The following is a 109,487-nucleotide window of genomic DNA, read 5'->3' on the forward strand; positions in this document are numbered from 1 at the left end:
AAGGATTGGGAAAAATCCATCGCCAGCGCGGCAGCTTGGGTCACAATCGCACACATCCGCCGCGTCACGCGGATGCTCGCAAGACAATGAATTCACTCGAAAAGTTTTGAATCAGACTCTGAGGTCGGAACGCGGGTTCAGCATATCCTGTATGGGTCGTCCTGTATCGCGCAGCTGAAGGAATGGTACGGCGATGGCACGGTGCGGCCCTCGATGCGCGATGCGATCTTTGTCCTCGGAAGCTACGCACCGCCGGTGCTGGGGCAGCCGGAGGATCTGGCCGGGTTTCTGTCGGCGGCAGCGGATCTGAAACTCAACTGGACCGCCTGCGCCTTTGGCCGCAACGAACGGGCCTGCCTGCTGGCGGCGATTGCTGCCGGAGGGGATGCGCGAATCGGATTTGAGAATAATATTGAAACGCCGGAGGGCGAGATGCTGCAGGACAATGCAGCCTCGGTAGCGGCGCTGGTCAGGGCCGCACAGGATGCCGGTCACAGCCTCAAGGAGGGCTGAAAATGTCTCATGTATTTCCCCGTCATACCAAGGCGAACCTGCCCACTGCCGTGGGGGGCGATGGCTGTTATCTGATTGATTCGACAGGAAAGCGGTATTTCGACGGATCGGGCGGCGCGGCGGTGTCCTGCCTTGGCCATTCCGACGCGGCAGTCATCGCGGCGGTGCAGCAGCAGGTGGGACAGCTGGCTTTTGCCCATACCGGGTTCATGACCTCGGAACCGGCCGAGGCGCTCGCCGATCTGCTGATAGCCAATGCGCCGGGCGATTTGGACCGGGTCTATTTTGTCTCTGGCGGATCCGAGGCGACCGAGGCGGCGATCAAGCTAGCACGACAGTATTTCCTGGAAAAGGGGGAGCCGGAGCGGCGGCACCTGATTGCCCGGCGGCAAAGCTATCACGGCAACACGCTTGGCGCCTTGGCGGCGGGTGGCAATGCCTGGCGGCGGCAGCAATTCGATCCGCTGCTGATCGGCGTGTCCCATATCGCGCCTTGTTATGAATATGTGGACCGGGCCGAGGGCGAGAGCAGTTTTGACTATGGCCAGCGCGCCGCGGATGAACTGGAGGCGGAGATCCTGCGTCTTGGCCCGGAAACCGTGATGGCCTTCATGGCCGAGCCGGTAGTGGGGGCCACATCCGGGGCGGTACCTGCGGTCGAAGGCTATTTCAAACGCATCCGCGAGATCTGCGACAAATATGGCGTGCTGCTGATCCTGGATGAGGTTATGTGCGGCATGGGGCGCACCGGTCACCTGTTTGCCTGTGACGCCGACGGTGTCGCGCCCGACATCCTGTGTATCGCAAAGGGGCTGGGCGCCGGCTATCAGCCGATCGGGGCGATGCTGTGCTCCCGCCAGATCTATGCTGCCATCGAAGGTGGCAGCGGCTTTTTCCAACACGGGCATACTTATATCGGCCATCCGGTGGCCACAGCCGCCGGGCTGGCGGTGGTGAGCCAGATGCTGGAGCGGGATCTGGTGACCCGCTGCGCGGCAATGGGCGATCGCCTGCAATCTGCCCTGCAGGAGCGGTTCGGCCAGCATCCCAATGTCGGCGACATTCGCGGGCGTGGTCTGTTCCGGGGCATCGAGTTGGTCCGTGACCGCGACAGCAAGACGCCCTTTGACCCGTCACTGGGATTGGCCGCGAAGATCAAGAAGGCCGCTTTTGAAGCCGGGCTGATCTGCTATCCGATGTCGGGCACACGCAATGGCCGCAACGGCGATCACATTCTTCTGGCGCCGCCCTTTATCATTTCGGGGGATCAAATCACCGAGGTGGTCGACAAGCTGGACGTGGCGATAACACAGTCCCTGCCTCAAGGCTGACAGGGGTCATTGTCTTGAAACGGGCGATGGCCTTAGACTTGTCTCGTGCCCATGAACGAGCAGGGGAGGGCCATCGTCATGATCATCGCCATCGTCAGAATTCCTCTGGAAGGACCGAAACGGGATACGGAGCTGGTCACCCGCCAATCCGTTGAGGCGACGAAGATTTTCCACAATGTCAGGGGTTTGAGGCGCAAGTATTTCCTCAACAGCGAAGCAGGCGGTGGTGGCATCTATGAGTTCGACACCCGCGAGGCTGCCGAAGCCTGGTTCAATGAAGGATGGGCGGACTGGATGGAGGGGCGCTTTGGTGTGCGCCCGACGCTGGAGATCTACGACAATCCTGTCGTGCTCGACAATGAGCAGGATGAGGTGCGGGTGAACGGTGACCGGATTGAACCGCCTTGGATTGACGCAGGCTGAGCATCCCTGATTTGCCCATAGGTGGAAAGCGGGAGGCTCGCAAAATACATGCCTAGAAGGCTGAACAGTTTACGATGTCTGAGGGTGAATGGTGGAGCCTAGGGGAGTCGAACCCCTGACCTCTTGCATGCCATGCAAGCGCTCTCCCAACTGAGCTAAGGCCCCATTCACATCCGGCTTGGCTGTTGCCTCATCCGGTGTGAGTGGTCGTTTAAGGGACGATGGAGCAGGCTGCAAGTGCAAAATGCACCATCATTCAGAGTTTTTTTGTGGCCCATCCGGGCCCGGGTGAAACGGGGCCGAAACCGCCCCGGTCAATCCGCCATTTGGCGGCATCCGGGCCCATACGCGGGCCTTGGATCAGGACTCGTCGTCCTCGGATGCAACGTCGGCAATCTCGTCGAGCGAGACGTTGTCGTCATCGTCATCATCGTCCAGAACGTCATCGCCCAGATCCAGATCGACGTCTTCGTCATCTTCCAGAACTGCGTCGTCCCCGTCCATGTTCTCTTTGGCCTTCATCGACGCAGCGTCTTCCGAGTCGGCTTCGATCATGCGGCTCTTGCCGGTGTCGAGGGCAACGACCTCGCCCGTGTAAGGGCTGACGATCGGGTCCTTGTTCAGGTCATAAAAGCGTTTTCCGGTGGTCGGGCAAACGCGCTTTACACCCCATTCTTCCTTGGGCATGTGGATCCCCTTGATTTACTGGTGAGTCGTATCGACGATTCAGGTGCCTTGCCATATGAGGATGGTACTGTCAAAGCCTTTGCCTGCAAGGGAGAGCCGATGAGCGCCCATCATCTGCCGGGGGACCCTCCGGTGCCACTGCTTCTGCGTCGCTCCGCGCGTGCGCGTCGGATCAGCCTGCGAATTTCGGCGCTCGATGGCCGGGTCACGCTGACATTGCCGAAATCCCTGCCCGAACGCGCCGCCCTGGAATTTGCTGCCGAGAAGGAAGATTGGATCCGTGGGCATTTGGCGCGTCATCCCGGACAGGTCGCGGTGACATTTGGAACGGTGCTGCCGGTGGCCGGGCGCGACTTGCGGGTCGTGCGCGGGCAGGCGCGGGGCGTGCGGGTCGCCGGGGATGAGATCGCGGTCTCAGGCGACAGGCCGGCCCGGTCGCTGGAACGCTACCTGCGGGAATTGGCCCGGGATCGGCTGGCCGCGGCGTCAGATGCCTATTCGGCGCAGCTGGGCCGTCCGTTTCACAAGCTGGTTCTGCGCGACACGCGCTCGCGCTGGGGGTCCTGTTCCTCGGCCGGGGCGCTGATGTATTCTTGGCGTCTGATCCTCGCCCCGCCAGAGGTCCTGCGCTATGTGGCGGCGCATGAGGTGGCGCATTTGCAGGAAATGAACCACTCGGCAGATTTCTGGACCGTGGTTCAGGATCTTTTCGGCGATCATGAGGCGCCGCGCAGATGGCTGAGGGAGAATGGCAGCCAGTTGCACCGCTACCGGTTCACGGACTGAAAGTGCGGGCTCGTCAGGGCTGCGCGTGCGTGGCGCATTGACCTTGGTTCTATTTGTGATCACAACAGGCCATGACCTTGTCTACCCGCTCCACATCCGACGGGCTATCTTCAGCCCATGATCGCGTCTACCGGGCGCTGCGCACGCGTATCATGCACGGAGAGATCGCGCCCGGTGAGGCGCTGACCTTGCGCGGGATTGGACGTGAGTTCGATGTTTCCATGACCCCGGCCCGGGAATCGGTGCGCCGCCTGGTGGCCGAGGGGGCCTTGTTCCTGTCCTCCTCGGGGCGGGTGTCGACACCCGAGCTGAGCAACGAACGGATCGAGGAGCTTGCAGCGCTGCGGTCGCTGCTGGAGGTGGAATTGTCGAGCCGGGCGCTGCCCCGGGCTCATATGGCGCTGATCGACAGGCTGCAGGCGATCAATGTCACCGTGGCCGAAATGGTGTCGAAACGCGATGCGGTGGGATACATCCGCGCCAATCTGGAATTTCACCGCACGCTGTACCTGCGGGCGCAGGCGCCTGCGATGCTGGCGATGGCGGAAACGGTTTGGTTGCAGCTGGGGCCGACCATGCGGGCGCTTTATGGCCGTCTTCGCCGGACCGAACCGCCGCATAATCACAAGCTGATCATCGCGGCATTGAAGGCAGGGGATGAGCCGGGATTGCGGCTGGCGGTGCGGTCGGATGTGACGCAGGGTCTGCGCCTGCTGGCGGGCTAGGGCGCCGGAAAACCAATCGAGGTGTGATTGCGAATGGTCGGGAGGGGCGCTCCCGCCTGGCCTTGGTGTTTCTGCGAAACTCCGCGGCCCGTTGGGCCGGGCGCCGCTGGCAGCGGCGCCGCGGTCAGGTCACATCAGGCCGCGAGGCCCTTGGAGCCGATATCGAGGAATTTCTGGCGGCGGTCCTTGATCAGGGCAGCGCCGTCCTTGTCCTTCAGCTCATCCAGCATCGCTGAGATTGCTGCGCCGACCGAGGCAATGGTGCCGGAGGCATCCCGATGGGCACCGCCCAGCGGTTCGGCGATGATCCGGTCGATGACGGCCAGTTCCAGAAGGTTCTGCGCGGTCAGGCGCAGCGCCTCGGCGGCTTCGCGCATCTTCTCGGCATCCTTCCACAGGATCGAGGCGCAGCCTTCGGGGCTGATCACCGAATAGACCGCATGTTCCAGCATGGCGACCCGGTTGGCGGTGGCAAAGGCGACGGCGCCGCCCGATCCGCCCTCACCGATGATGACAGACACCACCGGCACGCCGATCTGCAGGCTCATTTCAGTGGAACGGGCGATGGCTTCAGACTGGCCGCGTTCCTCGGCGCCTTTGCCGGGGTAGGCGCCGGTGGTATCCACCAGCGTAATGACCGGCAGGCCGAAGCGCCCGGCCATCTCCATCAGGCGCACGGCCTTGCGGTAGCCTTCGGGGCGGGCCATGCCAAAGTTATGCGCGATGCGGGTCTTGGTATCGGCGCCCTTTTCGTGGCCGATCACCATCACCGGCTGATCGTTGAAACGAGCAAGACCGCCCATGACCGCCAGATCATCGGCAAAGTTCCGGTCGCCGGCCAGCGGCGTGTATTCGGTGAAAAGCGCATCGATATAGTCGCGGCAATGCGGACGCTCGGGATGGCGCGCGACCTGGCATTTGCGCCAAGGCGTCAGGTCCTTGTAGAGATCCTTCAGCAGCTGTTCGGCCTTGGCATCCAGCGCGGCGGCCTCATCGGCCACGTCCATCTCTTCGTTGGTGCGGGCCAGGGCGCGCAGTTCTTCTGCTTTGCCTTCGATCTCGGCCAGCGGTTTTTCAAATTCCAGATACTGGGTCATGTCGCCTCACTGAGCGCCTTACGGTGCGCGGTTTGTGCGATATATGGCCTTGTCGGGCGCCGGATGCAACTCGCCACACGCATCGGTCTTGTCCCCGGTGGCTCGCGGCGGCGCAGGCCGGTGGCGTTACGCGGGCCAGATCACCGGGTAAAGCGATGCGACCAGCAGCGCTGCCATAGCCCAGTTGAACAGCATCAGGCGGCGTGGATTGGTCAGCACCCGCGCCATTTGCTGCCCCAGCAGGGTCCAGGAGCTGACCGAGGGCAGGTTGACCGCCCCAAACAGCGCCGCCACCAGAAGGATCGCCCAAAGGGTCTGATCCGGGGCGTAAACGCTGATCGCGGTCAGGGCCATCGCCCAGGCTTTTGGGTTGACCCATTGAAAGGCGGCGGCCTGCAGGAAGGTCATCGGGTTGCCCTTGCCTTCGCCGGTTCCTGCAGGTCCTGCGTTGGCGATCTTCCAGGCCAGATACAGAAGATAGGCCACAGAGGCGACCTTCAGCACGGTATAGCTGACTGGGAAGGCTTCGAAGATCCCAACCAGACCGGCGCCGACCAGAACGACCATGAAGACGAACCCCAACGCCACCCCCAGCATATGCGGGATGGTGCGGCGAAAGCCGAAATTGGCGCCCGAGGCCATCAGCATCAGGTTGTTCGGTCCCGGCGTGATCGACGAGACAAAGGCGAAGAGCGTAAGCGCGAGGAGAAGATCGTATGTCATGGCGAGAATTTGACGCGTCAATGCCCGAATGAAATTGCGTTTTTGTGCGTCAGCTGCGTAAAATTGCAACCAATGGCTAAAAATGATCGCATAAATCAGCAGATATTGCAGGAACTGTCCCGCGACGGGCGGATCAGCAACCTGGAGCTGGCTGAGCGTGTGGGCCTGTCGCCCTCGGCTTGTTTGCGCCGGGTGCAGGATCTGGAGCGCGCCGGAGTCATCACCGGCTACAAGGCGGTGCTGAACCGCGAGGCGATGGGGGTGGGCTTTGTCACCTATATCGGTGTCGGCCTGGGCGAACACACGAAGGAGGCGCAAGAGGCGTTTGAGCGCGCCATGCAGGCCGCGCCCGAAGTGGTGGAATGCCACAATATCACCGGCACCATCGAATATCTGTTGCGGGTCGAATGCGCGGATCTGCCCAGCTACAAACGGTTTCACACCGATATTCTGGGCACCTCGCCCTATGTCACGGGGATCACAACCTATGTGGTCATGGGGTCGCCCAAGGATATGCGCGCCTAACCCTGTCCCAGAAGGGCGGCCATGGCGGTCTCGGGCGAGGTCAGCACCGGTACATCGCTGTCGATCAGCGCGGCCGCGCCCGCCATCGAGGCTTGCGCGAGAACCACGCAAGCGGTGCCAGATGTGAGCGCAAGGCTTGTGCCCACCCAAGCGGCGACTTGTTTGTGGAACTCCTCGGTGTCCCCATTGGTGAAATGGTGCCAGAGGCCGGGCAGGGGCAGGGCGCGGATGTCGAGCGCGCGGCCCTGTTCCGTGAAGGCGCGTTCCAGCAGGGCGGTGGAGGGAAGGCGGGTGCTGTCCAGACAATAGACCAGCATCGCCGGGCCACCGGTGCCCGCGGCCTGTTGCATCATCGGCCAGTCAATTCGCGTGGCGCCTGCTTCTTCAGCCACTGCGCCGATGGTGGTGCAGGTGCACAAGGAGGGCCCCTCTGTCGCGCGGATCGCTTCGGCAATTTCCCGACGGAGAGCGGCATCGACGCCGGTCTGGGCCCGTTCAAGCCAGTCGGTACGCACCACATGCGTCAGATCGGCCTCGGGTGCCAGGGCATCGAATGTCGCCACATGCACGTCGGCCGTGTGGAATAAGGTCAGATCTGTCATGTCGGCCCCGCGTTTCTGTCAATTTGTCGCGGAATAGGGCGCCAAAGGCAACGGGGCCGACCCAAAGAATGATCTGGGATTATTGTTTCTGCGCCATGGCCACGAGCTGCGCGAACTGCTCCGGGGTCAGAACCGTGCGCCAGTGGTCCGCGCAGTTGGAGCGCATGGTCACCAGCTTGACCTCATACTCCCCGACCTTGGCTGCAAGGCTGGCGCGCTCCTCTGTCGGCGCACCGTCCAGAATAGCGGTGCGCAGGGCGGCGCGGGCGGAGATCGCTTCTGCTTCCAGCGCCTTGCGCTTGGCTGGACTGGTTGCCAGCCAGTTCTGCAGATCGGCGCGTTGCTCTGCCGTCAGGCCAAGCGCATCGGCATTCTGTTTGATCAGCGGCGTCAGGCGCACGATGGGCGCGGAGAGCTCGCTCCGGTTCTTGCCTTGCTGGGCGGGGAGGGCGGTCGCAGTTGCCAGAACAAGTGCTGCGGAAAGAAGGGCTTTTTTCATGTCGTCACCAGTGGTTGCCGATTCTGTCGGTTTCGTTCTGCGGCAACATTCCAGCACTGGAGGGTTCTTGAGTTGATATGCATCAAAAAAATTGAATGTGTTTGGCGAATGCGGAATAAAAATGGGGCGCCCGCATGCCGGACGCCCCATGGTCAGCTGCGTTCAAAGGTCAGCCTTTTGCGATCAGCTCTGACTGTGCGACGATCACTTCGGCCTGTTTAATCGAAGCGATGTCGACCAGGCGGCCCTTGTATACTGTGGCGCCTTCGCCGTTGGCCTTGGCCTGTTCCATGGCGGCCAGGATCTCTCGCGCTTCGGCGACGGCTTCTTCCGAGGGGGTGAAGACCTCGTTTGCCAGGGCGATCTGTTTCGGATGGATGGCCCATTTGCCGACCATGCCCAGCGTGGCCGAGCGTTTGGCCTGTGCGATATAGCCGTCGTCATCCGAGAAATCACCGAAGGGACCATCGACCGGAAGAACGCCATGGGTGCGGCAAGCGGCGACGATGGCGGTCTGGGCCCAGTGCCACGGATCGGAATAGTGCCGCGTGTCGCCATGCAGCATGTAGTAGTTTTCCTGAGTGCCACCGATGCCGGTGGTCTGCATGCCCATGGAGGCGGCGAAGTCGGCGGCGCCAAGGCTCATCGCCTGCAGGCGCGGAGAGGAGGCAGCGATCTCTTCCACATGTGCGATGCCCGCAGCGGATTCGATGATCACCTCAAAGGAAATCGGTTTGGTACGGCCCTTGGCGTTCTCGATGGCGGTGACCAGCGCATCGACGGCATAGACATCGGCGGCGCAGCCGACCTTGGGGATCATGATCTGGTCCAGACGGTCGCCGGCCTGTTCCAGCAGATCGACCACGTCGCGGTACCAATAGGGCGTGTCCAGACCGTTGATGCGGACAGACATGTATTTGTTGCCCCAGTCCACGGTGTTCAGCGCCTCGATGACATTGGCGCGGGCAATGTCCTTGTCGGTGGGAGCAACGGAATCTTCCAGATCCAGATTGATCACATCCGCAGCCGAGGCGGCCATCTTGGCAAAGAGTTTGGTGTTGGAGCCGGGGCCGAACAACTGGCAGCGGTTGGGACGGGCCGGGGCGGCGGGCTGGATGCGGAAGCTCATGAGGGTGCTCCTTGCTGGGAAAGGAAATTACGATTTGACTGGTCATTGTGGTATGAAATTGCGCAACCCCATGCAAGAGGGACTTTGCAGTCGCAGCATCAACTATGCTGCAACCGCAATAAATTCCCGTGTTGCCGCATAATAGTGAGCGAGTAATGCGCCATTGCCGGAATTTTCTTCGATGAAAATGTATTTTTGTAGAAGAAACTTCGATCATGCCTTTCCTGCAAATGCAAAAATGGGACCGCTTCGCAAGGCGGCTCGATTATCGTTCGCGGTGAATCACGTTTAACGGAGGCCCCGAGATGATCGAGACACCCTATCTGCTGTTCCTGGGCGATGCGCCCGATATGCTTGCGGCAAAGGTTGCCATCGGCATCCGCGACTGGCGCCCGGACCACGCGGTCGGGCAGATCTCTCTGCCGGGCTGCGGCGCCGATCTGGGACTGACCGAAATGTCGCTCGAAGAGGCCAAGGCCGCCGGTGCAAAGACGCTGGTGATTGGTGTCGCCAACCGCGGCGGGATCATCTCCCCCGCCTGGAAGGAAGTGCTGATCAAGGCGCTTGAAATGGGTTATGACATCGCGTCCGGCCTACACAACCTGCTGCGCGACGAAGGCGATCTGGTCGCTGCTGCCCAAACTCACGGCGGCACACTGCATGACGTGCGTGTGCCTTCGGTCGGCTACCCGATTGCAAATGGCGTGAAGCGCAAAGGCAAGCGCTGTCTTGCCGTTGGCACCGACTGCTCGGTGGGCAAGATGTACACTGCGTTGGCGATGGACGCCGAGATGCAAAAACGCGGTATGAAATCCACCTTCCGCGCCACCGGCCAGACCGGCATTCTGATCACTGGCCACGGTGTGCCGCTGGACGCTGTGATTGCCGACTTCATGGCGGGTTCCATCGAATATCTGACCCCGGACAACGATGAAGACCACTGGGACATGATTGAAGGGCAGGGCTCCCTGTTCCACATTTCCTATTCCGGTGTGACCATGGCGCTGGTGCATGGCGGTCAGCCCGATGCGCTGATCCTGTGCCACGAGCCGACCCGTGAACATATGCGCGGTCTGCCGGGCTATTCCCTGCCCAGCCTCGAAGAGCTGCGCGATACCGCGCTGCCGCTGGCGCGCAAGGGCAACCCGGATTGTCAGGTTGTCGGTATCTCGGTGAACACTCAGCACCTGAACGAGGAAGAGGCGGTTGCCTACCTTGAGGAAGTGGAAAAGCGCATGGGGCTCCCCGCGGTGGATCCTTACCGTCATGGCGCCGACCGCTTGGTAGACGCGCTCGCCGCAATCTGATTGTTATAAGGGGGCGTCTGGCAGCAGGCGCCCTTTTTATGTGAATTCAGGCGTCTGTGGAGTCCGGCCCTACCCATTCCCAGAAGCCGAACAAAGACCCCGAAAGGATCGAACATGAAAGTCACCGTGACGCCGGATGTATTCAAACTGGCGCGGGCCTTTACCATCTCCCGCGGCTCGCGGACCGAGGCGAAGGTGCTGACCGTCAGGATCGAAAAGGACGGGGCTGTGGGGTGGGGCGAATGTGTGCCTTATGCCCGCTATGATGAAACGCTGGACAGCGTGACCGCCGAAATTACCGGCCTGCCCGACAGCTTTACCCGCGAAGAACTGCAGGACCTGCTGCCTGCCGGTGCGGCTCGCAACGCGGTGGATTGCGCGCTTTGGGATCTTGAGGCGAAACTGGCGGGCAAACGGGTCTGGGAACTGGCCGGTCTGCCGAAACCCGGCCCCGAAATTACCGCCTATACCCTGTCGCTCGACACGCCCGAGGTGATGCAGGAGCAGGCCGCCGAGAATGCTCATCGCCCGCTTTTGAAGATCAAGCTGGGCACCGCCGATGACATGCCGCGACTGGAAGCCGTGCGCGCCGGGGCACCGGACTCGGATATCATTATCGACGCCAACGAAGGCTGGAGCGCCGAGGTCTATGCCGAGCTTGCACCGCATCTGGTGCGTCTGGGCGTGTCGCTGGTCGAACAGCCCTTGCCCGCCGGTGAAGATGACGCGCTTATTGGCATGGAGCGCCCGGTGCCGGTGTGCGCGGACGAAAGCTGCCATGACCGCGCCAGCCTGCCGAAACTCAAGGGCAAATACGATGTGGTCAACATCAAGCTGGACAAGACCGGCGGGTTGACCGAGGCGCTGAAACTGCGCGAAGCGGCGCTGGCCGAAGGTTACCGCGTGATGGTTGGCTGCATGATGGGCTCGTCGCTGGCGATGGCGCCTGCGGTGCTGCTGGCGCAGGGGGCGATGGTGACGGACCTTGACGGGCCGCTGCTTCTGTCCGAAGACCGCGAAACGACAATGGAATACGATGCTGCCGGTGTGCATCCGCCCAAGGCAGAACTCTGGGGCTGAGGAGATGACAATGACCCGTACTGTTTATGTGAATGGCGAATACCTGCCGGAAGACGAAGCGAAGGTCTCGATCTTCGACCGCGGATTCTTGATGGCCGATGCGGTATACGAGGTGACCTCGGTTCTGGGCGGCAAGCTGATTGATTTCGAAGGCCACGCGGTGCGCCTGAAACGCTCGCTGGATGAGCTGGACATGCAGGAACCTTGCACCAAGGACGAACTGCTGGAGATCCACCGCAAGCTGGTGGAGCTGAACGGCATCGACGAAGGGCTGGTTTATCTTCAGGTCACCCGCGGGTCCGATGGCGACCGCGATTTCGTCTTCCCCGATCCCGAGACCACCAAACCGTCGATTGTGCTGTTCACCCAGAACAAGCCGGGTCTGGCCGACAGCCCCGCCGCCAAGAAGGGTGCCAAGATCATCTCGATCGAGGACATCCGCTGGGGCCGCCGCGACATCAAGACGGTGCAGCTGCTGTACCCGTCAATGGGCAAGATGATGGCCAAGAAGGCCGGAGCCGATGACGCCTGGATGGTCGAAGACGGCTACGTGACCGAGGGCACTTCGAACAACGCCTATTTCGTCAAGGATGGCGTGATCGTCACCCGCCCGCTGTCCAATGACATCCTGCACGGCATCACCCGCAAGGCCGTGTTGCGCATGGCAGAAGAAGCGCAGCTGAAAATCGAAGAGCGTCTCTTTACCATCGATGAGGCGAAAGAGGCGGATGAGGCCTTTACCACCTCTGCCAGCGCATTCGTGATGCCGGTCGTGGAGATTGATGGCACCGCGCTGGGTGACGGCACGCCGGGCCCGATCGCCAAGCGTCTGCGCGAGATCTATCTGGATGAATCGGTGAAGGCCGCAATCTAAGCGCTGCTTCCCCGCTTGTTCACGAGAAAGGCCGCCCCGTCAGGAGCGGCCTTTTTCGTTACAGGTGAGGCACGAGGTCTTATCCAAACCGGAAGCTGGAGGCTGTGACGCCGCCAAAGATGTCCTTCTGGTGGTAGACCTGAGTTGCCGGTTCTTCCTCGGCCGCGCCAAGGGCTGCGAAGAGCGGCACAAGGTGATCCTCCTGCGCGTGGCAGGCGCGGGCATAGGGGGCCTGTTCCCAGTTGAGCAGTGCCTCGGTCCGCGCGGCGGCTGGCTGTTGCAACGCCGCATTCAGCCATGTGTCGAACTCTTCCGAGGGCACCTTTGCCCGGGGGCCGAATTCCCGCAGATTGTGGTAGCTGAGACCGGAGCCAACGATCAGCACGTCCTCGTCACGCAGGGGAGCAAGCGCGCGGCCAAGGGCGAAATGCTCTTCTGGACTGTAGCCATGGCGCATGGAGACCTGAAATAGCGGCACATCGGCCTCCGGGTACATCAGGGCCATGGGCACGAAGGTGCCGTGGTCGTATCCCTGTTCTGCGTCCATCGAGACCGGCAATCCCGCCGCTGCGATCAGATCCGCAGTGTGCTGGGCCAGTTCTGGCGCGCCGGGCGCCGGGTATTGGATTTCGTAGGTCTCTGGCGGGAAGTTGTAATAGTCATAGACCATCGGCGGTTTTGCAGCACTCATCACTGCAAATGTGTCCTTTTCCCAGTGGCCGGAAATCATCAGAACCGCCGCGGGACGGCGCCCGATTTCCTGCGGCATACGGGCAAGCGCATCTGCCAGCGGTGCCAGCGCCTCCCGCATGTTCGGGATCCAGGGCCACGGTCCGCCGCCGTGGGAAATGAAATAGCTTGGCATCCTTGAACGCATCCGAACCTCCATCACACATACTGTTGGTTCAGATGTTAAGGGATCCGGGCCGCCGTGGTTATCCCCAGTGGCGAACACCCCCTGTGCGCCGATGGCGACAGGGGGTGCAATCCGCCAGGGATCAGGCCTTGTCTGTGACGTTTTCCTTGAAGGCGACTTCGAACTCGGCCTGTTTTTCCGGGCTGGCCTCGGTCTGGTACTTGGACTTCCACTCATCCATGGTCATGCCATAGTAGATTTCGCGGGCTTCATTCTTGTCCATCTCGATGCCGCGTTCGTTTGCTGCTTCCTGATACCAGCGGCTGAGGCAGTTGCGGCAGAACCCGGCCATGTTCATCAGGTCGATGTTCTGCACATCGGTGCGGTCTTCCATCAGATGCTTTTGCAGGCGGCGGAATGCGGCGGCCTGAAGTTCGATCTCGGTTTGCTGGTCCATGGGGATCCTCCCGGTTGTCTTGCGTTCGGTAATATGTGGGTGCCACTGTCTAGAGGCAAGCGCTGCTACAGGCCCGAGTTCGCAAGGGCACGGGGCAGGAGCTTGGCGAGTCGTTCGGCCCACTGCCGCTGTCCTGCCGCATCAGCGATCAGATCGTTGCGCAGTTCGATCAGCGTGTTGGGGCGACCATGGGCTGTGCCGTGGGTGTCGATGGCATCGCCGGGCAGGTAGCCGGTGTAGGGCTCGTTGATCCCGACACAAAGGTCAGGCTCGGCCTGTAATGTATCGATCAGCACCGGGGAAAACCGCTCTCCCTCGGGGAAGAGCACGCCGATTTGCCAGGGGCGCGGCGGACGTCCGCGCAATTGTCGGGTGAAGGAATGCATCGAGACGATGACCGTGTCCGGGCGCGCGGCAAGGCGGCTCACTTCTGCGTGATAGGGGCGGTAGCAGGCCTTAAGCCGCGCCGCGCGCTCTGCCGCATCGGCGTGACGGTTGGCGGGAATGATGGTCCCGTCATAAAGCTTCATCAGCAGAGTTGGATCATCTTCGCCCCGGTTGGGGTCGATCACCAGACGGGAAAAATTGGAGGCCACAACCGGCGCGTCCAGCAGCTCACCCAGATGGCGGGCGACGGCATAGGCCCCCACATCATAAGCGATATGACGCTCCATATCCTCATGCGGCAGGCCAAGGTCACCGCCGTTGACGAAGGGAGGTACGCGGTTGGTGGCATGGTCGCAGGTGATCAGCCAGCGGGCAGGGCGGTCGGCCCCGTGAACAAAGAAGGGAGTATATGTCATGCGCCTGTCATCGATTGTTGACGATACCTTTAGGGGAGTTGCGGCAAAATGGAAATTGCGCGATAAGCACCGCAAGATATGTTTGCGGTAACACCGCCTATTGCTGAGCTGACACCAGAAGGACCCACCCCATGAAACGTTCCCGCAGTGTGAAGATTGTTGCCACCCTGGGACCGGCGTCCGAAACCTATGAAACGATCCGCGCCCTGCACGAGGCCGGCGCCGACGTGTTCCGCCTGAACATGTCGCACGGGACCCATGCAGAGATCACCCAAAAGCACGAGATCATCCGCAAGGTGGAAAAGGATCTGGACAGCTCGATCGGTATTCTGGCCGACCTTCAGGGTCCCAAGTTGCGCGTGGGCGTCTTTGCGAATGGTTCCGAGGAACTGGAAGAGGGCGCGTCTTTCCGGCTGGATCTGGATCCCACCGATGGTGATGCCACGCGGGTCTGCCTGCCGCATCCCGAGATTTTTCAGGCGCTGGAGCCCGGCGCGCATCTGCTGGTGAATGATGGCAAGATCCGCCTCCGGGTGGAGCGCTGCGGCGCCGATTTTGCCGATTGCAGCGTCGTGACCGGCGGCACCATCTCCAACCGCAAGGGCGTGAACGTGCCCGATGTGGTGCTGCCCCTGGCGGCTCTGTCGGACAAGGACCGTGATGATCTGGAGTTTGCCTGCACCCTGGGTGTGGACTGGATCGCACTGTCCTTCGTGCAGAGGGCCAAGGATGTGTTTGAGGCCAAAGGCCTGGTCGATGGCCGCGCTGCGGTGCTGTCCAAGATCGAGAAACCTTCCGCCGTGGAGCAGTTCGAGGAAATCCTCGATGCCTCGGACGGGATCATGGTGGCGCGCGGCGATCTGGGCGTCGAACTGCCGGTGTCTGCCGTGCCGCCGATCCAGAAACGGCTGGTGCGCAAATGCCGCGCGGCGGCCAAACCGGTGATCGTCGCCACCCAGATGCTGGAAAGCATGATCGAAAGCCCGATGCCCACGCGCGCCGAGGTCTCGGACGTGGCGACCGCGATCTATGAGGGCACCGATGCCATCATGCTGAGCGCTGAATCCGCTGCCGGGCAGTATCCGGTCGAAGCGGTGCGAACCATGGACAACGTCGCCGCCGAGGTGGAGACCGACCCCACCTATGCGCAGATCATCGCCTCTTCGCGCTCCTCCAAGGGCAACACGATTGCGGATGCCATCGTTGCTGCCGCCCGCGAAATTGCCGAGAAGACGGATATCAAGGCGATCTGCTGCTTCACACAGAGCGGCACAACTGCGCTGCTGACCGCGCGGGAACGTCCCGGTGTTCCGATCATCGCGTTGACCCCGCTGGAAGGCACCGCCCGGCGTCTGGCGCTCAGCTGGGGTTGCCACTGCGTGGTGACCAGCGGACAGGACCGGTTCAAGGGGGCGGTGGTCAACGCCGCCCGCGCCGCCCGGGCCGGAGGGTTTGCCTCCGAGACGGATCAGATCGTCGTGACCGCAGGCGTGCCGTTCAACGTGCCCGGTACCACCAACATCCTGCGCGTCGCCCCCTGTGATGAACGTTTGATTTACAGCACCGACCCGGAATAAGCTTTCCTCCAGCCCGGCGTCGGGCAGCGGTTGGAGGGATGTTGCGTGAACAGTGACCTGTTTCTGGTGCTTGGCCTTCTGCTTGTATGGCTGGCGATACCGTCCATGCTATCGGCCTATAGCGACAAGCGGCGCCCACAGGTCTCTGTCTTCCTGCTGCTGGGCAGTGCGGGCCTGATCGCCTATGCATTTCTGACGCAGCCGGGCGGTTATCGTCTGCGCGACGTGCCAGATGCGTTTTTCAATGTGATTGGCCAGGTTTTTTAGAAGAAACCGCTTGCCCTTGTGATCCCGTTTTCGTACATGGCGGCCCTGTTCACGTGGCCGGCCGGAGTGGCATGCCGAGTCGCGTATCTACCGAACTCGCATTGAAGGAGACGGAAATGCCCAAAATGAAGACGAAATCGAGCGCCAAAAAGCGCTTCAAGGTGACCGCCACCGGTAAGGTGATGGCAGGTCAGGCCGGCAAGCGCCACGGCATGATCAAACGTCACAAGAAATTCATCCGTGATGCCCGCGGCACCACGACCCTGTCCGCCCCCGACGCCAAGATCGTCAAGGGCTTCATGCCCTACGACCGCTAAGAGGAGATTTGACACATGTCCCGCGTTAAAGGTGGTACCACAACTCACGCCCGTCACAAGAAGGTCATCAAGGCAGCCAAAGGTTACTATGGCCGCCGCAAGAATACCTTCAAGGTCGCCCGTCAGGCCGTCGACAAGGCAAACCAGTACGCAACCCGTGACCGTAAGGCGCGCAAGCGTAACTTCCGCGCCCTGTGGATCCAGCGTATCAACGCTGCCGTCCGCAGCCACGACGAATCGCTGACATACTCGCGCTTCATCAACGGTCTGAACCTGGCCGGTATCGAAGTTGACCGTAAGGTCCTGGCCGATCTGGCCGTGCACGAGCCCGAAGCCTTCGGTGCGATCGTCAAGCAGGCACAGTCCGCACTGGCAGCCTGAAGCGTTCCACGCTGAGGTTTAGGAAAGCCGCCCCTCAGGGGCGGCTTTTTTGCGCTTTGGCCAGGGAAACGGACCCCTAAGCTGGGGAAGGCTGGTCCGTCGGGCCTTGCTTTCAGCGGCTGCTGTGGTAGCACGAGCCAAGCAAAATTCAGGGGACCGTCATGGACGATCTTAAGGCAAAATATCTGGGGCAGATCGCCGATGCCCACGACGAGGACGCGCTGGAGGCAATCCGTCTCGCCGCCGTCGGGAAAAAGGGCGAGGTCGCCCTGAAGATGCGGGAATTGGGCAAGATGACGCCTGAGGAGCGCCAGACCGTGGGCCCGGCGCTCAACGCACTCAAGGATGAAATCAACTCTGCGCTGGCCGCCAAGAAGGCCGCGCTGGCCGATGCCGCGCTGGACGAGCGTCTGCGCACTGAGTGGCTGGATGTGACCCTGCCCACGCGCCCGCAGCGCCGCGGCAGCCTGCACCCGATCAGCCAGGCCAGCGAAGAGCTGACTGCGATCTTTGCCGAACTTGGCTTTTCGGTCGCCGAAGGCTCGCGTGTTGAAACCGACTGGTACAACTTCGATGCGCTGAACATTCCTGGCCATCACCCGGCCCGCGCCGAGATGGATACTTTCTACATGCACCGGGCCGAAGGCGACGACCGCCCGCCGCACGTGCTGCGCACGCACACCTCGCCCGTGCAGATCCAGTCGATGGAGAAGATGGGCGCCCCGCTGCGCGTCATCTGCCCGGGCGGTGTCTACCGCGCCGACTACGACCAGACCCACACGCCGATGTTCCACCAAGTCGAAGGCCTGGCGCTGGACAAAGACATCTCGATGGCGAACCTCAAGTGGGTGCTGGAGGAGTTCGTGAAATCCTTCTTCGAGGTGGACGATGTTGAGTTGCGCTTCCGCGCCTCCCACTTCCCCTTCACCGAGCCTTCGGCCGAGGTGGATATCCGCTGCTCCTGGGACAACGGTCAGCTGAAGATCGGCGAGGGCGACGACTGGATGGAGATCCTTGGTTCCGGCATGGTCCACCCCAAGGTGATCGCCGCCGGTGGCATTGACCCCGAGGTCTACCAGGGCTTTGCCTTTGGCATCGGGATCGATCGTCTGGCGATGCTGAAATACGGCATCCCCGATTTGCGTGCCTTCTTTGACAGCGATCTGCGCTGGCTGCGCCATTATGGCTTCAGCTGCCTGGACGTTCCAACACTGCATGGCGGGTTGAGCCGATAACGCTTGAACCGCAGGGCCTTGGCCCTGCGACGCGCCCGACCCGCCCCATGGGCGGGCGCGTTCCGCACCCACCCCGGGCCGGGCGCGCTGCCAGAAATGGAGCGCCGGGCCGCCAGTCAACCGATTTGCCAAAAGGGCGCTGAGATATGAAATTCACTCTCTCCTGGCTGAAAGACCACCTTGATACCGATGCCTCCGTTGCGGAGATCACCGAGGCCCTGACCGACCTGGGACTGGAAGTCGAAGAGGTCTCGAACCCGGCCGACCGGCTCAAGGATTTTACCCTGGGCTATGTGAAACACGCGGAGAAGCATCCTGATGCGGATAAACTGCGTGTCTGCAAGGTGGACACCGACGAAGGCGAGATGCAGATCATCTGCGGCGCGCCCAATGCCCGGGAAGGCATCACCGTGGTGGTCTGCAAACCGGGCATGTATGTGCCGGGGCTGGATATCACCATCGGCGTCGGCAAGATCCGCGGTGTCGAATCCTTCGGCATGATGGCCTCCGAGCGGGAGCTGGAACTGTCCGATGAACACGACGGCATCATCGAGCTGCCCTCGGGTGCGGTCGGCGACCGGTTCATTGACTGGCTGGCAGAGAACGATCCGGCCAAGGTTGATCCGGTGATCGAGATCGCCATTACTCCGAACCGCCCCGATGCGCTGGGTATCTTTGGCATTGCCCGCGATCTGGCGGCGCGCGGGATCGGCACGCTGAAAACCCACGACTACGAGGCGGTCCCGGGTGACTTCGAAAGTCCGGTCAAGGTGACCATCGACGAAGACACGCTGGATGGCTGCCCGCTGTTCACTGGCCGGGTAATCAAGGGCGTCAAGAACGGCCCCAGCCCGCAGTGGCTGCAGAACCGGCTGACAGCCATCGGTCTGCGCCCGATTTCGGCGCTGGTGGATATCACCAACTTCTTCACCTTCGATCAGAACCGTCCGCTGCACGTCTTCGACGTGGCCAAGGTGCAGGGCGATCTGCGGGTGCATCGCGCCAAGGGCGGCGAGACGCTGCAGGCGCTGGATGAAAAGGAATACACCCTTGGCGCAGGCCAGATGGTGATTTCCGATGAAAATGGCCCCGAAAGCATCGCCGGTATCATGGGCGGTGAGGAGACCGGCTGTACCGACGAGACGATTGATGTCTTCCTCGAAAGTGCCTTCTGGGATCATGTGCAAATTGCGACCACAGGCCGTGCGCTCAAGATCAATTCGGACGCGCGCTATCGCTTTGAGCGTGGCGTTGACCCGGAATTCACCCTCGAAGGGCTGCACCGTGCCACTCAGATGATCCTTGATTTGTGTGGCGGCGAGCCGTCCGAAGTGGTGATCGCAGGTGATGTGCCGGATCATTCGCGCGCCTACAAGCTGGATCCGGAGCGGGTGCAGTCGCTGGTCGGTATGGACATCCCCGAAAGCGATCAGCGTCAGACCCTGACCCGCCTTGGCTTCCGGCTGGAGGGCAACCTGGCCCATGTGCCCAGCTGGCGCCCCGACGTGCAGGGTGAGGCCGATCTGGTGGAAGAGGTCGCGCGTATCGCTTCGCTGACCAAGCTGCAGGGCAAGCCGCTGGCGCGCCTGACGCCGGGTATCCCGAAGCCGGTGATGACGCCGCAACAGCGCCGCCAGCAGATGGCGCGGCGCACGGCGGCCAGCCTCGGCTATAATGAAATCGTCAGCTACACCTTCATCGACAAGGCCTCGGCCACGCTGTTCGGCGGTGGCGATGATGCGACCATGCTGGCCAATCCGATTTCCTCGGAAATGTCCCATATGCGGCCGGATCTGCTGGCCGGTCTGTTGCAGGCCGCTGCACGCAATCAGGCGCGGGGCTTCATGGATCTGGCCTTGTTCGAGGCGGGTCCCGTTTTCCACGGCGGAGAGCCGGGCGAGCAGCGCGAACAGATCTCGGGTCTCTTGGTCAGCCGCACTGGCCCCAAGGATGTGCATGGCGCGGCGCGCCCGGTCGATACCTTTGATGCCAAGGCCGACGTCGAGGCGGTTCTGGCCGCTATCGGCGCGCCGGCCAAGGTGCAGGTGCTGCGCGGCGGCGACGCCTGGTGGCATCCGGGCCGTCACGGAAAGATCTGCCTTGGCCCGAAAAAGGTACTCGGCGTCTTTGGTGAGTTGCACCCCAAGGCGCTGAGCGAAATGGGCGTCAAAGGGCCTGCCGTGGCCTTTACCATCTGGCCGGACGAGGTGCCGCTGCCGCGTAAATCCGGTGCCACCCGCGCGGCGCTGGACATCAGCGACCTGCAGGCGGTCGAGCGTGACTTTGCCTTTGTGGTGGATGAGAGCGTCGAGGCGCTGACCCTGGTTAATGCCGCTGCTGGTGCCGACAAGGCGCTGATTGAGGACGTGCGCGTCTTTGACGAATTCATCGGTGGCAGCCTGGGCGAGGGAAAAAAATCCTTGGCCATCACCGTGCGCCTGCAGCCGACTGACAAGACGCTGAAGGAAAAAGACATCGAAGCGGTGAGCGAGAAGATCATTGCCAAGGTGAGCAAGGCCACCGGAGGCATTCTGCGGGGCTGATCTGCTGAGCGGAATGGTTGGAATTTCAGGCCGTGCCCGATCCGGGCGCGGCCTTATTTTTGAAAAAAGTGCTCTGCCAGCAGATCGAACACCAGGCGGATCTTGCGGCTGGTGTGGAGCTCCCGGTGGGTGGTCAGCCAGACGGGGAACCGGATCGGCTCCATCTGCGGCAGGAGCCGCTCGACCTCGGGTGTTTGCCGGGCGATGCGATCTGACATGGGGGCGATGCCGAACCCCCGTTTGACCAGTTCCCACGCGACCAGCCCGCTTTGTGATTCATATCGAAAATTGCGCGTTGTCAGGGGAAACCCCAAGGGCGTGAGATGACCGACCATCCCTTCTGCATCGCCGAAGCTGATGAAGTCATGGCTGCTCAGATCCCGGACGTCTTCGGGTCGGCCGGCCTTTGCCAGATATTGCGGCGCGGCATAAAAGCGGGCGGTTTCCTCGTGGATAAGGCGGGCGATCAGTTCGGGCTGCTCGGGGCGCACGTGGCGGATGGCGATATCCGCCTCGCGGCGCATCAGATCGCGGATGTCGTTGGAGGCGATGATGTCGATGTGCAGATCCGGCGCCAACTGGCGCAACCGCCGCAGCACATCCGGCAGCAGGTAAGCAGAATAAACATCGCTGGCGGTAATCCGGACGGTGCCGGTGATGGATTCCGATTGTCCCAGCGCCGCAAGGGCGATCCGGTCCGCTGCCAGCCCCATGGGGCGGGTATGTTCCAGCAGTTCGACCCCGGCTTGCGTCAGCTGCAGAGATTTGCCGATCCGCTCGAACAGCATCAAGCCAAGGCTTTCCTCCAGCGCAGCCACCTGACGGCTCAGCGTGGGTTGTGTCAGGTTCAGACGCCGGGCCGCCGCAGAGAGAGAGCCCGTCTCGGCAGTGGCGAGAAAGGCGCGGATGTGGTTCCAGTCGAAGGCGTTTGGGGTGCTGGTCATACATTACCGTATATCGTGCCTGCATATTTCGGCAATTCCTGCATGTATGGCTTTCTCGTAGTTTCCTCGCAAAGGAGACAAAACCATGCAGACCTCAATTCAGTTCTGGGACGGAATTGCCGAAAAATATGCCCGCAGTCAGATCCGGGATCCGGCCGCTTATGACTATACGTTGGAACGCACTCAGGCCTATCTGAAACCGGGCGACCGGGTTCTGGAACTGGGCTGCGGCACCGGAACCACCGCGCTGCGCCTCAGGAAGGCGGTCGCCTGTTATACTGCCACCGATCTGGCGCCTTCGATGATCGCCATCGCGCAGCGCAAGAAGGATGAGGCAGGCGTCACCAATCTGCGGTTCGTCGTCTCTGACATCGCAAATGCACCCGTGGGACCCTTTGACGCGGTGATGGCATTCAACCTGTTCCACCTGATAGGCGATCTGGATGGCGCCCTTGCGCATATCTACCGGACCATTCGCCCTGGTGGCACCTTCATCTCGAAAACGCCCTGCCTGGCCGATAGCAAAAGCGCGGTACAGCGTTTGATGATGCGAGTCGCGTTTCCGGTGATGCGGCTTGTCGGCAAGGCGCCGCCCTCGGTGGTGCATTTCCTGTCGGTCGCCGATTGGCAGGCACGGCTGGAGGCTGCGGGTTTCGAGATCATCGAGACCGGAAACTACCCGGCCGATCCGCCCAACCGGTTTCTGGTTGCACGCCGCAAGTGATCTGTTGGGGGCGGGGCTGGTCCGTTCGGGCGATCCGGTCTAAGCATGGCGGAACAGCGAATGGAGGGTGCGATGACTTTGAATGTATATCTTTCGGGTGAAATCCACACGGACTGGCGCGAGCAGATCGTGACTGGCGCGGCGGATCTGGACGTGGCTTTCAACAGCCCGGTCACTGACCACGGGGCCAGCGATGATTGCGGTGTGGCCATTTTGGGCGCCGAAGAGAACAAATACTGGCACGATCACAAAGGGGCCATGGTCAACGCGATCCGTACCCGCAAGGGGATCGAGGATGCCGATGTGGTCGTCGTGCGCTTTGGCGACAAGTACAAGCAGTGGAATGCCGCCTTTGACGCAGGCTATGCGGCGGCGCTGGGCAAATCGATCATCGTGCTGAGCCAGCCGGACCATCAGCACGCGCTGAAAGAAGTGCACGCCGCCGCGCTGGCGGTGGCTGAAGAGCCGCGGCAGGTGGTGGAAATCCTGACCTATGTGCTGACGGGCAAGCTGCCCGGGTGAGCGAGGTCATCCTTGAAACCGACCGGCTAATCCTGCGTCCGCACCGGATTGAGGATTTCCCCGATGTGGCCGCGCTTTGGGGTGATCCCGAGGTGTTGAAATACATCGGCGGCGTTCCCTCTGACCCAGAAGCCTCGTGGGCGCGGCTCTTGCGGAACATGGGGCACTGGCAGGCGATGGGCTTTGGCTATTGGGCGGTCACGGATCGCACCGATGGCCGGTTCCTGGGAGAGGTCGGGTTTTCCGACTTCAAACGCGGCATCGTTCCGCCGCTGAACGGTGTGCCCGAGGCCGGCTGGGTGCTGGCAGCCCATGCCCATGGCCGCGGCATCGCGACCGAGGCGGTGCGCTCTATCCATGACTGGGCGGATCGCTGCATGGACTGGTCGGAAACGGTCTGCCTGTTCGACCCGGAACATCTGGTGTCACAGAACGTTGCTCGGAAACTGGGCTACCTGATGCGCGAAGAGGCGGCGGTATATCGGGGCGATCCCACCGTCGTGATGGTCCGGGGTTCCGGCAGCTGATCTGCGGCGCGGCTGCCTTCATCGGCGTCTGCGATTGGGCGCACAGGGGGCTGCAGAAACGACAACGCCCCGCCAAAGGCGGGGCGCCAGGCCCAACGGGCAGAGGGTCGCAAGACCCGATAACGGGCGGGAGGCTTACCCCTCCTTTTTCTGGATTTCCACGCTGTGCGGGTAGGGGATCGAAATGCCTTCTGCGTCAAAGGCTTCCTTCACCGCCTGGGTCATGGCGAATTTCAGCTCCCAGTAATCCGATGCCTTGCACCACAGGCGCGCGGTCAGATCGACCGAGCTGTCACCAAGGTTGGTCACGCGAACCCAGGGTTCGGGATCGGTCATGACCCGTGCATCGGCGGCGGCCTGTCGCAGGATGATCGCCTTGGCCTTGTCGGCGCTGTCGCCATAATCGATGCCAAAGACTAGGTCCACCCGGCGGGTGTCATGGGCCGAGAAGTTGGTGATGATCGATCCCCAGGCCTGACCATTAGGGATGATGATCTGCACGTTGTCCGCGGTGGCCAGTTCGGTCACAAAAAGGTTCAGATCCTTGACCGTCCCGGCGGTGCCGCCGATGTCGACGTATTGACCCAGCTTGTAAGGACGGAACAGGATCAGCATGAAACCGGCTGCCAGATCGCTCAGCGTGCCTTGCAGAGCCAGACCGATGGCCAGCGTGGCAGCGCCCAGCATGGCGACAAGACTGGTGGCCTCGATGCCGAAGATCCCGAGAACCGCAACCAGCACCACAGCCAACAGCGCCCAACGGATCATGCTGGCGGCAAAATTGCCTAGCGTCGGATCGATCTGAGGGGTCTTGTTGATGCGGCGGCGCACCATGTTGCTGATTATTCCCGCTGCCACCCAGCCAAGGATAAGAACAACAAGCGCCTTGGCAGCGCTCAGTGCCAGCGGCCAGAGGGCTCCGGCCTGTTCAATCATCTCTTCCATACCAATAGGTCCTCTTTCAATCCTGTCATCCGGCGCGGACCTGCTTTGGTCGACGTCGGATTCTCCGACTCAGCCTTATTGTTACTATCAAGATTGTTTGAATTGACAGGGAATTTCTTGGCCACGTTTGCATTTAGCAACCCGGCACAGGGTCGCCTGGCTGGTGGTGGCGGAATACGGGAAGACAAAAATCCCCGCCAGTGCGCAGGCGCTGGCGGGGAGGATGTGGCAGGGTAATCCGTAATGATCAGTCAGGTTCGCCGACCGGAACTCAGGATTTGATCGCCAGTGCTGGGGAAACGACATCGATCCCCAGCGCCTTGCCGACGGCATAGTAGGTCAGCTGGCCCGCATGGACGTTCAGCCCGTTCAGAAGATGCGGATCATCGGCGCAGGCCTGTTTCCAGCCTTTGTCCGCCAATGCCAGCAGGAAGGGGAGGGTTGCATTGCCCAGAGCCTGGGTCGAGGTGCGGGCAACGGCGCCTGGCATGTTCGCTACGCAGTAATGCATCACGCCATCGACCTCGTAGATCGGGTCGGCGTGGGTGGTGGCTTTCGAGGTTTCGAAACAGCCCCCCTGATCGATCGCGACATCGACCAGGACAGCCCCCGGCTTCATCTCGCTGAGTTGCGCGCGGGAGACCAGTTTCGGTGCCGCTGCGCCGGGCACCAGCACTGCGCCAACAACCAGATCGGCCTCGCGGACCAGTTCGGCGGTGGCGGCAGCGGTGGAATAGCGGGTGCGGAAGTCTCGGCCAAATACATCATCGAGGTATTTCAGGCGATGCAGGGAGCGGTCCAGAACGGTGACGTCGCCGCCCATGCCCGAGGCGATGCGGGCCGCATGGGTGCCGACCACACCGCCGCCGATCACCACCACCTTTGCCGGAGGGACGCCGGGTACGCCGCCCATCAGGACGCCGCGGCCGCCATTTGCTTTTTGCAGGGTCCATGCACCGACCTGCGGTGCCAGCCGTCCGGCCACTTCGGACATCGGCGCCAGCAGCGGCAGGCCGCCAAAGCTGTCGGTGACGGTTTCATAAGCAATCGCGGTGCAGCCTGAGGCAAGAAGGTCGCGGGTCTGTTCGGGGTCGGGGGCTAGGTGCAGGTAGGTGAACAGCAACTGCCCTTCGCGCAGCATCTTGCGCTCACCGGCTTGCGGTTCCTTGACCTTGACGATCATGTCTGCGGTGGCAAAAATTTCTTCGGCCGTCTCCAGCAGCGTCGCACCGGCGGCGGCATAGTCGGCATCGGTGTATCCGGCACCGGCCCCGGCGCCGGTCTGGATGAAAACGTCATGGCCATGTGCGATGGCTTCGTGGGCCGCGTCGGGGGTCATGCCGACGCGAAATTCCTGCGGTTTGATTTCAGTCGGGCATCCGATTTTCATGTAGCTTCCTCCCTGCTATACTAAAACCTAGATCCGTTGTTGGGAAATGTGCTGCTTTTTTGGGCGAAATAAAAAGATGCGGATCGAAGAAAATTCGAATAGATGCGGAATATGAGCAAGGTACTGCGCAATTATGTCTCTTGATTCGATGGATCGTCGTATTCTGGAGGTCCTCCAACGGCAGGGCCGTATTTCCAACGCGGATCTGAGCGAGCGGGTGAACCTTTCCGCATCTGCCTGCCATCGCCGGGTGCAGCGGCTGGAGGCTGAGGGCTATATCAAGGACTACGTCGCCCTGCTGGACGCCCGCAAGCTGAGCGTTCCGACAACCGTCTTCGTGGAGATCACCCTGCAGGGGCAGGCGGATGAACTGTTGGATGCTTTTGAACGTGCGGTGGCGCGGATCCCGGATGTGCTGGAGTGCCACCTGATGGCAGGATCAGCGGATTATATCCTGAAGGTCGTGGCCGAAAATACCGATGATTTTGCCCGCATCCATCGCCAGCATCTGACCCGGCTTCCGGGAGTCGCGCAGATGCAATCGAGTTTCGCATTGCGCACGGTGTTCAAGACAACGGCACTGCCGGTCTGAGGTCTCCTTTCACAGGGCTCCCGCCTGTTTGGTCATCTTGTTGCCCGCAGAGATGGTTTTGGGGAGATCTGGAAGCTTGCAACTTATTTGTCTTACATTTCGCCCGCTCTTCTGGTTCAACAGGGAAGCGAGCGAGGGACGGGGGAGCAGATCATGCAGTTCGACTACATCATCGTGGGCGCCGGGAGTGCCGGCTGTGTTCTGGCCAAGCGGTTGAGCGAGGCAGGCAAGCAGGTGCTGCTGCTGGAGGCGGGCGGCCGTGACAATTATCACTGGGTGCATATCCCGATGGGATATCTCTACTGCATCAACAACCCGCGCACCGACTGGATGTATCGCACAGAGGCCGACCCGGGGCTGAATGGTCGGGCGCTGATCTATCCGCGCGGCAAGGTGCTGGGAGGCTGCTCGTCCATCAACGGCATGCTGTATCTGCGTGGGCAGGCAGCGGATTATGATGGTTGGCGCCAGCGCGGCCTCGCGGGCTGGGGCTGGGACGATGTGCTGCCCTATTTCAAGAAATCCGAGGATTACGTCGAAGGCCCATCCGAAATGCATGGTGCGGGCGGCGAATGGCGGGTCGAGAACCAGCGGTTGCATTGGGATGTGCTGGATGACTGGATGGAGGCCGCCGCGGCCTGGGGCCTGCCCAAAGTCACGGATTTCAACACCGGCAACAACGAAGGCGTCGGCTATTTCCGGGTCAATCAGCGTGCGGGCTGGCGGATGAACACCGCCAAGGCATTCCTGCGTACGGCGACAGGGCAGGGGCTGAAGGTGGAAACCCAGGCCCATACCCGCCGGATCCTGATCGAAGAGGGCCGCGCGACGGGCGTCGAGTATCAAAAGGGCGGCGAGGTGCATGTCGCCCATGCCGCCGCCGAGGTGATCCTGTCGGCAGGGGCGATCAACAGCCCACAGATCCTGCAGCTATCTGGGCTGGGGCCGGGCGCCTTGCTGCAACAGCACGGGATCGAGGTTCTGCAGGACATGCCGCAGGTCGGCGCGAATCTGCAGGACCATTTGCAGCTGCGCTGCGCCTGGCGGCTGGAGGGGGCGCATACGCTCAACACGCTGGCGAATTCCGTGATCGGCAAGGCCAAAATCGGTCTGGAATACGCGCTGAAACGCTCTGGTCCGATGTCGATGGCGCCAAGCCAGCTGGGCGCCTTCTCCCGCTCGCGCCCGGATCTGGAAACACCGGATCTGGAGTATCACGTGCAGCCGCTGACGCTGGAGGCGTTCGGCAAGCCTCTGCATGATTTCCCGGGGCTGACTGCCAGCGTCTGCAACCTGCGCCCCGAAAGCCGGGGCCGGGTCGAGATCGCCTCGGCCGATCCGATGGCCGCGCCGAGTATCCAGCCGAACTACCTGTCGACTGAAGGCGACCGTCAGGTGGCCGTGGCGGCGATCCGGCAGGCGCGGGCGATCATGGGACAGGCCAAGATGCAGGCCTACAGCCCCAAGGAGATCAAGCCGGGGATCGCATCTGATAGCGAGGCCGATCTGATGCAGGCCGCCGGTGATATTGGCACCACGATCTTCCACCCCACCTGCACCGTGCATATGGGCAGCGACGAACGCGCGCCGCTGGACCCCGAATTGCGCTTGCGCGGGGTCTCTGGGCTGCGGGTGGTGGATGCCAGCGTGATGCCCACGATCACCAGCGGCAACACCAATGCGCCGACAATCATGATCGCGGAAAAGGCATCTGACATGATCCTTGCAGCTGCGCGCGGCTGAATTTGGCAGAAAGCCGGAAGCCGGTGCTTTTGCGCTTGCACCCGGTCGGGATTTTCGTTTGCCTTTGACCCGGGCGAATTAACGCCCTTTGTGACAGTTCCGGTCAGGCCGGACCGGAACTGCCTATTTCAGGCCATTCGGGCAGCGGGTGCTGCTGTGACATCAAACAATCACATCCGTGCGTTAGAGCGGCCGAAACAGACGAGTAACAACAAGGAGCCGCGCCGTGACCAGCGATACAACCCCTGATTCATTTGACTGGCTGGATGCCGAGCTTCAGGACACGCTGGACGAGGACTTCGAGATTGAATTTGCCGAGCCCATGCTGTCGATGGAGCTGCGCAAGATCTACCGCTCGCAGCATCCCGAAATGCTGGATCGCAAGGTCTACTTCAGAAATCTGTTGCGGCTGCAGGCGGAATTGATCCGGCTTCAGGATTGGGTGCAGCACAGCGGCGCCAAGGTGTGCATCCTGTTCGAAGGGCGCGACAGCGCTGGCAAGGGCGGAGTGATCAAGCGGATCACCCAGCGTCTGAACCCGCGTGTTGCCCGCGTCGTGGCCCTGCCCGCACCGTCGCGCCGTGAGCAGAGCCAATGGTATTTCCAGCGCTACGTGCCGCATCTGCCGACTGCGGGGGAAATCGTGCTGTTTGACCGGTCCTGGTACAACCGCGCCGGGGTTGAACGGGTAATGGGCTTTGCCAGTGAGGATCAGGTCGAACAGTTCTTTCAGGACGTTCCAGAATTTGAACGGATGCTGGTGCGGTCGGGGATCATCCTGCTGAAATACTGGTTCTCGATTACGGATGAGGAACAGCAGCTGCGGTTCATGATGCGGATCCATGATCCGATGAAGCAGTGGAAGCTGTCGCCGATGGATCTGGAAAGCCGTATCCGCTGGGAACAATATACCAAGGCAAAGGAGGATATGTTCGAGCGCACCAATATCCCCGAAGCGCCCTGGTATATCGTCGAAGGCAACGACAAGAAGCGCGAGCGTCTGAACTGCATCGAGCACCTGCTGACCAAAGTGCCCTATGAAGAGGTGCCGCAGGAGAAGGTGTCCTTGCCGGACCGGGAATATAATCCCGACTATGAACGCAGGGTTCTGCCGGACGAGCTGTACGTGCCGAAGATCTACTAAGCGACCTCTGTGCAAAGAGGGATGGGGGTAGCTCTCCCGCCGGTTCCGGCACAGCCTGCGGACTGTGCTGCCGCCGTTGGGCCCGGCGCCGCACCGGGGCGCGGCGTGCGCTTGTTTCAGGCTGCCTGCCTCAAGGCCGTTGTGATCTTTATTCGGGCGTGTCCGCCTGATCTGCCATATTGTCGAGAAACCGTTGCAGATACCCGGTGAAGGCGGTGAGCTCCTCGGGGGAGAAACCTTTGAGCAGGTCGCGCTGCCGCTCCAGCGCGCGCGGCAACATCTGGGCGTGCAGGGCATGCCCCGCCTCGGTCAGGAACCAGGATTTGCGCCGCTCATCTCCGCCCCGTACCTCGGCCCGGACGAGACCGGCCTTTTCCATGCGTTGCAGTGCGCGGCTGACGGCGGCCTTGTCGATACCGGTGAGGTTCGCAGCCTGACCGACGGAGCAGCCCGGATCGCGCGTCAGCATGACCAGCATGCGCCAGTCCATGACACCGATGCCGAATTCCTTTTGGTAGGCGCGCGCAGCGTTCCGGGTCAGCCGGTTGCCTGCGAATGTCACCGTGACCACCGGGTTGCGGCTGTAGTCCAGTGTCGGGGCGGCGGGGCTGTCCTCACTGCCATCCGGCAGGATAAGGAACAAATCGTCGGGTAAATCGCTCATCTAGGCAGCTTAGGTCAGGTGAGTTGACAAGACAACAGTTGCCACGCAGTCTTCCCTGAAGCTGACAATCGGGGGGAGGGGCAGTGATGGAAAGGCCAGTTTATGACATCGATCCGCAGGCGTTCTGGCAGGATCCCTATCCGGATCTGGCCCATATGAGGGCTGAGGCGCCGGTGGTCTATGTGCCACAACTGGATGCGGTTCTGATCACCCGCCGTGACGATATCTTTCGGGAGGAAAAGCGGATCGAGGTGTTTTCCTCGGACCAGCCTGAGGGGTTGATGACCCAGCTGATGGGGCAGAACATGATGCGCAAGGACGGCGCCGCCCATATGGGAGAGCGCAAGGCGATCTTTCCGGTGGTCTCTCCCAAGACGGTGAAACAGCATTGGCTGGCGCAGTTCCGTTCCGCGACGGCGCGGATCCTTGACGACCTGGCGCCCCGGGGGGCGTGCGATCTGGTGCGTGACTTCGCCATGCCGGTCTCGGCAGAGGCGCTGAAGGCAGTCACCGGTCTGACCCGCATGCGCGCCGAAGAGATGGACGCGGTGAGCCAGGGCATGATCGATGGCTGTGCCAATTATGCAGGTGATCCGGAGGTTGAGGCGCGCTGCAATGACAGCACCCGGCTGATCGACCAGCACATTACCGAGATGTGGCAGAGTGTTTCTGGCGCGGATGACTATTCCCTGTTGCGGGTTCAGCAGGCTGCGGGCCTGCCGGAGGATCAGATCAGGGCCAATATCAAGCTGGCGATCTCGGGCGGGCAGAACGAGCCACGCGATGCGATCGCCGGGAGCGTCTGGGCCTTGCTGCGCCATCCGGAGCAACTGGAAGATGTCCGCGCGGGCCGTGCCAGCTGGCTGCAGGCGTTCGAGGAATATGCCCGCTGGATGTCCCCCATCGGAATGTCACCGCGCCGGGTGGCGCAGCCTTATGTGCTGCACGAGGTGGCGCTGAAGCCTGAGGATCGTGTGTTTCTGATGTTCGGTTCTGGGAACCGGGACGAGCAGGTGTTTGCGCGCCCCGATGCCTTTGACATCCATCAGGATATCAGCGCGGCCATTTCATTTGGCGCCGGGCCACATTTTTGCGCCGGGGCCTGGATATCAAGGGCGCTGATCGCCGAAGCGGCGCTACCGATGCTGTTTGAGCGGCTGCCGGATCTATCCCTTGCGGGGGAGGCACGGTTCGGCGGATGGGCTTTCCGCGGTCCGCTTGAAATGCCGGTGACCTGGGCCAAAGGGGAGAGGAGCCGGTAAGTGCGGAGAGCGTCGGGAGGCATGCGCAGATCAGACCAATAAGGGGCTCAAGAGGAAGTCACCCGGAGGGGCAGACGCCTTGGTGCAGGGAGCAAGGCTATCGCCAGGTTTGGGGGGGAGCGATGTGCCTCCTCCGGGAAATGCCGACCGTTCCAACTTCGGCAACAGGGCCGTCCGCCTTGGGAAACGTGAGGTTTCGGTACCCTGCTACTATTGATAGCAAGGATGGGCTCTGAATACACGTATAAGTTTAACTATTTAGCCGCAGAACCGATATTCCGCCGTAAAATATGTATCTTAGAAACGACAAACCCCCGGGGCGGGCCACGGGGGTCGTCAAAAGCGTCCAGAAAAAACCGGAGGAAGATCTTAGAGGAGACCTTCGCGCTGTGCTTTCTTACGTGCCAGTTTACGGGCACGACGAATCGCTTCAGCTTTCTCGCGCGCTTTTTTCTCGGAGGGCTTCTCGAAATGTTGCTTGAGCTTCATTTCGCGGAACACGCCTTCGCGCTGCAGCTTTTTCTTCAGGGCACGGAGCGCCTGATCGACATTGTTGTCACGAACACTAACCTGCATGTGGTTTTCACCACCTTTCTAAGTTGGGTTGCAAGGATTTGCAGGAGGTGGCCGTATAGCAAAGCCGGTCTAACTTGTCTAGTACTGAGCAAAAGGGCAGATCGCGCAGCGACGCAGGTCCTTAAAGGCGCATTTGTTGACGAGGAGATGCATCATGACTGAGCAAACAGCCACAGAGCAACCGGCTGCCGACACCGGATCGATCGACGCGCTTCTGGATGCGGCGCTCATTCATGTCGCCTTTGACGGCTGGACCGAAGCCACCTTTGCTGCTGCAGTCGAGGATTGCGGTATGGACCCGGTTCTAGCACGCGCCCTGTGTCCGCGCGGGGCAGTGGATCTGGCGCTGGCCTATCACCGGCGCGGCGATGCGCAGATGCTGGAACGGTTGAAGACGGCAGATCTGACGGGGCTGCGGTTCCGGGACAAGATCGCTGCCGCCGTCCGGTTCCGCCTTGAAGCCTCTGACGACAAGGAAGCGGTGCGCCGGGGTGTGACGCTGTTCTCGCTGCCGGTCTATGCCGCTGACGGGGCCAAGGCAATCTGGGGCACGGTGGATGCGATCTGGACCGCGCTGGGCGATACCTCTGAAGACATCAACTGGTACAGCAAACGGGCCACGTTGTCCGGGGTCTATTCCTCGACCGTGCTGTTCTGGCTGGGGGACGACAGCCCGGGCCATCAGGCGACATGGGATTTTCTGGACCGGCGCATCGACAACGTGATGCAGTTCGAAAAGCTGAAGGCCGATGTGCAGAAGAACCCTTTGCTGAAGCCCCTTCTGGCCGGCCCGTCCTGGCTGGCGGATCAGATCCGGCGCCCGTCGGTGCCCACGGATCTGCCGGGCCGCAGGACTGACCGCTGATCAAACGCCACGTCCATTCCCTGTTTCAGAACATCCGAGAATAATGCAAGCCACCTGCCGGGGTTTGTCCCCCGCACCCAAGGTGATATTCAAAGCGGTAAAACGCACCACGCAAGGGAAAGGATCTTTGCATGACGGAGACATTGCCGGAAACGATGCGCGCGATTGAAATCTCGCAACCCGGAGGCCCCGAGGTTCTGACGCTGACAGACCGGCCCGTTCCGCAGCCGGGCCATGGCCAGCTGCTGCTGAAGGTCGCCTATGCGGGCGTCAACCGGCCGGACGCGTTGCAGCGGGCGGGGGCATATGATCCGCCAGCCGGTGCCAGCGATCTGCCGGGGCTCGAGGCTTCGGGCGAGGTGGCCGCCATCGGTGCGGGCGTCACCGAATACGCGGTGGGGGACAAGGTCTGTGGCCTGCTGCCCGGCGGCGGCTATGCCGAATACGTGGTCACACCGGCCGCCCATTGTCTGCCCATTCCCAAGGGCATGTCGCTGAAACGCGCGGCCTGCCTGCCGGAAACCTGTTTCACGGTCTGGTCAAACGTCTTTACCCGGGGAGGGCTGAAGGCGGGCGAACGTTTTCTGGTGCACGGCGGCTCCTCCGGAATCGGAACGACAGCGATTCAGCTGGCCTCGGCCTTGGGCGCGCGGGTGTTCACCACCGCCGGGTCCGATGCCAAATGTCAGGCCTGTCTCGATCTGGGGGCCGAGCGTGCGATCAATTACCGCGACGAGGATTTTGTGAAAGTCCTTCGCGCTGAGGGCGGCGCCGATCTCATCCTCGACATGGTGGGCGGCGACTATATTCCCCGCAATATCCGGGCGCTGGCCGATGATGGCCGTCTGGTACATATCGCCTTTCTTTCAGGCCCCAAGGCCGAGCTGAACTTTGCCCAGATCATGGCGCGCCGCCTGACGGTGACGGGCTCGACCCTGCGCCCGCAAAGCGATCTGGCCAAGGCCCGCATTGCGCAGGATCTGGCCGAGGCGGTCTGGCCGCTGGTCGAGGCAGGCAAGATGGCGCCGGTGATGGACAGCGAATTTGCGCTGGAGGAGGCAGCAGCCGCACACGCGCGGATGGAAAGTTCCGGCCATATTGGCAAGATCGTTCTGAAGGTGGGCTAAGGCCGCTTACCTGCACGCAAGAAGGGCCGACAGTTGCGTCGGCCCTTTTCTGTGTGGTTCGCTCTATTTCACCGCGCGTCGGTACAGGTGCCATGTGGCGTGCCCCAGCACCGGCACCACGATGATCAGCCCGGCCAGGAACGGGATCGCAGCGATTACCAGCATGCTGCCGACGATCACGCCCCAGGTAATGCAGATCACCGGATTCTTGCGCAGCACCTTGATTGAGGTGGCCACCGCCACCGGCAGGCCCACGTGGCGGTCCAGCAGCAGGGGGAAAGAGACCAGGCTCATCGCCAGCGCGGCAAAGGCAAAGACGGCCCCTAATGCGCCGCCTGCAATCGCCATGATCCAGCCTTCGCGGGTGGTCACTACGGCGGTGGCGAAGCCGAGCATCGAGGTCGGCGGCTCTGGTCCCAGGGTGCGGATATAGATCATGTCCGCCGCGACCAGCCAGATGATGAACAGTGCTGCCAGATAAAAACCCAGCACCAGAATGGCGCCGAAGGCAGGCGAGCGGATAACACCAAAGGCATCCATCCAGCGCGGCTCAAACCCGGCTTCGCGGCGCGAGGACATTTCATACAGCCCGACTGCCGCAACAGGCCCGAGGATCGCAAACCCCATGATCATTGGCACGATCAGCGGCAGCAGATTCATCGACAGGCTCATCACGATCAACGCGATGCCAATCACCGGATAGAACAGCACCAGGAACATCGCATCGCTGCGGCAGGCGGCAAAATCTTCAAGACCTGCGGCCAGTGAATGGATGAGGTCGTCCATCGAAAGCCTGCGCGCCTGAGGCAGCTCCGTGACGTCGCTGCTGCCCATTTCTCCCACTGTCTTGCCGAAATGCTGTCCGGTGGTTTCTGCCCCCTGCAAGAGCCAACTGAGCGGATTACCGATTGTCTTTGCCATGCGCTTGTTCCTCCTCTTCCTCCTCGCGGATTTAAATGGAAGTGCCGTTTAGGCAGGGCCGTGCGCGGCACGTGGAACAATACTAGCACAAAATCGGCCAAAATGCGCTGCACAAGCCAATCAATGTCGCGTGAGGGAAAGCTGCCCTGCGGCGCCTGCCTCCTCTTTTCGCGGCCAAGCCGCCTGTCGGGCAGTGGGGCAGGTGGAGTCTGGGGAGATGGAGGAGGAAGCCAAGCCTCAATTAGGTTCAGCGCACCGGGGCGAATAGTGCATCCTCCAGAGTGCAGTCGCGGATCACGTCCCGGCCGCAGGGCACCGGATCAAGGCTGCGCGAGAGGCAGATGCGGGCCTCTTGGATGTGACCATCGCGGCAGGTGATGGTCAGGCTGTCCCGGCTCAGCTGTGGATTTTCCTTCAGAAAGGCTTCCTCGACCAGCGATGCGGGCAGTTTCACCAGTTTGTCCAGCTTGCGGAAGATGGCCGGACGGGTGATCTGTCCATAAGCCTCGCGCGAGAGGGAAAAATACTGGGCAGGGGAGAGGCCGGAACAGCTGCCGTGTTTCTTCCATTGATGCCAGGCAAGGCCCGGAGACCCCATGATATCGGCCATCTCGGCGGTCTGGCGGCGGCTTGGCGGGGCCTCGGCGGTGTTGCAGAAATCCGGCCAGCCCCGGTGATACTGCGGCCACAGCCCATGCAGGGTCCAGCCGTGATCATGGCGGCTATCGCATTGATCCGATCCCCTGGCATCGCCTTCGATGGCGCACCAGTTCGGTGACCAGCTGAGGCTGAGGACGTAGTAATCGAATTCGCCCGCGACCTCCCGTGACCGGTCGCTGTCGGCGTAACCGGGCAGCGACGCCAGCCCGGAAATCACGGTTGCAATTGCCAGCAAGAACCTGCGCATCGCCTCTTTCCTTATGAAAACAAGGCGACTATATAGGACTGAAGTTCCCCGACAACGGAAACCCGCCCCAGACCTCGGGGCAGCCTAATTCAGGCGACGGGAAAGATGTACGTAGATGTTCGTGGGGCAAACGTGTTTTAAGGAGATAAGCGCATGGCAAAACCGTTGATGACCAAAGCGACCGCCGTGTGGCTGGTGGACAATACCACGATCAGCTTCAAGCAGATCGCCGATTTCGTTGGCATGCACGAGCTGGAGATCCAGGGCATTGCCGACGGTGACGTCGCCGCCGGCGTCAAAGGCTTTGATCCGGTTGCAAACAACCAGCTGACGCAGGATGAGATCGACAAGGCCGAGGCCAATCCGCTGCACAAGCTGAAGCTCAAGTTCAACCCGGCCGCTGCTGGCGAGGAAAAACGCCGCGGACCGCGCTACACGCCGCTGTCCAAGCGTCAGGACCGTCCGAACTCGATCCTGTGGCTGGTGAAGTTCCACCCGGAACTCTCCGATGGTCAGATCGCCAAACTGGTAGGCACCACCAAGCCGACGATCCAGTCGATCCGCGAGCGGACCCACTGGAACATTGCCAACATGCAGCCGATCGACCCGGTTGCGCTGGGCCTGTGCAAACAGTCCGAACTGGACTCTGCCGTGCAAAAAGCCGCCGCAAAACGGGCTGCCGAAGGCGGCGTGATGAGCGACGACGAACGCCGCAAGCTGGTGTCGACCGAGCAATCTCTGGAGATGGATGCCGAGCCGAAGATCCCCTCGGCCATCGAAGGGCTGGAAACCTTCACTCTGGGTGGCGGCTCCGCCGAAAGCACCCCGTCCGAAGAACCGCTGCCCGATGCGGACAGCTTCTTCAACCTGCCCTCGGGCGGTGATGAGGACGACGAGGACGAAGACGGGACCGATCCCCGCTTCTGAAGGGTTCAGACATCAGGGCCGACACGGTGCAACGAATAGGAAAGCCACGCCCGGATCCGGGCGTGGCTTTTTCTTTGTGGCGGTCCTACCAGGCGTCGGCGTAGCGGTGGGCGGGGGTCGCGTGGCCTGCGCTCTCCAATGCGCGGTGCAGCGCGGCGCGGGTCTCTGCCGGGTCGATGACGGCGTCGAATTCCAGCAGGCTGGCAGCATTCAGTGCCTTTCCGCGCTCATACAGGGCATCGACGAGGCGTTGATATTCCGCTTCCCGCTCTGCCGGGTCTTCGATAGCGTTCAGGTGGTCGCGGTGGCCCAGCCTGACTGCGCCCTCCAACCCCATGGCGCCGACCTCTCCGGTGGGCCAGGCACAGCAGAAATGCGGACGATCCAGCCCGCCGCCCGCCATCGCCATCGCGCCCAGACCATAGGCTTTGCGCAGGATTAGCGTCACCAGCGGTTGGCTGAAATGGGCTCCGGCCAGAAACAGTCGCGAGATATGCGCCACCTGTCCGGTTTTCTCGACCTCGGGGCCGACCATGAAGCCCGGCGTGTCGCATAGGGTGATGACGGGCAGGCCCCAGGCATCACACAGCTGCAGGAAACGCGCGCCCTTGTCACCGGCCTCGGCATCGATGGCGCCGCCAAGGTGCAGCGGGTTGTTCGCCAGCAGCCCCACCGCGCGACCTCTGATCCGGGCAAAGCCGGTGATCATGCCCGCGCCAAACCCGCGGCGCAGCTCCTGAAATGTGTCACTGTCGGCCAGCCCGGCGATGGCTGCGCGCATGTCATAGGCGCGGGTGCGGTCCACAGGCACGACATTGCGCAGGTCCGGGGTTTCCTCTGGGTCATCGGCGGGTGGTGTCTGTGCGGTATCAAGGCTTAGTAGCCGTTTCGCAGCCTCTACGGCCTCGGCTTCGTCTTCGGTCAGAATATCGATCAGTCCGGTGCCCGCCTGAACGTCGCTGGGGCCGATCTCCTTCGGGGCGACAACACCCAGCCCGCCGCCTTCGATCATCGCCGGGCCGCCCATGCCAATCCAGCTGTTCTTCGTCGCGATCCGCACGTCGCAGACCCCGTAAAGGGCCGCGTTTCCGGCAAAACAATAGCCCGACACGATGCCAATTTTCGGCCCTTTGTAGGCGGCGAAATGGCGGAAGGAGGTGACATTCAACCAAGCGGCCATGATCAGGGCGGTGTCGCCGTCGTTGGGTCTCCCGCCGCCGCCTTCGGCAAAGAGGACGATGGGCAGCCGGTCGCGGCTGGCGACCTCGATCAGGCGGTCCATCTTTCGGTGGTGGTTGAAACCCTGTGTGCCTGCCAGAACCATGTAATCTACCGCCATGGCAGCCACCGTACGCCCAGCAACCGTGCCGATTCCGCAGATGATACCGTCGCCCTGCGTGCGCGCCTGCAGATCGGGCAGCGCCCGCTTGCCGCGTTGGGCCGCCACAGCAAGGGCGCCATATTCGGTGAAACTGCCCGCATCGAACAGATCGTTGATGTTCTCCCTTGCGGTGCGGCCTCCCAGCGCGTGACGTTTGGCGACGGCCTCGGGACGGGCGGCATCGTCCAGCAGCGCCATGCGGGCCGCATATTCCTCCAGATCAGGACGGGCGGTATCGTCGGTTGCAACCTCCTCAACGGACACGCTGCCGGGTTCCAACGTGATCAGCGTTTCACCGCCCTGCAGCTCTTGTCCGGCGGTCACATGAACGGCAGTGACAATCCCGCTCTGCTCGGCGCGGATTTCATGGCGCATTTTCATCAGTTCGGTGGCCAGCAACACCGTGCCTGCGGCCACTTCCTGACCCGGTGCGACATGGACTTCGGCGACGATTGCGGCGCTTTCGGCCTTTATGAGTGTCACCAGTACCCCTCCCTGATCGCTGATGTTGTTCTCAGTCAAGCGTTCGCCGGGGGCGGCTGTCAATTTGACCGTGGGGTCACTTTGCGGGATCAGGGCTGGGGCGGGACACAGAAGGTTGTTATCTACCCGCGACTTGGGGGTTTTCGTGCCGACCTCTTGCGGCTAGCGTTGCGCAAAATCGACTGGAGAGATCATCATGAGCCAATATGCAGAAATGACGCAGACCGAAACCGGTGCAGGGGTGCTGTGCGATCTGCGCAGCGACACGGTCACCCGCCCCGACGACGCAATGCGTCAGGCGATGGCGGCGGCCGAGGTGGGCGATGATGTCTATGGCGAGGATCCGCAGGTCAACCAGTTGGAGGCCACCCTGGCCGAGCGTCTGGGCAAGGAAGCGGGCCTGTTCCTGCCCACCGGCACGCAGAGCAACCTGACCGCGCTCCTGTCCCATTGCGGGCGTGGAGAGGAAATCATCACCGGCCGCGACTACCACGTCTTCAAATACGAGGCGGCCGGCGCTTCGGTGCTGGGCGGCAGCGCGCTCTACCCGCTGGAGGTGCAGCCCGGCGGTGGACTTGATCCCGCAGCGATCGCGGCAGCGGTCAAACCGGATGATTCCCATATGCCGATCAGCCGCCTGCTGTCCTTGGAGAACACCCACAACGGACAGGCCATTTCGCTGGAGGACATGCGCGCGATGACCGATGCGGGCCGGGCTGCGGGGCTGTCGCTGCATCTGGACGGGGCGCGTTTTTTCAACGCCATCACCGAGCTGGGCTGCTCTGCACCGCATCTGGCGGTGCTGTTCGATACCGTGTCGATCTGCCTGTCCAAGGGTTTGGGCACGCCTGCGGGATCGGTTCTGGTCGGTCCGTCCGATCTGATTGCCCGCGCCCGGCGCTGGCGCAAGATGCTGGGCGGCGGCATGCGCCAGTCCGGGGTGCTGGCTGCGGCAGGTCTGATGGCGCTGGAGCAGAACGTCGACCGTCTGGCAGAGGATCATGCCCGGGCCGCTACGCTGGCAGATGCCTTGCGCGCTCTGGGCGCGGGAGAAGTCACGCAAGCCACGAACATGGTGTTCTTCACCCCGGCAGAGGTGCAGAACGCAGCCCTGCAGGCGCATCTGGCCAAGGCGGGCGTGGTGATTGGGGCAGGGGACAGCGGCCCGATCCGGCTGGTGCTGCACAAGGATGTCACCGATGAGGGCCTCAACGGCGCGATTGCCGCGTTCCAGGCCTTCTTCAGCTAAGGCGTTTCGCGACGGGTTATCCGTTGCACAAACGGGATCAGGGCAAATGCGATTTGCCCTGCCAACCCGATCGCCCCGGCAGCGGTGGCCCAATGGCCGAAGTAGCTGCTGGGGGCTGCGCCCATCAGTGTGGTGGCGAGTACATATTCTGCGACCATCAGCAGCCCGAAGGCCCAGATCCCCATCCACAGGCGCGCGGCGGCAGGATACAGATCCTTGCGATTCCGGGTCAGGTGCCGGGCGATCAGCCAGCTGAGGGTCAGCATGATGGGCAGTTCAAGGCAGACCGCCCAGAGTTCATCCATCAGGGGCAGCAGCACAAAGATCCGCAGGCTGCCCAGAACAAATCCGCAGAAGAACACGGCCGCAAAATAAAATATGGCGGCTCTCAGAATCGGGCGGTGCAGGGCGGTTGGCATGGCTGTCCTTCCCCTTTTGCCGTCAGAGTTCCTTACGGGCCTTCAGCGCGGCGCTGATGGTACCGTCGTCGAGGTAATCCAGCTCGCCGCCGATGGGTACACCTTGCGCGAGCGAGGTAAGTTTCACCTGGCCGCTCAGTTGGTCGGCGATGTAATGGGCCGTGGTCTGCCCGTCGATGGTGGCATTCAGCGCCAAGATCACCTCGCTCACTGCCTCGCTGCCGACCCGGTCGACCAATCGGGGAATGCGCAGATCCTCGGGGCCGATGGCATCCAGCGCCGAGAGGGTGCCGCCCAGCACGTGATAGCGTCCCTTGAAAACGCCTGCGCGCTCCATCGCCCAGAGATCCGAGACGCTTTCGACGACGCAGATCTCGCCATTGGCGCGGGCCTCACTGTCGCAGATCTCGCAGATGTCCTCGGTCCCCACGTTGCCGCAGTTGAGGCATTCGCGGGCGGTGGTGGCGACGCGGGTCATCATGTCCGACAGCGGTGTCAGCAAAAGCGCGCGTTTGCGGATCAGGTGCAACACCGCCCGCCGGGCCGAACGCGGCCCCATGCCGGGCAGTTTTGCCATCAGATCGATGAGGGTTTCGATGTCGCTGGTAGAGCGGTCTTGCATGGAGGCGGCCTTTGGAGTGTCAGCCCATATAGACGCATCACGGCGGGCAATGGCAAGGGGGAGAGGCGACGGATGTTCAGGGTTTGTCTGGGCAGCGCCTGCGCGCCAGATTGGGCAAAGGGCGTATGCCCGTGAGACATGAAAAAGGCGGCCAAGGCCGCCTTTTCGGAACTTTTCAGTTGCGCCTCCGGATCAGAAAGGCAGCTTGATATCCTTGGGAAGGCCCATGCTTTCCGTGAGGTTGGTCATCTCTTCCTGCGCTTTTTCGGCTGCCTTGGACTGTGCGTCCTTGATGGCGGCCAGGATCAGGTCCTCGACCATTTCCTTGTCATCGCCGTTGAAGATGGACGGGTCGATATCCAGCGCCTTGAGGTCGCCCTTGGCCGAGGCGGTGGCCTTGACCAGGCCCGCGCCTGCTTCGCCGGTAACCATGACGTTGTGCAGGTCTTCCTGCATCTGCGCCATCTTGGTTTGCAGTTCCTGTGCCGATTTCATCATCTTGGCCATATCGCCAAGACCGCCGAGGCCTTTGAGCATGGTGTTTCTCCTAAGTGCGGGGGCGCAGGGCGCCGTAAGTCATCCCCGAACATATCGCAATTGCAAGCGCGATGAACAAGTGGGGGGAGGCGGTGCAGTCTTCGATTATGCCCAAGGCACTCTTATCATCAAAGAAAAGCTCATGATTATCGACGGCAATTGCGGCCGCGAGCATGCCCCAAAGAAAGCCTGCGATTGCAAAGGAGGCGCGCTTTCTGCTGTACAGCGCGAATCCGGCAAGAGCGAAGAGGGCCAAGACAGCAGGCTTGGCCGACATCCGCCAAAGCACATCCCACGCGCTGTCGGATAGATCGCCGGTGGCAAAGCAGGTTTTGGCGTAAGCGGTTGTCGGCAGGGTGAACAAGAGGACCGTCAGGCCAGTCGCTACCCGTCTTCGAAGGGATCCCATTCGTCTTCCACCTCGGGCAGGGCTTCGGCCTCGACCTCAGCGGCCATTTCCTCGGCGGTACGGATGCGGGTGATCCGGGCCTTGGGGAAACTGTCGATCACCGCCTGTACCAGTGGGTGTTCGCTGGCCTTGGTGCGCAATGCGTTTTCGGCTGCATCGCGGATTTCGGCGATCGTCGGGGCCTCGCCGTCGGGTGCGATGGTGACGACCCAGCGGCTGCCGGTCCAGTTTTGCAAGGCGGTGCCGAGGCGCGCAGCAAGGTCTCGGGGCGCATTCGCGTGCGGCGTGAACTCGATCCGGCCCGGCTGGTAAGAGACGAGGCGCACACCGGTTTCCACCTCGACCAGTAGTTTGACATCGCGGTTGGTGCGGATCAGTTCCACCACATGTTCGAAACTCGGGTAGCGGGCGAGGGCCTTTTCTGCGGCCGGGGCAAGCGCGGTGGCCTGACCCTGTCCTTGGCCGTGCGACATGGTCATGCCGCCGGACGGTCCACCGCCCGGTGCGCCTTGCGGCGGAGCAGAGGTGATAGTCGGTGTCCCGCCCGCGGCAGGCGCGCCCATGCTTTGCATGGGCATTCCGCCACCACCGCCGGGCGGCGGGGGCGGCATATCCTGCAGCTTGCGGATCAACTCCTCGGGACTGGGCAGATCGGCCACGTGCGTCAGGCGGATCACCGCCATCTCGGCAGCCATCATGGCGTTGGGGGCGGCGGCGACCTCTTCCAGCGCCTTGAGCAGCATCTGCCACATGCGGGTCAACACCCGCATCGGCAGCGCTTCGGCCATCTGTTGACCGCGGGCGCGCTCATCCGGGCTGATGGTCGGATCCTCTGTCGCGTCTGGCGTAATCTTTACCACCGACACCCAATGGGTAATTTCGGCCAGATCGCGCAGAACAGCCAGCGGATCGGCGCCTTCGGCATATTGCGAGGAGAGCTCGCTGAGCGCCGCAGCCGCATCGCCGCGCAGGATCATATCCATCAGATCCAGCACCCGGCCCCGGTCGGCAAGGCCCAGCATGGCGCGCACCTGATCGGCGGTGGTCTCGCCCGCACCGTGGGAAATCGCCTGATCCAGCAGCGAGGTTGCATCGCGGGCCGAACCTTCGGCGGCGCGGGTGATGAGAGCGAGCGCATCCTCGGCGATCTGGGCGTTTTCGGCGGTGGCGATCTTGCGCAGGAGGGCGATCATCACCTCGGGCTCAATCCGGCGCAGATCGAACCGCTGGCAGCGCGACAGGACCGTCACCGGAACCTTGCGGATCTCGGTGGTGGCGAAGATGAACTTCACATGAGCGGGGGGTTCCTCAAGCGTTTTCAGCAGCGCGTTGAACGCGCTGGTCGACAGCATGTGAACCTCGTCAATGATGTAAATCTTATAGCGGGCCGAGGCCGCGCGGTATTGCACCGAATCGATGATTTCGCGGATGTCGCCGACGCCGGTGCGGCTGGCGGCGTCCATCTCCATCACGTCCACGTGGCGGCCTTCCATGATCGCGAGGCAATGCTCGCACTGACCGCAGGGTTCGGTGGTGGGGCCGCCGTTGCCATCGGTGCCGATACAGTTCATCCCCTTGGCAATGATCCGGGCGGTGGTGGTCTTACCCGTGCCGCGAATACCGGTCATGATGAAAGCCTGAGCGATCCGGTTCGCGGCAAAGGCGTTTTTCAGCGTACGCACCATGGCGTCCTGGCCAACCAGATCCGCAAAGGTTTCGGGCCGGTACTTGCGGGCGAGGACCTGATACTGGCCGGACTGCTGCTCCGCGTGCTGAACCTCAGCGGTTTGGGTGTCAGGATCGGATGTTGGGGTGTCGCTCATGCTGTCTCGTGCCGGATTCGGAATGGGGTTGGGGCCGCTGCATAGGGTAGGGAAGCCCGCGGGCTTCGTCCACCGCTGTTGACCGCCCGGCAGGGCAGGTGGCAGAGTTTTTCCCTGTATGTGGTGGAGAGTGTGTGATGACTGGGATGAGTTCCAACGGGGCGGGGGCGCAGGCCCGGCAGCCGTTTACGATCTACGCGGTGTCCGCCGCCAATGGTATTCTGGCGATCTGTCCGCTGCCCGGCGCCGGGGGCGACTACAAGGGCGATCTTGAGCTGATCCACGACTGGCAGCCCGGTCTGGTTATTTCCATGACCACCGAAGCCGAGCATGTGACCGTCGGGGCCGCGACCCTGGGCATCGACCTGCAAAGCATGGGAAGCCGCTGGGTGCATCTGCCGGTGGCGGATTTCGGCGTACCCGGCCCCGAGGTGAACGAGGCCTGGCCCGGGGTCAGCGCCTCGGCGTGTCAGGCGCTGAACGGTGGCGGCCGCGTTCTGGTGCATTGCCGGGGCGGCTGCGGGCGCTCCGGCATGGTGGTGCTGCGCCTGTTGATCGAATGCGGCGTTGCGCCAGAGGCGGCGCTGAACAGGTTGCGCATGGCCCGCCCCTGCGCGGTTGAAACCGAGGCACAGATGGCCTGGGCCCGCAGCCGCTGAACGCGAGGTAGCCCGCCGGAGCGGGCCCGATTGTCATCCCTCTTTCTTGCTCACGGGGCGCGGCATTCACCCGATAAAAGCGACGCCCCCTGTGTGTCGGCCAGTTCTGCCGCTACGCCGCGCTGAGCGGGATCGCTTCGCCGAAGGAGCAGGGGCGATGTGGCAGGTGATCGGCGAACTGCGCCTGTGGATCGCTGGACAGCAGCGCGTCGGCAAAACGGTCCAGACCGCTGCGTTCTGCTGCGGTGTCCACTTCGCAGAACACCCGGATCCTGTCGTGCGAGGCGAAAAAGCGTGCCGGACAATGGCGGGAACAGCCATCGAGCAGGCTATCGCCGGTGATTTCGAAATCCTCTTCGGTCATATCCCGTGCAGTGTCGAGCGCCCCGCACAGGGCCACCAGCATGCGTTCTAGCGCCGGGCAGCTTGCCCCGGTTTGTTGACAGGTTGTTGCCGCAAGTTCATGCGTTTTTGTCGTCCAGATCATCGCGCCCTCCGCGCTGGGGCAGGGGCATAAAGAGGGGGGAGAGACATGTGGCCGGACGCTTGTCGGCCAGAACGGGCCGCGCGACAGGAACCATCTCACCCGCTCCGGACACCCCGCCCGGTTTCGAGTTGTGCGATGGCAGGTCTCCTGACTTGCGGGTCATAGCTTCTCCGGTCCTTCCCGGCCGCAGGTCTGTACCTTGCGTCCAGTGGATCTTCCGGGGTCGCTCTCCGCCTACAGTTGCGGGGGCAGTCGTGGAATTGTTCTGGCCGAGAGAGGCCGGATCGCACCACGTTCCCTTTTCATCCCGGACCCGCCAAAGGCGGATCGCGAAAACCATCTGTGAAATGGGTAGCGGGTCGAAGGGCGAGTCGTCAATTCGCTTGTGTGAAAGTCGGAGAAACCCGCGCGAACACCAGCAAGCCAGGTAAGCTTGCTGATTTGTGCAGGCGGATGCGGTGCCCTCAGGCCGTGCGGTTCAATCGTTCTTCGGTCAGCCGTGCGAAATCTGCCGCACGCGCTTTGAATTTTTTATTGAGCGAACCGCGCGCCAGTTTGAAGGATTGCAGCAGCAACCGCCCCGACAGGGTCTTGGCCGTCAGGTTGAGCGAAATTGTTACACGGGTGCGCCGCGGCGACAGCGCCATCAGTTCGATCTCGGTTTCGCCGTTCAGCCCGCTGCTGTCGCCGGACAGCAGAATGCGGGTGACGGGATCATAGGATTTGAGAGCAATGCGTAGCTCGCGCGCCTTGCCGCGAAAGCTGAATTTGGCATCCCAGGCGAGGCCGTTTTCAGGCGTGCTGATATCGCCGATCCGTTGCACGTCGATGCCGCGCCGGATGGCCGAGCGTTCAAAGCTTTCAAAGTCCGACAGGGCTTCAAACACGTCGGCGATCGGTGAATCGATATCTTCTTTACTCGTGAAATCCATGACTCTGACGCCTGCTTGCCTGTTTTGATTGATCAATTCTCAGCGTGGCCGCGATATTCCCTTTAATCCAGCGTATCCGCAAGCCAGTTCTGCAACAGAAAATGTGCAATTGCTCCTTTTCGGGCAGGCTTCAGGATCGGGTGCTCTCCGGCAAAGGCGGTCATCATGTCCTGCTTGCTGACCCAGATCGCGTCCTCGATTTCATGTGGGTCGATGGTCAGCTCGCGATCCAGCGCGATCCCGTGGCAGCCGAACATCAGCGACATGGGAAAGGGCCAGGGCTGGCTGGACAGGTACTCCACCTCTCCGACCTTCACGCCGGATTCTTCCAGTACTTCACGCCGCACGGCGGCCTCCAGTGTTTCGCCGGGTTCAACGAAACCGGCCAGCAGGGAGTACATACCTTCCGGCCAGCCGGGAGAGCGGCCCATCAGGACCTCGTCCCCATGGGTAATCAGCATGATCACAACCGGATCGGTGCGGGGAAAATGGCTCACCTTGCAGCTGGGGCAATTTCTTTGCCAGCCTGCCTGATCCATATCACTGGGGTGGCCACAGCGGGCACAGAACCCATGCGAGCCATGCCAGGAAAACAGCGCCTTGGCTGTGGCGGCCAGCTCGGCCTCCAGCGGGGTCAGCCGGGTCATCACCCGCCGCAGCTCGGCGAAAGCACAACCGGAGGGCAGGTCTGGGTGCTGTTGCTCCGTTACATCGGCAAAACTGGCCAGCGCCATCTCGTCCAGCGCATCGGGCTGCCAACTGCTGATGTCGCAGGCAAAGGCCGGGCTTTGATCCGGCAGGAGGCCGAGAAACAGAGCGGCGTCGCGGCACTCTGCTGCCATCGGATGCGTGGTGGAGATCCAGGCAAGAGCGTCCGGTCCGCGCTCTGGATCTGACCGCTGGCACAGGGGTTTGCCGCGCCACATCATCAGCACCTGTGCATTCTGTGCCCCCCAGGCAGCGTCTAGCGCTTCGGCATCCGCACGCAGATGCGCGCTGCGGTCCAGGCCACCCTTGCCGCCAAATGTCACCTCTTCGGCCCGTTTCATATCGTTGTCCTTCTTTTGGCAGGGGATCCGGCGTTGAGGCCCGATTTCCTGCATTGATGGCGGCAAAACCGCGCAATGACCAGCCTGTTCGGGTAGCGCGGTCGATGCATTTTTATGGTTGTCAGCGGGTGTTTGACGCCGGGTCACCGGTCTGCCGCTGGATATTGGCGTTAGACCGGTCAAATTTTCGGCATCAGCGCCACAATCGTTAACATCCTCAAAAATGGTGACTTTGCAAATCAAGGAAACACTGTTTCAAAGGGTTAACGCGTTCGTGTCAGAACGTGAGAAAAAACGAAGATCGGAAGACGCCGTGCAGGCTGCGGGTAGAGCAATATGACAGGACCGGATCAATCCTTGCCATTGGGGAAGGGGGTGCTGCGCTTGTTGGCAACCACCGATCTGCACAGCAATCTGCTCAGCTACGACTATTATGCCGACCGGCCGGACCCCAGCATCGGCCTGTCCCGCGTCGCGTCCCTGATCGCCGAGGCGCGGCAAGAGGTCCGGGAGGCAGGGGGCACGGTGCTGCTCTTGGACAATGGTGATGGGCTGCAAGGGGCGCCGATTGGTGAGATTTCCTCTGACGACCCGATCGTGCCGCATCCGCTGATGCAGGCCTTCGACGTGTTGCAATACGATGCCATCGGGCTTGGAAACCACGACTTCAACTTCGGTCTGGAGACGCTTGAGCAGGTGCTGGAGCAGGCACCCTGTCCGGTGATTTGCTCGAATATGACAGCCGTGGAGGAGGGACGGGAGCTACCTTTCGCCCGCACTACCATTCTGGAGCGGGAGGTGCCTGCCTGCGCTGGTGCGCCGCCGCTGCGGATCGGGATCCTGTCGGTGTTGCCGCCGCAGACGGTAACATGGGACGCGCATCTTCTTGAAGGTCAGGTCGTGGTTGCGGACATGGTGCAGGCGGCTGCCGCTGCTGCCAGCGCGCTGCGGCGGGAAGGATGCGATATCGTGATCGCATTGGCGCATACCGGTGTCGGAGGGCTGGAGCGGGTGCCGGGCATGGAGAATGCCCTCTTGCCCATCGCGGCCACGGCGGGAATCGATGCGGTGATCGGCGGGCACACCCACAAGACCCTTCCAGATCCCGAGCACAGTTTCACCAAGCCGGTGGTCATGCCGGGCGCGCATGGCTCACACTTGGGGCAGATCGATCTGCAGGTGTCGCACGGCCCGGAGGGGTGGCGGCTGGAAAATTGGGACGCCCGCCTCAAACCCATCTGCAGCAGGGCAGAGAAGGGCGATCTGATGTCTCTGGTCGAGGAGGACGCTGAACTGACCCGTGCGCTTGGCCCCGCGCATGATTCAACGCGCGAACGGATGCATCAGCCAGTTGGCTTCAGTGACGTGCCTTTGCACTCCTTCTTTACTTTCTTTGGGCCTGATCTTGGGCTGGAACTTGCAGCAGCAGCGCAGGCGGCAGCGGTCAGGCCGCTGCTGGAAGGCACTGAGGTTGGTAAACTGCCGCTCTTGTCCGCGGCGGCGCCAGGCAAATTCGGTGGCCGTTCCGGGCCGGGGCATTATACCGACATCGGGCGTGGCGATCTGTGTATGCGCAACGTCGCTGATCTTCACATCTTCCCGAATGAGCTTAGGCTGGTGGTTGCGACCGGCGCGCAGGTGCTGGACTGGCTGGAAATGTCCGCGGGTGTGTTCAAACAAGTCCGCCCCGGCAGTACCGAACAGGAACTGGTTGATCCCAGCCGTGCCGGGCATAATTTTGACGTTCTTTTTGGCCTGCAATACGAAATAGATCTCTCGGCACCGCCGCGGTTTTCCTCCTCTGGCGTGCGGATCAACCCGGCGGCAGGGCGCATTCGACGTCTGCGCGTGCATGGGCGGCCCGTGGCCCCTGCGCAGCGTTTTGCCGTCGTTGTCAACAGTTACAGGGTCAGCGGTGGTGGTAATTTCCAGATGGTCAAAGACGCCGAGAGCATCCCGCTGCCGCCGGTGCGAATCCGGGATGTGATCCGGGACTACGTTGCGGGCCGCCTGCCTGAGGATCCACTGGCGCAGGAAGAGTATCCGTGGCGGTTTGCCGAGCTCAACAACGCCGAGGCTGCCGCCTATACCAGCCCGGAGGCGGTGCAGTATCTGGATGAATTGCCGGAGGGACAGGTGCGCAACTGCGGCATGACACCAAAAGGCTTTCTGAAACTGATGCTTGCCCTCTGAACTGCGGAGCGGTGGATCGGGGAGGCCCCCTTGTCATTGCTGCGGCAGCCGCCTATATCGGGATTCGAGAGGTTGGCGCGGGCAAGCGCCTCGCCAACCTGGTCAGGTCCGGAAGGAAGCAGCCACAACGAGCCCCGCTTGGGTCGATGTCCAACCTCTCACCTTTCCCTAAAACACAGGTCCAGCCCGCCGAAAGGCGTGGGCTGTCTTAATGCCCGCAGAATTACAGGTTAGTAGCGGCCATTGTCGGCGGGATAGACGCCCAGGATCTCGACATTGGTGGTAAAATAGGCCAGCTCGTCCATTGCCAGCTGCACGTTCTCATCCTCGGGATGGCCTTCGATATCGGCATAGAACTGAGTCGCCGTGAAGGAGCCGTCCACCATATAGCTTTCCAGCTTGGTCATGTTGATTCCATTGGTGGCAAAGCCGCCCATCGCCTTGTAGAGGGCGGCAGGGATGTTGCGGACCTGAAACACAAAGCTGGTGATCATGCCATGGGCACCGCGACGGCTGTAGTCAGGTTCGCGCGACATGATCAGGAACCGCGTGGTGTTGTCACCGTTGTCTTCGATATGGCGGGCCAGCACATCCAGTCCGTAGATTTCCCCGGCCAGCTCGCTGGCGAGGGCGGCAACATGTTTGTCGCCTGCCTCAGCCACATCGCGGGCGGCGCGGGCGTTGTCGGGACTGACCCGGCCGGTGATGTTGTGCTTGCGCAGGAACTGTCCGCATTGCGGTAGAAGAACCAGATGCGATTTCGCCTCGCGGATATCTTCCAGCCGGGCACCGGGCACGCCCAGAAGATTGATATGCACCCGCACAAATGCCTCGTCGACAATATGCAAGCCGCTGTGCGGCAGCAGACGGTGAATATCGGCCACCCGGCCATAGGTCGAATTCTCCACCGGCAGCATGGCGAGGTCCGCCTGACCGCTTGTCACCGCTGCGATCGTGTCCTCGAAATTGCGGCAGGGTAGCACTTCCATGTCGTGCCGCGCGTTGCGGCAGGCTTCGTGGCTGTAAGAGCCAAGCTCCCCCTGAATGGCGATTTTTCCGGTCATGAGTGCGACTTTCCTGCAAAACTTGGACAATCGGGCGTTTCGTCGCGCTGTCTACACCTTGCCACTTGAGAGGGGAAGCCTTAGACACCCTCCCAGACAGCTGAAATGGACTCGCGATCATGTTTGACACGATGACCCTTACCAAAGCGACTGCAGGCTTCTGCGGCGCGTTCCTCGTGTTCCTCCTGGGCAAATGGGCCGCAGAGGAACTGTATCATGTGGAGGCCCATGGCGAGGCTTCTTACGTGATTGAAGTGGCAGAGGCAGGTGGTGCAGAAGAAGAAGTGGAAGAAGTCAGCTTTGAAGAGCTGATGGCCTCCGCTGACGTTGGCAAAGGCGCCAAAGTCTTCAAGAAATGCTCCGCGTGCCACAAGCTTGAGGCTGGCGCCAATGCGACCGGTCCTTATCTCTACGGTGTGGTTGACCGTCCCAAGGCAAGCGCCGAAGGATTTGGTTACTCCGGTGCCCTGTCCGGTATGGAAGGCGCATGGACCGCTGAGAACCTCAATGAATTCCTGATCAAACCGTCCGACTACGCACCGGGCACCACGATGAGCTTCTCTGGCCTGAAAAAGGTCAAGGACCGCGTGAACCTGATCGCTTATCTGGACAGCCTCGACGACTAAACCGTCGCTCCGGCTGGTACAGAACCGGATTTGAGTTTTGAAAGGCCGCTGATCCTCAGCGGCCTTTCGCTTTTTGTGGGGCCTGTCGGAGAATATGTGCCGCAAAAGGATGGGAAATTGCCCTGGCCCAACCCGAAAGTGACCGCATCACAACTTGAATGTTGCGCCTGCCTGCCATTAGCTTGAAATACGGTAGAAATCCGGATCGCTTGAACACCGGACAGCGGAGGTTAAGGCAGATGAGATCACAACAGATGACAGCCCGAACGCAGACCATGCGCGGGGGGCTGCCAGCGCAGCTTGGTTTTCTGATGCAGAGCGTGCTGGTGCTGGGCGCGACGATGCTGGCACTGGTTGCCGTGCTGGCAGGAACGGCCCGCGCCGAAGAGACAATCATCAAAAGCCATGGGTTCGCGGAATTCGGTGAACTGAAATACCCCGAAGGATTCGCGCATTTCGACTATGTGAACCCGGAGGCGCCCAAGGGCGGGGAGCTGTCCTTTTCCGCCGTCGGTACCTTTGACAGCATGAACCCCTTTACCCGCAAGGGGCGGGGCGGGGCGCTGTCCTCCTACCATCTGGAAAGCCTGTTGATCGAATCCTATGACGAACCGGGCTCCTATTACGGGCTGATTGCGGAAAGTCTGGAATACCCCGAAAGCCAGGATTGGGTGATCTTCAACCTGCGCCCCGAAGCGCGGTTTTCGGATGGATCGCCTGTGACCGCCGATGACGTGGTCTTTTCCCATAACATCCTGCTGGATCAGGGGCTGCAATCCTATGCCGAGGCAGTGCGCAAACGCATCCCCAAGGCCGAGGCGCTTGGCCCGCACCGGGTCAAATTCTACTTCTCACCCGATTTCCCGCGCCGCGCGATGATTTCGCAGGTCGCAGGCACGCCCGTCTTCTCCAAGGCCTGGTTCGAAGCCGATCCCGAAAACCGCCGTCTTGATGAGCCGCGTCTGGATCCGGGAATCGGGTCGGGGCCATATGTTCTCGACAGCTTCGACATCAATCAGCGCATCGTCTACCGCCGTAATCCGGATTACTGGGGCGCCGATCTCAATGTGAATGTCGGCCGCCACAACTACGACAGCATCCGGATCGAGTATTTCGGCGATGCCATCGCGGCGATGGAAGGGTTCAAGGCCGGTGTCTACACCCTGCGCCCCGAGAACAGTTCCAAAAGCTGGGCGACCGCCTATGAGTTTGACGCGGTTGCGCGCGGCGATGTCATCAAGGACGAAATCCCCGACGGTAACGTGCCTGCTGCCAATGGTTTTGTTATGAACCTGCTGCGTCCCGTGTTCCAGGACATCCGCGTGCGTGAGGCAGTGCAACTGGCCTTCAACTTCGAATGGACCAACGAAAGCTTGCAATACGGGTTGTTCCGGCACCGCTCCTCCTTCTGGCAGGACAGTGCGCTGGAGGCCAAGGGACTGCCAGAAGGGCGCGAAAAAGAAGTGCTCGAGGCGCTGGGCGACCAGATCGACCCCACCATCCTGACCACTGAACCGGTGATGGCGCACGCTTCGAAACCGGGGCGTCCATCGGACCGCCGCAATCTGCGCCGGGCGATGAAACTTCTGGATGAGGCAGGCTGGGCCGTTGGCGATGACGGGGTGCGCCGCAATGCGGCGGGCGAGGTCATGCAGATCGAATTCCTGCTCGATAGCCCGACGCTGGAACGCATCGTACAGCCCTATGTCGCGAACCTCATCATCATGGGGATCGATGCCAAGCTGAACCGGGTGGATTTCGCGCAATACACCAGTCGCCGCCGGGAAAAGGATTTCGATATGGTGAGCTTTGCCTATCCGAAGTCGCTGGAACCTTCGACGGGTCTTTATCAGCAATTCGGATCGGAGGCGCATCAATATTCGGTCTTCAATCCCGCAGGGCTGGCCGATCCGGCGGTGGACGCGCTGATCGACAATATCGTCAAAGCCACCACCGAGGAAGAACTCCACGCCAGCGCCCGCGCGCTGGACCGGGTGCTGCGGGCTAAACGGTTCATGGTTCCTACTTGGTATCTGGACGTGAACTGGATCGCCTACTGGAGCATGTATGAATACCCCGAGAACCTGCCGCCCTATGCGCCGGGCACGATGGATCTGTGGTGGGTGAACGCCGAAAAGGAGGCCGCGCTCAAGGCCTCTGGCGCGTTGCGGTAGGCCCGTCCCATGGCAGCCTATATTCTGCGGCGTTTCCTGCTGGTGATCCCGACCCTGTTCGGGATCATGGTGATCAACTTTGCCCTGGTGCAATTTGTGCCGGGCGGGCCGGTGGAACAGATCATTGCCCAGATGCAGGGCAGTGGTGATGTGTTCGAAGGCTTTGCCGGTGGTGGCGGCGATGCCGGGGCCACGGAAACCCTTGGATCGAATGACAACTATGCGGGTCGTCAGGGCCTGCCCCCCGAGTTGATCGAAGAGTTGAACGCGCAATTCGGTCTAGACAAGCCACCATTGGAGCGGTTCATCCAGATGATCGGCAACTATCTTCGGTTCGATTTCGGCGAAAGTTATTTCCGCAAGATCGATGTCACCGAACTGGTGATGGAGAAAATGCCAGTGTCGATTTCGCTGGGCCTGTGGTCGACCTTGATCGCCTATATGATCTCGATCCCGATGGGCATCCGCAAGGCGCTGAGCGACGGGTCGCGTTTCGATACTTGGACCAGCGGCATGATCATCGCGGCCTATGCAATCCCCTCGTTCCTGTTTGCGATCCTATTGCTGGTGCTCTTTGCCGGTGGCTCTTATTGGCAGATCTTTCCGCTGCGGGGGCTGACCTCGGACAACTGGGAGGAGCTAAGCCTGCTGGCCAAGATTGGGGATTACTTCTGGCACATCGCGCTGCCGGTCATCGCCTCCACCATCGGGGCCTTTGCGACGCTGACGCTGCTGACCAAGAACTCCTTTCTGGACGAGATCAAGAAACAATACGTGATGACCGCCCGGGCCAAGGGGCTGAGCGAACGACGGGTTCTGTATGGTCATGTGTTCCGCAACGCGATGCTGATCGTGATCGCGGGCTTTCCGGCGGTGTTCATCGGCGTCTTCTTCTCGGGCAGCCTGATCATCGAAACGATCTTCTCGCTTGATGGGCTGGGGCGTCTCGGGTTTGAGGCCGCCGTGGCGCGTGATTATCCGGTGATCTTTGGCACGCTGTTCATCTTTGGCCTGATGAGCCTCGTGGTGGGGATCGTGTCCGACATCATGTACGTGCTGGTCGACCCACGCATCGACTTTGAAAAGAGAGAGGGCTGAGCCATGGCATTGTCCCCACTCAACCAGCGCCGCTGGAACAATTTCCGCCGCAACAAGCGGGCTTTCTGGTCGTTCTGGATCTTTTCGGTGCTGTTCGTGCTGTCGTTGTTTGCCGAGTTCATCGCCAACGACAAACCGATTCTGGTCAGTTATCGCGGCGAATTGCACATGCCGATCTTCAAGTTCTATCCCGAAACCGCCTTTGGCGGCGATTTCAGGACCGAGGCGGTGTACAAGGACCCCGAGGTCGAATGCCTGATCCGCTCGGGCGGCAATCTGGACTGTTTTGATGACCCTGAAGGGATCATGGAACAGATCGCGGCTGGCACCTTCGCAGGGGAAGATTTCCACGAAGGCTGGACCATCTGGCCGCCGATTCCCTACAGCTTTAACACCACGGTGGACCGGCCCGGTGCCGCACCGCTGCCGCCGAACGGGCAGAACCTCTTGGGCACCGATGATACCAAGCGGGACGTGCTGGCGCGGGTCATCCACGGCTTCCGCCTGTCCATCGTCTTTACCCTGATCGTGACAGGCGCGGCGACCGTTCTCGGCATCGCGGCAGGCGCCGTGCAGGGCTATTTTGGCGGCTGGCTGGATCTTCTGTTCCAGCGGTTCATCGAAATCTGGAGCTCGACCCCGACGCTTTATGTGATCATCATCATGTTCGCGATCCTGGGGCGCAGTTTCTGGCTGCTGGTCTTCCTTATGATCCTGTTCGGCTGGACCGCGCTGGTCGGGGTGGTGCGCGCCGAATTCCTGCGGGCGCGCAATCTGGAGTACGTGCGCGCGGCCAAGGCGCTGGGTGTTGGCAACATGACCATCATGTTCCGCCACATGCTGCCGAATGCCATGGTGGCGACCCTGACGATGATGCCCTTCATCGTGACCGGAACCATCTCGTCGCTGGCGGGGCTCGATTTCCTCGGCTTCGGACTGCCATCCTCGGCGCCTTCGCTGGGGGAGTTGACCCTGCAGGCGAAACAGAACCTTGAAGCGCCCTGGCTGGCCTTCACCGCCTTCTTCACCTTCGCCATCATGCTGTCGCTTCTTGTCTTTATCTTTGAAGGCATCCGCGACGCCTTCGACCCAAGAAAGACCTTCTCATGACTGCGATACTGGAGGTGAAAGGTCTGCGGGTCTCTTTCCGCCAAGACGGCAAGGAGACCGAAGCGGTCAAAGGCGTGTCCTTTGAGGTGGGGCGTGGCGAAACGGTGGCGCTGGTGGGGGAATCCGGCTCTGGCAAATCCGTGTCGGCTCTGTCGACGGTGTCGCTTCTGGGGGACAGTGCCACGGTGAAGGGATCGGTGCTCTACAACGGCAAGGAGATGGTCGGCGCCGACGAAAAGCACCTGATGAAACTGCGTGGCAACGACATCAGCTTTATCTTTCAGGAGCCGATGACCTCGCTTAATCCGCTGCACACCATTGAAAAGCAACTGTCGGAATCGCTGGCCCTGCATCAGGGGCTGGTGGGGCAGGCGGCGCGGGACCGCATTCTGGAACTGCTGATCAAGGTCGGCATCCGCGATCCGGAAACTCGTCTTGGCGCCTATCCGCACGAGCTGTCCGGTGGGCAGCGGCAGCGGGTGATGATCGCCATGGCGCTGGCCAACAAGCCCGAGATCCTGATCGCGGATGAACCGACCACGGCGCTGGATGTCACCATTCAGGCCCAGATTCTCGAACTTCTTGCCGAGTTGAAAGAAAGCGAAGGCATGGGGCTGTTGTTTATCACCCATGATCTGGCCATCGTGCGGCGTATCGCTGACCGGGTTTGCGTGATGAAGGATGGCGAGATCGTTGAAAGCGGTCCTGCCGAGGAGATTTTCTCGAGCCCGCAACATCCCTATACTCAGAAATTGCTCGCAGCCGAGCCCTCTGGGCAACCTGCCGCCGTGCCCGAAGGCGCCGAGGAATTGGTCCGAACCTCGGGTCTCAAGGTCTGGTTCCCGATCCAGAAGGGGCTGTTGAAGCGCACCGTTGGGCATGTGAAGGCGGTCAATCCGACCTCCATTTCCGTCCGGGCAGGGGAAACCCTTGGCATCGTCGGGGAAAGCGGCTCTGGCAAGACGACCCTGGCGCTGGCCATCATGCGGTTGATTGCGTCGGAGGGTGAGGTGCGATTTCGCGGCGATGACCTGCGACAATGGTCAACGCGGGATCTGCGGCGCCTGCGCAAGGACATGCAGATCGTGTTTCAGGATCCCTTCGGCTCTCTCAGCCCGCGGATGACCTGCGCACAGATCATTTCCGAAGGTCTGGCAATCCATAAGGTCGATCAGCATCGCGACACCCGCGAGTTGGTGGCTGAGGTGATGGTGGAGGTGGGCCTAGACCCAGCGGCGATGGACCGCTACCCGCACGAGTTTTCGGGCGGACAGCGGCAACGCATCGCCATTGCCCGTGCCATGGTGCTGCGGCCGCGGCTGGTGGTGCTGGATGAGCCGACATCGGCGCTGGACATGACGGTTCAGGTGCAGATCGTCGATCTGTTGCGCGATCTGCAGACGCGCTATGGGTTGGCCTATCTGTTCATTTCACACGATCTGAACGTCGTGCGCGCCATGTCGCACAAGATGATCGTGATGAAACAGGGCGACGTGGTGGAAGCCGGGGAGGCAGACGCGCTGTTTGAAGACCCCCGGGAGGAGTACACCCGCCAGCTTCTTGCGGCGACGCGCTGAGCGGCGGAAACGGATACCGGCAAACAGGGGCCTCGCGGCCCCATCACCCGTATCAGATCGCGGAGCTGTGCCCTGCCTGGCTCAGGTCATAGGCATCCAGACTGCGGGCGATCATCCGGGTTAGGGGTCTCGCACGCTCCGGGATCGACAGCTCTTCCTGCGACAGCTCCACCATGTTCGGAAATGCACGGGCTGTATCTTCCAGCAACTCCCGCAGCCGCTGCGTGGAAATGGAGAATTTGCCCAGGATTTCTTCGGCGCTGATCCTGAAATCGCACATCAGCGATTCGATCATGCGACCCCGCAACTTGTCTTCTCCCTGAAAGACATGTCCGCGCGCGGTTGCAAACTGACCCGTCGCTATCGCCTTTGCGTGGTCCGCGGTGCCGGGGGCGTTCTGGGCGTAGCCCTGCGGGAAGCGCGAGATTGCCGAGGCGCCGATGCCGATCAGAACGTCGGCGGGATCCTCGGTATAGCCTTGGAAATTCCGTTTGAGCCGCCCAGAAGTCTGAGCCTTGACCAGACTGCCGTCCGGCCTTGCAAAATGGTCGATGCCAATTTCGCGGTAGCCGTCCCACAGGAACAGGCGCCGGGCGGTATCAAAAAGATCCAGCCGATTTTCGGGCGTCGGCAGGGTATCCGTAGGAATCATGGTCTGGCGCCGCGCCATCCAGGGCACATGCGCATATCCAAACAGGGCGACCCGATCCGGTGAGAGGGACAACAGTTTCTGCGCGCTGTCGGTGATCCGCTCCGGCGTCTGATGTGGCAGCCCGAACAGGATGTCAGCATTGATACTGTGGATTCCCCGCGCGCGCAGCATTTCGAAGGTTTCATGCGTCAACTCATAGCTTTGCAGCCGCCCGATTGCGTTCTGGATGGTGGCGTCGAAATCCTGCACTCCGATCGAGGCCCGGTTCATGCCTGCCTCGGCCAGGGCATCCAGCCGCGCCGCGTCGCATTCGTTCGGATCAATCTCGACCGAAAACTTGGTGCCAAGGGCCCATGGCGCCAGATCGGCCTGCGCGGCGGCCAGATCACGAATCATATCGGGTGATAGCAGCGTCGGTGTGCCACCGCCCCAATGCAGCCGGGACAGGCTAACACCTTCGGGGAGGTGCGATTTCAGCAGCGCGATTTCGGCCTTGAGCGTGTCGAGATAGGCCCTGACCGGGGCGTCTGACTGGGTGCCCTGTGTGCGGCAGGCGCAGAACCAGCACAGCCTGCGGCAGAAAGGCACATGCACATAAAGCGAGATCTGACTGCCAGGCGCGATATCTCTTAGCCAGCCTGAGAAAACACTGGCATTTACGCCGCCTGCAAAGTGCGGCGCCGTGGGGTAGCTGGTATAGCGCGGCACTTTAGCATCGAATAATCCGAGGCTTGCCAATTGTGATTTCTGTTTCATCGGACTATCGTAAATCGTGTACGAGTAACTAGACTTTGACCCAGATCAAGCGGGACACGCCATGACAGCCCCCACGATTTCATCTTTCAACTGTGGTGATTGCCCGATCAGGCATCGCGCGGTCTGTGCGCGCTGCGATTCGGATGAATTGGAAGAGTTGGATGCCATCAAATACTACCGGACCTATGAGGCGGGGCGCCCGATTATCTGGTCCGGCGACTCAATGAATTTTGTCGGTTCGGTGGTTTCCGGCATCGCGACCCTGACCCAGACAATGGAAGATGGTCGTACCCAGATGGTCGGTATTCTCCTGCCCAGCGATTTTGTCGGACGCCCTGGGCGCGATGGCGCGGCCTATAACGTGGTCGCCACAACCGAAGTGGTGATGTGCTGTTTCCGCAAGAAACCCTTTGAAGAACTGATGGCGCGTACGCCACATATCGCGCACCGCCTGCTTGAAATGACGCTGGATGAACTGGACGCCGCGCGGGAATGGATGCTGGTACTGGGCCGCAAGACTGCCCGGGAAAAGATCGCCAGCCTGCTATCGATCATTGCCCGCCGGGATGCGTCTCTGACTCCCGCAGGCGCGAAGGATCGGATGGTGTTTGATCTGCCGCTCACGCGGGAGGCAATGGCAGACTACCTTGGCCTGACCCTTGAAACCGTCAGCCGCCAGATGTCGGCACTGAAAAAGGATGGCGTGATCGAGCTCGAAGGCAAGCGGCACGTGACCGTACCCGACATGGGGCGCCTGCTGGAAGAAGCGGGCGACGATAGTGACGGTGGTTTCCTCGGCTGAGATCCACGCTGTGCGCAATCAACGCGTGCATATTGGACAGGGGCGAAACAGGTGCAGATCTGTCCGCCCCTTTTTCGTGTCAGCTTTGCAAGATCTCTTCTCCGGTGCTGCTTTTCAGCCACTCCGCCACCTGATTGACTGCAGCTGCCGAGCCCCGGCCGGGCAGGCGCCACAGGCGCAGGGCATCCGGCAGTGTAACGTTGGTGGCAAAGGGCGCAACCAACCGTCCTGATTGCAGCAAAGGCGCCAAAAGGGCGGCGTGGCCGATCAGCACTCCGGCACCGTTCAGGGTTTCCTCTACCGCAAGGGCATAGAGCGAATAGACCGGTCCGCGTGGCGTCACCCTCTCACTGAGATCCACTGCAGTCAGCCAATGCATCCAGTCCCGGTCCCATGTGGTGTCAGTCAGGCAGGGCACATTTCGCAGATCCTCGGGCCGCGAAAGCTGTGCGGCCAGATTGGGGGCGCAGACTGGAAATATGACATCTCGTTCCACTGGCTGCCCCTGTGACGGGTCGAAGAACAGGCACAGATCATAAGGCGTGCGTTTCAGGTTGGGCGGTGTTTCCAGCGCGGTGACCGAAATGGCAACCTCGGGCATGGCCTGCCGCAGGGCGGGCAAACGTGGGGACAACCAGAACTGCGCGACCGAGGGTAGGGTGGCGATATGCACTACCGCCGGGGCCGCTTCATCCCGCAGGGTTTGCACCGCCCCGGCCAGTTGATCAAAGGCGGCGGTAAATTCGGGCAGCGCGCGCGCGCCCGGCGCGGTCAGCTTCACTGCCTTGGCCCGGCGATGAAACAGCGGCGCCCCAAGCGCATCTTCCAGCGTCTTGATATGCGCCGATACCGCCCCTGGCGTGACGCCAAGCTCCTGCGCTGCGGCGGCAAAACTACCGAGCCGGGCAGCAGCCTCGAAGGCGCGCAAGGCGGTCAGGGGCAGGGATCTGGGACGGGGCGGAGAGACGTTCATGAAATAAGGCCTAGATTTTCTAACCCTAATTTTTCGCAAAACTGGTTTGTGCACAAGGGGGCACGGCGGCTTCACTGAGGCAACGCAATAGATCCGCAACAGGGATGATCCACATGACTGATCCGGCAAAACAACGCCTTGCACAGCGCCCTTGGGTGCCAGCGGCGTGCGAGGCCCATGTGCAGGAGATTGCACAGCAGACTGCCGCTGCAACGACCGAGAGGCTGTCAGGGCGGATCGATGCGCTGATCCGGCGCAATGCGGAAATCCACGATGAAGAGTGTTTCAACCTCAACCCAGCCACCAACGTGATGAACCCGGCTGCCGAGGCGGTGTTGTCGTCCGGGCTCGGCAGTCGACCGTCGCTGGGCTATCCTGGCGACAAATATGAAATGGGGCTGGAGGCCATTGAGGAGATCGAGGTGATCGCCGCCGAATTGGCCGCCGAGGTGTTTCAGGCGGCCTATGCCGAGGTTCGGGTTGGCTCCGGCGCGCTCGCCAATCTTTATGGTTTCATGGCTCTGACGCAGCCGGGGGACAGTATCATCGCGCCGCCCGCCACCGTGGGTGGACATGTGACGCACCATGATGCGGGCTGTGCGGGGCTTTACGGGTTGAAAACACATCCGGCGCCAGTGCACGCGGATGGCTACACTGTGGATCTGGATGGCTTGCGCCGTATGGCGCATGAGGTGCAGCCAAGCCTGATCACCATTGGCGGCAGTCTGAACCTCTTTCCGCACCCGGTGGCAGAGGTCCGCGCCATCGCAGATGAGGTCGGCGCGAAGGTGCTGTTCGACGCGGCGCATCAATGCGGCATCATCGCGGGTGGCGCCTGGGCCAATCCGCTGCAAGAGGGCGCGCATCTGATGACGATGAGCACCTATAAAAGCCTTGGCGGACCGGCCGGGGGGCTTATTGTCACCAATGACGCGGCGGTTGCCGAGCGGCTTGATGCCATCGCCTTTCCGGGGATGACGGCCAATTTTGACGCGGCCAAGACAGCGGCGCTGGCGGTCAGCCTTCTGGATTGGATCGACTATGGCCCCGCCTACGCAAAGGCTATGATCGACCTGGCGCAGGCGCTGGCGGATGAATTGGAAAAGCTTGGATTGCCAGTGTTCAAGGGCGCAGGAAAGGCAACCCAATCGCATCAGTTCGCGGTCGAGGCCGCTGGATTCGGTGGTGGGCAGGCAGCATCCAAAACCCTGCGGAAAGCCGGGTTCCTGGCCTGTGGGATCGGCCTGCCAATTGCCGAGGTGCCGGGTGACATGAACGGTCTGCGCATCGGAACGCCCGAATTGGTGCGCCGGGGTGTCACGCCTGCGGATGCACCGGAACTGGCGGCGCTGATCGCGCAGGGGCTGACCGGGAACGATCCCGCAGCCGTGGCACCGCGCACCCGCGCGATGCGGGCACGGTTCCAGGGCATGCATTACGTGCGGGCGTGACCTCGCAGGGCTTCGCAGCTAAGCTGCCTGAAACAGGGGAGAAATCATATGCACTTCGAAAGTCTGATCGGAATGCTGATCATCGGCGCCCTTGCAGGGTGGCTGTCAGGCAAGATCATGCAGGGACGCGGGTTTGGCGTCATTGGCAATATCATCGTGGGGATCGTTGGCGCCTTTCTGGCGGGGGCAATCTTCCCAGCTCTTGGTTTTGCCGTTGGCGGCGGGGTGCTGGCCTCGGTGATCCACGCCACCATCGGCGCGGTGATTCTATTATTTGTCATAGGGTTGATCCGAAAAGCACGCTGAGCCAGCCCTACGACAGAACGAAAAAAGGCGCCCCTGATCGGGCGCCTTTTGTTTGCGTCGTTTCTTTGCCGACCACGAGTGGCCAGTCGGTGAAATCAGTGGGCCATAAAGACTGGAACGGTCGCTTTTTCCAGCATGTTGCGGGTCGCGCCGCCCAGAATCGCCTCGCGGAAACGGGAGTGGCCGTAGGCGCCCATCACGATCATATCCGCACCGGTATCGGTGGCATGACGGTTCAGGATGTCCGAGACCCGTGGCATCGTCTTGCTGAGTACGTCGATTTCGCATTTTACGCCATGGCGCGAGAGCATCTGCGCCAGCATCCCGCCGGGATCGGACCGTTCCGGGCTGTGCTGCGGCGGGTCGATGACGACAATGCGGGCCACCTCGGCGCCTTCGAGGAAGGGCAGCGCCTTGCGGATCGCGGTCATGGCCTCGATGCTTTCGTTCCAAGCCAGCAGCACGGTTTTCGGCTGGGTGATCGGCTCGGCGTCATCCGGCACCACCAGAACCGGGGTGCGTCCTTCAAACAGGGCCGCTTCGACCACGGGCTCTGCCTCTACGCCGATGCCTTCGCCGTAGGGTTTGCCGAGCACCACCAGATCCGAGAATCGCGCATGATGCGCTACGTGGCGGCCCAGATCGGCCACCGGCGCGATGGCGATATCGGTCGAAAAGGGCGTGCCGCTGCGCTCCATGACCTCTGCGGCGTGGGTTTGGACCTCTGCGGCTTCTTCCTGTGCCCGTACCATGGCTTCCTGGATGATCATGGCATTGGCACCGGCGTAGTAGTACCCCGTTTGGGTCCGGTCCACGCCAAGGCACAGAACCTCGGTATGGCCGGAAAAATGCTCTGCCAGAGCGGCGGCCTGAGCCAGTGGAGCTGTGGCGGTGTTCTGGTCAGTCAGAACGGATAAGAAGGTTTTGTAGGTCATTGTCATCCCTTGGTGGAAATAGCGCAAAATCCCCAGAAGGGACCGCGTTTCAATGGCTGTGCCATAAATGATGTGTCACACTTGTTTGGCAATTGTCTTGATGCAGATCAATGCATGGAAGCGGCGCGTTCTGCATCACAAACTCGGTCTAAAAAGGTCCCGCGTGGCGGAAGAATCGCGCGGTACATGTTAAAGGGACGCAAGATGTCTAATTATCTCAAGCTGATAGCGCTTGGTCTGGTCACGCTCTTTGCGATGATCGGGATCAACTATGCGCGCGATCTGGCTTACCAGGTGCACGCGATCATCGTGATGCTCGTGGCTGGTGGGCTTTTCCTCTACACACTTCGCAAGACGGATGAGCCGGTACCGGCGACCGGCAATCTGGAGCACGAATATTTCGATAGCGTCGTGCGCTACGGGGTCATTGCCACCGCCTTTTGGGGCGTTGTTGGTTTTCTGGCGGGCACGTTTATTGCCTTCCAGCTGGCCTTTCCGGTTCTGAACTTCGATTGGGCGCAGGGCTTTGCCAACTTTGGCCGTCTGCGTCCGCTGCACACCTCGGCGGTGATCTTCGCCTTCGGGGGCAACGCGCTTCTGGCAACCTCTTTCTATGTCGTTCAGCGCACCTCCGCGGCGCGGCTTTGGGGCGGCAACTTGGCGTGGTTCGTGTTCTGGGGCTATCAGCTGTTCATCGTTCTGGCCGCGACCGGCTATGTTCTGGGCGGGACCCAGTCCAAGGAATACGCCGAGCCGGAATGGTATGTTGACCTGTGGCTGACCATCGTATGGGTCGCCTATCTTGCTGTCTTCCTTGGCACGCTGATCAAGCGGAAAGAGCCGCATATCTACGTCGCCAACTGGTTCTACCTGGCCTTCATCGTGACCGTCGCGATGCTGCACGTGGTCAACAACCTGACCATCCCGGTCTCCATCTGGGGGTCCAAATCGGTCATCGTCTGGCCCGGCGTGCAGGATGCGATGGTGCAGTGGTGGTATGGCCACAACGCGGTGGGCTTCTTCCTGACCGCTGGCTTCCTCGGCATGATGTACTATTTCATCCCGAAACAGGCCGAACGCCCCGTGTTCAGCTACAAACTGTCGATCATCCACTTCTGGGCGCTGATCTTCATCTACATCTGGGCTGGTCCGCACCACCTGCACTACACCGCGCTGCCTGACTGGGCCTCGACCCTTGGCATGGTGTTCTCGATCGTGCTGTGGATGCCGTCCTGGGGTGGTATGATCAACGGTCTGATGACCCTGTCGGGTGCCTGGGACAAGCTGCGCACCGACCCCGTCATCCGCATGATGGTGATCTCGGTCGGTTTCTACGGCATGTCCACCTTCGAAGGTCCGATGATGTCGATCCGCGCCGTGAACTCGCTGTCGCACTACACCGACTGGACCATCGGTCACGTACACTCCGGCGCTCTTGGCTGGAATGGCATGATCACCTTCGGTGCCCTCTACTTCCTGGTGCCGGTTCTGTGGAAACGTGAGCGTCTCTACTCGCTGCAGATGGTGTCCTGGCACTTCTGGCTCGCCACCATCGGTATCGTTCTCTATGCCGCCTCCATGTGGGTGACCGGCATCATGGAAGGCCTGATGTGGCGCGAAGTGGATGCGAATGGCTTCCTTGTGAACTCCTTTGCCGACACTGTGGCTGCAAAGCTTCCGATGTATGTGGTGCGCGGTCTGGGCGGGGTCATGTACCTCACCGGTGCGATCATCATGTGCTACAACCTCATCATGACCGTCCGTCGGGCGCCGGCCAAAGAAGCCAGCCTGTCGGTCTCGGTCCCGGCTGAATAAGGAGGGCCGGACAATGGCAATTCTCGACAAACATAAAATCCTCGAGACCAACGCGACCCTCCTTCTGGTGTGCAGCTTCCTGGTTGTGACCATCGGTGGTCTGGTGCAGATCGCACCGCTGTTCTGGCTGGAAAACACCATCGAAGAGGTGGAGGGCATGCGTCCCTACACCCCGCTGGAGATGGCTGGTCGCGAAGTCTACATCCGTGAAGGCTGCTATGTGTGCCACAGCCAGATGATCCGCCCCATGCGGGACGAGGTCGAACGCTATGGTCACTACTCGCTGGCGGCGGAATCGATGTACGATCACCCGTTCCAGTGGGGTTCCAAGCGGACCGGGCCGGATCTGGCCCGCGTCGGTGGCCGCTACTCGGATGAGTGGCACGTGGACCACCTGCGCAATCCGCAGTCGGTGGTGCCGGAATCGGTGATGCCCAAATATGGCTTCCTTGAGCGGACCATGCTGGACGGCAAATACATCGGTGACATCATGGCCACCAATGCGATCCTGGGCGTGCCCTACACCGACGAGATGGTCGAAGCCGCGCAAGCCGACTTCATGGCGCAAGCGGATCCCGACAGCGATTACGACGGTCTGATGGAGCGCTATGGCGAAGACATCAATGTGCGTAACTTTGATGGCCAGCCGGGTGTTTCCGAAGCGGACGCTCTGATCGCCTATCTGCAGATGCTGGGGACTCTGGTCGACTTCTCGACCTTCACCCCGGATGCAAGCCGCTAAGCGGGAGGGACAGATGGAAGAATACACACTCCTGCGGCAGTTCGCAGACAGCTGGATGCTGCTGATGCTGTTCGCTTTCTTCATCGGGGTCGTTGTCTGGGTGTTCCGCCCAGGCAGCAACCGGGTCTACCGCGACACGGCAGATATCCCCTTCCGGCATGACGACAAACCCGCCCCAGCAAAGGGTAAAGCCAAGGAGGCGCGGACATGAGTAAGAAACCACAAAAGTTCGATAGCGATCCGAAGACAACCGGCCATCAATGGGACGGGATCGAAGAGTTCGACAATCCGATGCCGCGCTGGTGGCTCTACACCTTCTACCTCTGCATCATCTGGGGCATTGGTTACACCATCGCCTATCCGGCATGGCCGATGATCAACTCGGCCACGGCCGGGGTACTGGGCTGGTCGACCCGTGCAGATGTGGCCAGTGAAATCGCGGCCGTGGAAGAGGCAAACGCCCCGACCAATGCCAAGCTGGTCGAAACCGACCTGACCGAGATTTCGGCAGACCCGGATCTGAATGCCTATGCTGTGTCGGCTGGCTCCGCCGTGTTCAAGACCTGGTGTGCCCAGTGTCACGGATCTGGCGCTGCAGGTGCCAAGGGTTATCCCAACCTGCTGGACGACGACTGGCTTTGGGGTGGTTCGGTGGAAGACATCCACGCGACTGTGGCCCACGGCATCCGCAACGAGGACAGCGACGATGCGCGCTACTCCGCGATGCCTGCCTTTGGCCGGGATGAGCTGCTCGAAGCCGAAGAGATCGATCAGGTCGTGAACTACGTTATGTCCCTGTCGGGCGAAGCGCAGGATGCCTCCAAAGTCGAAGCAGGCGCTGTTGTTTTTGAAGACAACTGTTCGTCCTGCCACATGGAAGACGGCACCGGTGATCGCGCTCAGGGCGCTCCGAACCTGGCCGATGCGATCTGGCTCTATGGCGGCGATTACGACACGCTGACGGAGACCGTGACCAATGCGCGTTACGGTGTGATGCCGGCCTGGAACCTCCGCCTCAGCGAGGCCGAGATCCGCGCGGTTACCGCCTATGTGCACCAGCTGGGTGGCGGCGAATAAGACCGGGTTCCACAGCAAATATCGGAACACGTAAAAGGGCCGCCCAACGGGTGGCCCTTTTCATTTTGCCCTTGCTCGGGCTGCTTGGTCATGCCGGTTCAGGGGCCTGCCCTGTGGGGGGCGACCGTGCGCCTAGTCTGGCTGCTCAGCATGATCGCCGCAAGGATCAGGGCGCACGCGATGGCCTGCGCCAGAGAGATCCGCTCTCCAAAGGCGATGACACCCACCGCGAACATGGTTGGCAGTTCAATGCTGCCAATGACAGCGGTGCGCGCGGCGCCGATCATCGGGCTGCAGACGGAATAGACCAACTGCGGCACCAGTGCCGTGCCAAGGCTGATCCCCAGCAACAAAAGCCAGCCTTCGCCGCCGTTGGGGACCATTGCAGCCGCATCCGTCGTCATCACCAGCGGCAAGAGGCCCAGAACGGATCCTAACGAAACCGCCGCGATCCGGGCCAAAGGCGGAAGAACGGTCAGCCGGTAGACCAGCACGGTGATGCCAAATCCAAACCCCAAGGGCGCCGCCAGAGAAATCGCCAGGGCTGGCAGCGCGGCAGAAGGGACCGCACCCGGGCCGCTGGCAATTGTCGCGGCAACCACGCTCAGACCGGCGGCCCAGACGGCGCGCAGGGGCGGTCTGTCGCGAAACAGCACCCAGGCGATCAGCAGCGTGAACACCGGGTAGGTCATGTAAAGAACCCCGACCACGGATACTGGCGCGCTGCGCAGGGCGCTGACATATCCAATCCAGCCAAGCCCCATCAGTGCCCCGGCCGCCATCCCCCACAGGATTGCGCGGGCTTTGTCCCGGTGCAGGAACAGCAGCGGCGAGAGGACCACGGCTGCCAGGGTGAATCGGTAAAAGGCGATGATATGGGGCGGCATGCCCTGTTCGGTCAGGCTACGGGCAAAGAACGGCAGCGCTCCAAAGCAGAGCGAAGCAAACAGCACGCCCGCGCTGGCCAGAACAAGCGAGGGGGCGGCAGGAAGCGGGCTGGAAGAGCGATCTGACATCCAAAGCCGATAGCACCGGTTTGGAATTCCGGCAAGAATTCCACGGTGGCCTGCTGCGGGCCCAGTCAGAGCTGCGCAGCCGGGCGGCAGTTTCTGTCCAATTGGGCGCCTTTAGTTTGCGTGACTTGATCCGTGTCAAATCGCGTTGGGCTGTCGCGTGCTTATATCGTTTCAAAGAGAAACAGGCCCTGCAGGGCGATAGGCATCAGGGTGATGCTTGCCTGCCGGGTCCTTCGCATCCCGCCGGTACCGACGTGCTGGTTAGGCGGGTACAGGCGTCGGCTTTTCGATCTGTTCGCGCGTTTCCTGAAAAGCCGACGCTTTTTCTTCCTAGATTTTCTGCGGGTCGATGCAGCGGGTGCGCCGCGCTGGTTGGCTGATGCGCCGTGTAAGCCAGGCTTTGATCCGGCCAAGGCGGCTCCGTGGCTGGGACAGCGGTTTGGCGGGTGGCATATCCCGCAGGCGCGCGCAGTCTAGGCGGGTCGCGGTGAATACGGTGCGTGCGTAGATGTCGGTCAGCATTTCGATGCCTCCTGAGTTTGAACATGTCCGGTACTGTTGCGCCAAAACGCGTTTCATGCGACTCAGGAAAAAAGTCACTATGTAAGTCAGGATTACATATGGAGTGGTTTAGCCTACCGCCTCTGGCTGCGCTCAGAGCCTTTTCTGCCTTTGCCGAAACGTCGAATGTGGTGAAGGCAGGGGCGGCGCTGAATGTCAGCCACGCTGCCATTAGCCAACAGCTCAGGGCGCTGGAACGCCATATGGGCGTGGCGCTTCTGGACCGCAGTGGCCGGGCGCTGCGGCTGACGCGCGAGGGGGAGCATCTGGCGCGCGGACTGCAACTGGGGTTCAGTGCGATTCAGACAGCGGTTCAGGACCTGACCGTTTCTGGCGCGCAGCGGCCGTTACATGTCAGTTGCACGCCGATGTTTGCCGCCCAGTGGCTTATGCCGCGCCTTGCAGAGTTCCGCGCCCTGCATCCGGAGGTGGATATGGTTCTGGACCCAAGTGGCGAATTGGTCGAACTGACGCCGGGCGGGATCGACATTGCGCTGCGTTATGGTTCTGGCGATTGGTCCGGGTTGGCGGCTGAGATGTTGCTGCAATCGCCGATGTCCGTGGTTGCGGCGCCGGATCTACTTGATGGGCGCAGCGTGTCTTCGCCGCAGGACCTACTCGATTTTCCTTGGCTTGAGGAATTGGGAACCACGGAGGCGGCCAAATGGCTTGTCTCCCGTGGTGTCGTCGACGCCCTACGTGGCCCCCGGGTCCGGCTGCCTGGAAATCTGCTGATGGAGGCGGTGCGCGGCGGGCAGGGCGCGGCGGTCAGCGTGCGCGCCTTTGTCGAAGAGGACATCAGGGCAGGGCGGCTGGTGGACCTGTTCACAGAGGACGACACGCGCGGTTATCACATCGTGACCCGGCCCGGCGTGTTGCGGTCGCAGGCCCGCAAATTCATCGCCTGGCTCAGGAAGCACCGGCAGGTTCCTAGGGAGTTGGCGCAGGATGACACCGGAGATAACTGACCGGCGGGACAACACAATTTTGTGAAGCAGCGCACGTCGGTCCGCCGATCCCGGTTGCGCGCCTATGATCCCTTGGTCACAGAGACGTTTGCAGATGCGGAGACGTGCAAAAAGGTCGCGTTGCGCATCCATATAAGGTCGCTGACAACCGTTTCAGACGTATGTCGTCAACCTATCACGGTATGTGGTGGCCGGTTTTTTTGACGTGACCAAAGGGTGGCAGGACGCTGGCAAAGATATTTGTCCGATATCCTTTTTGATCCACGTCAAAGCTGTGCTGCGCCGCATCTGTGAGAACGCAAGACAAAGAGCAAATTCAGTGGAGTGAGTCCGTGAGCGATTCCGATCCCGCCCCAAGCCTTTATGCCGCCAGGGAGCCGATTTTCCCAAGGCGCGTATCGGGCATGTTCCGCAATCTCAAATGGTATCTGATGGCCGTGATGCTGGGCATCTACTACATCACGCCGTGGATCCGTTGGGACCGGGGGCCGTCGTTGCCCGATCAGGCGGTGCTGCTGGATCTTGCCAATCGCCGCTTCTATTTCTTCTGGATCGAAATCTGGCCGCATGAATTCTATTTCGTGGCCGGTCTTCTGATCATGGCGGGGCTGGGCCTCTTCCTGTTCACCTCGGCGCTGGGCCGGGTCTGGTGTGGCTATGCCTGCCCGCAAACTGTCTGGACCGACCTGTTCATTCTTGTGGAACGCTGGATCGAGGGTGACAGGAACGCCCGCCTGCGTCTGCACCGTCAGAAAAAGATGGATTTCCGCAAGGCGCGGCTGCGTGTCACCAAATGGGTGGCCTGGTTCCTGATCGGTCTGGCAACCGGCGGTGCCTGGATCTTCTATTTCTCCGATGCCCCGACACTGCTGCACGATCTGGTGACGCTGCAGGCGCACCCCATCGCCTATACCACCATGTTGGTGCTGACCCTGACCACCTTCTTCTTTGGTGGCTTTGCGCGCGAACAGATCTGCATCTACGCCTGCCCCTGGCCGCGTATTCAGGCGGCGATGATGGATGAGGACACGCTGACCGTCGGCTATCGTGAGTGGCGGGGTGAGCCGCGCGGCAAGCATCGCAAATCAGCCGAGTCGCAGGAAATGGGCGATTGCATCGACTGCATGGCCTGCGTCAACGTCTGTCCGATGGGTATCGACATCCGGGATGGCCAGCAACTGGAGTGCATCACCTGCGCCCTGTGCATCGACGCCTGTGACGATGTCATGGCCAAGATCGGCAAGCCGCGGGGCCTCATCGACTATATGGCGCTGTCGGACGAGGCAAACGAACGCGCTGGTCAGCCACCGCGCAGCGTCTGGAAACATATCCTGCGTCCACGCACGATCATGTATACCTCGCTCTGGGCTGTTGTTGGCTTTGCGCTGGTGTTTGCTTTGTTCATCCGCCCGGATATCGATCTGACCGTCGCACCGGTCCGCAACCCGACCTTCGTTACCCTGTCGGATGGCTCCGTCCGCAACACCTATGATGTGCGCCTGCGCAACAAGCATGGGGAGCCGCGCCAGTTCGAGCTGTCGATCAAGGGTGAGCCGGAAATGCGGATCCAGCTGGAAGGCACGCCCTATGCCTCGGTTCAGGTGCCTGCCGACACCGCCTTCCTGCAACGGGTTTATATTGTTACCCCTAAGGGAGCGCCTGCGTCCGGAGCCGAGTCGACCCCGGTCCGGATCTGGGTCGAAGACCTCAACAGCGGCGAGCGTGCCTACAAGGATACGACCTTCAACGGGAAAGGAAACTGAACCATGGCGGCAGACAAACCCCAGCGTGAGTTCACTGGTCGCCATGCGCTGATGGTGTTCGGCGGCGCTTTCACGGTCATCATCGGCGTCAATATTGCGCTGGCGGTCAATGCTGTGAAAACCTTTCCTGGTCTGGAGGTGAAGAACTCCTACACCGCCAGCCAGGAGTTCGATGCCCGTCGCACTGCCCAAGAGGCTCTGGGCTGGTCGGTCTATGCCTCGGCTCAGGACGGTCAGGTAAAGCTTGAGATCACCGATCGGGATGGCAACCCGGTCGAAGTGGCCAAGCTGACGGCCACTTTGGGCCGGGCAACCCACGTGAAGGACGACCAGAACCCTGATTTCCAGTTCAACGGCCAGGCTTATGTCGCGCCTGCCAAACTGGGCGCTGGGAACTGGAATATCCGGATGGTGGCGCGGGCCCAGAATGGCACTGAGTTCACTCAGCGGGTCATCCTGCACGTGGCAAAAGGGTAACGCAGATGACGGCTCCGATGCGTCCTCAGATGGCAGTGTGCCCGGGCTGCGTTGCGGCGCCGTCTGGAGCTGTGGAACAGGCTCCGACAGACGCACGGCTGGCCTTGTCCCTGCCGTCAATCCACTGTCAGGGCTGCATTTCCGCGGTCGAGCGCGGGCTGAACGCCCATCCGGGCGTAAAATCGGCGCGGGTTAACCTGACCCTGAAACGGGCTCTGATCGAAGCGCAGCCAGATGTACACGCCGCCGATCTGATCCCGGTGCTCGAAAATCTGGGGTATGAGGCGCATGAGCTGGATGTGACCGCCCTTGCGGCAACCCAGAACGATACCGCAGGCCGGGATCTGCTGATGCGGCTGGCGGTTGCGGGCTTTGCTTCGATGAACGTCATGTTGCTGTCGATCTCTGTCTGGTCCGGAGCTTCGGACGCGACGCGGGACATGTTCCACTGGATCTCGGCGGCGATCACCTTTCCGGCGATCATTTTCTCGGCGCAGCCTTTCTTCAAGAACGCCTGGAGCGCACTGAAGGTCGGGCGCCTCAATATGGATGTGCCCATTGTCCTCGCTCTGGTTCTGGCGCTGGTGACCTCGCTTTGGGAAACCTCGCTGTCGGGGGAACATGCCTATTTCGATGCAGCGCTGACGCTGACCTTTTTCCTGTTGGCAGGCCGTTATCTGGACTATCGCACCCGTGCCGTGGCGCGGTCGGCAGCGCAGGAGCTTGCGGCGCTTGAGGTGCCTCGCGCGATCCGGCTGCTGGACGGTCAGGAATATGAGGTCCCTGTCGCCGATCTGGCCATCGGCGATCTGATCTTGGTGCGTCCCGGCGGGCGTATGCCGGTGGACGGGGAAGTGACCGATGGGCATTCGGAACTGGACCGGTCCCTGCTGACAGGGGAAACGCTGCCAGTCTTTGCCGGTCCCGGCACCGGGGTTTCGGCGGGCGAGGTGAACCTGACCGGGCCACTGACCATTCGCGCAACGGCGGTGGGGGAGGATACCTCTCTGCATCGCATGGCCGATCTGGTGGCGATCGCCGAGTCGGGCCGCTCGCGTTATACATCGCTGGCCGACAAGGCCGCCAAACTCTATGCGCCCGGGGTGCACATCCTGTCGGCGCTCGCCTTTGTGGGCTGGTATCTTTACACCTTTGATGTGCGCACGGCGCTGAACATCGCTGCGGCGGTTCTGATCATCACCTGTCCCTGTGCGCTGGGCCTTGCGGTGCCTGCGGTGACCACCGCAGCCTCGGGACGGCTGTTCAAGAAGGGCATGCTGATCAAGCATTCCACTGCGTTGGAACGGCTTGCAGGCGTGGATACCGTTGTCTTTGACAAGACCGGGACCCTGACGGCTGGCACACCCCAGTTGGTCAATCTGGACGAGATGGCGCAATCCGATCTGGAAATCGCGCTGGCACTGGCCGCGCCCTCAGCGCATCCGCTGTCGGTGGCGCTGGCACGTGCCGCGCGGGAGGCCGGGATCACTCCGGCAGAGGTTTCTGGGCTGAAAGAGGTGCCGGGCTACGGCACTGAAGGCATCTACCAAGGCCGCCGCGTGCGGTTGGGCCGAGCGGCTTGGGTTGGCGCCGCGCAGGGCAGCCAGACGGCTGCCTGGCTTGATACCGGTGATGGCAATCCGCGCGGTTTCCTGTTCACTGATGCGCTGCGTCCCGGCGCGGCCGAAGCGGTGCGTGCGCTGCAGGCGGCGGGTAAGGACGTGTTGCTGATTTCGGGCGATACCACCGGCGCGGTGGAGGCGCTGGCGAAGCGGCTCGGCATCGAAAAATGGGTGGCCGAGGCGCTGCCAGAGGATAAGGCTGGGCGCATCCGCATGCTTGCAGGGCAGGGGCGCAAGGTGCTGATGGTCGGGGACGGTCTGAACGACACTGCGGCCCTCGCGGCAGCGCATGTGTCGATCTCGCCAGCCTCGGCGCTGGATGCGGCGCGGGTGGCCTCGGATATCGTGCTATTGGGGCAAGATCTGGAACCCATCGCCGATGCCTGCACCGTGGCGCAAAAGGCGATCCGCCGGATCCGCGAGAATTTCCGCCTTGCCACCCTTTACAACGTGATCGCGGTGCCTTTGGCTGTGGCAGGGCTGGCAACGCCGCTGATCGCGGCGCTGGCGATGTCCAGCTCTTCGATCACCGTATCGCTGAACGCGCTGCGTCTAAAATCCTGAGCTGAGAAAGTCCGCAAGATGAGCGTCCTGTCCTATCTGATCCCGATTTCTCTGATCCTGGGCGGCGCGGCGCTTGTTGCCTTTATCTACACCGTGCGGTCGAACCAGTATGACGATCCCGAAGGCGATGCTCGGCGCATCCTGAGCGATGAATGGGATGATCACCCGAAACCCTGACCCGTGGCGCTGTGCAAGATCACACAAAAGAAAAGGCCCCGTCGTCCGGGGCCTTTGTCGTTTCTGGTGGTCTGGTGCCTTGTCCCTTGCATGGGGCAAGGGGGTCAGGAGGCGGGTCCCAATGTATCGCAGGTCACGTTGCGGGCCTGTAGGCGCCGACAAGCCAGTTCTGCGCTTTCCTTGCTCATGCCAAGAAAGTTGGCTTCAAACCCCAATCTGGATTTGGACACCTTGCGCAGCGAGCCATTGAGCGTTTCCATTTCCGACAGGGCCGTGCGCAGCAGGACCTTTTCCGCTTCATACCGGTTGGTGTAGCGGCCCACGTTGATACCCCAATAGCGCCCCCCGGAGGTCGAAAGACGGGTGACAACAACCGGTTCCGGCTCGGCGGCGGTCTCTGCCTTTGCCAATCTGGCCGGGCGGGCGACGGGGCGCAGGCCCTTGAAGAAGGTCTTTACAGCCGTGCCAACGGTCGGTTTCTCGGCAGAGGCGGGAACCACTTTGGCTTCGGTGATTGCGGCTTCGACGCTGGCCTGCAGGATCTCGGGGTCGAGCTTGGGCGTCGATGCCACGGTATCCGCAGCGGTTTCTTCTGTGGTCTGGCTGGCTTCGGCGACCAGCACCGGGGCTGTATTTTCGGCAGGTTCGGTTGCGGGGCGCAGGCGCGGACGCAGGCTGGTTTGGACCCGGCCGCTGACGCGGATGGTCTTGCCTGCGGCGCCATCAGCCACCTGGATGTTCTGGTTGCCCACATAGGCGGGCATCGCCGGTTTGCGCAGTTTCGCGTGCGCCGGGGCACGGCGGAAGCCGAGGTCCAAAAGCTCTGCGACCTTGGCGTTGCGCGAGGTCGAGGATTTGCCGCCGAACACTGTAGCGATCACTCGCTCATTGCCGCGCTTGGCCGAAGCCACGAGGTTGAAACCGGCGGCGCGGGTATAGCCCGTCTTGATCCCGTCAGCGCCCTTGTAGGCCGCCAGAAGGCGGCGGTTTGTGTTGGGCACGACGCGCACGCCGGCGTCGGTGGAGGTGCGCGAAAACAGGTTATAATACTCGGGGTAGTCATAAAGCATGTGACGTCCCAGGGTGGTCATGTCCCGGGCGGTGGACATATGGCCGCTTTCGGTCAGACCGTGGGCGTTCTTGAAGGTCGTACGGGACATGCCAAGCGCCTTTGCGGTGCGGGTCATGCGGCGGGCAAAGGCGGCTTCGGATCCGGCCAGAGTTTCGCCGATGGCGGTCGCGGCGTCATTGGCTGATTTCACTGCGGCGGCACGGATCAGATATCGAAATGCGATGCGCTGCCCCGAGCGAAGTCCGAGCTTGGAGGGCGGCTCGGAGGCAGCGTTGCTGCTGATGCGAACCTTGGTATCCAGCGATATTTCACCGTTCCGGACTGCTTCAAACGCGATGTAGAGCGTCATCATCTTGGTGAGGGAAGCCGGGTGCAGGCGTGTGTCGGCGTTGCGCGAGTGCAGCACCTCGCCGGTCCGGGCATCCACGACCATTGCCGCATAGGGGGCGGCGGTTGCCTGGGTAGGCGGAAGGCCCACCAACGCAACTGTTAGAACAACACCCAAGGCCCAAGCCATCTGCTGGGCGAATGCCCGCAGGGCGTGGGTCAGCGGAATACACCTGACCTGCACGATATCTGCCATTTTCTGCCTCTCGCCGCCGGTTTTCCGGCTGACTGTTCTACTTCTTTAACAAAACGGTAGCATGTGATGGCGCTGGAATAAACCATTTCCGTGACCGGTTCTGCGGCTGCGGCAGGTACATATGCCGACATGTTGTAGCGGCTTTGAGTGCGTTGCCTAGATGTGCGTTTGGTTAAAAAAGTGTTGACCAAAAAGGTGGAAAATTGGGCGTCTGGCCCGCTTTGCAGCGCTGAAAAATCAGTCTAGGCGATGCGTTTCGGCAACAGATTTTTGGCGCGTCGAGCTGTGCGGCTTGCGGGTTGAGTTCTATCCGATTTCCCGGATCAGATCCTGAAGGCAGCCAAGGTCCGAAATCTCGTGATACCGGGGGTGCCCCTCGGGTGCCTCGGCGTGCTCAACCTCCCAGATCAGCCCGTGCGGCACATAGGTGCCCCAGCCTCCGGCCTTGATCATCGGTACCACGTCCGAGCGCATGGAGTTTCCCACCATCATTGCCTGTGCCGCGCCGGTCCCGTGCCGCTCGAAGATATCGTGGTAGATAGGGGCGGTTTTTTCCGAAACGATCTCGACCCCATCGAACAGATCGCCCAGCCCCGATTGTGCCAGCTTGCGCTCCTGATCCAGAAGGTCACCTTTTGTAATCAATACGATACGGTAGTCACCAGCCAGTTTCTCGATAGCCTCTTGGGCATGGGGCAGCAGGTCGATCGGATAGGACAGCATCATCTGTCCGGCGACGATCAGCTCTTTGATGACGCTGGCCGGGACCTGTGTTTCGGTGACATCTATGGCGGTTTCGATCATCGACAGGGTGAAGCCCTTCACGCCGTAGCCATAGCGTCCGAGGTTGCGCTTTTCCGCCTCCAGCAGCCGCGCGGCTAGCGCATCGGGACCCATGTCCTGCGGCGTATGATCCTGCAACAACTCGGCAAAACGCTCTTGCGTGACACGAAAAAAGCGCTCGTTGTGCCAGAGGGTGTCATCGGCATCAAAACCGATTGTCGTCAAATTGCGTGTCACTGAGGCCATACACTCTCTTTTCCTGCGCGGTCAAAACGCTATATATGCGATGAAACCAATCCAAGCACGACCGGAATAGAGACGCTATGCTGCTTCAGCCAGTGATGATGACGGACAACTCGGACGACGACAGCGATCTTGGTGTCCTGACCAAGACCCGGCCGAAAACCCAGCGACCGCCGCGCTACAAGGTTCTGCTGCTCAACGATGACTACACCCCGATGGAATTCGTGGTCATGGTGCTGGAACGGTTCTTTGGCATGACTCACGCGCAGGCGTTTGAAATCATGCTGACCGTGCACAAAAAAGGTCTGGCCGTGGTTGGTGTCTTCAGCCACGAGATCGCCGAGACAAAGGTCGCGCAGGTGATGGATTTTGCCCGTCGCCATCAGCATCCGCTGCAATGCACCATGGAAAAAGAAGACTGAAGAGGTCCCGCTATGTCCGTTCGCCTGTCGCTCGCTCTTGAGACGGGCGGCTTTGCGGTGCCTGCAGAGGGCCGTATCGCCGTTTTCCACCCGCGCGCGGAGCACGATCTGTCGTGCCTGCCAAAGGATCAGCTGGTGCTGATCCAGCCGATGCGCAGTGAATACGATGCCCTTGCCGCGCAAGGGTACGATTGTCGCCCCGAATTGCCGGATGACATGCGGTTTGCCGCTGCCGTGGTGTTCCTGTCCCGCGCCAAGGCGCAGTCGCGGATGGCGGTGGCGCAGGCTTCGGCTCTGACGGACGGGCCGGTGCTGGTAGATGGGGCCAAGACGGACGGGATCGATTCCATCCTGAAAGAACTGCGCAAACGCATGTCCCCGTCCGAACCGGTGTCCAAGGCGCATGGCAAGGTCTTCTGGTTCGATGGCGGCGGTGATGCGCTCACTGACTGGTTGCCACCCGCAGGCGGCGTTGACGTGGAGGGCTTCGTGACCGTGCCGGGGGTGTTTTCCGCTGACGGAATCGATCCGGCCTCGAGATTGCTGGTCGACGCCCTGCCTGCAAAACTTGGCCGTGCCGTTGCTGATCTCGGCGCAGGCTGGGGGTATCTATCCCGGCAAATGCTGAGCCACCCTGAAATCGAAGAGCTGCACCTGGTCGAAGCCAATCATGACGCGCTGTCCTGCGCGCGGCGCAACGTTGCCGATGACCGGGCGCAGTTCCACTGGGCCGATGTGCGCAATTGGAAGGCGCCGGGGCAGATGAACGCGGTGGTGATGAACCCGCCGTTTCACAGCGGCCGCAGCGCTGAGCCGGAGCTGGGTAAGGCCTTCATTTCCCGTGCTGCCGAGATGCTGACCGCCTCGGGGCATCTGTGGATGGTTGCCAACCGGCATCTGCCCTATGAGATCACCCTGTCAGAGCGGTTTGCCGCAGTCGAGGAAGCCGCAGGCGACAACCGGTTCAAGGTCTTGCACGCCAGCCGCCCCAAACGGCAGCGGCGGTAGGGCGGTAAGGTCACCCCGTATTGCAGGTTTTCAAACCGAATGGTCCGGTCTAGGCTCCGGCTCAGTTTTCACTACGCGACGCAACATTCTGGAGTGCCCGAATGTCCTTTTCGATTTCCGGCAAAACTGCCATCGTGACCGGCGCCTCAAGCGGGATTGGTCTGGCCATTGGCAAGCAGTTCGCGGATGCCGGTGCCAACGTCATGTTTGCCGATACCAACGAGGCGGCCCTGATCGCGGAACTGGGAGAGCAGGCCGACGAAAGCAACATCCGCTACTTCGCCGGGGATCTGCGCGAAAGGCTGACCATTGCCAATCTGTTGTCGGCGACCATCGATGCCTTCGAAGACGTGGATATCCTCGTCAACGGCGCCCGTCAGGTGGTCCCGAGTGACCCGCTGGACCCGAAGGATGAGTCGCTGGAACTGCTGCTGACCGAGAACCTGTTGCCGACCCTGCGTCTGTCACAACAGGCGGCGCGGCGGATGATCAAGCAGGGCGAGGGGCGCGAGCCGGGCGCTGCGCGCGGTGCCATCATCAACCTGTCGTCGATCGCGGCGCGGCGGACCCACCCCGATCTGATGGCCTATTCGGTGGCTTCGGCGGCGCTGGATCAGCTGACCCGGTCGCTCTCTGTCTCTTATGCGCCGCACGGGGTCCGGGTGAATTCCATTGCCTTTGGCTCGGTGATGAGCGCGTCGCTCAGGGGCACGCTCAAGGATAACCGGGCCTATCGTCAGGATATCGAAGATCACACACCGCTGGGCCGCATCGCCGCACCGACCGAGCTGACCGAAACGGCGCAGTTCCTTGCCTCGGACGCGGCCAGTTTCATGACGGGCCAGATCGTGACGGTCGATGGTGGTCGCACGCTGCTGGATTCCGTTGCCGCTCCTGTTCACTGATGAATGCCGGGACCTGCCTGCGCTCACGCAGCGCGGCGTCCCACAAGTACTGAAAGACGCTCTGAGATGACTGCTGAAATGAAAGACGAAAAAGCCCGCGCCGCCGCCTGGTTCCGCACCCTGCGCGATGAAATCGTCGCGGCCTTCGAAGCGCTTGAGGCGAGCCATGACACCGGCCCCTTCTCTGATCAGGCGCCGGGCCGGTTCGAGGTGAGCGAGACAAAGCGCACCGCGGATGATGGATCGGACGCGGGCGGCGGGCTGATGAGCGTGATGCGGGGCGGCCGGGTCTTTGAAAAGGTCGGCGTCAATATCTCGGAGGTCTACGGCACGCTGGGCGAGCGGGCGCAGAACGCCATGGCGGCGCGCAAGGGCATTCCGGGCATGAAGGACGATCCGCGGTTCTGGGCCTCGGGCATCTCGCTGGTTGCCCATATGCAGAACCCGCACGTGCCTGCGGTTCACATGAACACCCGCATGTTCTGGACACCGCATGCCTGGTGGTTTGGCGGGGGCTCGGACCTCAACCCTTGCATCGAGTATGCCGAGGATACCGCCCATTTTCATGCGCAGCAGAAACAGCATCTCGACCCGCATGGTACCGATCTCTATCCGCGTCTGAAGGAATGGGCGGATGAGTATTTCTACATCCCGCACCGCCACCGGGCGCGGGGGGTTGGTGGCATCTTCATGGATGATCGTTGCACCGGTGACTGGGAGGCGGATTTCGCTCTGACCCAGGACATTGGCCGCGCCTTCCTGCCAGCCTATCTGCCGCTGGTGGAAAAACGCCGGGTTCAGCCCTTTGATGACAAGGACAAGGAGGCGCAGCTGGTGCATCGTGGCCTCTATGCCGAGTATAATCTGGTCTATGACCGGGGGACCAAATTTGGTCTGGAAACCGGGCACGATGCTAATGCGGTTCTGATGAGCCTGCCACCGCTGGTCAAATGGGTCTGAGCGGCGCAGCAAACTGGCTCCGGGCATATCGGTTTCTGCGAAAAAATCCGAGGATGTAGTCCGCGCGGGCCAGAGGCGGGGCAAAAGACTGTGTTTGTTTGTGTGCGGAGGGATGATGCGGTTCTTTTTGATGTCGGCCCTTTGCCTTGTGACACTGGCTGCCTGCGGCACCCGGCCCGAGCCGGAGCGCCCGGCACCGACACAGCTTCCATCCGATGCGCAGCTGGCCCGGCTGGTGACATATCCCCGGTTCGATGACAGTGATCCCCATTCCTGGGAGGGGCGCACGCCCTACTCCTATGCCATTCACGGGATTGATGTGTCGCGCTGGCAGGGCGACATTGATTGGGACACGGCCAAGGCGGCAGGCGTTTCCTTTGCCTATCTCAAGGCGACCGAGGGTGGCGATCTGCTGGATCCGAAGTTCCGCGACAACTGGCGCGGCGCCGCACGGGCAGGGGTGCCGCGCGGGGCCTATCACTATTTCTACTTCTGTCGCCCGGCGCGGGAGCAGGCGCGGTGGTTCATCCGCAACGTGCCGCGCGATGCAAAGGCGCTGCCCCATGTTCTGGACATGGAGTGGAACCATCGCTCAAAGACCTGCACGAAACGGCCCGATGGCGCCCGCGTCCGTTCCGAGGCGCGTAAGTTTCTGGATATTCTGGAGGCTCACTATGGCCACCGCCCGGTCATCTACACCACGGTGGATTTCTTTGCCGAGACCGGTATCGGTCGCCTGCGGGGCACTGAGTTCTGGCTGCGCTCTGTCGCGGGACATCCGCGCCCGACCTATCCCAGCGCCTTCTGGCGGCTCTGGCAATACACCGGCACCGGACGGGTGCCGGGGATCAATGGCGATGTGGATCTGAACGTTTTCCACGACAGCCCCGAAAGCTGGCTGCGCTGGTCCGGCCAGCTGGAACAGTAGCAGGCAGGATCAGGCCCGGCGCCAGCCTGCCTCGGCCAAGGCCTGACCATACCCTTTCGCGATGCGCATCTGCTCCCCCAGCCCCTTTTTCAGCAACAGGGCGTGCATGCGTCTGAGCTGCCAGCAGGGCACATGCATCACCATGTGATGCTCCAGATGGTAGTTCACCCAATAGGGCGCCACCAGAAGCCGGGCGAGCGGGCCTGCGCGGGTGGTGCGCACGTTCTGCAGCGGGTTTTCGGATTGCTCGGTGGCGCCATGCTCGGCGATGTTGCGCACCCGCAGCACGAACTGGAACCAAGTGAGATAGGGCAGCAGCCAGAAGGCAAGCCCCCACCACCAGTCGCCAATCAGACTGATGAGCAGGGCAATGCCGAAAAATACCGGCAGTGCCCCCCAAAGGCGCGGCGCCTTGAAGCTTTGGGCGAAATCGGAGTTCGCTGCCTTGATCGCGTCGTCATCTCCGGCCAGCTGCAGGGACATGGCGATCTGGCCCAAAAGCTGTTTGATGCCGGTCTGCCCGGTCAGATCGCGGGTGAACTTGCGCCGCAGCGAGGCGCGGGAGGTGGGGAATTTCGACGACAGGACGAGATCGGGGTCCTTGTCCGTCTGGGTGAACCGGTGATGGGTCAGATGGTAATGCCGATAGGCGCCCAGATCCGCCAGAATGGGGCGACCGCAGAGCCAGTCCCCGGCAAGCTCATTCCAGCGGCGGGTCTTGAACAGCGCGTTATGGGCGGCCTCGTGCATCAGGATCGCCAGCCCCAGCTGGCGCGAGCCGATCACCATCACGGCGAGCACAAAGGTCAGAACATTGGGCCAGAGCGCGAAGAGCGCGATCGCCAGGGCAATCGTGCCCCAGCAGTGCAGTAGCAGCCACAGTCCCATAGGATCCGATCGTTCCGCCAAAGGGCGAATTTCGTCAGAGCTGAGATATGTTTTTCCCGGTGTCATGCGTGTAGTCCTCCCAAGCCTCAGGCTTCCAGCAGAAGCGCAAACAGGTCAAGAAAACCGTGGCGTCAGGTCCGGGGCAGGGCGGTCAGCCGCGCCAGTCGAAGAAACCTTCCCCGGCCTGTTCCAGCAGCTTTGCCGCCATTTCGCGGCCCAGCTCCGGTCCGTCCTCGATCGCGCAGGTCTGCGCGTCCTGAAGGGCTTCGGAGCCATCGGGGCGCAGCACTTCGCCGCGCAGGCGCAGGGTGGTGCCATCAAGCTCCGCAAGACCCGCGATGGGCGTTTCGCAAGACCCGTCCAGAGCCGCCAAAAAGGCGCGTTCGGCCGCAAGACGCTGTGCGGTCTCTGTATCATGGATGGCAGCAAGCATATCGCCCGAGCGGCTGTCATCTGCGCGCCGTTCGATGCCAATGGCGCCCTGCGCCACGGCGGGCAGCATGTCGTCCGTGTCGATACCAGTTGCGGGCACGTTCTCCATCGCCAGACGATTCAGCCCGGCCATCGCCAGGAAGGTGCATTCGGCCACGCCGTCGTCGAGTTTCTTCAGGCGGGTCTGCACGTTGCCGCGGAACTCCACCACTTTCAGATCGGGGCGGCGGTTCAGCAATTGCGCGCGGCGGCGCAGCGAGGAGGTGCCCACGACAGAGCCCGGCGCCAGTTCGGTGATCGAGGACAGGCTCGGGGAGATGAAAGCATCGCGCACGTCTTCGCGCGGCAGGTAGCAATCCAGCAGCAGACCCACAGGCTGCGCCACTGGCATGTCCTTCATCGAGTGCACCGCGATGTCGATGGCGCCGGTCAGCATCGCCTCTTCGATCTCTTTGGTGAACAGGCCCTTGTTGCCGATCTCCTTCAGCGGGCGGTCCGCTGCGATCAGCGCCTGATTGTCACCGGTGGTTTTGATGACGACGATCTCGAAGGCCTCCTGCGGCAGCTCGAACGCGGCGGCCAGACGGTCGCGCGTCTCATGGGCTTGAGCCAGGGCCAGCGGCGATCCACGGGTGCCGATCTTCAGGGGCGAAGCGGGGGAGGGCAGGTTCTGTGTCATGTCAGAACCTTTATTCGCGACATTATGCCGTGACAAGCATCGGCCTCACCACCCTTGACAATTTGCCGCTCAGCCTAGACCTCAGTATCTAAGAGAGAAGCGAGGGATCCCATGGCCGAACAGAAGAAACTGCTGCGCGCATTGGCAGGCGAAAAACAGCATGTGCCGCCGATCTGGATGATGCGCCAGGCGGGCCGCTATCTGCCGGAATACCGTGCGACGCGGGCTCAGGCCGGGGATTTCCTGTCGCTGTGCTACAATTCCGAACTGGCGGCCGAGGTCACCCTGCAACCGATCCGCCGCTATGGGTTTGATGCGGCGATCCTGTTTGCCGATATCCTGTTGGTGCCGCAGGCGCTGGGCGCGGATCTGTGGTTCGTCACCGGCGAAGGGCCGCGCCTGTCGACCATCACCACCGATGCGGATTTTGCCAAGCTTGGCCCGGTCAGCGACATCCACGAGACGCTGAACCCGATCTACGACACCTTGCGCATTTTGAAACAGGAATTGCCCAGCGAGACGGCTCTGATTGGGTTTGCCGGGGCGCCCTGGACCGTGGCGACCTATATGATCGCCGGACGCGGTACCCCGGATCAGGGGCCTGCCCATGCGTTGAAGGCGGAAAACCGTCAGCTGTTCGAAGCGCTTCTGGCCCGCATCACCGAGGCCACCATCGATTACCTGTCGAAACAGATCGAGGCGGGCGCCGAAGTGGTGAAGATCTTCGACAGCTGGGCCGGATCGCTGAAAGGTGAGGATTTCCAGAAGTACGCGCTGGAGCCCTGCCGCCAGATCACCGCAGCGCTGAAAAAGCGTCATCCCGGTATTCCCGTCATTGGATTCCCGCGTGAGGCGGGCGACAAGTATATCGGTTTTGCTAAGGCAACAGGTGTCGATTGCGTAGCGGTGGATAATTCGGTGACCCCGGAATGGGTCGCTGAACATGTGCAGATTGACGGCTGCGTGCAGGGTAACCTGGCTTCGCGTCACATGGTGACCGGTGGTCAGGATCTGATCGATGATACCCGCCGCATCGTCAACGCCCTGCGCGGCGGGCCGCATATCTTCAACCTTGGCCACGGGATCACCCCGGATGCCGACCCGGACAATGTCCAGCTGATGATCGATACGGTCCGCGAAGCCTGATCGTGCGTCGCGTTCAGCCAATCAATATGTGAGCGAGAGTAATGGATTACAGCAAACAAGGCGGCCAGAAACCGGGCCGCAACGAACCCCGCCACAGCGAGCACAACGCCAAGGGCACCGACAAGAACCCCTACAGCAAGCGCGAAACCAAAGCAGAGTTGCTGGCCCGCATGAAGAAGGCCGCAGCCGCCCAGAAGGACGGCTGAGCCGCGCCGTTCGGCCTTTTTATTCGGTCAGGGTGCGGGCAATCAGCTCTTTCATGATCTCGTTCGACCCGCCGTAGATCTTTTGCACGCGGGCATCGGCGTACATATTGGCGATTGGGTAGTCCAGCATGTAACCGTAGCCGCCGTGCAGCTGCAGGCATTCGTCCACCACATCGCATTGCATCTGGGTGACCCACCATTTCGCCATTGATGCGGTAGCGGCGTCCAGCTCTCCGCGCAGGTGCTTAGCGACGCAGTCATCCAGGAACACGCGGGCGATATGGGCGATGGTCTTGGCCTCGGCCAGCTTGAAACGGGTGTTCTGCATTTCGATCAGCGCCTGACCAAAGGCGCGCCGCTCTGAGGTATAGGCGATGGTATCCTCCAGCGCCTTCTCGATCACGGCGGCGGCGCCAAGGGCGATCACCAGCCGTTCCTGCGGCAACGCCTTCATCAGCTGGTAGAACCCTTTGCCCTCGACCCCGCCGAGCAGATTCTCGGGCGGCACGCGCACATCGTCAAAGAACAATTCGGAGGTGTCCTGACTCTTGAGGCCCAGTTTCTCGAGGTTGCGACCCCGTGCAAATCCTTCGGCGCCCTCGGTTTCCACCACCAGAAGCGAGATCCCCTTGGCGCCCTGCGTGGTATCGGTTTTGCAGACAACGATGATCAGATCCGCCTGCTGACCATTGGTGATGAAGGTTTTGGAGCCGTTCAGCACGTAATCGTTGCCGTCGCGCAGGGCGTTTGTCTTTATGTTCTGCAGGTCCGACCCGGTGCCGGGTTCGGTCATGGCGATGGCGCAGACCATTTCGCCGCTGGCCATCTTGGGCAGCCAGCGTTGTTTCTGATCCTCGGTGCCATAATCGAGTATATAGCCCGCGCAGATCTGGCTGTGCACTGAGTTGCCAAAGCCGGAAAACCCGGCGGCGCGGAACTGTTCGGTGGTGATCACCGCCTCGTGCCGGAAATCGCCGCCCATGCCGCCGTATTCCTCGGGGACGCTGGCGCAGAGGAGGCCGAATTCCCCGGCCTTGTTCCAGAACTCTCGGTCGATATGGCCCTGCTTCTGCCAGCGTTCCTCGTGTGGGGTCATTTCAGCGGTGAAGAAGCTGCGGCAGCTGTCTTGCAACATCGCCAGTTCGTCGGTCATCCAGGGGGAGCTATGCGCGGTCATCGGATCAGTCCTTGTCACGGCCCAGTTCGGCCAGAATTTCTTTTGCGTGTTGTCCGCGAACGGGGCTTTCGGGCGGGGTCCAGTCGCCCGCATCAGAGAACCGCGGGGCAGGGGCGGCCTGAAGCGCGCCATGCGCCTCCACCCAGGTTCTGCGCGCGTTCATCGGGTGGGTCAGCGCCTCGCCGGGGCTGAGAACAGGCGCGACGCAGGCATCGGTGCCCTCAAAAATACCTGCCCAGTGATCGCGGGGCTGGCTAGCAAAGATCCCGGCCAGACGCCCGGTCAGCGCGGGCCAGAGTGATTTGTCAAACTGACGCTGGAAATCGGCATCCTCCGCAAGATCCAGCAATGACAGGAACTGGGCGTAAAACTTCGGCTCAAGACATTGCACCGACATGAAGCCACCATCGGCGCAGGCGTAGGTGCGGCTCCAGTGCGGGCCATCAAGCAGGTTCTGCCCGCGCGTGTCGCCAAAGTTCCCCGCCTGACGGATGCTCATCAGGAGGTTCATCATATGGGCCGAGCCGTCATAGATCGCCGCATCGACCACGCAGCCTTCGCCGCTGGAGCGGGCGCGCAGGATTCCGGCCAGCATACCCGCCACCAGATACATGGCGCCGCCGCCGATGTCGCCCACCAGCGTGGCCGGTGTCAGCGGCGCATCGCCGGGATTTGACCCGTACCAAAGCGCGCCGGACAGGGAGATGTAGTTGAGGTCATGCCCCGCTGCATGGGACAGGGTACTGTCCTGGCCCCAGCCGGTCATGCGGCCAAAGACAAGGGCCGGGTTCACCGCATGGCAGGCCTCCGGCCCGATGCCGAGTTTTTCCATCACGCCGGGGCGGAAACCTTCGATCAGACCGTCGGCACTTTCCACCAGCGCCATGAAGGTCTTGATGTCTTCGGGATCCTTCAGATCCAGCTCGATCGATCGCTTGCCGCGATCCAGTACTGAACGCTCCGGCATGCCGGGGGTAACGCCGCCGCCTTTGCGGTGGATGCAGATCACATCCGCTCCCATATCGGCCAATGTCATCGCCGCGAATGGGCCGGGGCCAAGGCCTTCGACCTCGATGATGCGGGTGCCTTCCAGCATTTATGTCGTCTCCCAGTTTTGGTGGCCCGCCCCGGTGCAGGGCGGGCCAGTACGCTGTTTCTGAGTGTCGCGTGGATCAGGTGCCGGACAGGCCGCCGCCCACGACCAGGGTCTGGCCCGAGACGTAGTTGCTTTCGGGGATGCAGAAGAGGTAGACGCCGCCCGCCGCCTCTTCCGGTGTGCCCGCACGGCCCACGGGGATCATCATCTCCATGCCCTGCACCAGTTTCTTGGGGATGCCGATGCCGATCTTGTTGCCTTCGACCTCGACCGATTTCTTTTCGTCCGTGGCCTCGGTCAGGCGGGTGGAGATCATGCCAAAGGCCACCGCGTTGACGTTGACCTTGAAGCGGCCCCATTCCTTGGCCATCGTCTTGGTCAGGCCGATGACGCCGGATTTTGCAGCGGAATAGTTCGCCTGTCCCGGATTGCCGCCAGTTCCGGAGATCGACGAGATATTCACCACCTTGCGGAAAACCTCGCGTCCTTCGGCGGCCTCAGCCGCAGCCGCTTGGGTGATGAAGGGTGACGCCGCGCGCAGGATCTGGAAGGGCGCCTTCAGATGCACGTCGATCATGGCATCGAACTGTTCGTCGCTCATCTTGCCGATGAAGCTGTCCCAGGTGTAGCCGGCATTGTTGACGATGATGTCGATGCTGCCGAACTTGTCGATCCCGGCCTGGATAAAATCATCGGCAAAGCCTGCCGCCGTGACTGATCCGGGAATGGCCAGCGCCTTGCGGCCCATCGCTTCGATTTCGGCAACGACGGCGTTTGCGGGTTCCGCGTCCAGATCGTTCAGCACCACATTGGCGCCGTCCTCGGCCAGTTTCAGCGCGATGGAACGGCCGATACCGCGTCCGGCGCCAGTGACATAGGCGGTCTTGCCTGCAAGTTTGCTCATCTCTTCAGTGTCCTTTGTCGTTATGGCAGCTCAATCAGGGCGGTCCCGGCCAGTTTGACCTCACCGTTCTGATCGGCGGCCTCAATCTCAAGCGCCACCAGATTGCCGTCGCGTTTTTCCACCACCTTGCCGGTGCAGGTGATCACCGCGTGAACCTGGGTGATCGCCACGAACCGGGTGGTGAATTCGCGCAAGGCTGATTGCGGCACCCATCCCGTCAGCAGGCGGCCCAGATAGGCCATGTTCAGCATGCCATGGGCAAAAACATCCGGCATGCCTGCGCGTTTGGCGAAATCGATGTCGATGTGGATCGGGTTGTGATCGCCCGAGGCGCCGGCGAACAGCGCCAGCGTGGTGCGGGTGATCTCCTTGGTGGTGAGGGGCGGCAGCTGATCGCCCACATTGATCTCTGCATAGGTTGGCATGGTCATTGCGGATGCCTCACGATCACGGTGCGGGTCATGCTGCCTGCGTCTTCGCCGAGCTGGTTGGTGGCCGAGGTTTTCAGATGCACGAACTCCATGGCGCCGCCTTTCTTGGCGTAGATGTCAGTGACCTTGCTCACCAGGGTAATGGTATCCCCGGCGCACATCGGCGCGCCATAGGTAAAGGCCTGCTCACCATGAAGGACCTTTGCGATGTCGATCTTCAAGAGCGTGATGAAGTAGAACGGATCTTCGCGGTCCAGATCCAGCGAGAACAGGTAGGTGGGCGGTGCCAGCAGCCCACGATAGCCCGCCGCCTTCGCGGCCTCCTCATCCAGATAGACGCGGTCGCTCTGGCCGGTTGCGCGGGCAAAATCCCGCAACCGGCCTTTCTCCACCGTGACCGCATAGGGATCGGTCACGTGGCCGATGTAAGAGGTGTCGATCATCGCCGCCTCACTGCGCCTGATACATGGTGACGACGCAGGCGCCGCCAAGGCCGAGGTTGTGCTGCAGCGCCGTGCGGGCGCCTTCGACCTGCGTGCTGCCTGCGGTGCCGCGCAGCTGGCGGGTCAGCTCGTAACATTGCGCAAGGCCGGTCGCGCCAAGGGGATGTCCCTTGGACAAAAGCCCGCCGGAGGGGTTGGTCACATATTTGCCGCCATAGGTGTTGTCGCCATCGGCGATGAACTTGGATGCGCCGCCTTCGGGGCAGAGGCCAAGGCCTTCGTAAGTGATCATCTCGTTATGGGCGAAACAGTCGTGCAGTTCGACCACGTCGACGTCTTCAATGCCGATGCCGGTTTGCTCCTGCACCTGTTTCGAGGCGGCTGCCGTCATGTCGTAGCCGACGACCTTCATCATGTCGTGGGCGTCAAAGGTGCTGGCGTAATCGGTGGTCATCGCCTGGCCCGCGATGCGCACGTTGGTGTTCAGCCCGTGTTTCTTGGCATAGGCCTCGCTGACCACGACCGCCGCCGCCGCGCCGCAGGTGGGCGGGCAGGCCATGAGGCGGGTCATCACGCCTTCCCAGATGGTGGGGCTTTCCAGCACATCCTCGGGCGACAGCTCATTTCGGAACAGGGCCAGCGGGTTGTTCACCGCATGGCGGCTGGCCTTGGCGCGGATGCGCGCGAGGTCCAGCATGGAAGAGCCGTATTTCTCCATGTGCGACTTGCCCGCACCGCCGAAATAGCGCAGCGCCAGCGGGATCTCGGGCTGGCCGACCAGATCGTCGGTTTCCGCATCGAAGGCATCAAACGGGCTGGGCCGGTCATCCCAGTGCGAGGTCAGTGCGCCGGGTTTCATATGTTCAAAGCCAAGCGCCAGCGCCACATCGACAACACCCGATTCCACCGCCTGACGCGCCATGAACAGGGCGGTCGATCCGGTCGAGCAGTTGTTGTTGACGTTCATCACCGGAATTCCGGTCATGCCAACCTTGTAGAGCGCCGCCTGGCCACAGGTGCTGTCCCCATAGACATAGCCCGCGTAGGCCTGCTGCACGGCGTCATAGGGCAGGCCCGCGTCCTGCAGCGCATCGCGCACGGCGGCAGCGCCCATTTCGGTATAGGGTTCATTCTGGCCGGGTTTGGCGAATTTGGTCATACCCACCCCGGCAACCATCACATGTGCAGACATTGGCTCTCTCCCTTGCGCGAGTCGGAATTACACTTCCGGGTTACTTTCGGTTCGGGCTGGGCAAACTGTCAAGAAGAGTGTAACTGATGAGTGTAATTACCGGGCGTCAATAGGTCAGACCTCGCATGGGGTGGGCCGGGGGAAGAACGGCGATGGGAAATAAAACCTGGACGAAAACGGCAGACAGCCGCAGTGCGCAGCGCGAGATCAAACGCCGCGCAGTGCTGATGGCCGGTGCGCGCCTGTTCAACGATCAGGGATACGAGCAGACCTCGCTTGAGGATATCGCCGCCGCGCTCAACATTACCAAGCGCACGATCTACTATTATGTGCAAAGCAAGGAGGACATCCTGTTCGGTTGCCACCAGCTGAGCCTGGAATTCCTGGGCGAGGTGATGGAGATCAGCCGCGATGACAGCCTGCCAGTGGCTGAGCGGATTTCGCGGCTGATCCGCGGCTATTGCGAGTGGGTGTCCACCGATCTTGGCGCCAGCCTGGCCATGGTGCGGGCGCACAGCCTGTCGCCCGAGCGGCGCGAGGCCCTGCACGAGGGTAAAGCTCGGGTGGATTTTCAGCTGCGGATGCTGATTGAGAAGGGGATTCGCGAAGGCGTCATCCGTCATTGCGATCCGCGTCTTGTGGCGGCCGGGGTGTTTGGCGCGCTGAACTGGATCCCTTTCTGGAACCGCACTGACCGGCCGGTTCCCCACGAGGAAATCGCCGAACAGTATCTTGCAATGATCCTGAATGGTTTGCTGCCAGGCGCCGGGGGCAGCAAGCGCTGATCGGTGTCAGGCGCTGTCGCCCAATTGTTTGCGAAAGGCGCGCGGCGGCATGCCGGTGCCCTTGGTGAAGACGCGGCTGAAATGGGCGGGATCGCTGAACCCAAGATCATAGGCGATCTGCGCCGCGCTGAGCGACGTATAGAGCAGCATCCGCCGGGCTTCGCGCAGCATGCGCTCATTCACCAGATGCGATGCGGACTGGCCCGTGACCTGATGCACGATCCGGTTCAGATGGGTTGGGGAGACGGCGAGATCGCGGGCATACTCCGCCAGCGGGCGGCGGCTGCGGAAATGTTGTTCCACAAGGGTTTCAAATCGGGAAAAGATTGGGTTGCCAGCATTCTGACGGTCGCCGCCCTCAGCAGTGTGAATATGGCGGGCGACAAGGGCGGTCAGGGTTCCGGCGAGCGAACGCAGCAGCTGCGCGCGGGCAAAATTCTGGCCGTGGTATTCCTGATAAAGCGTTTCGGCCATGCTGCGCAGGTCGGGCGGCAGCGGCAAAACGCAGGCATGATCCAGCGGGCCGCGCACGCCTTCGCCGCTGCGGATGCAATGATCAACAAGGTCTGAGGGCAGGGTGACAACCCAGCCGCTGGTCTCTGGTTCGAACGTGTAACCGTGAACAACCCCGCGCGGTATATTGACGAAACAGGGGGCGGGCAGGGTATGGGCGTCGCCGTCCAGATCCACCACGCCGCCGCCACTGGTCATGAACAGAACCTGATGCAGCCGGGCGTGCCGGTGCGGTGACAGCTGCCAATTATGCTGCTCGGAGCGGGAGCGGATCGTCTCCACATGCAGCACGTCCGCCAGTTCATCGGTTTCCCCGAACAGGTTGTAGCTGCGGATCTGAAGAGCGCTGGTCATGTGCGAAATGTACAAGAACTTGCGCGCATGGTCCATTCGCAAAACCCGGACCCCGCGTCATATTGCCCGTCACCATGAAACGGAGACGCGCTTATGACCGTGCAGAAAACCCAAGTCGCAATCATCGGAGGCGGTCCTTCGGGCCTGCTGTTGTCGCAGCTGTTGCACCGCAAGGGGATCGATAGCATCGTACTGGAACGGCAATCCCGCGACTATGTGTTGGGCCGGATCCGGGCAGGTGTGCTGGAGCATGGTTTCGTCAATCTGATGCGTGAGGCGGGCTGCGGAGAGCGGATGGATGCCGAAGGCGAGGTGCACGAAGGTTTCTATATCGCCCACCAGGGGCGCAGCGATCGTATCGATCTGGAAAAATACGCAGATGGCGCCACGGTCATGGTCTATGGCCAGACCGAGGTGACGCGTGATCTATACGCCGCCCGCGATGCCATGGACGGGGTCGTCATTCACGAGGCCGCCAATGTGCAGCCTCATGATCTGAAGTCTGAAACCCCCTATATCACCTATGAAAAAGACGGGGCAGAGCACCGGATCGACTGTGATTTCATCGTCGGCGCCGACGGGTTCCACGGGGTCAGCCGGAAATCGATCCCCGGCGATGTGCTGAAGGAATACGAAAAGGTCTATCCCTTTGGCTGGCTGGGCATCCTGTCGGAAACCAAACCCGTCTCGCCCGAGCTGATCTATGCCCGTCACGAGCGCGGCTTTGCGCTTTGCTCGATGCGCAGCCAGGTGCTGAGCCGCTATTACATTCAGGTGCCGCTGACGGATAAACCCGAGGACTGGTCGGATGATGCCTTCTGGGCAGAGCTGAAGCGTCGCCTGCCTGAGGATGTGGCCGCTGGTCTGGAAACCGGCCCGTCGATCGAGAAATCCATCGCGCCGCTGCGCAGTTTCGTGGCCGAGCCGATGCGCTATGGCAATCTGTTCCTGGCCGGGGATGCGGCGCATATCGTGCCGCCCACCGGGGCCAAGGGGCTGAACTCGGCTGCGTCGGATATCTACTATCTATACCACGGCTTTATGGATCACTACCTCAACGGCGACAGCACCGGGTTGGATGGTTATTCGGAGAAGGCGCTGGCCCGCGTCTGGAAGGCAGAGCGGTTCAGCTGGTGGATGACCAACCTGCTGCATCTCTTCCCGGATGCGCAGGAGGTGGATCAGCGCCTGCAATGTACCGATCTTGATTACCTGTTCTCTTCGGATGCGGCGCAGGCTTCGCTCGCCGAAAATTATGTGGGTCTGCCCTACTGACGTCGCGTTCGCCCGGCTAGGTCTTAGCCGCCGGGCGTGCTTTCCTCCCTCAGGAAATGAGGGAGGAAGAAATGACGACAGTTGCCTATGAAAAAGACGGCCGGATCGCGCGCATCACGCTGAACCGGCCGGAGACTATGAACGCCATCGACGACCAGATGCCGCGGGATCTTGCGGCGGCCGTCACGCGGGCAGATGCGGATCCGGGCGTGCATGTGATGGTGCTCTCCGGCGCGGGAGAGGCGTTTTGCGCAGGCTACGATCTGACCTTTTATGCCGAAGGTAACGGATCGGGCGAGGCCACCCAAGCAATGCCATGGGACCCCATCAAGGACTATCGGTTCATGTGGGAAAACACCCAGCATTTTATGTCGATGTGGCGTGCGGTGAAGCCTGTGGTCTGCAAGGTGCACGGTTTTGCCGTGGCGGGCGGATCGGATATCGCGCTGTGCGCGGATATGACGATCATGGCCGAGGATGCGCAGATCGGATACATGCCCGCCCGCGTCTGGGGCTGCCCGACCACGGCAATGTGGGTCTATCGCCTTGGCGCTGAGCGAGCCAAGCGGATGCTGTTCACCGGTGACAAGATTTCGGGGCGCGAGGCAGCGGATATGGGGCTGGTCCTCAAGGCGGTGCCAGCAGAGCAGCTGGACGATGCGGTAGAGGAGATGGCGGCCCGCATGGCCACGGTTCCGATCAATCAGCTGGCCATGCAGAAAATGGTGATCAACCAGGCGATCGAGCAGACCGGTTTGATGCAGACCCAGCGGCTGGCGACGGTATTCGACGGCATCACCCGCCATTCGCCAGAAGGCATCGCCTTCAAGGAACGTTCTGAGGAAAAGGGTTGGAAGCAGGCGGTCCGGGAACGCGACGAAGGCACATACGACTGGACCCGGCAGGAGGAAATTCCGAAGGGCAACCGGTAACGGCCGGGCGCCATGCCCTCGGGGGGGCACGGCGCGGCGGCGCAATAGAGTGTGGTTTGGCGTCAGCCGGGCTGCATGGTCGGTGCGGGCGCCGTCCAGGCCGCGGTCAGTCGGCGGCGAGCGACCTGAGGCGCTTCGGCAAGATCCAGCATCGCCACCGCGAAATCCGCATAGGTGATCTGCGACTGGCCCTCTGCGTCGGTGACCAGCGTATCGGTCCCAAATTCATAGTGACCAGTCCGCGGTCCGGGCAACAGCATCGCGGGCGGGCGCAGGCAGGTCCAGGTGGCTGCTGTGTCCTGTTCCAGAAGCGCGTCCTGATTGGCGCAGGCCTGCGCGATCGGGCGCACTGCGTCCGGCAGGAAATCGGGGGCACTCAGGACCGTGTGGCCGCTGCCATCTGCCAGTTTTAGCAGTGCCGCCCCACCGGTGATTAGCGCCGGGATCCCCGTCGATGCTGCAGCATTCAGCGCGGCGCGGGTGAGGGGCACAAGATCGCCCTCGTGCCCGGCGGCGGGGCGCAGGGCGCTGATCACCAGATCATGTCCGGCTGCGGCATCCGCTGCCGCGTCTGGCTGGCCGAGAAGGTCGAGCGGTAGGGCGTCGACGCTGGAGGGCAGGCTGCCAAGGCGGCCGGTATCCCGCGCTACGGCTGTGACGTGGTGGCCGCGGCTCACGGCTTCGCGCAGGGTGGCGCTTCCGACATCGCCGGTGGCGCCGAAAAGAATGATTTTCATATGTGAACTCCTTTTGTCTCGCCGTCGAGATACTTTGTGGGAATCTCGACGTCAAGATAAGTGCCAACCAAAGCAGCCTGCTCCCTTTGCACAGCTTCTGTGCAGTGTCTCAGTCGCTGGGCTTGGCCGGGTCGCGGTAGCGCATCAGAACCGTCCGGTGGTTCAACTCCTGTCCGGTGTGTCGGTCGGTCACCACCGGTTCGATCTCCTCGCCGCCGTCCCGCAGGACAAATGAGAGAGGAGAGGGGGCCTCGCTGGGAAGATTGCTGCGTGCCCAGTCCTGCAAGGCGAGCATTACCGGGGCAAAGGCCTTGCCCGATTCGGTCAGCCGGTATTCGTGTCGCAGTGGGCGTTCCTGATAGGGGCGGCGCTCCAGCAGGCCCATCGCCTCAAGCCGTTTCAGCCGTTCGGCGAGCAGATGCCGGGTGATCCCGAGGCGTTTCTGGAAGTCGTCGAACCGGCGCACGCCCAGGAAACATTCCCGCAAAATCAAAAGGGTCCAGCGGTCGCCCACCACCCCCATCGCCCGCGCCACCGGGCAGGCGGCTTCTTTCATGTCATGCCATTTCATGGGGCAGTTCTAGCATGGATTGACAAAGTTCTCAAATGGAACTGATAATAAGTTCCAAATAAGAACTAACTATTGCGGCAACCACGCAGACCCCGCGAAATCCCGGGCTGCAGCCGCCGCGCGCCGACATCAGGAGGACCAGCCATGGTCAGTGTCACATCGAATGCAACGCCCAAACGCCGCCCACCTCCCGCCCTGGCGATGCTCCAGCGGGCATCGGGCGTGTTGGAGGCCATTTCTCCGGCAGCAGCTTCTTTGCTGCTGGCGACGCTGTTCACCCGGCCACGGCGGCAAAAGCTGCCGAAACGGGAGCGGGACTGGCTGCTGGCAGCGGCGGCGCGACCGCTGCGGCTGAAATCGGGTATCGAAATCCCGCTTTATGAATGGCGCGCGACGCCACGTGGCCATGGTGTCCTGAACGAGGCGCCGTTGCCGACCATCCTATTGGTGCATGGCATGTCGGGCCGGGCTGGGCAGCTCGGCGGTTTCGCGGCGCCACTGGTCAAGGCCGGGTTCCGGGTCGTGGCCTTTGACGCGCCGGGCCACGGGGCGGCTCCCGGGCGTCGCAGTTCGTTGCCGGAAATGCTGTGGGTGACAGAAGAGGTCGCGGCGCATCTGGGGCCGCTGGCCGGGGTGGTGGCCCACTCCAACGGAGCGGCAGCCACGGTGGCGGCTCTGTCGCGGGGCCTTCGGGTGCGGCGGGTTGCGCTGCTGGCGCCGCCCACGGATCTTGAGGCCTATCTGGGCAAGATCGCCGGGCTTCTGGGGTTTGGGCCGAAGGTTGCCAGAGGCGCGCAGACCCGGCTGGAAAAACGCTATGGCCTGTCGTTTGACGCTCTGCGTGGTACCGACCTTGCGCCTGGATTGGCACAGCCTTCCCTGATCGTGCACGACAACGCGGACCGTGTGGTGCCGACCTCGGAAGCGCGGGCCTTGGCGGATAGCTGGCCCGGGGCGCGGTTGCATGTGACGGCGGGGCTGGGGCACGGCAAGATCCTGCGGGATGACAGTGTGATCGCCCGGGTTGTCGAGCATTTGACGTCAGAGGGTGCGGCGCCATGATGGGGATAATCAGGGGTGCCCTTTTCGCCTGTGTTACGCTTCCGGCTTGGCAGACGGCAGAGCGGCGGCTAGGTCTGTAAGGGACAAGAGACTGCCGACAGCTGGCCATCACGGAGGACCCGCCATGCAAATGAGTGATCAGAAGGAAATTGCCGCCACGCCAACCGAGGTCTACGCCGCGCTGCTGAATCCCGAGGTGTTGAAGGCCTGCGTGCCCGGCGCAACCGAGGTGACGGGTTCCCCCGAGGAAGGCTTCGAGGCTTCGGTCACCCAGAAGGTCGGACCGGTCAAGGCGACCTTCAAAGGTCAGGTAACACTGTCGGATCTGATCCCTGGCGAAAAGCTGACCATTGCCGGTGAAGGCAAGGGCGGCGCCGCAGGATTTGCCAAAGGCGGCGCAAAGGTGAGCCTGGAACCCTCTGATGGTGGCACCATGCTGAGCTATGAGGTCGAAGCCAAGGTCGGAGGCAAGCTGGCGCAGCTGGGCAGCCGGATCATCGACGGCTTTGCCAAGAAGATGGCCGATCAGTTCTTCGTCAACCTGCAGACCCATCTGGCGCCCGAGGCGGAAGAGGCCGGAGAAGACGGCGCCGAGGATGGCGGCGAAGAGGGCGAGGGCAAAAAAGGCTGGTTCAAGAAAATGACGGGTGGCTAAGGGGCGGCTGATCGGCGACTGACTACTCGGAGCCGCAACCTTTCTCTCTGCGCTGGCGCACATGCAGCTGCGCGCCTGACCACTGGTGGCCGGATCAGTGGCTGGATAGCCTGCGCGCAACGAAAATTTGGGGGGAGTCCATGTCTGCGATCCTGTCTATACGCGATCTGCGCAAGACCTACGAAGGTGGGTTCGAGGCGCTGAAAGGGGCTTCTCTGGAGATTGAAGAGGGCGAAATCCTTGCCTTGCTCGGGCCGAATGGCGCGGGCAAGACGACCCTGATTTCAACCGTCTGTGGCATTACCACGCCGACTTCGGGCAGCGTTGCTGTCGCCGGGCATGATATCCTGCATGAGTTCCGCGCGGCGCGGCGGTTGATCGGGCTGGTGCCGCAGGAGATCAATCTGGAACCTTTTGAAACGGTCTGGAATTCCGTGCGGTTTTCACGCGGCCTGTTCGGCAAGCCCAAGAATGATGCGCTGCTGGAGGAGATCCTGAAAAAGCTGTCCCTTTGGGATAAGCGCAAGAGCCAGATCAAGGAACTGTCGGGCGGCATGAAACGCCGGGTGCTGATCGCCAAGGCGCTGAGCCACGAGCCGCGCGTATTGTTCCTGGATGAGCCCACCGCCGGGGTCGATGTGGAGCTGCGCAAGGACATGTGGGAGGTGGTGCGCGAGCTGAAGGCCGATGGCGTCACCATCATCCTGACCACCCATTACATTGAAGAGGCCGAGGCCATTGCCGACCGGATCGGGGTGATCACCAAGGGGCAGATCCTGCTGGTGCAGGAGAAGGCTGCCCTGATGGCGCAGATGGGCCGAAAGCAGCTGGAAGTGCAGCTGACATCGCCAATCGCCGAAGTGCCCGAGGCGTTGGCTGCGCATGGGCTGGAACTGGGCGCGGACGGGCGTTCGCTGATCTACAGCTACGACACAAGGGGCGAGCGGACCGGCATCACCGCGTTGCTCAACGATGTGGCCGGGGCCGGGCTGGTCCTGTCGGATGTGGTGACGCGCCAATCCAGCCTTGAAGATATCTTTGTCGGTCTTGTCGCGGGAGAAGAGTCATGAACTGGATGGCGGTTGCATCAATCTATCGCTTTGAAATGGCGCGTTTCTTTCGCACGCTGATGCAAAGCTTCCTGTCGCCGGTCTTGTCGACCTCGCTTTACTTCGTGGTCTTTGGCGCCGCCATCGGCAGCCGCATCGACGAGGTCGAGGGCATCGCCTATGGCGCCTTCATCGTGCCGGGGCTGATCATGCTGAGCGTGATCACGCAGAGCATTTCGAATGCCTCCTTTGGGATCTATTTCCCCAAATTCATCGGCACGGTTTACGAGCTGTTGTCGGCGCCGATCAATTTCCTTGAGATTGTCCTCGGCTATGTCGGGGCGGCCGCGACCAAGGCGCTGTTCATTGGAGTGGTGATCCTGTGCACGGCCTCGCTGTTCGTGGATCTGTCCATCGCGCATCCTTTTGCCATGGTGCTGTTCCTGCTGCTGACGTGCCTCAGCTTTGCGCTGTTGGGCTTCATCATCGGGATCTGGGCGAAAAACTTTGAACAGCTGCAACTTGTGCCGCTGCTGATCGTGACTCCGCTGGTGTTTCTTGGCGGATCTTTCTACTCGATCTCGATGTTGCCGCCGCTCTGGCAGAAAATCACCATGTTCAATCCGGTGGTCTATCTGATCTCGGGCTTCCGCTGGTCCTTCTTTGGCACCGCTGATGTCCCGGTCGGGACCAGCCTCTTGGCCATCGGTGGTTTTACCTGCCTGTGCCTTGCGGTGATCTGGTGGATTTTCAAAACCGGCTGGCGCATCCGGTCCTGATCGCTGGGCGATACAGCGCAGGCAGGCGGGACGCAACATTCGGACGTTTGCCCGGGGTGGTGCGTTGCAAAATTGCCTGCGCGCAGGTGCTTTTTCCCTTTGCGGTCGTTTCCCTGCCCCGGGGACCTTGTTTCGGGGCGGGGGGCATTCTACATCGGCGCCATGATCCTGCGCATACCCTTTGTCAAAAAGCCGCCTCTTGTCTCTGTGGTCCGCCTGTCCGGCGCGATCGGAATGCCGGGACGCGGCAGTCTGAGCGATGCGGCGTTGGCCCCTGTGCTGGAGCGCGCCTTTAGCAAGGGCAAGCCCGCCGCCGTGGCGCTGGAGATCAATTCTCCGGGCGGCTCACCGGTGCAAAGTTCGCTGATCGGCGCGCGCATCCGGCGTCTGGCCGAGGAAAAAGAGATCCCCGTGATCGCCTTCGTCGAGGATGTGGCGGCCTCTGGCGGTTATTGGCTGGCGGCCGCGGCGGATGAAATCTGGGCAGATGACAGCTCTGTTGTTGGCTCGATCGGCGTGATTTCCGCGGGCTTTGGCGCCCATGTGCTGCTGGCCCGTCAGGGGGTGGAGCGCCGGGTTTACACGGCAGGCGAAAGCAAATCGATGCTGGATCCGTTCCGTCCTGAAAACCCCGAAGACGTGGCGCGCCTGAAAAGACTTCTGAACGATATTCACACCAATTTCATCCATCACGTGACCAGCCGTCGCGGCGATGCGCTGAGCAAGGATGAACCGCTGTTTACTGGCGAGGTCTGGCTGGCCCGGCGGGCAACCGAACTGGGCCTGATTGACGGGATCGCGCATCTGCTGCCGAAACTGAAGCAGCGCTACGGCGACAAGGTGCGGATCCGCCGTTATGGCATGAAGCGCCCGTTCCTGAGCCGGTTCGGCATGCAGATGGCACAGGATGCCCTGGGTGGCCTTGAGGAACGCGCGGAATTCGCGCGGTTTGGCCTCTGACGTGCTGCTCAAAATCGTTTCCATTTTCCTGGTTGTTATGGCGGTTATGGCCATGTTCGGAAAGCTCCGGCTGCCCGGGCACAAGCAGCTGAAATCTGCGCGTTGCCCGTCCTGCGGACGCTTTAGGATTGGCAAAGGGCCCTGCGCCTGCGGAAAAGGAGGACCACGGCGATGATGCCTTGGTTGTATTGTGGACTGGGCCTGGTGATCCTGCTGCTGGCCGGGGACGCATTGGTGCGCGGGGCGGTGAACCTGTCGCTGCGCCTTGGCGTTCCGGCCCTAATCGTCAGTCTAACCATCGTGGCCTTTGGTACCTCGGCGCCGGAACTTCTGATTGCCATCAGCGCGGTTATGGAAGGTGCCGACGGCATTGCGATGGGCAACGTCGTAGGATCCAATACAGCCAATATCCTTCTGGTTCTGGGCGTGCCTGCGATCCTGATGCGGCTGGATACCAGCAAATGCGCGACGCAGAAGAACTATGTTTACATGCTGATCGCTTCGGTGCTGTTCATCGCGCTGGCTTTTGTCGGGGTGTTCACCCTGTGGTCGGGGCTGATCCTGCTGGCGGCGCTGGCGATTGTTCTGGGCGGCGCATTCCGCGAAGCGCGGGCGCACCGGCGTAACCGGAATGGGAACGCGGACGCGACGGATGATCTGGAAGAGATCGAGGAGGCCGACCCCGACATGCCGTTCTGGCGCATCGGTGTCTATCTCGTTCTGGGGTTGGTCGGCCTGCCGCTGGGCGCGGATCTGCTGGTCGACAATGCCACGATCATTGCGCGAATGTATGGCATCAGCGAAACCGTTATTGGTCTGACGTTGGTGGCGATCGGAACCTCCCTGCCGGAACTGGCCACCACGGTCATGGCGGCGTTGCGGCGGCAGGCGGATGTCGCGCTGGGCAATGTCATCGGCTCCAACATGTTCAACCTGCTAGCCATCATCGGTGTTGCAACCTTTGTCGGGCCGATCTCGGTCGATCCAGAATTCCTGCGCTTCGACTTGTGGGTGATGCTGGCGGCTTCACTGCTGATCTTTCCTTTTGTCTTTTTCAAAATGGACATCACGCGCCGGTGGGGTGGTCTCTTGACCGGGCTTTATGTGCTCTATCTGTGGGTCCTGCTCTGACCACAGAAGCAGGCAGGAAATCAGGGAGGCATCCATGCGGGCTTTGGTGACAGGAGCGAGCAAACGTCTGGGGCAGGCGATGGCCCTGAAACTGGCCCGGCAGGGGTTCGACGTTGCCGTCCATTACGCGACCTCTGAGGCTGAGGCGAAAGCCACTGCCGATGCGATACGGGGCTTGGGGCGGCGCGCTGAACTGGTGCAGGCTGATCTTCTGTGTGAGGCTGAAGCCGTAGAACTACTGCCTGCGGCTGCCAAGGCATTGGGCGGTCCGATCACCTGCCTTGTTAACAACGCCTCTATCTTCGAGCATGACAGTTTTGAAACAGCGACGCGGGAAAGCTGGGACCGGCATTTCGGCAGCAACCTGCGTGCTCCCTTCGTGCTGATGCAAGCGATGGCCGCACAAGAGGTCGAGCAGCCGTTTGATGAGAACAATGAGCCGCAGGCCTGGGGGCTGGTGGTCAACATGATCGATCAGCGGGTACGGCGGCTGACGCCTGAGTTCAGCAGCTACACGCTGGCAAAATCCGCCCTCTGGACGCTGACACAGACGGCGGCACAGGGGCTGGCACCCCGGATCCGGGTCAACGCCATCGGGCCGGGGCCAACCCTGCAGGGGCCGCGCCAGAGCCCGCAGCAGTTCAACGATCAGCGGGCCAGAACCGTGCTGCAGCGGGGCGCCAATCTGGGCGATATCACGGCCGCACTAGGCTATCTTCTGGAGGCGCCAGCGGTTACCGGACAGCTGATCTGTGTCGATGGCGGGCAGCATCTGGCCTGGGAAACGCCGGACGTTGTCGGGCTTGAATAGCCCCTGCCGGACCGGTCTTTGCGAAAAGTTTTGCACCACCAGCGCGATGATCACAAACCCGTTACAAAAGTGTCTTTGTTTTCAAAACCTTGTCAGGCGTCGGAAAATTTTGAAAACAAAATCAATATCTTATATATCCGCCTAAATTTTAGGCATTTATCCAAAACCGGTCGAAAACAAGGGAAATCGCTGGATAGCCCGAAGATATCTTCACACTTATCCACAGGAGTGGTGGATTTGTCCGCTCTTGAAACAGGCTGGGAAACATTGCAGCGACATGCGTAGAATCATATGTGTCAGGACATGATTGATCAGACATCAGATGCATCGCCCGCGGAACCGCCGCGCAGCGGTTATGCCGTCATTCAGGACTATGTGAAAACGCTGGATTCCTCGCCCGGCGTTTATCGCATGCTCGATGCCGACAGCCGGGTTCTTTATGTGGGCAAGGCGCGCAATCTGAAGGCGCGGGTGTCGAATTACACCCGGCCGGGCAATAGTCCGCGGATCGAGCGGATGATCGCACTGACCACCTCGATGATGTTCCTGACCACGCGGACGGAAACTGAGGCGCTGTTGCTGGAGCAGAATCTGATCAAGCAGCTGAAGCCGAAGTACAACGTGCTGCTGCGCGATGACAAAAGCTTTCCCAATATCCTGGTGTCCAAGGATCACGCCTATCCGCAGATCAAGAAGCATCGGGGCGCCCGTAAGGAAAAGGGGAGCTATTTCGGACCCTTTGCCAGCGCCGGCGCGGTGAACCGAACGCTGAACCAGTTGCAAAAGGCGTTCCTGCTGCGCAACTGCTCGGACGCAATGTTCGAGAGCCGCACGCGCCCCTGTCTGCAATATCAGATCAAGCGCTGCTCGGCCCCCTGTACCGGGGAAATCAGCGCCGAAGAGTACGCCGCCAGCGTCCGTGATGCCGAGCGGTTCCTGTCCGGGCGCTCCACCAAGATCCAGGAGGAACTGGCGGAACAGATGATGGCGGCCTCCGAAGCGATGGAGTTCGAGCGCGCGGCCGCCCTGCGCGACCGGATCAAGGCGCTGACACAGGTGCAAACGGCGCAAGGCATCAATCCGCGCGGTGTCGCCGAGGCGGATGTCATCGGTCTGCACATGGAGGGGGGGCAGGCCTGCGTTCAGGTCTTCTTCATCCGGGCGAACCAGAACTGGGGCAATCAGGATTTCTATCCCCGCGTCGATGCCGACAACAGCCCCGCCGAGGTGATGGAGGCCTTCCTTGGCCAGTTCTACAGCAACAAGGAGCCGCCGCGGCAGTTGATCCTGTCTGATGATATCGAGAATGGCGATCTGATGGAGCAGGCGCTGAGCGAGAAGGCTGGGCGCCGGGTCGAGGTGATGGTCCCGCAACGCGGTGAAAAGACTGAACTGGTCGCTGGTGCCGTGCGCAATGCCCGCGAAAGCCTGGCCCGCCGCATGGCTGAAAGCGCGACGCAGGCCAAACTGCTGAAGGGGCTGGCGGAGGCCTTTGGCCTAGACGGTCCGCCAAATCGGATAGAGGTCTACGACAACTCGCATATCCAAGGCACCCATGCGGTCGGTGGCATGATCGTCGCGGGCCCCGAGGGGCTGATGAAGAATGCCTACCGCAAGTTCAACATCAAGGGCGACGACCTGACACCTGGCGATGACTTCGGCATGATGAAAGAGGTGCTGAACCGCCGGTTCTCCCGCTTGCTGAAAGAGGATCCCGACCGGGAAAAGGGGCTGTGGCCGGATCTTCTGCTGATCGATGGCGGCGCCGGGCAGGTGTCGGCGGTGGCCGAGATCATGGAAGAACACGGCGTGCAGGATATTCCCATGGTCGGCGTCGCCAAGGGCGTTGACCGCGACCACGGCAAGGAAGAGTTCCACCGGCTGGGTGAGAATGCCTTTGCCCTGCAACGCAACGACCCGGTGCTTTATTTCATCCAGCGTCTACGGGACGAGGCGCACAGATTTGCCATCGGCACCCATCGGGCCAAACGGGCCAAGGCGATGGGGGCGACACCGCTGGATGAAGTGGCTGGTGTCGGCGCCAGCCGGAAACGTGCGCTGCTGGCTCATTTCGGCAGCGCCAAGGCGGTGAGCCGCGCCAATCTCGCTGACCTCAAGGCGGTGGACGGCATTTCCGAGGCGTTGGCAGAACGGATCTACGACCACTTCCACGCGCAAGGCTAGGCGTCTGATTTTGGGGTAGGGGGGAAACATGCTATTCTGGGCGCGCGTCCCTAGCCACCCGGAGGAGCCATGGCTGTTTCCCTGACCGTAAAGCCCGTCGCCTACGACACTTATTCTGTGTCCGGAAAGACGCTGCCGGACATTGCTAAAAGCATCAAGAGCAAGGGGCCCAAGGACCCGAACGACAACAAGAAGGTTACCTTTCTGACCACCACGGAGCTGGAGTGCCTGACCGCCAAGGGCAAATACGTGGCGGATGGCAAGGCAAAGATCGACAAGAAGACCGGCTGGTTCGAGGTCGCGACCAAGGTTTCTACGCTGAAGCTGATCCTGCACACCACGGTGCGATGTCCGAAACGCTCGGTCAGCGGCCTGTCACCGCGGGCACTGATCGAATGGTACCGTTTTTATGCCTGTTGCCTCGCGCATGAGGGGGAACATCTGATCAAGGCCAAGAAGGAATGCGAGAAAATCGCCAAGGAGTTGGACAAGCTCAAAGGCACCGGGCTGGCCGAAACCGAGGCGGAAGCCCTCAAGCTTGCTCAGGAAGACCTGATGCGGGTCATCAATATCCACATCTTTGACGACCGAAATCGCCTGAACGAGGTGCACCGGAAGTTCGATCATTCTAGTCACCACGGTGAAAAGAAGGGCGCACTTTTGGATACCTCGGTTGGGTGATCGGACCACATTCCCGGCGCAGCGGATCTGCAGCGACACAATTGGTCGCGGCCGGTCTTTGCCGGACCACGTCAAAATTTGATTAAGCCTGCTTTCCACTTGTGAAACAGCCGGATAATGTGCGTCCATGACGTGGACCTTGCCCAATATCCTGACCATCGTGCGGCTGCTGGCTGCACCCGGTCTTGCCATCATGTTTCTCTACTTCAGCCGTCCGCTGGCGGATTGGTTTGCGCTGTTGCTGTTTGTCGGCGCAGCGGTGACCGATTGGTTCGACGGCTATCTGGCTCGTGCCTGGAAGCAGGAGACCAAGATCGGCGCGATGCTGGATCCGATTGCGGACAAGGCGATGGTGGTGATCGCGCTGATGATCCTTGTTGGCTATGCAGCCGAGCATTGGGCTCCCTGGCTGGTGCTGCCCGCGACGGTCATCCTGTTTCGGGAGGTTTTCGTCTCTGGCCTGCGGGAATACTTGGGGGATACGGCTGGCACGCTCAAGGTCACCAAACTGGCCAAATGGAAGACGACGGCCCAGATGACGGCCATCGCCACCCTGTTTTGCCAAGGGGTGTTCGAGCACTATCTGGTGATGTCCTCCTTCGGGATGGACGATGAACTGCTGGGGCAGATCCTTGCAGGGGAGGTCGAAGATGTAACCGGCCTCAGATGGAAATTCGAAGGCATGGTCTGGACCGGCCGCATCGGGCTGTGGCTGCTGTGGATTGCAGCGGCGCTGACCCTGATCACCGGGGCCGACTATCTGAAAAAGGCCCTGCCATTTCTGAAGGAGACGCGCTGATGGATGTCTTGTATTTTGCCTGGGTGCGCGAACGGATCGGCCTGCCGCGCGAGCGCGTTGAAACCACGGCGGCAACCGTGTCGGATCTGGTCGAGGAATTGCGCGCACGGGAGCCGCGCTATGCGGCGGCCTTTGCCGATATCTCGGCCCTGCGGGTGGCGCTGGATCAGGAGCTTTCCGATTTTGATGCCCCGCTTGAGGGTGTTCGGGAAGTAGCCTTTTTCCCGCCGATGACGGGGGGCTAAGCGATGCGCGTTCTGGTGCAGGAAGCGTCTTTTGATCTTGGGTCGGTCACCGAAGCTTTTGCTGATGCAGTGGCCGGGGCCGGGGCTGTGGTGACATTCACTGGCGTCGTGCGCGATGCAGACACCGGCGACATGGCCGCGATGGAGATTGAGCATTATCCCGGCATGACGCAGAAGGCGCTGGAAAAAATCGCCTCCGAGGCGATGACGCGCTGGGATCTAGCGGATGCGTTGGTGATCCACCGCTACGGGCGGCTGGAACCCGGAGAGCGTATCATGATGGTCGCAACCGCCGCTCGCCACCGCAAGGACGCCTTTGAGGCGGCCGAGTTCCTGATGGATTACCTGAAGTCCCGGGCTCCGTTTTGGAAGAAAGAGGTCCTGCGGGATGGCGAGGCCGAATGGGTCGCTGCCAAGGACGCCGATGAAGACGCGCTGAAGCGCTGGTAACCCACCACTTCAAGGACATTGAAAGCCTGCATTCGGCCTGCTGGGGGACCCCGGCGGGGCGCTTTCTGCTGTGTACACTTGGGATTTCGACAGGTTTCACGAATTAAAGTAAGTATACATATAATAATTGACACACGGCATCTCTAAAATGTAAGTGGACTTATCAAGTGCCGAGATCGTGGAGGAAAGCGCATGCAATATCACCTGAACGGATTTCGCCCGGGCGATCCCGCGGTGCACACGGACCTTACCCAAAACGGGGGGGATACGGCGCCACTGCCTGACACGCTGGACGTTTTGATTGTCGGTACCGGCCCCACGGGGCTGGTGCTTGCCAGCCAGCTGGCTGCGTTTTCGGACATCCGCACCGGGATCGTCGAACAACGCGCCGGCCCCATCCAGGTGGGGCAGGCGGATGGGATTGCCTGCCGCTCGATGGAGATGTTCGAGGCGTTTGGCTTCAGCGAGAAGGTTCTGAAGGAATCCTACTGGGTCAATGAAACCTCGTTCTGGCGCCCGGATGCGGAAAATCCTGGCACGATCACCCGCAGTGGCCGCATTCAGGACACCGAGGATGGCTTGTCGGAATTCCCCCATGTGATCCTCAATCAGGCGCGGGTGCATGATTTCTTTCTGGAGACTATGGCCAATGCGCCCACGGCGATGGCGCCCTGGTACAACCAGCGCATCAAGGATCTGACGGTGACCGGGGACGCGGAGTACCCGGTGACAGTGACATTGGAAAGCACCGCGCCCGGCCATGAGGGCGAAACCCATGAGCTGCGTGCAAAATACGTGGTGGGCTGCGATGGCGCCCGCAGCCGCGTGCGCGAGGCGATTGGGCGCAAGCTGACGGGCGATTCTGCCAATCAGGCCTGGGGTGTGATGGATGTTCTGGCCGTTACCGACTTTCCTGACATCCGCATGAAGGCCACCGTGCATTCGGCGGAAGAGGGCAACCTTCTGGTGATCCCGCGCGAAGGCGGCTACATGGTTCGCCTCTATATCGAACTGGACAAGCTGAAAGAGGATGAGCGGGTCGCCAGCCGCAATATCACTCTGGACAAGCTGGTCGCGGCGGCGCAGCGGATCCTGCATCCCTATACGCTAGAGGTGAAGGAAACCGCCTGGTGGTCGGTCTATGAGATCGGTCAGCGGCTGTGCGACAAGTTCGACGACGTTCCGGCGGAAAACATCGACAGTCAGCTGCCGCGCGCCTTCATCGCCGGGGATGCCTGCCACACGCATAGTCCCAAGGCGGGGCAGGGCATGAACGTCTCTATGCGCGACGGGTTCAACCTGGGTTGGAAGCTGGCCGCTGTCCTGCGCAAGCAGGCGGTGCCCGAAATCCTGCACAGCTACTCTGCCGAACGGCAGGGGGTAGCAAAGATGCTGATCGATTTCGACCGTGAATTCGCCCGCATGTTCAGCGCCAAGCCCAAGACCGGCGATGCTGAGGGCGACGTCGATCCCGAGGAGTTCCAGAAATATTTCGTGCAGCATGGGCGGTTCACTGCCGGCACGGCCATCCAATACGCGCCCTCGGTTCTGACCGGAGCGGACACCCATCAGGCACTGGCCAGCGGTTTTCCTCTGGGCATGCGGTTCCATTCGGCGCCGGTGATCCGGCTGGCGGATGCGCGTCCCCTGCAGCTGGGCCATGTGGTGCGGGCCGATGGGCGCTGGCGTCTCTTCGCCTTTGCCGCGGCCGATGACCGGGGACAGGAAGGCGGCGCTTTGGATGCGCTATGTCAGTATTTGGAAAGCGACGCTGCCTCACCCTTACGACGCTACACGGCAGAGGGGGCAGATATCGATTCCGTTCTGGATGTGCGTGCGGTGCTGCAGCAGGAGCACCGCAGCCTGACGCCGGGGGACATGCCCTCACTCCTGCGGCCTTTGAAGGGACGCTACGGGCTGCGCGATTACGAGAAGGTCTTCTGCCCGGATCTGAAATCGGGGCAGGATGTCTTTGACATGCGAGGCATTGATCGGAGTCGGGGCTGCATGGTGCTGGTGCGTCCGGATCAGCACGTGGCCCAGGTTCTGCCGCTGGATGCCCATGAGGCGCTCAGCCAGTTCTTTGACGGCTTCATGATCCCGGCAGCGGGATAAGAGAGACGGAGCTCTGCAGCCCCGTAACGGGGCTGCGGGCCTTATGCGGATTCGAAATGGCATGCGACCTGACTCGCCCCATTGGGTTTCAGTACAGGTTGCTCCTGACGGCACAGGTCCTGCGCCAGCGGGCAGCGGTCCACAAAGGCGCAGCCTTTTGGCGGATTGATCGGGCTGGGCGGATCGCCGGAGAGTTTCAGCGGTCGCACATAGCCTTTGGACTTGCGCCGCGCCAGAGAGGGCGCCGCTGCCAGCAGAGCCTGCGTGTAGGGATGTTTCGGACTGTCGAAGAGCTCCTCCCGGCTGGCCTGTTCGACGATCTGGCCCAGATACATCACCGCCACATCATCGCAGAGGTGCCGGACCACGCCCAGATCGTGGCTGATGAACAGGTAGGACAGACCAAGTTCCCGTTTCAGCCGCGCCAGCAGGTTCAGGATTTGCGCTTGAATGGCCACGTCGAGGGCGCTGACAGGTTCGTCACAGACCAGCAGCCGGGGATTGGTGGTGAGCGCGCGCGCGATGGAAATCCGCTGCCGCTGCCCGCCCGAGAACTGGTGCGGGAAGAGGTTCAGCTGATCAGGGCGCAGGCCGACCAGTTCGAACAGCTCCTTGACCCGGACCAGACGGCTGTCGGCATCGCCGATATTCATCAAGTCCATTGGCTCACGCACGATATCTACCACCCGTGCCCGCGGGTTGAGCGAGGAATAGGGATCCTGAAATATCAGCTGAATATCACGCCTTCGGGCGCGCATCGCCTCGTCATCCAGTTGCAGCAGGTCTTCACCGTCGAACAGGATCTCGCCCCCAGCCGCAGGCACCAGCCGGATCGTCGACATGGCCGCCGTGGTCTTGCCCGAGCCGCTTTCACCGACAATGCCAAGAGCGCGGCCCCGCTCCAGCGTGAAGGACACGCCCCGCACCGCCTCCAGAAAGGGTTGCGGTGCAAAAAGCGAAGGTTTCGGCAGGGCAAAGCGGACCTTCAGATCCCGTACATCCAGAAGCGTTGTCATATCCGGTTCTCCTCGACCGCGTGGCAGGCCGCGGGATGGTGGCCATGGGTGGCCAGAAGCGGCTTTTCACGGGTGCAGCGATCGGTGCGATGGGCGCAGCGATCAGCAAAAGCGCAGCCCGCCCCCAGCAAATGCAGCGGCGGCACCACGCCGGGGATTTCCGCCAAGGTCTCCGGCATATCGCCTTTGCCGAGGGCCGGGATGCAGGAGATCAGCCCGCGCGCATAGGGGTGCTGCGGATAGTCCAGCACATCGTCGGCGCTGGCTTCCTCGATGACCCGCCCGGCGTACATGACCGCCACCCGGTCCGCCATTTCACTGATTGCGCCCATGTCGTGGGTGATCAGGATGATGGCCGAGCCGAAATCGCGCTGGATTTCGTTCAGCAGGTCAAAGATCTGCGCCTGCACCGTCACATCCAGCGCGGTTGTTGGCTCATCCGCAATCAGCACCTTTGGGCGGCAGCTTACGGCCATGGCGATCATCACCCGCTGGCGCATGCCGCCAGACAGCTGGTGCGGATAATCCCGCGCCCGTGCGTCGGGCGACGGGATACCGACCCGGTCCAGCAACGCCACCGCATCCCGCAGGGCCTGATCGCGGCTGACGTTCTGGTGCAGCATAATGGCCTCGGCAATCTGATCCCCGACAGTGAACACCGGGTTGAGCGAGGTCATCGGTTCCTGAAAGATCATCGCCATTTCCGAGCCGCGCAGGGCACGCATCCGGGATTCAGAGGCACGGGTCAGATCCTCACCATTGAGGCGGATCGCGCCACCGGCGATGCGGCCGGGCGGGGTTGGGATCAGCCCCATGACCGACAGGGCGGTGATGGATTTTCCGCAGCCGCTTTCGCCTACCACGCCCAGGGTTTCACCGGCGCTGACATGCATCGAAATGCTGTCCAGCGCGGTGACTTCGCCATAGCGGGTGTTGAAGGTGACGCGCAGGTCTTCGATTTCGAGAAGGTGGTTCATCGTTCCCTCAGCTTTGGATTGAAGGCATCGTTGAGCCCGTCTCCGATCAGGCTGACGGCAAAGACGGTAAAGAAGATCGCAAGCCCCGGGAAAGTGACCGGCCACCAGGCGTCCAGAATGTATTCGCGGTTGGCGCCGATCATCAGGCCCCAGCTCATGACATTTGGATCGCCAAGGCCAAGGAAGCTCAGCCCTGCTTCGAACAGGATCGCGACTCCCACAGTCAGCGTGGCTGAGACGATCAGCGGCGGCAGGGCATTGGGCAGGATCACGGTCCAGATGATGCGTTTGTCCCGGGCACCAATCGCACGGGCGGCGGTGACGTACTCAAGGTTCTTGATCTTCAGGAACTCGGCCCGTGTCAGGCGCGCGGTCTGCGGCCAGCTAACCACTCCAATGGCAAAGGCGATGGTGAACAGGGTGGGCGACAGCAGCGTCACCAGCACCATGGCAAACAAAAGGGCAGGCAGCACTTGAAAGAACTCGGTGACGCGCATCAAGAGGTTGTCGACCCAGCCGCCATAGTACCCGGCCAAGGCGCCCATCGCGATGCCGATCACCATGGTGATCGCAGCCGCAACGGCCCCGACCGCCAGGGTCGGCCCGCCCCCGGTCAGCATGCCCGCAATGATGTCCCGGCCCAGATAGTCCGTGCCGAGGGGAAACTCGGGCGTCACCCCGGGCGGTTCATGCGGAGCCCAGACGATGTCGAAGGGATCGCCGCTATAAAAGAAGGTGCCGTATAGCGTCGCGCCTATGATTAGGGTCAGCAGCACCACCCCGAACAATGCCGGAATGTTGCGGCGGAACATCCGCCAGGCTTCCAGCGCCGGGCTTTGGGC

At 61.7% G+C, this 109,487-nt stretch carries 115 protein-coding genes, 1 tRNA gene, 1 other RNA gene, 1 pseudogene and 1 riboswitch (1 of these 119 running past the window's edge); of the genes and pseudogenes, 70 read left to right on the plus strand and 48 right to left on the minus strand.

The features are described from left to right. The 4 genes and pseudogenes from AAFO90_RS03680 to AAFO90_RS03695 form a co-directional block, all read left to right on the plus strand. Positions 1-90: pseudogene (locus tag AAFO90_RS03680) on the plus strand (IS5/IS1182 family transposase); the annotation flags it as partial. Beyond that, on the plus strand, positions 91-513 hold the full coding sequence (locus tag AAFO90_RS03685) for a 3-keto-5-aminohexanoate cleavage protein (protein ID WP_347508617.1): 423 nt from the start codon (positions 91-93) through the stop codon (positions 511-513). 2 nt (positions 514-515) lie between these two features. Beyond that, complete coding sequence (locus tag AAFO90_RS03690; protein ID WP_347508545.1) at positions 516-1,844, plus strand: aspartate aminotransferase family protein; 1,329 nt, start codon at positions 516-518, stop codon at positions 1,842-1,844. A 78-nt stretch (positions 1,845-1,922) separates the two neighbouring features. Continuing rightward, a complete protein-coding gene (locus AAFO90_RS03695; RefSeq protein WP_347508546.1) occupies positions 1,923-2,267 on the plus strand; it encodes a hypothetical protein in 345 nt (114 codons plus the stop codon). A gap of 89 nt (positions 2,268-2,356) precedes the next feature. Here the strand turns inward: AAFO90_RS03695 and AAFO90_RS03700 are convergent. Together AAFO90_RS03700 and AAFO90_RS03705 are read right to left on the minus strand one after the other, a co-directional pair. Then, a tRNA-Ala gene (locus AAFO90_RS03700) sits at positions 2,357-2,432 on the minus strand. A 195-nt stretch (positions 2,433-2,627) separates the two neighbouring features. Next, complete coding sequence (locus tag AAFO90_RS03705; RefSeq protein WP_065271339.1) at positions 2,628-2,954, minus strand: TIGR02300 family protein; 327 nt, start codon at positions 2,952-2,954, stop codon at positions 2,628-2,630. Positions 2,955-3,053: 99 nt separating this feature from the next. Between AAFO90_RS03705 and AAFO90_RS03710 the strand changes: the two genes are divergently transcribed. Together AAFO90_RS03710 and AAFO90_RS03715 are read left to right on the plus strand one after the other, a co-directional pair. Continuing rightward, positions 3,054-3,740 (plus strand): SprT family zinc-dependent metalloprotease, encoded by a 687-nt coding sequence (locus tag AAFO90_RS03710; protein WP_274829755.1) that lies wholly within the window; start codon positions 3,054-3,056, stop codon positions 3,738-3,740. 71 nt (positions 3,741-3,811) lie between these two features. After that, positions 3,812-4,465 carry a GntR family transcriptional regulator gene (locus AAFO90_RS03715; protein ID WP_274829754.1) on the plus strand — a complete coding sequence of 218 codons (654 nt, stop codon included), beginning with the start codon at positions 3,812-3,814 and terminating at the stop codon, positions 4,463-4,465. 134 nt (positions 4,466-4,599) lie between these two features. Here the strand turns inward: AAFO90_RS03715 and AAFO90_RS03720 are convergent, their stop codons facing one another. Together AAFO90_RS03720 and AAFO90_RS03725 are read right to left on the minus strand one after the other, a co-directional pair. Beyond that, positions 4,600-5,562: an acetyl-CoA carboxylase carboxyltransferase subunit alpha gene (locus AAFO90_RS03720; protein WP_274829753.1), complete on the minus strand. Its 963-nt coding sequence runs from the start codon at positions 5,560-5,562 to the stop codon at positions 4,600-4,602. Positions 5,563-5,688: 126 nt separating this feature from the next. Continuing rightward, positions 5,689-6,285, minus strand: coding sequence for a LysE family translocator (locus AAFO90_RS03725; RefSeq protein ID WP_347508547.1), 597 nt, complete (start codon positions 6,283-6,285; stop codon positions 5,689-5,691). 72 nt (positions 6,286-6,357) lie between these two features. Between AAFO90_RS03725 and AAFO90_RS03730 the strand changes: the two genes are divergently transcribed. Further along, a complete protein-coding gene (locus AAFO90_RS03730; protein WP_065271334.1) occupies positions 6,358-6,810 on the plus strand; it encodes an Lrp/AsnC family transcriptional regulator in 453 nt (150 codons plus the stop codon). Here the strand turns inward: AAFO90_RS03730 and AAFO90_RS03735 are convergent. The 3 genes from AAFO90_RS03735 to AAFO90_RS03745 form a co-directional block, all read right to left on the minus strand. Then, positions 6,807-7,412 (minus strand): hypothetical protein, encoded by a 606-nt coding sequence (locus tag AAFO90_RS03735; protein ID WP_347508548.1) that lies wholly within the window; start codon positions 7,410-7,412, stop codon positions 6,807-6,809. The two genes, AAFO90_RS03730 and AAFO90_RS03735, sit on opposite strands and share 4 nt — an antisense overlap. A 79-nt stretch (positions 7,413-7,491) precedes the next feature. Further along, the gene (locus AAFO90_RS03740) at positions 7,492-7,911 is read right to left on the minus strand and encodes a Spy/CpxP family protein refolding chaperone (RefSeq protein WP_347508549.1); all 420 of its coding nucleotides are present in this window, start codon (positions 7,909-7,911) and stop codon (positions 7,492-7,494) included. Positions 7,912-8,080: 169 nt separating this feature from the next. Continuing rightward, complete coding sequence (locus AAFO90_RS03745) at positions 8,081-9,040, minus strand: L-malyl-CoA/beta-methylmalyl-CoA lyase (protein WP_065271331.1); 960 nt, start codon at positions 9,038-9,040, stop codon at positions 8,081-8,083. Between the two features lie 305 nt (positions 9,041-9,345). Between AAFO90_RS03745 and dgcN the strand changes: the two genes are divergently transcribed. The 3 genes from dgcN (at position 9,346) to AAFO90_RS03760 (ending at position 12,301) form a co-directional block, all read left to right on the plus strand. After that, the gene (gene dgcN / locus AAFO90_RS03750; RefSeq protein WP_274839897.1) at positions 9,346-10,347 is read left to right on the plus strand and encodes an N-acetyltransferase DgcN; all 1,002 of its coding nucleotides are present in this window, start codon (positions 9,346-9,348) and stop codon (positions 10,345-10,347) included. Positions 10,348-10,461: 114 nt separating this feature from the next. Further along, positions 10,462-11,427, plus strand: a complete 966-nt coding sequence (dgcA, locus tag AAFO90_RS03755; RefSeq protein WP_065271329.1) for an N-acetyl-D-Glu racemase DgcA — start codon at positions 10,462-10,464, stop codon at positions 11,425-11,427. Between the two features lie 10 nt (positions 11,428-11,437). Continuing rightward, positions 11,438-12,301 (plus strand): D-amino-acid transaminase, encoded by an 864-nt coding sequence (locus tag AAFO90_RS03760; protein WP_065271328.1) that lies wholly within the window; start codon positions 11,438-11,440, stop codon positions 12,299-12,301. Between the two features lie 79 nt (positions 12,302-12,380). Here the strand turns inward: AAFO90_RS03760 and AAFO90_RS03765 are convergent, their stop codons facing one another. The 3 genes from AAFO90_RS03765 to AAFO90_RS03775 all read right to left on the minus strand — a co-directional run bounded on the left by AAFO90_RS03765 (position 12,381) and on the right by AAFO90_RS03775 (position 14,417). After that, positions 12,381-13,178: a class III extradiol ring-cleavage dioxygenase gene (locus tag AAFO90_RS03765; RefSeq protein WP_347508550.1), complete on the minus strand. Its 798-nt coding sequence runs from the start codon at positions 13,176-13,178 to the stop codon at positions 12,381-12,383. Between the two features lie 121 nt (positions 13,179-13,299). Further along, positions 13,300-13,614 carry a DUF1244 domain-containing protein gene (locus tag AAFO90_RS03770; protein ID WP_065271326.1) on the minus strand — a complete coding sequence of 105 codons (315 nt, stop codon included), beginning with the start codon at positions 13,612-13,614 and terminating at the stop codon, positions 13,300-13,302. Between the two features lie 65 nt (positions 13,615-13,679). Then, positions 13,680-14,417: an N-formylglutamate amidohydrolase gene (locus AAFO90_RS03775; RefSeq protein ID WP_347508551.1), complete on the minus strand. Its 738-nt coding sequence runs from the start codon at positions 14,415-14,417 to the stop codon at positions 13,680-13,682. A gap of 131 nt (positions 14,418-14,548) precedes the next feature. Between AAFO90_RS03775 and pyk the strand changes: the two genes are divergently transcribed. The 6 genes from pyk (at position 14,549) to pheT (ending at position 20,737) form a co-directional block, all read left to right on the plus strand. Continuing rightward, positions 14,549-15,994, plus strand: coding sequence for a pyruvate kinase (gene pyk, locus AAFO90_RS03780; RefSeq protein WP_065271324.1), 1,446 nt, complete (start codon positions 14,549-14,551; stop codon positions 15,992-15,994). Positions 15,995-16,039: 45 nt separating this feature from the next. Beyond that, complete coding sequence (locus AAFO90_RS03785) at positions 16,040-16,261, plus strand: hypothetical protein (protein WP_347508552.1); 222 nt, start codon at positions 16,040-16,042, stop codon at positions 16,259-16,261. A 116-nt stretch (positions 16,262-16,377) separates the two neighbouring features. Next, positions 16,378-16,578, plus strand: a complete 201-nt coding sequence (gene rpmI, locus AAFO90_RS03790) for a 50S ribosomal protein L35 (RefSeq protein ID WP_009178285.1) — start codon at positions 16,378-16,380, stop codon at positions 16,576-16,578. Between the two features lie 15 nt (positions 16,579-16,593). After that, complete coding sequence (gene rplT, locus AAFO90_RS03795; RefSeq protein WP_065271322.1) at positions 16,594-16,959, plus strand: 50S ribosomal protein L20; 366 nt, start codon at positions 16,594-16,596, stop codon at positions 16,957-16,959. Between the two features lie 161 nt (positions 16,960-17,120). Beyond that, positions 17,121-18,194 (plus strand): phenylalanine--tRNA ligase subunit alpha, encoded by a 1,074-nt coding sequence (gene pheS, locus AAFO90_RS03800; RefSeq protein ID WP_065271321.1) that lies wholly within the window; start codon positions 17,121-17,123, stop codon positions 18,192-18,194. Positions 18,195-18,340: 146 nt separating this feature from the next. Then, entirely contained in the window at positions 18,341-20,737 is a 2,397-nt protein-coding gene (pheT, locus tag AAFO90_RS03805) for a phenylalanine--tRNA ligase subunit beta (RefSeq protein WP_347508553.1), read from the plus strand. Positions 20,738-20,790: 53 nt separating this feature from the next. Here the strand turns inward: pheT and AAFO90_RS03810 are convergent, their stop codons facing one another. Continuing rightward, positions 20,791-21,681 (minus strand): LysR family transcriptional regulator, encoded by an 891-nt coding sequence (locus tag AAFO90_RS03810; RefSeq protein ID WP_347508554.1) that lies wholly within the window; start codon positions 21,679-21,681, stop codon positions 20,791-20,793. A gap of 85 nt (positions 21,682-21,766) precedes the next feature. Here AAFO90_RS03810 and AAFO90_RS03815 point away from each other — a divergent pair, with 85 nt between their 5' ends. The 3 genes from AAFO90_RS03815 to AAFO90_RS03825 all read left to right on the plus strand — a co-directional run bounded on the left by AAFO90_RS03815 (position 21,767) and on the right by AAFO90_RS03825 (position 23,454). Beyond that, positions 21,767-22,405, plus strand: coding sequence for a class I SAM-dependent methyltransferase (locus AAFO90_RS03815; RefSeq protein ID WP_347508555.1), 639 nt, complete (start codon positions 21,767-21,769; stop codon positions 22,403-22,405). Between the two features lie 72 nt (positions 22,406-22,477). Further along, positions 22,478-22,927 (plus strand): YtoQ family protein, encoded by a 450-nt coding sequence (locus tag AAFO90_RS03820; protein ID WP_065273576.1) that lies wholly within the window; start codon positions 22,478-22,480, stop codon positions 22,925-22,927. Beyond that, positions 22,924-23,454 carry a GNAT family N-acetyltransferase gene (locus AAFO90_RS03825; protein ID WP_347508556.1) on the plus strand — a complete coding sequence of 177 codons (531 nt, stop codon included), beginning with the start codon at positions 22,924-22,926 and terminating at the stop codon, positions 23,452-23,454. The genes AAFO90_RS03820 and AAFO90_RS03825 overlap by 4 nt, the downstream gene beginning before the upstream one ends. Before the next feature lie 135 nt (positions 23,455-23,589). Here the strand turns inward: AAFO90_RS03825 and AAFO90_RS03830 are convergent, their stop codons facing one another. Further along, positions 23,590-24,399 carry a mechanosensitive ion channel domain-containing protein gene (locus tag AAFO90_RS03830; RefSeq protein WP_347508557.1) on the minus strand — a complete coding sequence of 270 codons (810 nt, stop codon included), beginning with the start codon at positions 24,397-24,399 and terminating at the stop codon, positions 23,590-23,592. Between the two features lie 271 nt (positions 24,400-24,670). Next, a complete protein-coding gene (gene ald / locus AAFO90_RS03835; protein WP_065271315.1) occupies positions 24,671-25,789 on the minus strand; it encodes an alanine dehydrogenase in 1,119 nt (372 codons plus the stop codon). Positions 25,790-25,922: 133 nt separating this feature from the next. Between ald and AAFO90_RS03840 the strand changes: the two genes are divergently transcribed. The 3 genes from AAFO90_RS03840 to ppk2 all read left to right on the plus strand — a co-directional run bounded on the left by AAFO90_RS03840 (position 25,923) and on the right by ppk2 (position 29,268). Continuing rightward, positions 25,923-26,381: an Lrp/AsnC family transcriptional regulator gene (locus AAFO90_RS03840; RefSeq protein WP_347508558.1), complete on the plus strand. Its 459-nt coding sequence runs from the start codon at positions 25,923-25,925 to the stop codon at positions 26,379-26,381. Positions 26,382-26,534: 153 nt separating this feature from the next. Beyond that, positions 26,535-28,124, plus strand: coding sequence for a GMC family oxidoreductase N-terminal domain-containing protein (locus tag AAFO90_RS03845; protein WP_347508559.1), 1,590 nt, complete (start codon positions 26,535-26,537; stop codon positions 28,122-28,124). Between the two features lie 226 nt (positions 28,125-28,350). After that, positions 28,351-29,268 (plus strand): polyphosphate kinase 2, encoded by a 918-nt coding sequence (gene ppk2, locus AAFO90_RS03850; RefSeq protein WP_347508560.1) that lies wholly within the window; start codon positions 28,351-28,353, stop codon positions 29,266-29,268. 148 nt (positions 29,269-29,416) lie between these two features. Here the strand turns inward: ppk2 and AAFO90_RS03855 are convergent, their stop codons facing one another. Then, positions 29,417-29,932, minus strand: a complete 516-nt coding sequence (locus tag AAFO90_RS03855) for a MarR family winged helix-turn-helix transcriptional regulator (protein WP_065271312.1) — start codon at positions 29,930-29,932, stop codon at positions 29,417-29,419. Positions 29,933-30,018: 86 nt separating this feature from the next. Between AAFO90_RS03855 and AAFO90_RS03860 the strand changes: the two genes are divergently transcribed. Then, complete coding sequence (locus AAFO90_RS03860; RefSeq protein ID WP_347508561.1) at positions 30,019-31,194, plus strand: cytochrome P450; 1,176 nt, start codon at positions 30,019-30,021, stop codon at positions 31,192-31,194. 369 nt (positions 31,195-31,563) lie between these two features. On the opposite strand, the gene rpsU is transcribed toward AAFO90_RS03860, so the two are convergent. Then, positions 31,564-31,770, minus strand: a complete 207-nt coding sequence (gene rpsU / locus AAFO90_RS03865) for a 30S ribosomal protein S21 (RefSeq protein WP_005614280.1) — start codon at positions 31,768-31,770, stop codon at positions 31,564-31,566. Between the two features lie 154 nt (positions 31,771-31,924). Here rpsU and AAFO90_RS03870 point away from each other — a divergent pair, with 154 nt between their 5' ends. Then, complete coding sequence (locus AAFO90_RS03870) at positions 31,925-32,635, plus strand: COQ9 family protein (RefSeq protein ID WP_347508562.1); 711 nt, start codon at positions 31,925-31,927, stop codon at positions 32,633-32,635. 143 nt (positions 32,636-32,778) lie between these two features. Beyond that, positions 32,779-33,762: an NAD(P)H-quinone oxidoreductase gene (locus AAFO90_RS03875; protein WP_347508618.1), complete on the plus strand. Its 984-nt coding sequence runs from the start codon at positions 32,779-32,781 to the stop codon at positions 33,760-33,762. 63 nt (positions 33,763-33,825) lie between these two features. On the opposite strand, the gene AAFO90_RS03880 is transcribed toward AAFO90_RS03875, so the two are convergent. Together AAFO90_RS03880 and AAFO90_RS03885 are read right to left on the minus strand one after the other, a co-directional pair. After that, a complete protein-coding gene (locus AAFO90_RS03880; protein ID WP_347508563.1) occupies positions 33,826-34,683 on the minus strand; it encodes a DUF2189 domain-containing protein in 858 nt (285 codons plus the stop codon). A gap of 247 nt (positions 34,684-34,930) precedes the next feature. Further along, a complete protein-coding gene (locus tag AAFO90_RS03885; protein WP_347508564.1) occupies positions 34,931-35,590 on the minus strand; it encodes a ribonuclease T2 in 660 nt (219 codons plus the stop codon). Positions 35,591-35,743: 153 nt separating this feature from the next. Between AAFO90_RS03885 and AAFO90_RS03890 the strand changes: the two genes are divergently transcribed. Further along, the gene (locus tag AAFO90_RS03890; protein ID WP_274829733.1) at positions 35,744-36,517 is read left to right on the plus strand and encodes a DUF1013 domain-containing protein; all 774 of its coding nucleotides are present in this window, start codon (positions 35,744-35,746) and stop codon (positions 36,515-36,517) included. An 85-nt stretch (positions 36,518-36,602) separates the two neighbouring features. Here the strand turns inward: AAFO90_RS03890 and AAFO90_RS03895 are convergent, their stop codons facing one another. After that, the gene (locus tag AAFO90_RS03895; protein ID WP_347508565.1) at positions 36,603-38,381 is read right to left on the minus strand and encodes a carboxyl transferase domain-containing protein; all 1,779 of its coding nucleotides are present in this window, start codon (positions 38,379-38,381) and stop codon (positions 36,603-36,605) included. A 196-nt stretch (positions 38,382-38,577) separates the two neighbouring features. Between AAFO90_RS03895 and ltaE the strand changes: the two genes are divergently transcribed. Next, positions 38,578-39,630: a low-specificity L-threonine aldolase gene (gene ltaE, locus AAFO90_RS03900; protein ID WP_347508566.1), complete on the plus strand. Its 1,053-nt coding sequence runs from the start codon at positions 38,578-38,580 to the stop codon at positions 39,628-39,630. Here ltaE and AAFO90_RS03905 read toward each other — a convergent pair. From AAFO90_RS03905 to AAFO90_RS03925, 5 genes are all read right to left on the minus strand, one after another. Beyond that, a complete protein-coding gene (locus tag AAFO90_RS03905) occupies positions 39,627-40,049 on the minus strand; it encodes a hypothetical protein (RefSeq protein ID WP_274866772.1) in 423 nt (140 codons plus the stop codon). The two genes, ltaE and AAFO90_RS03905, sit on opposite strands and share 4 nt — an antisense overlap. 22 nt (positions 40,050-40,071) lie before the next feature. Next, on the minus strand, positions 40,072-40,671 hold the full coding sequence (recR, locus tag AAFO90_RS03910; protein ID WP_065271302.1) for a recombination mediator RecR: 600 nt from the start codon (positions 40,669-40,671) through the stop codon (positions 40,072-40,074). A gap of 192 nt (positions 40,672-40,863) precedes the next feature. Next, entirely contained in the window at positions 40,864-41,208 is a 345-nt protein-coding gene (locus AAFO90_RS03915) for a YbaB/EbfC family nucleoid-associated protein (RefSeq protein WP_065271301.1), read from the minus strand. 10 nt (positions 41,209-41,218) lie between these two features. Beyond that, positions 41,219-41,572 carry a hypothetical protein gene (locus tag AAFO90_RS03920; RefSeq protein WP_347508567.1) on the minus strand — a complete coding sequence of 118 codons (354 nt, stop codon included), beginning with the start codon at positions 41,570-41,572 and terminating at the stop codon, positions 41,219-41,221. 20 nt (positions 41,573-41,592) lie between these two features. Continuing rightward, entirely contained in the window at positions 41,593-43,440 is a 1,848-nt protein-coding gene (locus AAFO90_RS03925) for a DNA polymerase III subunit gamma/tau (RefSeq protein ID WP_347508568.1), read from the minus strand. A 137-nt stretch (positions 43,441-43,577) separates the two neighbouring features. On the opposite strand from AAFO90_RS03925, the gene AAFO90_RS03930 reads away from it, so the two are divergent. After that, on the plus strand, positions 43,578-44,099 hold the full coding sequence (locus tag AAFO90_RS03930) for a protein-tyrosine phosphatase family protein (RefSeq protein WP_347508569.1): 522 nt from the start codon (positions 43,578-43,580) through the stop codon (positions 44,097-44,099). Positions 44,100-44,211: 112 nt separating this feature from the next. Here the strand turns inward: AAFO90_RS03930 and AAFO90_RS03935 are convergent, their stop codons facing one another. The 3 genes from AAFO90_RS03935 to nudC form a co-directional block, all read right to left on the minus strand. Then, the gene (locus AAFO90_RS03935; protein ID WP_347508570.1) at positions 44,212-44,586 is read right to left on the minus strand and encodes a hypothetical protein; all 375 of its coding nucleotides are present in this window, start codon (positions 44,584-44,586) and stop codon (positions 44,212-44,214) included. Between the two features lie 119 nt (positions 44,587-44,705). Beyond that, a riboswitch (cobalamin riboswitch) is annotated at positions 44,706-44,942 on the minus strand. Positions 44,943-45,050: 108 nt separating this feature from the next. Next, complete coding sequence (locus tag AAFO90_RS03940) at positions 45,051-45,518, minus strand: SRPBCC family protein (RefSeq protein ID WP_065271296.1); 468 nt, start codon at positions 45,516-45,518, stop codon at positions 45,051-45,053. A 62-nt stretch (positions 45,519-45,580) separates the two neighbouring features. Then, positions 45,581-46,567, minus strand: a complete 987-nt coding sequence (gene nudC / locus AAFO90_RS03945; RefSeq protein ID WP_347508571.1) for an NAD(+) diphosphatase — start codon at positions 46,565-46,567, stop codon at positions 45,581-45,583. Positions 46,568-46,903: 336 nt separating this feature from the next. Between nudC and AAFO90_RS03950 the strand changes: the two genes are divergently transcribed. Further along, positions 46,904-48,760: a 5'-nucleotidase C-terminal domain-containing protein gene (locus tag AAFO90_RS03950; protein WP_347508572.1), complete on the plus strand. Its 1,857-nt coding sequence runs from the start codon at positions 46,904-46,906 to the stop codon at positions 48,758-48,760. Between the two features lie 65 nt (positions 48,761-48,825). Then, positions 48,826-48,924, plus strand: an RNA gene (gene ffs, locus AAFO90_RS03955) — signal recognition particle sRNA small type. Between the two features lie 66 nt (positions 48,925-48,990). Here the strand turns inward: ffs and AAFO90_RS03960 are convergent. Next, entirely contained in the window at positions 48,991-49,824 is an 834-nt protein-coding gene (locus AAFO90_RS03960) for a prephenate dehydratase (protein ID WP_347508573.1), read from the minus strand. A gap of 119 nt (positions 49,825-49,943) precedes the next feature. Here AAFO90_RS03960 and AAFO90_RS03965 point away from each other — a divergent pair, with 119 nt between their 5' ends. The 5 genes from AAFO90_RS03965 (at position 49,944) to AAFO90_RS03985 (ending at position 56,409) form a co-directional block, all read left to right on the plus strand. Further along, positions 49,944-50,450 carry a cytochrome c family protein gene (locus tag AAFO90_RS03965; protein ID WP_065271292.1) on the plus strand — a complete coding sequence of 169 codons (507 nt, stop codon included), beginning with the start codon at positions 49,944-49,946 and terminating at the stop codon, positions 50,448-50,450. Between the two features lie 275 nt (positions 50,451-50,725). Then, positions 50,726-52,624, plus strand: coding sequence for an extracellular solute-binding protein (locus tag AAFO90_RS03970; RefSeq protein ID WP_347508619.1), 1,899 nt, complete (start codon positions 50,726-50,728; stop codon positions 52,622-52,624). Between the two features lie 9 nt (positions 52,625-52,633). Continuing rightward, the gene (locus AAFO90_RS03975) at positions 52,634-53,722 is read left to right on the plus strand and encodes a microcin C ABC transporter permease YejB (protein ID WP_065271290.1); all 1,089 of its coding nucleotides are present in this window, start codon (positions 52,634-52,636) and stop codon (positions 53,720-53,722) included. Between the two features lie 3 nt (positions 53,723-53,725). Continuing rightward, a complete protein-coding gene (locus AAFO90_RS03980) occupies positions 53,726-54,832 on the plus strand; it encodes an ABC transporter permease (protein ID WP_065271289.1) in 1,107 nt (368 codons plus the stop codon). After that, entirely contained in the window at positions 54,829-56,409 is a 1,581-nt protein-coding gene (locus tag AAFO90_RS03985; protein ID WP_347508574.1) for an ABC transporter ATP-binding protein, read from the plus strand. Before AAFO90_RS03980 ends, AAFO90_RS03985 begins: the two co-directional genes overlap by 4 nt. Before the next feature lie 52 nt (positions 56,410-56,461). Here the strand turns inward: AAFO90_RS03985 and hemN are convergent, their stop codons facing one another. Further along, entirely contained in the window at positions 56,462-57,817 is a 1,356-nt protein-coding gene (gene hemN / locus AAFO90_RS03990) for an oxygen-independent coproporphyrinogen III oxidase (RefSeq protein ID WP_347508575.1), read from the minus strand. Between the two features lie 61 nt (positions 57,818-57,878). On the opposite strand from hemN, the gene AAFO90_RS03995 reads away from it, so the two are divergent. Next, positions 57,879-58,619, plus strand: a complete 741-nt coding sequence (locus AAFO90_RS03995) for a Crp/Fnr family transcriptional regulator (protein WP_347508576.1) — start codon at positions 57,879-57,881, stop codon at positions 58,617-58,619. A gap of 79 nt (positions 58,620-58,698) precedes the next feature. Here the strand turns inward: AAFO90_RS03995 and AAFO90_RS04000 are convergent, their stop codons facing one another. Next, positions 58,699-59,592: a LysR family transcriptional regulator gene (locus AAFO90_RS04000; protein WP_347508577.1), complete on the minus strand. Its 894-nt coding sequence runs from the start codon at positions 59,590-59,592 to the stop codon at positions 58,699-58,701. 113 nt (positions 59,593-59,705) lie between these two features. Between AAFO90_RS04000 and AAFO90_RS04005 the strand changes: the two genes are divergently transcribed. Further along, complete coding sequence (locus tag AAFO90_RS04005) at positions 59,706-61,043, plus strand: aminotransferase class I/II-fold pyridoxal phosphate-dependent enzyme (protein WP_347508578.1); 1,338 nt, start codon at positions 59,706-59,708, stop codon at positions 61,041-61,043. Positions 61,044-61,091: 48 nt separating this feature from the next. Continuing rightward, positions 61,092-61,349, plus strand: a complete 258-nt coding sequence (locus AAFO90_RS04010) for a GlsB/YeaQ/YmgE family stress response membrane protein (RefSeq protein ID WP_274832689.1) — start codon at positions 61,092-61,094, stop codon at positions 61,347-61,349. Between the two features lie 95 nt (positions 61,350-61,444). On the opposite strand, the gene AAFO90_RS04015 is transcribed toward AAFO90_RS04010, so the two are convergent. After that, positions 61,445-62,284 (minus strand): universal stress protein, encoded by an 840-nt coding sequence (locus tag AAFO90_RS04015; RefSeq protein WP_347508579.1) that lies wholly within the window; start codon positions 62,282-62,284, stop codon positions 61,445-61,447. Positions 62,285-62,488: 204 nt separating this feature from the next. On the opposite strand from AAFO90_RS04015, the gene ccoN reads away from it, so the two are divergent. Genes ccoN through ccoP form a run of 4 tightly spaced genes read left to right on the plus strand, consistent with a single transcriptional unit; the run spans position 62,489 to position 65,918 of the window. After that, complete coding sequence (ccoN, locus tag AAFO90_RS04020; RefSeq protein WP_065271283.1) at positions 62,489-64,099, plus strand: cytochrome-c oxidase, cbb3-type subunit I; 1,611 nt, start codon at positions 62,489-62,491, stop codon at positions 64,097-64,099. Between the two features lie 13 nt (positions 64,100-64,112). Beyond that, positions 64,113-64,841, plus strand: a complete 729-nt coding sequence (ccoO, locus tag AAFO90_RS04025) for a cytochrome-c oxidase, cbb3-type subunit II (protein WP_065271282.1) — start codon at positions 64,113-64,115, stop codon at positions 64,839-64,841. Positions 64,842-64,854: 13 nt separating this feature from the next. Then, positions 64,855-65,052 (plus strand): CcoQ/FixQ family Cbb3-type cytochrome c oxidase assembly chaperone, encoded by a 198-nt coding sequence (locus tag AAFO90_RS04030; RefSeq protein WP_065271281.1) that lies wholly within the window; start codon positions 64,855-64,857, stop codon positions 65,050-65,052. Next, a complete protein-coding gene (gene ccoP / locus AAFO90_RS04035; RefSeq protein WP_065271280.1) occupies positions 65,049-65,918 on the plus strand; it encodes a cytochrome-c oxidase, cbb3-type subunit III in 870 nt (289 codons plus the stop codon). The genes AAFO90_RS04030 and ccoP overlap by 4 nt, the downstream gene beginning before the upstream one ends. 98 nt (positions 65,919-66,016) lie before the next feature. On the opposite strand, the gene AAFO90_RS04040 is transcribed toward ccoP, so the two are convergent. Next, positions 66,017-66,934: a DMT family transporter gene (locus AAFO90_RS04040; RefSeq protein ID WP_347508580.1), complete on the minus strand. Its 918-nt coding sequence runs from the start codon at positions 66,932-66,934 to the stop codon at positions 66,017-66,019. A gap of 330 nt (positions 66,935-67,264) precedes the next feature. Beyond that, entirely contained in the window at positions 67,265-67,456 is a 192-nt protein-coding gene (locus AAFO90_RS04045; protein ID WP_347508581.1) for a hypothetical protein, read from the minus strand. Positions 67,457-67,554: 98 nt separating this feature from the next. Between AAFO90_RS04045 and AAFO90_RS04050 the strand changes: the two genes are divergently transcribed. From AAFO90_RS04050 to ccoS, 5 genes are all read left to right on the plus strand, one after another. Continuing rightward, the gene (locus tag AAFO90_RS04050) at positions 67,555-68,463 is read left to right on the plus strand and encodes a LysR family transcriptional regulator (protein ID WP_347508582.1); all 909 of its coding nucleotides are present in this window, start codon (positions 67,555-67,557) and stop codon (positions 68,461-68,463) included. Between the two features lie 332 nt (positions 68,464-68,795). Further along, a complete protein-coding gene (ccoG, locus tag AAFO90_RS04055) occupies positions 68,796-70,226 on the plus strand; it encodes a cytochrome c oxidase accessory protein CcoG (protein WP_274832692.1) in 1,431 nt (476 codons plus the stop codon). A 3-nt stretch (positions 70,227-70,229) separates the two neighbouring features. Next, on the plus strand, positions 70,230-70,703 hold the full coding sequence (locus AAFO90_RS04060; RefSeq protein ID WP_065271275.1) for a FixH family protein: 474 nt from the start codon (positions 70,230-70,232) through the stop codon (positions 70,701-70,703). A 5-nt stretch (positions 70,704-70,708) separates the two neighbouring features. Continuing rightward, on the plus strand, positions 70,709-72,889 hold the full coding sequence (locus AAFO90_RS04065) for a heavy metal translocating P-type ATPase (protein WP_347508583.1): 2,181 nt from the start codon (positions 70,709-70,711) through the stop codon (positions 72,887-72,889). An 18-nt stretch (positions 72,890-72,907) separates the two neighbouring features. After that, positions 72,908-73,066: a cbb3-type cytochrome oxidase assembly protein CcoS gene (gene ccoS / locus AAFO90_RS04070; RefSeq protein ID WP_065271273.1), complete on the plus strand. Its 159-nt coding sequence runs from the start codon at positions 72,908-72,910 to the stop codon at positions 73,064-73,066. Between the two features lie 104 nt (positions 73,067-73,170). On the opposite strand, the gene AAFO90_RS04075 is transcribed toward ccoS, so the two are convergent. Together AAFO90_RS04075 and AAFO90_RS04080 are read right to left on the minus strand one after the other, a co-directional pair. Next, positions 73,171-74,721 carry a serine hydrolase gene (locus AAFO90_RS04075; RefSeq protein ID WP_347508584.1) on the minus strand — a complete coding sequence of 517 codons (1,551 nt, stop codon included), beginning with the start codon at positions 74,719-74,721 and terminating at the stop codon, positions 73,171-73,173. A 306-nt stretch (positions 74,722-75,027) separates the two neighbouring features. After that, positions 75,028-75,741 carry an HAD family hydrolase gene (locus AAFO90_RS04080; protein WP_347508585.1) on the minus strand — a complete coding sequence of 238 codons (714 nt, stop codon included), beginning with the start codon at positions 75,739-75,741 and terminating at the stop codon, positions 75,028-75,030. A gap of 86 nt (positions 75,742-75,827) precedes the next feature. On the opposite strand from AAFO90_RS04080, the gene clpS reads away from it, so the two are divergent. The 5 genes from clpS to AAFO90_RS04105 all read left to right on the plus strand — a co-directional run bounded on the left by clpS (position 75,828) and on the right by AAFO90_RS04105 (position 79,970). Next, positions 75,828-76,169 carry an ATP-dependent Clp protease adapter ClpS gene (gene clpS / locus AAFO90_RS04085; protein ID WP_065271271.1) on the plus strand — a complete coding sequence of 114 codons (342 nt, stop codon included), beginning with the start codon at positions 75,828-75,830 and terminating at the stop codon, positions 76,167-76,169. A gap of 12 nt (positions 76,170-76,181) precedes the next feature. Next, entirely contained in the window at positions 76,182-77,177 is a 996-nt protein-coding gene (locus AAFO90_RS04090; RefSeq protein WP_347508586.1) for a class I SAM-dependent methyltransferase, read from the plus strand. Positions 77,178-77,278: 101 nt separating this feature from the next. Further along, positions 77,279-78,082 (plus strand): SDR family oxidoreductase, encoded by an 804-nt coding sequence (locus AAFO90_RS04095; RefSeq protein ID WP_065271269.1) that lies wholly within the window; start codon positions 77,279-77,281, stop codon positions 78,080-78,082. Between the two features lie 66 nt (positions 78,083-78,148). Then, positions 78,149-79,042, plus strand: a complete 894-nt coding sequence (gene hemF, locus AAFO90_RS04100; protein WP_347508587.1) for an oxygen-dependent coproporphyrinogen oxidase — start codon at positions 78,149-78,151, stop codon at positions 79,040-79,042. Positions 79,043-79,157: 115 nt separating this feature from the next. Continuing rightward, the gene (locus AAFO90_RS04105; protein ID WP_347508588.1) at positions 79,158-79,970 is read left to right on the plus strand and encodes a GH25 family lysozyme; all 813 of its coding nucleotides are present in this window, start codon (positions 79,158-79,160) and stop codon (positions 79,968-79,970) included. 9 nt (positions 79,971-79,979) lie between these two features. On the opposite strand, the gene AAFO90_RS04110 is transcribed toward AAFO90_RS04105, so the two are convergent. Both AAFO90_RS04110 and hemC read right to left on the minus strand, forming a co-directional pair. After that, positions 79,980-80,924 carry a fatty acid desaturase family protein gene (locus tag AAFO90_RS04110; RefSeq protein WP_065271267.1) on the minus strand — a complete coding sequence of 315 codons (945 nt, stop codon included), beginning with the start codon at positions 80,922-80,924 and terminating at the stop codon, positions 79,980-79,982. Positions 80,925-81,009: 85 nt separating this feature from the next. Beyond that, positions 81,010-81,969: a hydroxymethylbilane synthase gene (hemC, locus tag AAFO90_RS04115; RefSeq protein ID WP_347508589.1), complete on the minus strand. Its 960-nt coding sequence runs from the start codon at positions 81,967-81,969 to the stop codon at positions 81,010-81,012. Between the two features lie 111 nt (positions 81,970-82,080). On the opposite strand from hemC, the gene hemE reads away from it, so the two are divergent. Together hemE and AAFO90_RS04125 are read left to right on the plus strand one after the other, a co-directional pair. Next, positions 82,081-83,115 (plus strand): uroporphyrinogen decarboxylase, encoded by a 1,035-nt coding sequence (gene hemE, locus AAFO90_RS04120; protein WP_347508590.1) that lies wholly within the window; start codon positions 82,081-82,083, stop codon positions 83,113-83,115. 41 nt (positions 83,116-83,156) lie between these two features. Then, complete coding sequence (locus tag AAFO90_RS04125) at positions 83,157-83,321, plus strand: hypothetical protein (protein ID WP_165832675.1); 165 nt, start codon at positions 83,157-83,159, stop codon at positions 83,319-83,321. Between the two features lie 19 nt (positions 83,322-83,340). Here AAFO90_RS04125 and AAFO90_RS04130 read toward each other — a convergent pair whose 3' ends face one another. The 6 genes from AAFO90_RS04130 to AAFO90_RS04155 form a co-directional block, all read right to left on the minus strand. Further along, positions 83,341-84,498 (minus strand): acyl-CoA dehydrogenase family protein, encoded by a 1,158-nt coding sequence (locus AAFO90_RS04130; protein ID WP_347508591.1) that lies wholly within the window; start codon positions 84,496-84,498, stop codon positions 83,341-83,343. 4 nt (positions 84,499-84,502) lie between these two features. Further along, positions 84,503-85,594, minus strand: a complete 1,092-nt coding sequence (locus AAFO90_RS04135; protein ID WP_347508592.1) for a CaiB/BaiF CoA-transferase family protein — start codon at positions 85,592-85,594, stop codon at positions 84,503-84,505. 76 nt (positions 85,595-85,670) lie between these two features. Continuing rightward, positions 85,671-86,498, minus strand: a complete 828-nt coding sequence (locus tag AAFO90_RS04140; RefSeq protein WP_347508593.1) for an SDR family NAD(P)-dependent oxidoreductase — start codon at positions 86,496-86,498, stop codon at positions 85,671-85,673. Between the two features lie 20 nt (positions 86,499-86,518). Continuing rightward, positions 86,519-86,929 carry a MaoC family dehydratase gene (locus tag AAFO90_RS04145; RefSeq protein ID WP_347508594.1) on the minus strand — a complete coding sequence of 137 codons (411 nt, stop codon included), beginning with the start codon at positions 86,927-86,929 and terminating at the stop codon, positions 86,519-86,521. Further along, positions 86,926-87,372 carry a MaoC family dehydratase N-terminal domain-containing protein gene (locus tag AAFO90_RS04150; protein ID WP_065271260.1) on the minus strand — a complete coding sequence of 149 codons (447 nt, stop codon included), beginning with the start codon at positions 87,370-87,372 and terminating at the stop codon, positions 86,926-86,928. Before AAFO90_RS04150 ends, AAFO90_RS04145 begins: the two co-directional genes overlap by 4 nt. Positions 87,373-87,379: 7 nt before the next feature. Then, complete coding sequence (locus AAFO90_RS04155; protein ID WP_274837321.1) at positions 87,380-88,564, minus strand: lipid-transfer protein; 1,185 nt, start codon at positions 88,562-88,564, stop codon at positions 87,380-87,382. Positions 88,565-88,716: 152 nt separating this feature from the next. Here AAFO90_RS04155 and AAFO90_RS04160 point away from each other — a divergent pair, with 152 nt between their 5' ends. Next, positions 88,717-89,349, plus strand: a complete 633-nt coding sequence (locus tag AAFO90_RS04160; RefSeq protein WP_065271258.1) for a TetR/AcrR family transcriptional regulator — start codon at positions 88,717-88,719, stop codon at positions 89,347-89,349. 6 nt (positions 89,350-89,355) lie between these two features. Here the strand turns inward: AAFO90_RS04160 and AAFO90_RS04165 are convergent, their stop codons facing one another. Then, positions 89,356-90,216 (minus strand): helix-turn-helix domain-containing protein, encoded by an 861-nt coding sequence (locus tag AAFO90_RS04165; protein WP_347508595.1) that lies wholly within the window; start codon positions 90,214-90,216, stop codon positions 89,356-89,358. A 93-nt stretch (positions 90,217-90,309) separates the two neighbouring features. On the opposite strand from AAFO90_RS04165, the gene pobA reads away from it, so the two are divergent. Together pobA and AAFO90_RS04175 are read left to right on the plus strand one after the other, a co-directional pair. Next, on the plus strand, positions 90,310-91,491 hold the full coding sequence (gene pobA, locus AAFO90_RS04170; RefSeq protein ID WP_347508596.1) for a 4-hydroxybenzoate 3-monooxygenase: 1,182 nt from the start codon (positions 90,310-90,312) through the stop codon (positions 91,489-91,491). A 56-nt stretch (positions 91,492-91,547) separates the two neighbouring features. Then, positions 91,548-92,423 (plus strand): crotonase/enoyl-CoA hydratase family protein, encoded by an 876-nt coding sequence (locus AAFO90_RS04175; RefSeq protein WP_347508597.1) that lies wholly within the window; start codon positions 91,548-91,550, stop codon positions 92,421-92,423. A gap of 62 nt (positions 92,424-92,485) precedes the next feature. Here the strand turns inward: AAFO90_RS04175 and AAFO90_RS04180 are convergent, their stop codons facing one another. Both AAFO90_RS04180 and AAFO90_RS04185 read right to left on the minus strand, forming a co-directional pair. After that, complete coding sequence (locus AAFO90_RS04180) at positions 92,486-93,160, minus strand: NAD(P)H-binding protein (RefSeq protein ID WP_347508598.1); 675 nt, start codon at positions 93,158-93,160, stop codon at positions 92,486-92,488. Between the two features lie 109 nt (positions 93,161-93,269). Beyond that, the gene (locus AAFO90_RS04185) at positions 93,270-93,731 is read right to left on the minus strand and encodes a helix-turn-helix domain-containing protein (protein ID WP_347508599.1); all 462 of its coding nucleotides are present in this window, start codon (positions 93,729-93,731) and stop codon (positions 93,270-93,272) included. 144 nt (positions 93,732-93,875) lie between these two features. Here AAFO90_RS04185 and AAFO90_RS04190 point away from each other — a divergent pair, with 144 nt between their 5' ends. The 13 genes from AAFO90_RS04190 (at position 93,876) to AAFO90_RS04250 (ending at position 106,652) form a co-directional block, all read left to right on the plus strand. Further along, positions 93,876-94,793 carry an alpha/beta fold hydrolase gene (locus tag AAFO90_RS04190; protein ID WP_347508600.1) on the plus strand — a complete coding sequence of 306 codons (918 nt, stop codon included), beginning with the start codon at positions 93,876-93,878 and terminating at the stop codon, positions 94,791-94,793. A gap of 124 nt (positions 94,794-94,917) precedes the next feature. Beyond that, positions 94,918-95,448, plus strand: coding sequence for a carbon monoxide dehydrogenase subunit G (locus AAFO90_RS04195; protein ID WP_347508601.1), 531 nt, complete (start codon positions 94,918-94,920; stop codon positions 95,446-95,448). Positions 95,449-95,588: 140 nt separating this feature from the next. Further along, on the plus strand, positions 95,589-96,518 hold the full coding sequence (locus AAFO90_RS04200) for an ABC transporter ATP-binding protein (RefSeq protein WP_347508602.1): 930 nt from the start codon (positions 95,589-95,591) through the stop codon (positions 96,516-96,518). Beyond that, positions 96,515-97,276 carry an ABC transporter permease gene (locus AAFO90_RS04205; protein WP_274829696.1) on the plus strand — a complete coding sequence of 254 codons (762 nt, stop codon included), beginning with the start codon at positions 96,515-96,517 and terminating at the stop codon, positions 97,274-97,276. The genes AAFO90_RS04200 and AAFO90_RS04205 overlap by 4 nt, the downstream gene beginning before the upstream one ends. 162 nt (positions 97,277-97,438) lie before the next feature. Further along, the gene (locus AAFO90_RS04210; RefSeq protein WP_065271249.1) at positions 97,439-98,236 is read left to right on the plus strand and encodes a S49 family peptidase; all 798 of its coding nucleotides are present in this window, start codon (positions 97,439-97,441) and stop codon (positions 98,234-98,236) included. Between the two features lie 171 nt (positions 98,237-98,407). After that, positions 98,408-99,367, plus strand: coding sequence for a calcium/sodium antiporter (locus AAFO90_RS04215; protein ID WP_347508603.1), 960 nt, complete (start codon positions 98,408-98,410; stop codon positions 99,365-99,367). Then, positions 99,339-100,178, plus strand: a complete 840-nt coding sequence (locus AAFO90_RS04220) for an SDR family oxidoreductase (protein ID WP_347508604.1) — start codon at positions 99,339-99,341, stop codon at positions 100,176-100,178. The genes AAFO90_RS04215 and AAFO90_RS04220 overlap by 29 nt, the downstream gene beginning before the upstream one ends. A gap of 303 nt (positions 100,179-100,481) precedes the next feature. After that, entirely contained in the window at positions 100,482-102,362 is a 1,881-nt protein-coding gene (uvrC, locus tag AAFO90_RS04225; protein ID WP_347508605.1) for an excinuclease ABC subunit UvrC, read from the plus strand. 69 nt (positions 102,363-102,431) lie between these two features. After that, entirely contained in the window at positions 102,432-103,043 is a 612-nt protein-coding gene (locus AAFO90_RS04230) for a DUF922 domain-containing protein (protein ID WP_347508606.1), read from the plus strand. A 127-nt stretch (positions 103,044-103,170) separates the two neighbouring features. Next, positions 103,171-103,842 (plus strand): CDP-diacylglycerol--glycerol-3-phosphate 3-phosphatidyltransferase, encoded by a 672-nt coding sequence (gene pgsA, locus AAFO90_RS04235; RefSeq protein ID WP_065271245.1) that lies wholly within the window; start codon positions 103,171-103,173, stop codon positions 103,840-103,842. Next, a complete protein-coding gene (moaD, locus tag AAFO90_RS04240; RefSeq protein ID WP_065271244.1) occupies positions 103,842-104,087 on the plus strand; it encodes a molybdopterin converting factor subunit 1 in 246 nt (81 codons plus the stop codon). Before pgsA ends, moaD begins: the two co-directional genes overlap by 1 nt. 3 nt (positions 104,088-104,090) lie before the next feature. After that, positions 104,091-104,537, plus strand: a complete 447-nt coding sequence (locus AAFO90_RS04245) for a molybdenum cofactor biosynthesis protein MoaE (RefSeq protein WP_065271243.1) — start codon at positions 104,091-104,093, stop codon at positions 104,535-104,537. A gap of 192 nt (positions 104,538-104,729) precedes the next feature. Then, complete coding sequence (locus AAFO90_RS04250; RefSeq protein ID WP_347508607.1) at positions 104,730-106,652, plus strand: FAD-binding monooxygenase; 1,923 nt, start codon at positions 104,730-104,732, stop codon at positions 106,650-106,652. 41 nt (positions 106,653-106,693) lie between these two features. Here the strand turns inward: AAFO90_RS04250 and AAFO90_RS04255 are convergent, their stop codons facing one another. The 3 genes in view from AAFO90_RS04255 to AAFO90_RS04265 are tightly spaced (each overlapping or abutting the next) and all read right to left on the minus strand, a layout consistent with a single transcriptional unit that may run on beyond the window. Then, positions 106,694-107,668, minus strand: coding sequence for an oligopeptide/dipeptide ABC transporter ATP-binding protein (locus tag AAFO90_RS04255; RefSeq protein ID WP_347508608.1), 975 nt, complete (start codon positions 107,666-107,668; stop codon positions 106,694-106,696). Continuing rightward, positions 107,665-108,645, minus strand: coding sequence for an ABC transporter ATP-binding protein (locus AAFO90_RS04260; protein WP_274829687.1), 981 nt, complete (start codon positions 108,643-108,645; stop codon positions 107,665-107,667). Before AAFO90_RS04260 ends, AAFO90_RS04255 begins: the two co-directional genes overlap by 4 nt. Beyond that, a protein-coding gene (locus AAFO90_RS04265) for an ABC transporter permease (protein ID WP_274839882.1) crosses the window boundary here: on the minus strand, positions 108,642-109,487 show its 3' portion. It continues 45 nt past the right edge of the window; only the last 846 of its 891 coding nucleotides appear in the window; its start codon lies off the right edge, out of view — the gene reads right to left on this strand; it ends in the stop codon at positions 108,642-108,644. Before AAFO90_RS04265 ends, AAFO90_RS04260 begins: the two co-directional genes overlap by 4 nt.

This window comes from Phaeobacter sp. CAU 1743 (genome assembly GCF_039839315.1).
Lineage (GTDB): Bacteria > Pseudomonadota > Alphaproteobacteria > Rhodobacterales > Rhodobacteraceae > Phycobacter > Phycobacter gallaeciensis_A.

What these genes read in the sequence shown, in the direction of transcription:
- AAFO90_RS03770 (WP_065271326.1), bottom strand. Translation starts at nt 13,614, where the DNA reads ATGGACCAGCAAACCGAGATCGAACTTCAGGCCGCCGCATTCCGCCGC.
- AAFO90_RS03960 (WP_347508573.1), bottom strand. Translation starts at nt 49,824, where the DNA reads ATGACCGGAAAAATCGCCATTCAGGGGGAGCTTGGCTCTTACAGCCAC.
- AAFO90_RS04030 (WP_065271281.1), top strand. Translation starts at nt 64,855, where the DNA reads ATGGAAGAATACACACTCCTGCGGCAGTTCGCAGACAGCTGGATGCTG.
- AAFO90_RS04220 (WP_347508604.1), top strand. Translation starts at nt 99,339, where the DNA reads ATGTGCTCTATCTGTGGGTCCTGCTCTGACCACAGAAGCAGGCAGGAA.
- AAFO90_RS03980 (WP_065271289.1), top strand. Translation starts at nt 53,726, where the DNA reads ATGGCATTGTCCCCACTCAACCAGCGCCGCTGGAACAATTTCCGCCGC.
- pobA (WP_347508596.1), top strand. Translation starts at nt 90,310, where the DNA reads ATGACCGTGCAGAAAACCCAAGTCGCAATCATCGGAGGCGGTCCTTCG.
- AAFO90_RS04215 (WP_347508603.1), top strand. Translation starts at nt 98,408, where the DNA reads ATGATGCCTTGGTTGTATTGTGGACTGGGCCTGGTGATCCTGCTGCTG.
- rpmI (WP_009178285.1), top strand. Translation starts at nt 16,378, where the DNA reads ATGCCCAAAATGAAGACGAAATCGAGCGCCAAAAAGCGCTTCAAGGTG.
- AAFO90_RS03885 (WP_347508564.1), bottom strand. Translation starts at nt 35,590, where the DNA reads ATGCGCAGGTTCTTGCTGGCAATTGCAACCGTGATTTCCGGGCTGGCG.
- AAFO90_RS03840 (WP_347508558.1), top strand. Translation starts at nt 25,923, where the DNA reads ATGTCTCTTGATTCGATGGATCGTCGTATTCTGGAGGTCCTCCAACGG.
- AAFO90_RS03965 (WP_065271292.1), top strand. Translation starts at nt 49,944, where the DNA reads ATGTTTGACACGATGACCCTTACCAAAGCGACTGCAGGCTTCTGCGGC.
- AAFO90_RS04125 (WP_165832675.1), top strand. Translation starts at nt 83,157, where the DNA reads ATGGATTACAGCAAACAAGGCGGCCAGAAACCGGGCCGCAACGAACCC.
- AAFO90_RS03905 (WP_274866772.1), bottom strand. Translation starts at nt 40,049, where the DNA reads ATGCCAACCGCCCTGCACCGCCCGATTCTGAGAGCCGCCATATTTTAT.
- AAFO90_RS03940 (WP_065271296.1), bottom strand. Translation starts at nt 45,518, where the DNA reads ATGGATTTCACGAGTAAAGAAGATATCGATTCACCGATCGCCGACGTG.
- AAFO90_RS04135 (WP_347508592.1), bottom strand. Translation starts at nt 85,594, where the DNA reads ATGCTGGAAGGCACCCGCATCATCGAGGTCGAAGGCCTTGGCCCCGGC.
- hemF (WP_347508587.1), top strand. Translation starts at nt 78,149, where the DNA reads ATGACTGCTGAAATGAAAGACGAAAAAGCCCGCGCCGCCGCCTGGTTC.
- AAFO90_RS04000 (WP_347508577.1), bottom strand. Translation starts at nt 59,592, where the DNA reads ATGAACGTCTCTCCGCCCCGTCCCAGATCCCTGCCCCTGACCGCCTTG.
- AAFO90_RS04065 (WP_347508583.1), top strand. Translation starts at nt 70,709, where the DNA reads ATGACGGCTCCGATGCGTCCTCAGATGGCAGTGTGCCCGGGCTGCGTT.
- ccoO (WP_065271282.1), top strand. Translation starts at nt 64,113, where the DNA reads ATGGCAATTCTCGACAAACATAAAATCCTCGAGACCAACGCGACCCTC.
- rpsU (WP_005614280.1), bottom strand. Translation starts at nt 31,770, where the DNA reads ATGCAGGTTAGTGTTCGTGACAACAATGTCGATCAGGCGCTCCGTGCC.
- nudC (WP_347508571.1), bottom strand. Translation starts at nt 46,567, where the DNA reads ATGAAACGGGCCGAAGAGGTGACATTTGGCGGCAAGGGTGGCCTGGAC.
- pyk (WP_065271324.1), top strand. Translation starts at nt 14,549, where the DNA reads ATGAAACGTTCCCGCAGTGTGAAGATTGTTGCCACCCTGGGACCGGCG.
- AAFO90_RS04155 (WP_274837321.1), bottom strand. Translation starts at nt 88,564, where the DNA reads ATGTCTGCACATGTGATGGTTGCCGGGGTGGGTATGACCAAATTCGCC.
- AAFO90_RS03740 (WP_347508549.1), bottom strand. Translation starts at nt 7,911, where the DNA reads ATGAAAAAAGCCCTTCTTTCCGCAGCACTTGTTCTGGCAACTGCGACC.
- AAFO90_RS04255 (WP_347508608.1), bottom strand. Translation starts at nt 107,668, where the DNA reads ATGACAACGCTTCTGGATGTACGGGATCTGAAGGTCCGCTTTGCCCTG.
- AAFO90_RS03870 (WP_347508562.1), top strand. Translation starts at nt 31,925, where the DNA reads ATGACTGAGCAAACAGCCACAGAGCAACCGGCTGCCGACACCGGATCG.
- AAFO90_RS04060 (WP_065271275.1), top strand. Translation starts at nt 70,230, where the DNA reads ATGGCGGCAGACAAACCCCAGCGTGAGTTCACTGGTCGCCATGCGCTG.
- AAFO90_RS03810 (WP_347508554.1), bottom strand. Translation starts at nt 21,681, where the DNA reads ATGACCAGCACCCCAAACGCCTTCGACTGGAACCACATCCGCGCCTTT.
- AAFO90_RS03775 (WP_347508551.1), bottom strand. Translation starts at nt 14,417, where the DNA reads ATGACATATACTCCCTTCTTTGTTCACGGGGCCGACCGCCCTGCCCGC.
- uvrC (WP_347508605.1), top strand. Translation starts at nt 100,482, where the DNA reads ATGATTGATCAGACATCAGATGCATCGCCCGCGGAACCGCCGCGCAGC.
- AAFO90_RS03695 (WP_347508546.1), top strand. Translation starts at nt 1,923, where the DNA reads ATGATCATCGCCATCGTCAGAATTCCTCTGGAAGGACCGAAACGGGAT.
- AAFO90_RS04040 (WP_347508580.1), bottom strand. Translation starts at nt 66,934, where the DNA reads ATGTCAGATCGCTCTTCCAGCCCGCTTCCTGCCGCCCCCTCGCTTGTT.
- pgsA (WP_065271245.1), top strand. Translation starts at nt 103,171, where the DNA reads ATGACGTGGACCTTGCCCAATATCCTGACCATCGTGCGGCTGCTGGCT.
- AAFO90_RS03970 (WP_347508619.1), top strand. Translation starts at nt 50,726, where the DNA reads ATGCGCGGGGGGCTGCCAGCGCAGCTTGGTTTTCTGATGCAGAGCGTG.
- AAFO90_RS04175 (WP_347508597.1), top strand. Translation starts at nt 91,548, where the DNA reads ATGAGGGAGGAAGAAATGACGACAGTTGCCTATGAAAAAGACGGCCGG.
- rplT (WP_065271322.1), top strand. Translation starts at nt 16,594, where the DNA reads ATGTCCCGCGTTAAAGGTGGTACCACAACTCACGCCCGTCACAAGAAG.
- AAFO90_RS03830 (WP_347508557.1), bottom strand. Translation starts at nt 24,399, where the DNA reads ATGGAAGAGATGATTGAACAGGCCGGAGCCCTCTGGCCGCTGGCACTG.
- AAFO90_RS04180 (WP_347508598.1), bottom strand. Translation starts at nt 93,160, where the DNA reads ATGAAAATCATTCTTTTCGGCGCCACCGGCGATGTCGGAAGCGCCACC.
- AAFO90_RS04230 (WP_347508606.1), top strand. Translation starts at nt 102,432, where the DNA reads ATGGCTGTTTCCCTGACCGTAAAGCCCGTCGCCTACGACACTTATTCT.
- AAFO90_RS04050 (WP_347508582.1), top strand. Translation starts at nt 67,555, where the DNA reads ATGGAGTGGTTTAGCCTACCGCCTCTGGCTGCGCTCAGAGCCTTTTCT.
- AAFO90_RS04150 (WP_065271260.1), bottom strand. Translation starts at nt 87,372, where the DNA reads ATGATCGACACCTCTTACATCGGCCACGTGACCGATCCCTATGCGGTC.
- hemN (WP_347508575.1), bottom strand. Translation starts at nt 57,817, where the DNA reads ATGAAACAGAAATCACAATTGGCAAGCCTCGGATTATTCGATGCTAAA.
- AAFO90_RS04140 (WP_347508593.1), bottom strand. Translation starts at nt 86,498, where the DNA reads ATGAGCAAACTTGCAGGCAAGACCGCCTATGTCACTGGCGCCGGACGC.
- AAFO90_RS04110 (WP_065271267.1), bottom strand. Translation starts at nt 80,924, where the DNA reads ATGACACCGGGAAAAACATATCTCAGCTCTGACGAAATTCGCCCTTTG.
- AAFO90_RS03995 (WP_347508576.1), top strand. Translation starts at nt 57,879, where the DNA reads ATGACAGCCCCCACGATTTCATCTTTCAACTGTGGTGATTGCCCGATC.
- AAFO90_RS04250 (WP_347508607.1), top strand. Translation starts at nt 104,730, where the DNA reads ATGCAATATCACCTGAACGGATTTCGCCCGGGCGATCCCGCGGTGCAC.
- AAFO90_RS04260 (WP_274829687.1), bottom strand. Translation starts at nt 108,645, where the DNA reads ATGAACCACCTTCTCGAAATCGAAGACCTGCGCGTCACCTTCAACACC.
- AAFO90_RS03845 (WP_347508559.1), top strand. Translation starts at nt 26,535, where the DNA reads ATGCAGTTCGACTACATCATCGTGGGCGCCGGGAGTGCCGGCTGTGTT.
- AAFO90_RS04015 (WP_347508579.1), bottom strand. Translation starts at nt 62,284, where the DNA reads ATGACCTACAAAACCTTCTTATCCGTTCTGACTGACCAGAACACCGCC.
- AAFO90_RS03765 (WP_347508550.1), bottom strand. Translation starts at nt 13,178, where the DNA reads ATGCGTTCAAGGATGCCAAGCTATTTCATTTCCCACGGCGGCGGACCG.
- AAFO90_RS03725 (WP_347508547.1), bottom strand. Translation starts at nt 6,285, where the DNA reads ATGACATACGATCTTCTCCTCGCGCTTACGCTCTTCGCCTTTGTCTCG.
- AAFO90_RS03815 (WP_347508555.1), top strand. Translation starts at nt 21,767, where the DNA reads ATGCAGACCTCAATTCAGTTCTGGGACGGAATTGCCGAAAAATATGCC.
- AAFO90_RS04190 (WP_347508600.1), top strand. Translation starts at nt 93,876, where the DNA reads ATGGTCAGTGTCACATCGAATGCAACGCCCAAACGCCGCCCACCTCCC.
- AAFO90_RS04075 (WP_347508584.1), bottom strand. Translation starts at nt 74,721, where the DNA reads ATGGCAGATATCGTGCAGGTCAGGTGTATTCCGCTGACCCACGCCCTG.
- AAFO90_RS03705 (WP_065271339.1), bottom strand. Translation starts at nt 2,954, where the DNA reads ATGCCCAAGGAAGAATGGGGTGTAAAGCGCGTTTGCCCGACCACCGGA.
- AAFO90_RS04105 (WP_347508588.1), top strand. Translation starts at nt 79,158, where the DNA reads ATGCGGTTCTTTTTGATGTCGGCCCTTTGCCTTGTGACACTGGCTGCC.
- AAFO90_RS03745 (WP_065271331.1), bottom strand. Translation starts at nt 9,040, where the DNA reads ATGAGCTTCCGCATCCAGCCCGCCGCCCCGGCCCGTCCCAACCGCTGC.
- AAFO90_RS04045 (WP_347508581.1), bottom strand. Translation starts at nt 67,456, where the DNA reads ATGCTGACCGACATCTACGCACGCACCGTATTCACCGCGACCCGCCTA.
- AAFO90_RS04185 (WP_347508599.1), bottom strand. Translation starts at nt 93,731, where the DNA reads ATGAAATGGCATGACATGAAAGAAGCCGCCTGCCCGGTGGCGCGGGCG.
- AAFO90_RS04200 (WP_347508602.1), top strand. Translation starts at nt 95,589, where the DNA reads ATGTCTGCGATCCTGTCTATACGCGATCTGCGCAAGACCTACGAAGGT.
- dgcA (WP_065271329.1), top strand. Translation starts at nt 10,462, where the DNA reads ATGAAAGTCACCGTGACGCCGGATGTATTCAAACTGGCGCGGGCCTTT.
- AAFO90_RS04160 (WP_065271258.1), top strand. Translation starts at nt 88,717, where the DNA reads ATGGGAAATAAAACCTGGACGAAAACGGCAGACAGCCGCAGTGCGCAG.
- AAFO90_RS04245 (WP_065271243.1), top strand. Translation starts at nt 104,091, where the DNA reads ATGCGCGTTCTGGTGCAGGAAGCGTCTTTTGATCTTGGGTCGGTCACC.
- clpS (WP_065271271.1), top strand. Translation starts at nt 75,828, where the DNA reads ATGCTGCTTCAGCCAGTGATGATGACGGACAACTCGGACGACGACAGC.
- AAFO90_RS04145 (WP_347508594.1), bottom strand. Translation starts at nt 86,929, where the DNA reads ATGACCATGCCAACCTATGCAGAGATCAATGTGGGCGATCAGCTGCCG.
- recR (WP_065271302.1), bottom strand. Translation starts at nt 40,671, where the DNA reads ATGCAAGACCGCTCTACCAGCGACATCGAAACCCTCATCGATCTGATG.
- ccoP (WP_065271280.1), top strand. Translation starts at nt 65,049, where the DNA reads ATGAGTAAGAAACCACAAAAGTTCGATAGCGATCCGAAGACAACCGGC.
- AAFO90_RS03820 (WP_065273576.1), top strand. Translation starts at nt 22,478, where the DNA reads ATGACTTTGAATGTATATCTTTCGGGTGAAATCCACACGGACTGGCGC.
- dgcN (WP_274839897.1), top strand. Translation starts at nt 9,346, where the DNA reads ATGATCGAGACACCCTATCTGCTGTTCCTGGGCGATGCGCCCGATATG.
- AAFO90_RS03855 (WP_065271312.1), bottom strand. Translation starts at nt 29,932, where the DNA reads ATGAGCGATTTACCCGACGATTTGTTCCTTATCCTGCCGGATGGCAGT.
- AAFO90_RS04090 (WP_347508586.1), top strand. Translation starts at nt 76,182, where the DNA reads ATGTCCGTTCGCCTGTCGCTCGCTCTTGAGACGGGCGGCTTTGCGGTG.
- ccoS (WP_065271273.1), top strand. Translation starts at nt 72,908, where the DNA reads ATGAGCGTCCTGTCCTATCTGATCCCGATTTCTCTGATCCTGGGCGGC.
- AAFO90_RS03720 (WP_274829753.1), bottom strand. Translation starts at nt 5,562, where the DNA reads ATGACCCAGTATCTGGAATTTGAAAAACCGCTGGCCGAGATCGAAGGC.
- AAFO90_RS03890 (WP_274829733.1), top strand. Translation starts at nt 35,744, where the DNA reads ATGGCAAAACCGTTGATGACCAAAGCGACCGCCGTGTGGCTGGTGGAC.
- AAFO90_RS04210 (WP_065271249.1), top strand. Translation starts at nt 97,439, where the DNA reads ATGATCCTGCGCATACCCTTTGTCAAAAAGCCGCCTCTTGTCTCTGTG.
- AAFO90_RS03950 (WP_347508572.1), top strand. Translation starts at nt 46,904, where the DNA reads ATGACAGGACCGGATCAATCCTTGCCATTGGGGAAGGGGGTGCTGCGC.
- AAFO90_RS04195 (WP_347508601.1), top strand. Translation starts at nt 94,918, where the DNA reads ATGCAAATGAGTGATCAGAAGGAAATTGCCGCCACGCCAACCGAGGTC.
- AAFO90_RS03985 (WP_347508574.1), top strand. Translation starts at nt 54,829, where the DNA reads ATGACTGCGATACTGGAGGTGAAAGGTCTGCGGGTCTCTTTCCGCCAA.
- AAFO90_RS04130 (WP_347508591.1), bottom strand. Translation starts at nt 84,498, where the DNA reads ATGACCGCGCATAGCTCCCCCTGGATGACCGACGAACTGGCGATGTTG.
- AAFO90_RS03690 (WP_347508545.1), top strand. Translation starts at nt 516, where the DNA reads ATGTCTCATGTATTTCCCCGTCATACCAAGGCGAACCTGCCCACTGCC.
- hemC (WP_347508589.1), bottom strand. Translation starts at nt 81,969, where the DNA reads ATGACACAGAACCTGCCCTCCCCCGCTTCGCCCCTGAAGATCGGCACC.
- AAFO90_RS04010 (WP_274832689.1), top strand. Translation starts at nt 61,092, where the DNA reads ATGCACTTCGAAAGTCTGATCGGAATGCTGATCATCGGCGCCCTTGCA.
- AAFO90_RS03925 (WP_347508568.1), bottom strand. Translation starts at nt 43,440, where the DNA reads ATGAGCGACACCCCAACATCCGATCCTGACACCCAAACCGCTGAGGTT.
- AAFO90_RS03880 (WP_347508563.1), bottom strand. Translation starts at nt 34,683, where the DNA reads ATGGCAAAGACAATCGGTAATCCGCTCAGTTGGCTCTTGCAGGGGGCA.
- pheS (WP_065271321.1), top strand. Translation starts at nt 17,121, where the DNA reads ATGGACGATCTTAAGGCAAAATATCTGGGGCAGATCGCCGATGCCCAC.
- AAFO90_RS03975 (WP_065271290.1), top strand. Translation starts at nt 52,634, where the DNA reads ATGGCAGCCTATATTCTGCGGCGTTTCCTGCTGGTGATCCCGACCCTG.
- pheT (WP_347508553.1), top strand. Translation starts at nt 18,341, where the DNA reads ATGAAATTCACTCTCTCCTGGCTGAAAGACCACCTTGATACCGATGCC.
- AAFO90_RS04205 (WP_274829696.1), top strand. Translation starts at nt 96,515, where the DNA reads ATGAACTGGATGGCGGTTGCATCAATCTATCGCTTTGAAATGGCGCGT.
- hemE (WP_347508590.1), top strand. Translation starts at nt 82,081, where the DNA reads ATGGCCGAACAGAAGAAACTGCTGCGCGCATTGGCAGGCGAAAAACAG.
- AAFO90_RS03710 (WP_274829755.1), top strand. Translation starts at nt 3,054, where the DNA reads ATGAGCGCCCATCATCTGCCGGGGGACCCTCCGGTGCCACTGCTTCTG.
- AAFO90_RS03860 (WP_347508561.1), top strand. Translation starts at nt 30,019, where the DNA reads ATGGAAAGGCCAGTTTATGACATCGATCCGCAGGCGTTCTGGCAGGAT.
- AAFO90_RS03760 (WP_065271328.1), top strand. Translation starts at nt 11,438, where the DNA reads ATGACCCGTACTGTTTATGTGAATGGCGAATACCTGCCGGAAGACGAA.
- AAFO90_RS03735 (WP_347508548.1), bottom strand. Translation starts at nt 7,412, where the DNA reads ATGACAGATCTGACCTTATTCCACACGGCCGACGTGCATGTGGCGACA.
- AAFO90_RS03935 (WP_347508570.1), bottom strand. Translation starts at nt 44,586, where the DNA reads ATGATCTGGACGACAAAAACGCATGAACTTGCGGCAACAACCTGTCAA.
- ccoN (WP_065271283.1), top strand. Translation starts at nt 62,489, where the DNA reads ATGTCTAATTATCTCAAGCTGATAGCGCTTGGTCTGGTCACGCTCTTT.
- ltaE (WP_347508566.1), top strand. Translation starts at nt 38,578, where the DNA reads ATGAGCCAATATGCAGAAATGACGCAGACCGAAACCGGTGCAGGGGTG.
- AAFO90_RS03730 (WP_065271334.1), top strand. Translation starts at nt 6,358, where the DNA reads ATGGCTAAAAATGATCGCATAAATCAGCAGATATTGCAGGAACTGTCC.
- AAFO90_RS04095 (WP_065271269.1), top strand. Translation starts at nt 77,279, where the DNA reads ATGTCCTTTTCGATTTCCGGCAAAACTGCCATCGTGACCGGCGCCTCA.
- moaD (WP_065271244.1), top strand. Translation starts at nt 103,842, where the DNA reads ATGGATGTCTTGTATTTTGCCTGGGTGCGCGAACGGATCGGCCTGCCG.
- AAFO90_RS04165 (WP_347508595.1), bottom strand. Translation starts at nt 90,216, where the DNA reads ATGACCAGCGCTCTTCAGATCCGCAGCTACAACCTGTTCGGGGAAACC.
- AAFO90_RS04005 (WP_347508578.1), top strand. Translation starts at nt 59,706, where the DNA reads ATGACTGATCCGGCAAAACAACGCCTTGCACAGCGCCCTTGGGTGCCA.
- AAFO90_RS03915 (WP_065271301.1), bottom strand. Translation starts at nt 41,208, where the DNA reads ATGCTCAAAGGCCTCGGCGGTCTTGGCGATATGGCCAAGATGATGAAA.
- AAFO90_RS03930 (WP_347508569.1), top strand. Translation starts at nt 43,578, where the DNA reads ATGACTGGGATGAGTTCCAACGGGGCGGGGGCGCAGGCCCGGCAGCCG.
- ald (WP_065271315.1), bottom strand. Translation starts at nt 25,789, where the DNA reads ATGAAAATCGGATGCCCGACTGAAATCAAACCGCAGGAATTTCGCGTC.
- AAFO90_RS03715 (WP_274829754.1), top strand. Translation starts at nt 3,812, where the DNA reads ATGACCTTGTCTACCCGCTCCACATCCGACGGGCTATCTTCAGCCCAT.